104 protein-coding genes, 1 tRNA gene and 3 pseudogenes are annotated in these 112,629 nt (G+C 68.1%); 50 read left to right on the top strand and 58 right to left on the bottom strand.

Annotated elements, in window-relative coordinates; all coding sequences use genetic code 11:
* Window positions 1-54: 54 nt before the first annotated feature.
* Window positions 55-516 carry a tRNA (cytidine(34)-2'-O)-methyltransferase gene (locus QNA08_RS13855; protein WP_283741353.1) on the bottom strand — a complete coding sequence of 154 codons (462 nt, stop codon included), beginning with the start codon at window positions 514-516 and terminating at the stop codon, window positions 55-57.
* Window positions 517-662: 146 nt separating this feature from the next.
* Between QNA08_RS13855 and QNA08_RS13850 the strand changes: the two genes are divergently transcribed.
* From QNA08_RS13850 to QNA08_RS13825, 6 genes are all read left to right on the top strand, one after another.
* Complete coding sequence (locus QNA08_RS13850) at window positions 663-2,564, top strand: ABC transporter ATP-binding protein (protein ID WP_283741318.1); 1,902 nt, start codon at window positions 663-665, stop codon at window positions 2,562-2,564.
* A 310-nt stretch (window positions 2,565-2,874) separates the two neighbouring features.
* Window positions 2,875-3,402 (top strand): ubiquinol-cytochrome c reductase iron-sulfur subunit, encoded by a 528-nt coding sequence (petA, locus tag QNA08_RS13845; RefSeq protein ID WP_283741317.1) that lies wholly within the window; start codon window positions 2,875-2,877, stop codon window positions 3,400-3,402.
* 52 nt (window positions 3,403-3,454) lie between these two features.
* Window positions 3,455-4,738, top strand: a complete 1,284-nt coding sequence (locus QNA08_RS13840) for a cytochrome b (protein WP_283741316.1) — start codon at window positions 3,455-3,457, stop codon at window positions 4,736-4,738.
* Window positions 4,739-4,766: 28 nt separating this feature from the next.
* Window positions 4,767-5,627, top strand: a complete 861-nt coding sequence (locus QNA08_RS13835; protein ID WP_283741315.1) for a cytochrome c1 — start codon at window positions 4,767-4,769, stop codon at window positions 5,625-5,627.
* 148 nt (window positions 5,628-5,775) lie between these two features.
* Window positions 5,776-6,654, top strand: coding sequence for an S-methyl-5'-thioadenosine phosphorylase (locus tag QNA08_RS13830; protein WP_283741314.1), 879 nt, complete (start codon window positions 5,776-5,778; stop codon window positions 6,652-6,654).
* A 65-nt stretch (window positions 6,655-6,719) separates the two neighbouring features.
* A complete protein-coding gene (locus QNA08_RS13825; RefSeq protein ID WP_283741313.1) occupies window positions 6,720-7,265 on the top strand; it encodes an adenine phosphoribosyltransferase in 546 nt (181 codons plus the stop codon).
* A 20-nt stretch (window positions 7,266-7,285) separates the two neighbouring features.
* Here QNA08_RS13825 and QNA08_RS13820 read toward each other — a convergent pair whose 3' ends face one another.
* The 10 genes from QNA08_RS13820 to QNA08_RS13775 form a co-directional block, all read right to left on the bottom strand.
* Entirely contained in the window at window positions 7,286-8,296 is a 1,011-nt protein-coding gene (locus tag QNA08_RS13820) for a MaoC family dehydratase (protein WP_283741312.1), read from the bottom strand.
* Window positions 8,297-8,429: 133 nt separating this feature from the next.
* A complete protein-coding gene (gene nfi, locus QNA08_RS13815) occupies window positions 8,430-9,098 on the bottom strand; it encodes a deoxyribonuclease V (RefSeq protein WP_283741311.1) in 669 nt (222 codons plus the stop codon).
* A 19-nt stretch (window positions 9,099-9,117) separates the two neighbouring features.
* Window positions 9,118-10,215: a redox-regulated ATPase YchF gene (ychF, locus tag QNA08_RS13810; RefSeq protein WP_283741310.1), complete on the bottom strand. Its 1,098-nt coding sequence runs from the start codon at window positions 10,213-10,215 to the stop codon at window positions 9,118-9,120.
* Between the two features lie 4 nt (window positions 10,216-10,219).
* Window positions 10,220-10,834: an aminoacyl-tRNA hydrolase gene (gene pth, locus QNA08_RS13805; RefSeq protein WP_283741309.1), complete on the bottom strand. Its 615-nt coding sequence runs from the start codon at window positions 10,832-10,834 to the stop codon at window positions 10,220-10,222.
* Window positions 10,835-11,128: 294 nt separating this feature from the next.
* Window positions 11,129-11,764: a 50S ribosomal protein L25/general stress protein Ctc gene (locus QNA08_RS13800; RefSeq protein WP_283741308.1), complete on the bottom strand. Its 636-nt coding sequence runs from the start codon at window positions 11,762-11,764 to the stop codon at window positions 11,129-11,131.
* A 185-nt stretch (window positions 11,765-11,949) separates the two neighbouring features.
* Window positions 11,950-12,516, bottom strand: a complete 567-nt coding sequence (locus QNA08_RS13795; RefSeq protein WP_283741307.1) for a VUT family protein — start codon at window positions 12,514-12,516, stop codon at window positions 11,950-11,952.
* A complete protein-coding gene (gene queC / locus QNA08_RS13790) occupies window positions 12,509-13,249 on the bottom strand; it encodes a 7-cyano-7-deazaguanine synthase QueC (protein ID WP_283741306.1) in 741 nt (246 codons plus the stop codon). Before queC ends, QNA08_RS13795 begins: the two co-directional genes overlap by 8 nt.
* 26 nt (window positions 13,250-13,275) lie before the next feature.
* On the bottom strand, window positions 13,276-14,220 hold the full coding sequence (locus tag QNA08_RS13785) for a ribose-phosphate pyrophosphokinase (protein ID WP_283741305.1): 945 nt from the start codon (window positions 14,218-14,220) through the stop codon (window positions 13,276-13,278).
* Window positions 14,221-14,442: 222 nt separating this feature from the next.
* Complete coding sequence (locus tag QNA08_RS13780; RefSeq protein WP_283741304.1) at window positions 14,443-15,009, bottom strand: hypothetical protein; 567 nt, start codon at window positions 15,007-15,009, stop codon at window positions 14,443-14,445.
* A gap of 58 nt (window positions 15,010-15,067) precedes the next feature.
* Entirely contained in the window at window positions 15,068-16,219 is a 1,152-nt protein-coding gene (locus QNA08_RS13775) for a M24 family metallopeptidase (RefSeq protein WP_283741303.1), read from the bottom strand.
* Between the two features lie 217 nt (window positions 16,220-16,436).
* On the opposite strand from QNA08_RS13775, the gene QNA08_RS13770 reads away from it, so the two are divergent.
* The 3 genes from QNA08_RS13770 to QNA08_RS13760 all read left to right on the top strand — a co-directional run bounded on the left by QNA08_RS13770 (window position 16,437) and on the right by QNA08_RS13760 (window position 21,386).
* Entirely contained in the window at window positions 16,437-18,524 is a 2,088-nt protein-coding gene (locus tag QNA08_RS13770; RefSeq protein WP_283741302.1) for a mechanosensitive ion channel family protein, read from the top strand.
* A gap of 77 nt (window positions 18,525-18,601) precedes the next feature.
* Window positions 18,602-20,698 carry an excinuclease ABC subunit UvrC gene (uvrC, locus tag QNA08_RS13765; RefSeq protein WP_283741301.1) on the top strand — a complete coding sequence of 699 codons (2,097 nt, stop codon included), beginning with the start codon at window positions 18,602-18,604 and terminating at the stop codon, window positions 20,696-20,698.
* Between the two features lie 235 nt (window positions 20,699-20,933).
* Complete coding sequence (locus QNA08_RS13760) at window positions 20,934-21,386, top strand: hypothetical protein (protein ID WP_283741300.1); 453 nt, start codon at window positions 20,934-20,936, stop codon at window positions 21,384-21,386.
* A gap of 134 nt (window positions 21,387-21,520) precedes the next feature.
* Here the strand turns inward: QNA08_RS13760 and QNA08_RS13755 are convergent, their stop codons facing one another.
* Window positions 21,521-21,835, bottom strand: a complete 315-nt coding sequence (locus tag QNA08_RS13755) for a hypothetical protein (RefSeq protein WP_283741299.1) — start codon at window positions 21,833-21,835, stop codon at window positions 21,521-21,523.
* Window positions 21,836-22,045: 210 nt separating this feature from the next.
* On the opposite strand from QNA08_RS13755, the gene pgsA reads away from it, so the two are divergent.
* From pgsA to QNA08_RS13740, 3 genes are all read left to right on the top strand, one after another.
* Window positions 22,046-22,636 carry a CDP-diacylglycerol--glycerol-3-phosphate 3-phosphatidyltransferase gene (gene pgsA / locus QNA08_RS13750; protein ID WP_422679922.1) on the top strand — a complete coding sequence of 197 codons (591 nt, stop codon included), beginning with the start codon at window positions 22,046-22,048 and terminating at the stop codon, window positions 22,634-22,636.
* Entirely contained in the window at window positions 22,633-22,884 is a 252-nt protein-coding gene (gene moaD / locus QNA08_RS13745; RefSeq protein WP_283741297.1) for a molybdopterin converting factor subunit 1, read from the top strand. Before pgsA ends, moaD begins: the two co-directional genes overlap by 4 nt.
* Window positions 22,885-22,960: 76 nt before the next feature.
* On the top strand, window positions 22,961-23,437 hold the full coding sequence (locus tag QNA08_RS13740) for a molybdenum cofactor biosynthesis protein MoaE (RefSeq protein WP_422679921.1): 477 nt from the start codon (window positions 22,961-22,963) through the stop codon (window positions 23,435-23,437).
* A gap of 19 nt (window positions 23,438-23,456) precedes the next feature.
* On the opposite strand, the gene QNA08_RS13735 is transcribed toward QNA08_RS13740, so the two are convergent.
* Entirely contained in the window at window positions 23,457-23,675 is a 219-nt protein-coding gene (locus QNA08_RS13735; protein ID WP_283741295.1) for a hypothetical protein, read from the bottom strand.
* Window positions 23,676-23,801: 126 nt separating this feature from the next.
* Here QNA08_RS13735 and gcvA point away from each other — a divergent pair.
* Window positions 23,802-24,701, top strand: a pseudogene (gene gcvA, locus QNA08_RS13730) (transcriptional regulator GcvA).
* Here the strand turns inward: gcvA and QNA08_RS13725 are convergent.
* Both QNA08_RS13725 and QNA08_RS13720 read right to left on the bottom strand, forming a co-directional pair.
* On the bottom strand, window positions 24,661-25,029 hold the full coding sequence (locus tag QNA08_RS13725) for a cupin domain-containing protein (protein WP_283741294.1): 369 nt from the start codon (window positions 25,027-25,029) through the stop codon (window positions 24,661-24,663). The pseudogene gcvA and the gene QNA08_RS13725 overlap by 41 nt on opposite strands.
* A gap of 79 nt (window positions 25,030-25,108) precedes the next feature.
* Window positions 25,109-25,996: a branched-chain amino acid aminotransferase gene (locus tag QNA08_RS13720; protein ID WP_283741293.1), complete on the bottom strand. Its 888-nt coding sequence runs from the start codon at window positions 25,994-25,996 to the stop codon at window positions 25,109-25,111.
* 163 nt (window positions 25,997-26,159) lie between these two features.
* Between QNA08_RS13720 and QNA08_RS13715 the strand changes: the two genes are divergently transcribed.
* The 3 genes from QNA08_RS13715 to QNA08_RS13705 all read left to right on the top strand — a co-directional run bounded on the left by QNA08_RS13715 (window position 26,160) and on the right by QNA08_RS13705 (window position 28,810).
* Window positions 26,160-26,693, top strand: a complete 534-nt coding sequence (locus QNA08_RS13715; protein WP_283741292.1) for a MarR family winged helix-turn-helix transcriptional regulator — start codon at window positions 26,160-26,162, stop codon at window positions 26,691-26,693.
* On the top strand, window positions 26,690-27,430 hold the full coding sequence (locus tag QNA08_RS13710; protein ID WP_283741291.1) for a response regulator: 741 nt from the start codon (window positions 26,690-26,692) through the stop codon (window positions 27,428-27,430). Before QNA08_RS13715 ends, QNA08_RS13710 begins: the two co-directional genes overlap by 4 nt.
* Window positions 27,431-27,499: 69 nt before the next feature.
* The gene (locus tag QNA08_RS13705; protein WP_283741352.1) at window positions 27,500-28,810 is read left to right on the top strand and encodes a sensor histidine kinase; all 1,311 of its coding nucleotides are present in this window, start codon (window positions 27,500-27,502) and stop codon (window positions 28,808-28,810) included.
* Between the two features lie 24 nt (window positions 28,811-28,834).
* Here the strand turns inward: QNA08_RS13705 and QNA08_RS13700 are convergent, their stop codons facing one another.
* From QNA08_RS13700 to QNA08_RS13675, 6 genes are all read right to left on the bottom strand, one after another.
* Entirely contained in the window at window positions 28,835-30,124 is a 1,290-nt protein-coding gene (locus QNA08_RS13700) for a hemolysin family protein (RefSeq protein WP_283741290.1), read from the bottom strand.
* A gap of 69 nt (window positions 30,125-30,193) precedes the next feature.
* The gene (locus QNA08_RS13695) at window positions 30,194-30,553 is read right to left on the bottom strand and encodes a tRNA-binding protein (protein WP_283741289.1); all 360 of its coding nucleotides are present in this window, start codon (window positions 30,551-30,553) and stop codon (window positions 30,194-30,196) included.
* A 99-nt stretch (window positions 30,554-30,652) separates the two neighbouring features.
* The gene (locus QNA08_RS13690) at window positions 30,653-31,408 is read right to left on the bottom strand and encodes a thioredoxin domain-containing protein (RefSeq protein WP_283741288.1); all 756 of its coding nucleotides are present in this window, start codon (window positions 31,406-31,408) and stop codon (window positions 30,653-30,655) included.
* A gap of 104 nt (window positions 31,409-31,512) precedes the next feature.
* Complete coding sequence (gene proC, locus QNA08_RS13685; RefSeq protein WP_283741287.1) at window positions 31,513-32,331, bottom strand: pyrroline-5-carboxylate reductase; 819 nt, start codon at window positions 32,329-32,331, stop codon at window positions 31,513-31,515.
* Window positions 32,332-32,528: 197 nt separating this feature from the next.
* Entirely contained in the window at window positions 32,529-33,029 is a 501-nt protein-coding gene (locus QNA08_RS13680) for a type III secretion system chaperone family protein (protein ID WP_283741286.1), read from the bottom strand.
* A gap of 335 nt (window positions 33,030-33,364) precedes the next feature.
* Window positions 33,365-33,637: an accessory factor UbiK family protein gene (locus QNA08_RS13675; protein WP_283741285.1), complete on the bottom strand. Its 273-nt coding sequence runs from the start codon at window positions 33,635-33,637 to the stop codon at window positions 33,365-33,367.
* A gap of 222 nt (window positions 33,638-33,859) precedes the next feature.
* On the opposite strand from QNA08_RS13675, the gene lgt reads away from it, so the two are divergent.
* Genes lgt through pgeF form a run of 3 tightly spaced genes read left to right on the top strand, consistent with a single transcriptional unit; the run spans window position 33,860 to window position 36,670 of the window.
* Complete coding sequence (lgt, locus tag QNA08_RS13670) at window positions 33,860-34,741, top strand: prolipoprotein diacylglyceryl transferase (RefSeq protein ID WP_283741284.1); 882 nt, start codon at window positions 33,860-33,862, stop codon at window positions 34,739-34,741.
* A complete protein-coding gene (locus QNA08_RS13665) occupies window positions 34,738-35,874 on the top strand; it encodes a class I SAM-dependent methyltransferase (RefSeq protein ID WP_283741283.1) in 1,137 nt (378 codons plus the stop codon). Before lgt ends, QNA08_RS13665 begins: the two co-directional genes overlap by 4 nt.
* A 25-nt stretch (window positions 35,875-35,899) precedes the next feature.
* Window positions 35,900-36,670 carry a peptidoglycan editing factor PgeF gene (gene pgeF / locus QNA08_RS13660; protein WP_283741282.1) on the top strand — a complete coding sequence of 257 codons (771 nt, stop codon included), beginning with the start codon at window positions 35,900-35,902 and terminating at the stop codon, window positions 36,668-36,670.
* Here the strand turns inward: pgeF and QNA08_RS13655 are convergent.
* Both QNA08_RS13655 and QNA08_RS13650 read right to left on the bottom strand, forming a co-directional pair.
* Window positions 36,660-37,427: an SDR family oxidoreductase gene (locus tag QNA08_RS13655; RefSeq protein ID WP_283741281.1), complete on the bottom strand. Its 768-nt coding sequence runs from the start codon at window positions 37,425-37,427 to the stop codon at window positions 36,660-36,662. The genes pgeF and QNA08_RS13655 overlap by 11 nt on opposite strands.
* Window positions 37,424-38,221, bottom strand: coding sequence for a glycosyltransferase family 2 protein (locus QNA08_RS13650; RefSeq protein ID WP_283741280.1), 798 nt, complete (start codon window positions 38,219-38,221; stop codon window positions 37,424-37,426). The genes QNA08_RS13655 and QNA08_RS13650 overlap by 4 nt, the downstream gene beginning before the upstream one ends.
* A gap of 248 nt (window positions 38,222-38,469) precedes the next feature.
* On the opposite strand from QNA08_RS13650, the gene QNA08_RS13645 reads away from it, so the two are divergent.
* Entirely contained in the window at window positions 38,470-39,108 is a 639-nt protein-coding gene (locus QNA08_RS13645) for an outer membrane protein (RefSeq protein ID WP_283741279.1), read from the top strand.
* 178 nt (window positions 39,109-39,286) lie between these two features.
* Window positions 39,287-39,964 carry an outer membrane protein gene (locus tag QNA08_RS13640; protein ID WP_283741278.1) on the top strand — a complete coding sequence of 226 codons (678 nt, stop codon included), beginning with the start codon at window positions 39,287-39,289 and terminating at the stop codon, window positions 39,962-39,964.
* 541 nt (window positions 39,965-40,505) lie between these two features.
* Here the strand turns inward: QNA08_RS13640 and QNA08_RS13635 are convergent.
* From QNA08_RS13635 to QNA08_RS13595, 9 genes are all read right to left on the bottom strand, one after another.
* The gene (locus QNA08_RS13635; protein ID WP_422679920.1) at window positions 40,506-40,922 is read right to left on the bottom strand and encodes a GFA family protein; all 417 of its coding nucleotides are present in this window, start codon (window positions 40,920-40,922) and stop codon (window positions 40,506-40,508) included.
* A 283-nt stretch (window positions 40,923-41,205) separates the two neighbouring features.
* Window positions 41,206-41,811, bottom strand: coding sequence for a glutathione S-transferase (locus QNA08_RS13630; protein ID WP_283741277.1), 606 nt, complete (start codon window positions 41,809-41,811; stop codon window positions 41,206-41,208).
* A 113-nt stretch (window positions 41,812-41,924) separates the two neighbouring features.
* The gene (locus tag QNA08_RS13625; protein WP_283741276.1) at window positions 41,925-42,773 is read right to left on the bottom strand and encodes a 23S rRNA (adenine(2030)-N(6))-methyltransferase RlmJ; all 849 of its coding nucleotides are present in this window, start codon (window positions 42,771-42,773) and stop codon (window positions 41,925-41,927) included.
* 171 nt (window positions 42,774-42,944) lie between these two features.
* A complete protein-coding gene (locus QNA08_RS13620) occupies window positions 42,945-43,646 on the bottom strand; it encodes a ribonuclease T2 family protein (RefSeq protein ID WP_283741275.1) in 702 nt (233 codons plus the stop codon).
* A gap of 167 nt (window positions 43,647-43,813) precedes the next feature.
* Window positions 43,814-44,254, bottom strand: a complete 441-nt coding sequence (locus tag QNA08_RS13615; RefSeq protein WP_283741274.1) for a hypothetical protein — start codon at window positions 44,252-44,254, stop codon at window positions 43,814-43,816.
* A 122-nt stretch (window positions 44,255-44,376) separates the two neighbouring features.
* Window positions 44,377-44,907, bottom strand: coding sequence for a winged helix DNA-binding protein (locus tag QNA08_RS13610; RefSeq protein ID WP_283741350.1), 531 nt, complete (start codon window positions 44,905-44,907; stop codon window positions 44,377-44,379).
* A 135-nt stretch (window positions 44,908-45,042) separates the two neighbouring features.
* Window positions 45,043-46,017: a TRAP transporter substrate-binding protein gene (locus QNA08_RS13605; protein WP_283741273.1), complete on the bottom strand. Its 975-nt coding sequence runs from the start codon at window positions 46,015-46,017 to the stop codon at window positions 45,043-45,045.
* A gap of 40 nt (window positions 46,018-46,057) precedes the next feature.
* A complete protein-coding gene (locus QNA08_RS13600) occupies window positions 46,058-47,365 on the bottom strand; it encodes a TRAP transporter large permease (RefSeq protein ID WP_283741272.1) in 1,308 nt (435 codons plus the stop codon).
* Window positions 47,366-47,368: 3 nt separating this feature from the next.
* Complete coding sequence (locus tag QNA08_RS13595; RefSeq protein ID WP_283741271.1) at window positions 47,369-47,914, bottom strand: TRAP transporter small permease; 546 nt, start codon at window positions 47,912-47,914, stop codon at window positions 47,369-47,371.
* Between the two features lie 351 nt (window positions 47,915-48,265).
* Here QNA08_RS13595 and QNA08_RS13590 point away from each other — a divergent pair, with 351 nt between their 5' ends.
* Window positions 48,266-51,901 carry a hydantoinase B/oxoprolinase family protein gene (locus QNA08_RS13590; RefSeq protein ID WP_283741270.1) on the top strand — a complete coding sequence of 1,212 codons (3,636 nt, stop codon included), beginning with the start codon at window positions 48,266-48,268 and terminating at the stop codon, window positions 51,899-51,901.
* A gap of 274 nt (window positions 51,902-52,175) precedes the next feature.
* Window positions 52,176-52,988 carry a 4-hydroxy-tetrahydrodipicolinate reductase gene (dapB, locus tag QNA08_RS13585; protein WP_283741269.1) on the top strand — a complete coding sequence of 271 codons (813 nt, stop codon included), beginning with the start codon at window positions 52,176-52,178 and terminating at the stop codon, window positions 52,986-52,988.
* On the opposite strand, the gene QNA08_RS13580 is transcribed toward dapB, so the two are convergent.
* A complete protein-coding gene (locus QNA08_RS13580) occupies window positions 52,982-54,025 on the bottom strand; it encodes an extensin-like domain-containing protein (protein WP_283741268.1) in 1,044 nt (347 codons plus the stop codon). The genes dapB and QNA08_RS13580 overlap by 7 nt on opposite strands.
* Window positions 54,026-54,804: 779 nt before the next feature.
* On the bottom strand, window positions 54,805-55,131 hold the full coding sequence (locus tag QNA08_RS13575; RefSeq protein ID WP_283741267.1) for a hypothetical protein: 327 nt from the start codon (window positions 55,129-55,131) through the stop codon (window positions 54,805-54,807).
* Window positions 55,132-55,401: 270 nt separating this feature from the next.
* Between QNA08_RS13575 and QNA08_RS13570 the strand changes: the two genes are divergently transcribed.
* Together QNA08_RS13570 and QNA08_RS13565 are read left to right on the top strand one after the other, a co-directional pair.
* A complete protein-coding gene (locus QNA08_RS13570) occupies window positions 55,402-55,701 on the top strand; it encodes a hypothetical protein (RefSeq protein WP_283741266.1) in 300 nt (99 codons plus the stop codon).
* 516 nt (window positions 55,702-56,217) lie between these two features.
* Entirely contained in the window at window positions 56,218-57,258 is a 1,041-nt protein-coding gene (locus tag QNA08_RS13565; RefSeq protein ID WP_283741265.1) for a Tim44 domain-containing protein, read from the top strand.
* Window positions 57,259-57,333: 75 nt separating this feature from the next.
* Here the strand turns inward: QNA08_RS13565 and QNA08_RS13560 are convergent, their stop codons facing one another.
* From QNA08_RS13560 to QNA08_RS13540, 5 genes are all read right to left on the bottom strand, one after another.
* The gene (locus tag QNA08_RS13560; protein WP_283741264.1) at window positions 57,334-57,639 is read right to left on the bottom strand and encodes a hypothetical protein; all 306 of its coding nucleotides are present in this window, start codon (window positions 57,637-57,639) and stop codon (window positions 57,334-57,336) included.
* A 56-nt stretch (window positions 57,640-57,695) separates the two neighbouring features.
* A complete protein-coding gene (gene uvrB, locus QNA08_RS13555) occupies window positions 57,696-60,515 on the bottom strand; it encodes an excinuclease ABC subunit UvrB (protein WP_283741263.1) in 2,820 nt (939 codons plus the stop codon).
* Between the two features lie 188 nt (window positions 60,516-60,703).
* A complete protein-coding gene (locus QNA08_RS13550; protein ID WP_283741262.1) occupies window positions 60,704-61,201 on the bottom strand; it encodes a GlcG/HbpS family heme-binding protein in 498 nt (165 codons plus the stop codon).
* Between the two features lie 124 nt (window positions 61,202-61,325).
* Complete coding sequence (locus QNA08_RS13545; RefSeq protein ID WP_283741261.1) at window positions 61,326-61,940, bottom strand: response regulator transcription factor; 615 nt, start codon at window positions 61,938-61,940, stop codon at window positions 61,326-61,328.
* Window positions 61,937-63,592 carry a sensor histidine kinase gene (locus QNA08_RS13540; protein ID WP_283741260.1) on the bottom strand — a complete coding sequence of 552 codons (1,656 nt, stop codon included), beginning with the start codon at window positions 63,590-63,592 and terminating at the stop codon, window positions 61,937-61,939. Before QNA08_RS13540 ends, QNA08_RS13545 begins: the two co-directional genes overlap by 4 nt.
* Before the next feature lie 173 nt (window positions 63,593-63,765).
* On the opposite strand from QNA08_RS13540, the gene QNA08_RS13535 reads away from it, so the two are divergent.
* From QNA08_RS13535 to QNA08_RS13515, 5 genes are all read left to right on the top strand, one after another.
* Window positions 63,766-65,217, top strand: coding sequence for a DUF1800 domain-containing protein (locus QNA08_RS13535; protein WP_283741259.1), 1,452 nt, complete (start codon window positions 63,766-63,768; stop codon window positions 65,215-65,217).
* Window positions 65,218-65,220: 3 nt separating this feature from the next.
* Window positions 65,221-66,453: a DUF1501 domain-containing protein gene (locus QNA08_RS13530; RefSeq protein ID WP_422679919.1), complete on the top strand. Its 1,233-nt coding sequence runs from the start codon at window positions 65,221-65,223 to the stop codon at window positions 66,451-66,453.
* Between the two features lie 138 nt (window positions 66,454-66,591).
* Window positions 66,592-66,852, top strand: a complete 261-nt coding sequence (locus QNA08_RS13525) for a SemiSWEET family sugar transporter (protein WP_283741258.1) — start codon at window positions 66,592-66,594, stop codon at window positions 66,850-66,852.
* A gap of 69 nt (window positions 66,853-66,921) precedes the next feature.
* Entirely contained in the window at window positions 66,922-67,284 is a 363-nt protein-coding gene (locus QNA08_RS13520; RefSeq protein ID WP_283741257.1) for a DMT family protein, read from the top strand.
* A gap of 12 nt (window positions 67,285-67,296) precedes the next feature.
* Window positions 67,297-67,734, top strand: a complete 438-nt coding sequence (locus QNA08_RS13515) for a DUF3052 domain-containing protein (protein WP_283741256.1) — start codon at window positions 67,297-67,299, stop codon at window positions 67,732-67,734.
* 6 nt (window positions 67,735-67,740) lie between these two features.
* Here QNA08_RS13515 and QNA08_RS13510 read toward each other — a convergent pair whose 3' ends face one another.
* The 8 genes from QNA08_RS13510 to QNA08_RS13475 form a co-directional block, all read right to left on the bottom strand.
* Entirely contained in the window at window positions 67,741-68,892 is a 1,152-nt protein-coding gene (locus QNA08_RS13510) for a PQQ-dependent sugar dehydrogenase (protein WP_283741255.1), read from the bottom strand.
* Between the two features lie 82 nt (window positions 68,893-68,974).
* Window positions 68,975-69,202, bottom strand: coding sequence for a hypothetical protein (locus tag QNA08_RS13505; protein ID WP_283741254.1), 228 nt, complete (start codon window positions 69,200-69,202; stop codon window positions 68,975-68,977).
* A 250-nt stretch (window positions 69,203-69,452) separates the two neighbouring features.
* The gene (locus tag QNA08_RS13500) at window positions 69,453-70,766 is read right to left on the bottom strand and encodes an NAD(P)H-dependent oxidoreductase (RefSeq protein ID WP_283741253.1); all 1,314 of its coding nucleotides are present in this window, start codon (window positions 70,764-70,766) and stop codon (window positions 69,453-69,455) included.
* 59 nt (window positions 70,767-70,825) lie between these two features.
* Window positions 70,826-71,803 (bottom strand): Bug family tripartite tricarboxylate transporter substrate binding protein, encoded by a 978-nt coding sequence (locus QNA08_RS13495; protein WP_283741252.1) that lies wholly within the window; start codon window positions 71,801-71,803, stop codon window positions 70,826-70,828.
* 97 nt (window positions 71,804-71,900) lie between these two features.
* Entirely contained in the window at window positions 71,901-72,698 is a 798-nt protein-coding gene (locus QNA08_RS13490) for an ABC transporter permease (RefSeq protein ID WP_283741251.1), read from the bottom strand.
* A gap of 46 nt (window positions 72,699-72,744) precedes the next feature.
* Entirely contained in the window at window positions 72,745-73,782 is a 1,038-nt protein-coding gene (locus QNA08_RS13485; RefSeq protein ID WP_283741250.1) for an ABC transporter permease, read from the bottom strand.
* The gene (locus tag QNA08_RS13480; RefSeq protein WP_283741249.1) at window positions 73,775-74,848 is read right to left on the bottom strand and encodes an ABC transporter ATP-binding protein; all 1,074 of its coding nucleotides are present in this window, start codon (window positions 74,846-74,848) and stop codon (window positions 73,775-73,777) included. The genes QNA08_RS13485 and QNA08_RS13480 overlap by 8 nt, the downstream gene beginning before the upstream one ends.
* Window positions 74,849-74,935: 87 nt before the next feature.
* Window positions 74,936-76,060, bottom strand: a complete 1,125-nt coding sequence (locus QNA08_RS13475; RefSeq protein ID WP_283741248.1) for an extracellular solute-binding protein — start codon at window positions 76,058-76,060, stop codon at window positions 74,936-74,938.
* A 160-nt stretch (window positions 76,061-76,220) separates the two neighbouring features.
* Between QNA08_RS13475 and QNA08_RS13470 the strand changes: the two genes are divergently transcribed.
* The 10 genes and pseudogenes from QNA08_RS13470 (at window position 76,221) to QNA08_RS13430 (ending at window position 88,809) form a co-directional block, all read left to right on the top strand.
* Window positions 76,221-77,423, top strand: coding sequence for a pyridoxal phosphate-dependent aminotransferase (locus QNA08_RS13470; RefSeq protein ID WP_283741247.1), 1,203 nt, complete (start codon window positions 76,221-76,223; stop codon window positions 77,421-77,423).
* A 68-nt stretch (window positions 77,424-77,491) separates the two neighbouring features.
* A complete protein-coding gene (locus tag QNA08_RS13465; RefSeq protein ID WP_283741246.1) occupies window positions 77,492-78,226 on the top strand; it encodes a DUF992 domain-containing protein in 735 nt (244 codons plus the stop codon).
* Between the two features lie 70 nt (window positions 78,227-78,296).
* Window positions 78,297-78,829 (top strand): annotated as a pseudogene (locus QNA08_RS19060) (DUF992 domain-containing protein).
* A 200-nt stretch (window positions 78,830-79,029) separates the two neighbouring features.
* Window positions 79,030-80,082, top strand: a complete 1,053-nt coding sequence (locus QNA08_RS13460; protein WP_283741245.1) for an ABC transporter substrate-binding protein — start codon at window positions 79,030-79,032, stop codon at window positions 80,080-80,082.
* A gap of 75 nt (window positions 80,083-80,157) precedes the next feature.
* Window positions 80,158-80,940, top strand: coding sequence for an ABC transporter ATP-binding protein (locus QNA08_RS13455; RefSeq protein ID WP_283741244.1), 783 nt, complete (start codon window positions 80,158-80,160; stop codon window positions 80,938-80,940).
* Entirely contained in the window at window positions 80,933-81,748 is an 816-nt protein-coding gene (locus tag QNA08_RS13450; RefSeq protein ID WP_283741243.1) for an ABC transporter permease, read from the top strand. The genes QNA08_RS13455 and QNA08_RS13450 overlap by 8 nt, the downstream gene beginning before the upstream one ends.
* Window positions 81,749-82,040: 292 nt before the next feature.
* Window positions 82,041-84,089 carry an elongation factor G gene (locus QNA08_RS13445; RefSeq protein ID WP_283741242.1) on the top strand — a complete coding sequence of 683 codons (2,049 nt, stop codon included), beginning with the start codon at window positions 82,041-82,043 and terminating at the stop codon, window positions 84,087-84,089.
* A 290-nt stretch (window positions 84,090-84,379) separates the two neighbouring features.
* Window positions 84,380-86,122: an AMP-binding protein gene (locus tag QNA08_RS13440; protein WP_283741241.1), complete on the top strand. Its 1,743-nt coding sequence runs from the start codon at window positions 84,380-84,382 to the stop codon at window positions 86,120-86,122.
* 138 nt (window positions 86,123-86,260) lie between these two features.
* On the top strand, window positions 86,261-87,223 hold the full coding sequence (msrP, locus tag QNA08_RS13435; RefSeq protein ID WP_283741240.1) for a protein-methionine-sulfoxide reductase catalytic subunit MsrP: 963 nt from the start codon (window positions 86,261-86,263) through the stop codon (window positions 87,221-87,223).
* A 197-nt stretch (window positions 87,224-87,420) separates the two neighbouring features.
* Window positions 87,421-88,809 carry a TIGR03808 family TAT-translocated repetitive protein gene (locus QNA08_RS13430; protein ID WP_283741239.1) on the top strand — a complete coding sequence of 463 codons (1,389 nt, stop codon included), beginning with the start codon at window positions 87,421-87,423 and terminating at the stop codon, window positions 88,807-88,809.
* 90 nt (window positions 88,810-88,899) lie between these two features.
* Here the strand turns inward: QNA08_RS13430 and QNA08_RS13425 are convergent, their stop codons facing one another.
* From QNA08_RS13425 to QNA08_RS13410, 4 genes are all read right to left on the bottom strand, one after another.
* Window positions 88,900-89,964 carry an acyltransferase family protein gene (locus tag QNA08_RS13425; protein WP_283741238.1) on the bottom strand — a complete coding sequence of 355 codons (1,065 nt, stop codon included), beginning with the start codon at window positions 89,962-89,964 and terminating at the stop codon, window positions 88,900-88,902.
* 485 nt (window positions 89,965-90,449) lie between these two features.
* Window positions 90,450-91,340 (bottom strand): LysR family transcriptional regulator, encoded by an 891-nt coding sequence (locus tag QNA08_RS13420; protein WP_283741237.1) that lies wholly within the window; start codon window positions 91,338-91,340, stop codon window positions 90,450-90,452.
* A gap of 63 nt (window positions 91,341-91,403) precedes the next feature.
* Window positions 91,404-92,366: a thioredoxin-disulfide reductase gene (gene trxB, locus QNA08_RS13415; protein WP_283741236.1), complete on the bottom strand. Its 963-nt coding sequence runs from the start codon at window positions 92,364-92,366 to the stop codon at window positions 91,404-91,406.
* 46 nt (window positions 92,367-92,412) lie between these two features.
* Window positions 92,413-93,369, bottom strand: coding sequence for a mitochondrial fission ELM1 family protein (locus QNA08_RS13410; RefSeq protein WP_340322125.1), 957 nt, complete (start codon window positions 93,367-93,369; stop codon window positions 92,413-92,415).
* A 147-nt stretch (window positions 93,370-93,516) separates the two neighbouring features.
* Between QNA08_RS13410 and QNA08_RS13405 the strand changes: the two genes are divergently transcribed.
* Window positions 93,517-93,999 carry an Lrp/AsnC family transcriptional regulator gene (locus tag QNA08_RS13405; protein ID WP_283741234.1) on the top strand — a complete coding sequence of 161 codons (483 nt, stop codon included), beginning with the start codon at window positions 93,517-93,519 and terminating at the stop codon, window positions 93,997-93,999.
* Between the two features lie 137 nt (window positions 94,000-94,136).
* Here the strand turns inward: QNA08_RS13405 and QNA08_RS13400 are convergent, their stop codons facing one another.
* The 4 genes and pseudogenes from QNA08_RS13400 to QNA08_RS19055 form a co-directional block, all read right to left on the bottom strand.
* Window positions 94,137-94,643 (bottom strand): hypothetical protein, encoded by a 507-nt coding sequence (locus tag QNA08_RS13400; RefSeq protein ID WP_283741233.1) that lies wholly within the window; start codon window positions 94,641-94,643, stop codon window positions 94,137-94,139.
* Between the two features lie 176 nt (window positions 94,644-94,819).
* Window positions 94,820-95,293: a transcription elongation factor GreA gene (gene greA, locus QNA08_RS13395; protein ID WP_283741232.1), complete on the bottom strand. Its 474-nt coding sequence runs from the start codon at window positions 95,291-95,293 to the stop codon at window positions 94,820-94,822.
* 112 nt (window positions 95,294-95,405) lie between these two features.
* Window positions 95,406-98,723: a carbamoyl-phosphate synthase large subunit gene (gene carB, locus QNA08_RS13390; protein WP_283741231.1), complete on the bottom strand. Its 3,318-nt coding sequence runs from the start codon at window positions 98,721-98,723 to the stop codon at window positions 95,406-95,408.
* A gap of 331 nt (window positions 98,724-99,054) precedes the next feature.
* Window positions 99,055-99,692, bottom strand: a pseudogene (locus tag QNA08_RS19055) (L,D-transpeptidase).
* Between the two features lie 243 nt (window positions 99,693-99,935).
* On the opposite strand from QNA08_RS19055, the gene QNA08_RS13375 reads away from it, so the two are divergent.
* Window positions 99,936-100,343 carry a GtrA family protein gene (locus QNA08_RS13375; protein ID WP_283741228.1) on the top strand — a complete coding sequence of 136 codons (408 nt, stop codon included), beginning with the start codon at window positions 99,936-99,938 and terminating at the stop codon, window positions 100,341-100,343.
* Window positions 100,344-100,356: 13 nt separating this feature from the next.
* Here the strand turns inward: QNA08_RS13375 and QNA08_RS13370 are convergent, their stop codons facing one another.
* Complete coding sequence (locus QNA08_RS13370) at window positions 100,357-101,046, bottom strand: class I SAM-dependent methyltransferase (protein WP_283741227.1); 690 nt, start codon at window positions 101,044-101,046, stop codon at window positions 100,357-100,359.
* Window positions 101,047-101,231: 185 nt separating this feature from the next.
* Complete coding sequence (carA, locus tag QNA08_RS13365) at window positions 101,232-102,443, bottom strand: glutamine-hydrolyzing carbamoyl-phosphate synthase small subunit (RefSeq protein ID WP_283741226.1); 1,212 nt, start codon at window positions 102,441-102,443, stop codon at window positions 101,232-101,234.
* Between the two features lie 183 nt (window positions 102,444-102,626).
* Here carA and QNA08_RS13360 point away from each other — a divergent pair, with 183 nt between their 5' ends.
* From QNA08_RS13360 to QNA08_RS13330, 7 genes are all read left to right on the top strand, one after another.
* Window positions 102,627-103,109 carry a GatB/YqeY domain-containing protein gene (locus QNA08_RS13360; protein WP_283741225.1) on the top strand — a complete coding sequence of 161 codons (483 nt, stop codon included), beginning with the start codon at window positions 102,627-102,629 and terminating at the stop codon, window positions 103,107-103,109.
* 178 nt (window positions 103,110-103,287) lie between these two features.
* Complete coding sequence (gene dnaG, locus QNA08_RS13355) at window positions 103,288-105,204, top strand: DNA primase (protein WP_283741224.1); 1,917 nt, start codon at window positions 103,288-103,290, stop codon at window positions 105,202-105,204.
* 264 nt (window positions 105,205-105,468) lie between these two features.
* The gene (gene rpoD, locus QNA08_RS13350) at window positions 105,469-107,442 is read left to right on the top strand and encodes an RNA polymerase sigma factor RpoD (protein ID WP_283741223.1); all 1,974 of its coding nucleotides are present in this window, start codon (window positions 105,469-105,471) and stop codon (window positions 107,440-107,442) included.
* 365 nt (window positions 107,443-107,807) lie between these two features.
* A complete protein-coding gene (locus tag QNA08_RS13345; RefSeq protein ID WP_283741222.1) occupies window positions 107,808-108,164 on the top strand; it encodes a hypothetical protein in 357 nt (118 codons plus the stop codon).
* Window positions 108,165-108,212: 48 nt separating this feature from the next.
* The gene (locus QNA08_RS13340; protein ID WP_283741221.1) at window positions 108,213-109,553 is read left to right on the top strand and encodes an adenylate/guanylate cyclase domain-containing protein; all 1,341 of its coding nucleotides are present in this window, start codon (window positions 108,213-108,215) and stop codon (window positions 109,551-109,553) included.
* A 211-nt stretch (window positions 109,554-109,764) separates the two neighbouring features.
* Window positions 109,765-111,492 carry a TadE/TadG family type IV pilus assembly protein gene (locus QNA08_RS13335; protein ID WP_283741220.1) on the top strand — a complete coding sequence of 576 codons (1,728 nt, stop codon included), beginning with the start codon at window positions 109,765-109,767 and terminating at the stop codon, window positions 111,490-111,492.
* 138 nt (window positions 111,493-111,630) lie between these two features.
* Window positions 111,631-111,706, top strand: a tRNA-Ile gene (locus QNA08_RS13330).
* A gap of 14 nt (window positions 111,707-111,720) precedes the next feature.
* Here the strand turns inward: QNA08_RS13330 and QNA08_RS13325 are convergent.
* Window positions 111,721-112,167 carry a tyrosine-type recombinase/integrase gene (locus QNA08_RS13325; RefSeq protein WP_340322161.1) on the bottom strand — a complete coding sequence of 149 codons (447 nt, stop codon included), beginning with the start codon at window positions 112,165-112,167 and terminating at the stop codon, window positions 111,721-111,723.
* Between the two features lie 191 nt (window positions 112,168-112,358).
* On the opposite strand from QNA08_RS13325, the gene QNA08_RS13320 reads away from it, so the two are divergent.
* Entirely contained in the window at window positions 112,359-112,571 is a 213-nt protein-coding gene (locus QNA08_RS13320) for a hypothetical protein (protein ID WP_283741219.1), read from the top strand.
* The last annotated feature ends 58 nt before the right edge of the window (window positions 112,572-112,629 follow it).

The raw sequence follows: 112,629 nt of genomic DNA, 5'->3' as shown, positions 1-112,629 counted from the left end.
CCCGCTGCCGCAAGGGCGGCAGATTGGCGCGCGGATGGCGGTGCCCCGAGGGGCTCAGGCCGGAAACCCGTCCGTCTGCCTGAGCGCCTCGCCGAGGATCATGGCGGCTGAGACCGCCACGTTGAGGGAGCGCAGGCCCGGCCGCATGGGCACGTGGATGCGCGCGTCGGCCGCGGCGTGGACTTCATCGGGGACGCCTGCCGACTCGCGGCCCATGAGGATCACGTCGCCGGGTGCGAAGCGAAAGTGCGTGTAGGGCAGGGTGGCCTTCGTCGTTGCGAGCACCAGGCGCCGGCCGGCCTGCCGGCGCCAGCCGTCGAAGGCGCGCCAGGAGGCGTGGCGCGTAATCTTCACGTCATCCAGGTAGTCCATTCCCGCGCGCCTGAAGGCCCGATCGGAGACTGGAAAGCCCGCCGGCTCGATGATCTCGGCGGCGATGCCGAGACAGGCACACAGGCGCAGCATCGTGCCCGCATTCTGCGGGATGTCGGGCTGGAAAAGCGCAAGATGGAGCAACTCGGCCGGGCTTCCCATCTTCATTTCGTCCGAATTCGTTCCGATTCTGGCAGGCTTCATCGATTCGTTCCGGATCGGGCGCCGCCGCGGCATGCGGCATTGCTGGCCCAGGTCATGTCGTGAGGCCATAACTCGAGGAATTTGCCGTGCTTTCGCACGTGATCGACCGTCTGTTGAGTCCTGCCGAGCGTCGCATAGACGTCTTCACCCCTTTCGACGACCGGCTGACACCGCCGCGCAGCGTGCTGCGCTTCGTCTGGCACTATCTGAAGCCGGCGCGCGCTTGGCTCGTGCTCATCCTCCTGAGCTCCCTCGCCATCGCGCTCGCCGAATCCGGCCTGATGCTCATCGTCGGCTGGCTGGTGGACCAGCTCTCCGCGGCCTCGCCGGAGCACTTCGCACGCGACAACCTCACCATGCTCGTGGGCGGCGCGCTCCTGCTCGTCGTCGGCCTGCCGCTCCTGCACGGCCTCAATGAAGTCTGCGTCAACCAGATCTTCTCGCCGTGCCTGACCAACCAGATCCGCTGGCGCACCCATCTCTACACGCTCGGCCATTCGCTCTCCTACTTCCAGGGCGATTTCGCCGGGCGTCTCGCCAACCGCATCGTGCAGGTGGGGCCGGCGGTGCGCGACATCGCGCTCGGCATCGTCGACAACCTCTGGTTCGTCTTCGTCTATGCCGCCACCGCGATCGCCATCTTCGGCTCGACGGACATCCTCATGGCCCTGCCCGTGGTCGTGTGGCTTGCGCTCTACGTCGCGCTCCTCGCCTATTTCGTGCCGCGGGCGCAGGTGCGCGCCGAGGCGGTGGCCGAGCGCCGCTCGACGCTCGTCGGCCGCATCGTCGACACCTATACGAACATCCTGACCGTCAAGCTCTTCGCCCGGCAGGACGCCGAGCGTTCGGCCGTGCACGGCGCGATTGCCGAGCATACGGCGAGCTACCTGAGGCAGATGCGGCTGATGACGGGCGTGGCCGTCACGCTCTCCACGCTGAATGCGGCCCTCTTCGTCGTATCTGTGGGCGTCGCGATCCTGCTCTGGTCGCGCGGCGAGATGAGCACGGGCGCGATCGCCGCGGCACTCGGCCTCGTCCTGCGCATCACCGCCATGTCCGGCTGGGTGATGCACGTGGTGCGTGACGTGTTCGAAAACATCGGCGTGGTGCAGGAAAGCATGGAGACGATCGTGCATCCGCACGGCGTCGTCGATGCGCCGAACGCGCGGCCCCTCGTCGTGTGCAGGGGCGAGATCCGCTTCGAGAAGGTGGGCTTCCACTACGGCAAGCAGTCCTCGGTCATCGCGGGGCTCGACCTCGTGGTCCGGCCCGGCGAGAAGATCGGCCTCGTCGGGCCGAGCGGCGCCGGCAAGTCCACGCTCGTCAACCTCCTTCTGCGCCTCTACGACCTCGAGCAGGGCCGCATCCTCGTCGACGGGCAGGACATCGCCCAGGTGACGCAGGATTCGCTGCGCTCGCAGATCGCGGTGGTGACGCAGGACACCTCGCTCCTGCACCGCTCCATCCGTGACAACATCCGCTACGGACGATCGGATGCCACGGAGGAGGACATCGCCCGGGCGGCCGGGCTCGCTGCCGCCCACGGCTTCATCCTCGGCCTCGAGGATCATCGCGGCCGACGCGGCTATGATTCGCAGGTGGGCGAGCGCGGCGTGAAGCTCTCCGGCGGTCAGCGCCAGCGCATCGCCATCGCCCGTGTGCTCTTGAAGGACGCGCCGATCCTCATCCTCGACGAGGCGACCTCGGCGCTCGACTCGGAGGCGGAGGCGGCGATCCAGGAGCAGCTCGGCCGCCTGATGGCCGGCAAGACGGTGATCGCCATCGCCCATCGCCTGTCGACGATCGCTGCGCTCGACCGCCTCGTCGTCATGGACAAGGGGCGCATCGTCGAGCAGGGGACCCACGCCGAGCTCGTGGCCGCCGGCAGCCTCTATGCCCGCCTGTGGCAGCGCCAGTCCGGCGGTTTCCTGGGCGAGGCGGAGCCGGGCGTGGCGCGGGACATCCGCGCCGGGGCTCTCACCCGCTGACGAGCCGCGTCCGAGGCCGTCAGACGCCGGTTGCGGGCCGGCCGGGCGGGCGCGCCCGGCCGGCGATCGGCCTATGGACATGGTTCTGGAACCATGCCAAAGAGCCGCCGCGCGGCGACGCCGGGTCGCATTGCGGCCTTGCGCGCCGCTGTGCTTGTTGCGCCGATCGTGCGTCGCGCCGGCCCGCCTCTCGCCCCGCCCGGGGCGTTTTTCACGGCAGCGAGCGCGCGGGGCCCGGGTCGTAGCGCCTTGGGTTTCAGGAAGGTTCTTGGATATCAAGGCCTTGGGTTCGAAAGACTGGGGAGCCAACGTGGCTGAGATCGCTACCGCCGAGCCGACCCGGCGAGATTTCCTGTTCATCGCGACCGGCGCCGTCGGGGCCGTCGGCGTCGCCGCCGTCGCCTGGCCCTTCATCAATCAGATGAACCCCGACGCGCAGACCATCGCGGCCGGCGCTCCGGTCGAGGTGGACCTGTCGCCGATCGCCGAGGGGCAGATCGTCAAGCTCTTCTGGCGCGGCAAGCTCATCTTCGTCCGCCACCGGACGAAGAAGGAGATCGAGGAGGCCGAGAAGGTCGACGTCGCCTCGCTGCCCGATCCCCAGCCCGACTCGGCGCGCGTGAAGGACGGCCACGCCCAGTGGCTCGTGGTCTATGGCAACTGCACCCACCTCGGCTGCGTGCCGCTCGGCAACCAGGGGGCCTATGACGGCTGGCTCTGCCCCTGCCACGGTTCCGTGTTCGACACCTCGGGGCGCATCCGCCAGGGGCCGGCGCCGACCAACCTGCCGATCCCGCCCTACGCCTTCCTGAACGACAGCAAGATTCGGATCGGCTGAGGCAGCTCGACGCCGCCCCAACGGAACCCGCGCAACATCAGGCGACCCAGCAATGAGCGGACATTCGACCTACGTTCCGAAAAGCCCGGTCATGAAGTGGTTCGAGAGCCGGCTGCCCCTCTTCGGCCTCATCCACTCGTCCTTCGTGGCCTATCCGACGCCCCGGAACCTGAACTACCTCTGGACCTTCGGCGGCATCCTGTCCTTCATGCTGGTGGCGCAGATCGTGACGGGCATCGTCCTCGTCATGCACTACACGCCGCATGCGACCATGGCCTTCTCTTCCGTCGAGCACATCATGCGCGACGTGAATTACGGCTGGCTCCTGCGCTATCTGCACGCCAACGGCGCGTCGATGTTCTTCATCGCCGTCTACATCCACATGTTCCGCGGCATGTACTACGGCTCCTACAAGGCGCCGCGCGAGGTGCTGTGGATCCTCGGCGTCATCATCTTCCTGCTGATGATGGCCACGGCATTCATGGGCTACGTTCTGCCGTGGGGGCAGATGAGCTTCTGGGGCGCCACCGTCATCACCAACCTGTTCTCGGCGCTGCCCATCGTCGGTGAGCCGATCGTCACCTGGCTGTGGGGTGGCTATTCCGTCGACAACCCGACGCTCAACCGCTTCTTCTCGCTGCACTACCTGCTGCCGTTCATGATCGCGGGCGTCGTCGCCCTGCACGTGTGGGCGCTGCACGTCGTCGGTCAGAACAACCCGACGGGCGTCGATATCAAGAACCCGGCGAAGGACGCCGTGCCCTTCACGCCCTATGCGACCGTGAAGGATGCCTTCGGCCTCGTCTGCTTCCTCGTGGTCTTCGCCTGGTTCGTGTTCTACGTGCCGAACTACCTCGGCCACGCGGACAACTACACCGAGGCCAATCCGGCGGTGACGCCGGCGCACATCGTGCCGGAATGGTACTTCCTGCCATTCTACGCCATCCTGCGCGCCATCCCGAACAAGCTGATGGGCGTCATCGCCATGTTCAGCTCGATCGCGGTGCTCGTCTTCCTGCCCTGGCTCGACACCTCGAAGGTGCGCTCGGCGGTCTACCGTCCGCTGTTCAAGCAGTTCTTCTGGGTCTTCGTCGCGGTCTGCGTCGGCCTCGGCTATCTCGGCGCCATGCCGCCGGAGGGCGGCTACGTGATCGCCGCGCGCGTGCTCACCGCCTACTACTTCATCCACTTCCTCGTCATCCTGCCGCTTCTCGGCCTCTTCGAGACGCCGAGGCCGGTGCCGGCCTCCATCGCGGATGCGGTGCTCGCCAAGCACGGCGGCGGGGCGGCCGCGGCGGTCGCCATGGGCGCGGCGTCCGCGCCGAGCAAGAAGTGAGACGGATCGGGGCAGGGGAACTGACGAAATGAAGAAGACGACCCTCCTCATCGCCGGTGCTCTGGCGGCCACCCTCGCCGCCTTCGCTCCGGCGCACGCCTCCGGCACGGAGAAGCCGCCGCGCGTCTCGTGGAGCTTTGCCGGCCCGTTCGGCACCTTCGACCGTGCGCAGCTGCAGCGCGGCTTCAAGGTCTACCGCGAGGTCTGCTCGAGCTGCCACGCCATGAGCCGCGTCGCCTTCCGCAACCTTGCGGAGCCCGGCGGCCCCGGCTTCTCGGAAGCCCAGATCAAGGCGCTCGCTGCCGAGTACAAGATCAAGGACGGGCCGAATGATCAGGGCGAGATGTTCGAGCGGCCCGGCCGGCCGGCGGACCGCTTCCCGGCGCCTTTCCCGAATGAGAACGCCGCCCGCGCCGCCAATGGCGGCGCCTATCCGCCGGACTTCTCGGTGCTCGCCAAGGCGCGCACCTACGAGCGCGGCTTCCCCTGGTTCCTGTTCGACATCGTCACCCAGTACCAGGAGCAGGGTCCGGACTACATCCACGCGCTGCTGACTGGCTATGCCGATCCGCCGCAGGGTTTCCCCCTGCAGCCGGGGCAGAGCTACAACAAATACATGGCTGGCAACGCCATCGCGATGCCGAAGCCGCTGTCCGACGGCCAGGTGGAATATCCGAAGGGGCCCGATGGCAAGCCGGCCGCGCCCGAGACGGTTGATCAGTACGCCAAGGATGTGACCGCCTTCATGATGTGGGCCGCCGAGCCGCATCTCGAGGCGCGCAAGGCCATGGGCTTCAAGGTCATCCTCTTCCTCATCGTCTTCGCCGGCCTGCTCTACTTCACGAAGAAGAAGATCTGGGCGCGCGTGCACGACGAGGCGCACGCCTGACCGGCTGACGGCATAATCCGGGATCGACGTCCAAAGGGCCCCTCGCAGGGGCCCTTTGTCTTTGGTGCAGGTCCTTCGCCGCGGTGTCATGCGCATGCCGCGTTGACACCGGCCGCCGCCTTCTGCGGGATGGGGGGAGGAGGGGAGCATGGCCAAAGCTGTTCTCGGCATCATCGGCGGTTCGGGGGTCTACGACCTGCCCGGTCTCGAGGACGTGCGCGAAGAGCGGATCGCGAGCCCGTGGGGCGAACCGTCGGATGCGCTCCGCTTCGGTCGCATCGGCTCGGCCCAGGTCGTCTTCCTGCCGAGGCACGGGCGCGGCCATCGCCTGTCGCCGTCCGACATCGACTACCGTGCCAACATCGACGCCCTGAAACGAGCGGGCGTCACCGACCTCGTGTCCCTGTCGGCCTGTGGCTCCTTCAGGGAGGACCTCGCGCCGGGCGCATTCGTGCTCGCCGACCAGTTTGTCGACCGCACACATCGGCGGCAGGGCTCCTTCTTCGGCCGCGGCTGCGTCGCCCACGTCTCCATGGCCCATCCCGTGGGCCCGCGCCTCGCCGCCCGGCTCGTGGCCGCAGCCGAGGCGGAGGGCATCAGGCATCAGGCGGGCGGAACCTATGTCTGCATCGAGGGGCCGCAGTTCTCCTCCCGCGCCGAATCGCTCGGCTACCGGGCAGCCGGCTACGACGTCATCGGCATGACCGCGATGCCGGAGGCCAAGCTGGCGCGCGAGGCCGAGATGACCTATGCGGCCGTCGCCATGGTGACCGACTACGACTGCTGGCACGATGAGCACGGACCCGTGGACGTCGCAGCCGTCGTCGACATGCTCGAGCGGAACGTGGAGAAGGCGCAGCGCCTCCTCGCCCGGCTGGCCCGCGATTTTCCCGCCGAGCACGAGCCCTGTCCGGTCGGGTCCGATCGCGCCCTCGACGGGGCCATCATGACGGCACCCGAGATGCGCGACCCGAGGATCCTCGCGCGCCTCGACGCGGTCGCGGGCCGGGTGCTCGGACGGCCTTGACGGAGGGCCCCGCGGTCTGCCGAATGCGGCCCGGGTACACGGGAAGCGGCAGAGCGAGGCGAGGCATGGACGAGCGGCTGTTGACGGACCTGAAGAGCACGATCCGCTCGATTCCGGACTATCCGAGGCCGGGGGTGATTTTCCGCGACATCACGACCCTGCTCGGCAATGCGCGCGCCTTCCGCCGGGTGGTGGACAAGCTGGTGCAGCCCTGGCCCGGGTCCAAGATCGACAAGGTGGCGGGCATCGAGGCGCGCGGCTTCATCCTCGGCGGTGCGGTGGCACACCAGCTCTCGGCCGGCTTCGTGCCCATCCGCAAGAAGGGCAAGCTGCCGCACGAGACGGTGCGCATCGTCTATTCGCTGGAATACGGTGTCGACGAGATGGAGATGCACCGGGATGCGATTGCGCCGGGTGACCGCGTCATCCTCGTCGACGATCTCATCGCCACCGGCGGCACGGCGGGAGGGGCCGTGCAGCTCCTGCGCAAGATGGGGGCGGAAGTCGTCGCCGCCGTCTTCGTCATCGACCTTCCGGAACTCGGCGGGGCGCAGAAGCTGCGCGAGATGGGTGTGACGGTCCGCACTCTCATCGCCTTCGAGGGGCACTGAGCGACGCCCGCGCCGGCGGCCTACGACCGCCTCTCCCAGAAGGCCCGGCCGGTGAACTCGAAGACCCGCTCGCCGCGCTGATTCTCGGCCGTATTGTGGTGGGTGACGATGCCCCACTGCGGGCGCGTGAGGGACGGTCGCGCGGAGACGATCTCGGTGCGGTAGCGGAGCGTGTCGCCGGCATAGACCGGCTTCGACCACTTGAGGTCGCTGAACCCGGGGGAGGGGCCGAGGCGGGCCGAGGGGCGGCCCGTGGCGGCGGCCGCGCGCATCTGCCGCTCCGCATGGCCGGCCATCAGCTTCATCCACACCGCCGCTGTATGCCAGCCGGAGGCGCAGAGCGCACCGAAGTGGCTCTCCCTCGCCGCTTCCGCATCGGTGTGGAAGGGCTGGGGATCGAAGGCCTGCGCGAAGCGTACGATCTCCTCGGCGGTGAAGTGATAGGCACCGAGATCGGTAACGTTGCCCGGCGCAAGGTCCTCGAGGAAAGGCGTGGGCCCGATGTCCTGCGGCTCGGACGCGGCGGCGGGCATGGAAGCAGCGGCCTGCATCGGCCCCCTTCCGCTCGGTGGATAGGACGGCGCGGCGCCGCGGCGCCCGAACATGATCCAGTTCGTCTGGGTCATGAGTGGGTCCTCACCGCCGTTCATCAGGTCGAAGCGGAAGCGCACGAGACCCATCTGGGGCCGGCTCTCCGACGCGCGAGCCTCCAGGATCGTGCGGCGCACGGAGAGCCTGTCGCCCGGCTTCAGCGGCTTGAGCCAGCGCACTTCCTCGATGCCGGGCGAGCCCATGGAGGCGGCATCGAGGATGAAGTCATCGGCGGCCATGCGCATGAGGAGGGCGCAGGAGTGCCAGCCCGAGCCGATGAGCGTGCCAAGGAAGCTCTCCTTGGCCGCCTCCGGGTCGACGTGCATCGGCTGGGGGTCGAACTCGCGCGCGAAGGCGATGATCTCCTCCTGGTCGACGCGACGTGCGCCGAAGGTCGTCACGGTGCCGGGCGAGAAATCCTCGAAGTAGATGGTCGGCATGGGGCGCGGGCTCTAGGATGCAGGCACATCACGGTCGTCGACGGCAATAGCACGGCTGCAGCCGTCTGGCGTCCCGCATCGGTGCATAGCTCGATCTGTGCATCTACACGAAATGCGCGGCCAGTGCACCCGTTCAGGTCGGGAAGCTGCCGGCTGCCTGGTGCGCGAGACGGATGGGTTCGGGCAATCGGAACTTCGGCGCGCAGCGCAGCACGAGCGCGACCGCTGTGGCGAGATCGACGAGATGGCCGGGCGAGATGAACACGGGCTTGGTGCCTGCGCGCGTGCGCAGCGCCATGCCGATGATCTCGCCGTTGTCGACGAGGGGGGCGGCCGCGCCCCGCTCGGGGCCGAGCGGCCCGTGACGACCGCAGAGAAGCGTCTTGCCGCAGCCGACCGTGGGCCGCGCGAGCCACAGCCCCATGTGGCTCGCGATGCCGATGCGGCGCGGGTGGGCGATGCCCATGCCGTCGAAAAGGAAGACGTCGGGCTCGCTTTCCAGTCGGGCGAAGGCCTCCGCCAGCACCGGTCCCTCGCGGAAGCTCAGGAGGCCCGGCACGTAAGGGAAGGGCGTGGCCGCGCTCGCGCAGGCCGTTTCCACCACGCGGAAGTCGGGAAAGGTTGCCACCACCACGGCCGCGTGCGACAGGCCGTTCTTCACGCTCACGTCGACGCCGGCAACGAGGCGCACGGCGTCGAGGTCGATCGGGCGGTCGGCGATGATCTCACGCCGCAGCTCCTGCTGCAGCGCGATCGCCTCAGTGGGGGTGAGCGACCAGTCGTGGCGGCGGTGGATCAGCATGTCCGCCCCACGTGCCGGCTCAGTTGGCGAAGCGGAAGTGCATCACGTCGCCGTCGGCGACGGTGTACTCCTTGCCTTCGAGGCGCAGCTTGCCGCTGTCGCGTGCGCCGCTTTCGCCCTTGAGCGAGATATAGTCGCCGTAGGCGATGGTCTCGGCCCGGATGAAGCCCTTCTCGAAGTCGGTGTGGATGACGCCGGCGGCCTGCGGCGCCTTGGTGCCCTTCGTGATGGTCCAGGCGCGCGCCTCCTTGGGCCCCACGGTGAAGTAGGTGATAAGGCCCAGCAGATCGTAGCCGGCGCGGATGACGCGGTTGAGGCCGGGCTCCTCGAGGCCGATCGCCTCGAGATAGTCTTTCTGCTCCTCCAGCGGCAGGACGGCGATCTCGCTCTCGATCTTGGCCGAGACGACGACGGCCTTGGCGCCCTCGGCGGCGGCGCGCTCGAAGACCTTGGCGGAGAATTCGTTGCCGCTCTGGGCGGAGGCCTCGTCCACGTTGCAGACGTAGAGCACGGGTTTTGCGGTCATCAGGCCGAGCATGGCGAAGGCGCGCTCCTCCTCCGGCTTGCGCTCGACGAGGCGGGCCGGCTGGCCCTCGCGCAGGAGCAGGAGGGCGCGGTTGACGAGATCGAGGTTCTCCTTCGCCTCCTTGTCGCCGCCGCGGGCCTTCTTCTCGAGCGCAGGCACGCGCTTCTCCAGGCTTTCGAGATCGGCGAGCATGAGCTCGGTCTCGATCGTCTCGATGTCGGCGATGGGATCGACCTTGCCCTCGACATGGGTCACGTCGCCGTCCTCGAAACAGCGCACCACGTGGGCAATGGCGTCCACCTCGCGGATGTTGGCGAGGAACTGGTTGCCGAGGCCCTCACCCTTGGAGGCGCCGCGCACGAGGCCGGCGATGTCGACGAAGGTGAGGCGCGTCGGAATGATGGCGGCCGAGCCGGCGATACCGGCGAGCGCCTCGAGGCGCGGGTCGGGGACGGCGACGTCGCCCACGTTCGGCTCGATGGTGCAGAACGGATAGTTCGCCGCCTGCGCGGCCGCCGTCTGCGTCAGCGCATTGAACAGGGTCGACTTGCCGACGTTCGGCAGGCCGACGATGCCGCACTTGAAACCCATGCTCCTACTCCTTCGCGCGTTCGCCAACGCGCTTCACATCCGTCCAGCCGCGCCCTTCCATGGCGAGATGCACCTTGTTCTGGAAGGTCGAATCGTCGCCCTTGGCGAGGAGGGGTGCGAAATCCGCCACGGCGCGGCACAGGTCCTCGACCCACGGCTCCTCGCTGCGCCCGAAGTCGTTCAGGACATAGGCGTGCACCAGTGCCTTGTCACCCGGATGGCCGATGCCGAGGCGCGCGCGGCGATAGTCATTGCCGACCTGGGCGGTGATCGAGCGCAGGCCGTTATGGCCGGCATTGCCGCCCCCGGTCTTCATGCGCAGCTTCGCGGGTGGCAGGTCGAGCTCGTCGTGGAACACGACGATGTCGGTGAGCGGGATCTTGAAGAAGCGCGCAGCTTCCGACACGGCCCGGCCGGACTCGTTCATGTAGGTCTGCGGCAGGAGCAGGAGCGCACGCTCGCCGCCGATCGTCGCCTCGCTCACGAGGCCCTGGAATCGCTGGCGCCAGGGTGCGGCATTGTGGGCGCGGGCAATCGCCTCCACGGCCATGAAGCCGATGTTGTGGCGGTTGCGGGCGTAGCGCGCCCCGGGATTGCCGAGCCCGACGAGGAGGAGCATGGGACCAATCTCAGGTAACGGCGACAACAGTGCGTTCCGATCTCATTCGATCGGAAGGCGCGTCCAACTCTCCAATGGAAGAGCATTTTCTCCGCCGACGCGTGTCCACATCGGCGGACAATGCTCTGGAGCGGGATGAGGACCAGTGGGCGCCGGTTTTCCGTCCCATTCCGCTCAAACTTATAAAGCTCGACCCAGAAACATCTGGATCGAGCCCTGGAGGCCGGCGCGTCCCGGCCGGCCGGAAGTGAAAGCCGCGTCGCGACGCGGCTTCCCGCAAGACGCGCGCGGCGCTTACTTCTTCTCTTCGGCGGCCGGAGTGGCCTCGGCGGCTTCGCCGGCTTCGGCTGCCTCAGCGGCGAGCTTCGACGGGGCGGCGATGGTCGCCACCGTGAAGTCCTTCTCCTGCGTCGTCGCCTGCGCGCCGGCGGGCAGCTTCACGCCGTCGAGATGGATCGACGCGCCGATGTCGAGGCCCTTCAGATCCACCTCGACGAATTCGGGGATGGCGTCCACCGGCACGGAGAGCTCGATGGCGTGATGCACGATGTTGAGCACGCCGCCGCGCTTGATGCCGGGCGAGGCTTCCTGGTTGACGAAGTGCACGGGCACCTCGACCGCCACCTTGGCGTCCCTGGCGACGCGCAGGAAGTCGATGTGGACGGGGGTGTCCTTCACCGGGTCGAGCTGGTAGTCGCGCGGGATGACCCGCGTCTTCTTGCCGTCGACCTCGATCTCGAACACCGTCGTGAGGAAGTGGCCGGCGAAGATGAGCTGCTTCGTCTGGTTGAAGTCGAGCGCGATCGGCTGGGCGGCTTCACCCGCGCCGTAGATGACGGCGGGAACCTTGCCGGCGCGACGGGCGGCACGGGCGGCCCCCTTGCCGACCCGGTCGCGCGCCTCGGCCTTGAGCTGCTTGGCGGCGGTCATGACGTAGATCCTTCGTTGCTTCGGAACGCCGACGGCCGCGCTCGCGCGCGGCCCTTGGCTTCCTGGCCGCATCGCTGCGGCCCGTTCTTGCGAGAAGCGCGCCCGTGCCTCCAGGGGTGTCTGGCGGGCGCGCGCGTGCCTTTAGCAGCAATGCCGCCGTTGCGCAACGCGAGGCTGCCGCGGACTCAGGCAGGCACGAGGCCGCGGCGCGCGTCGCGACTGCGCAGCCAGTAGACGAAGGGCAGGGCAAGCAGCACCATCCATGCCTTGCCGATCACCTGCCCGAGGAGGAATTCGAGGCTGCCGAAGGCGACGTAGAGAAAGACCATGCTGTCGACGACGAGGCCGACGAGGCTCGACAGCAGGACGGCGGTGACGAAGCGGCGGCGCTGCAGGGGCGTGTAGACGGCGAAGTCCGCGAGCTCCGAGAGCAGGAAGGCGAGCGCCGACGCCACCACGATCGTGGGCGGCGCGAGAAGGGCCGAGAGCGCCGCCCCGGCCGCGATCGCCGCGAGCGCTGCCTTGGCGCCGAGCCGGCGCTGCACCAGGTCGCGCAGCACGAGCGCCACGCCGATCATCAACACGCCGCTCGGCGCCATGATGCCCGGCGCCACGGGAATGAGGCACGGACCGTTCGGTACGCAGGTCGTGCCGGCATTGCCAATGAGCCAGTTCGCCGCCGGAATGGTCAGGCCAAAGAAGAACAGCGCCAGAAAGCCCTCGAACAGACGCTGGCGTGACGTGTCAGTCATTCACTCCTCCCGGATGACGATCGGCCCTGGCCGCCGACCAGCGTCGCCAGCCTGCGGCGCGCAGCTCGCAGGCGGGGCAGGTGCCGCAGCCGTAGCCCCAGTCGTGCCGCCCGGTACGATCGCCAAGATAGCACGTATGTGTGTGCTCGATGACGAGATCGAGAAAGGACTGCCCCCCGATCTCCTCCGCGAGCGCGAAGGTCGCAGCCTTGTCGCGCCACATGAGCGGAGTGTGCAGGACGAAGCGGCTCTCCATGCCGAGGTTGAGCGCCGCCTGCATGGCCTTCACCGTGTCGTCGCGGTAGTCAGGATAGCCGGAATAGTCGGTCTCGCAGACGCCGAGCACGAGGTGCTTGCAGCCGCGCCGGTAGGCGAGGGCTGCGGCGAAGGCCATGAAGATCAGGTTGCGGCCGGGCACGAAGGTGGTGGGCAGGCCGTTCTCGCCCATGGCGATCGCGACCTCGCGTGTCATGGCCGTGTCCGAGATCGCGCCGAGCACGCCGAGGGGCACCAGATGGTCCTCGCCGAGCCGGCCGTCCCCGAGCGCCCCGGGGCGGGCGAGAAGGTTGCGGATGGTGGCGCGGCAGTCGAGCTCGACGCGATGGCGCTGCCCGTAGTCGAAGCCGACCGTCTCGACACGGCCGAAGCGGCGGAGCGCCCAGCCGAGACAGACGGTGGAATCCTGCCCGCCAGAGAAGAGCACGAGGGCCCGGTCCGTATCGAGCGCCGCCATCACCTCGGCTCCCCGTTCGGCTCCGTTCAGTCGAACAGGCTCGAGACGCTGGTCTCGCTCGCGGTTCGTGCGATGGCCTCGCCCATGAGCGGCGCGATGGTGATGGCCCGGATGTTGGGGGCGACCTTCACCGCCTCGGTGGGCTGGATCGAGTCAGTGATCACCATTTCCTTGAGCTTGGAGGAGGTGATGCGCGCCACCGCGCCGCCCGAGAGCACCCCGTGCGTGCAGTAGGCGTAGACTTCCTTCGCGCCCTTGGCGAGCAGGGCTTCGGCGGCATTGCAGAGCGTGCCGCCCGAATCGACGATGTCGTCGACAAGGATGCAGGTGCGCCCCTCGATGTTGCCGATGATGTTCATCACCTCCGACTCGCCGGGGCGCTCGCGCCGCTTGTCGACGATCGCGAGGGGGGCGTCGATGCGCTTGGCGAGCGCGCGCGCGCGCACCACGCCGCCGACGTCCGGCGAGACGACCATGACGTTGTCGAGGTCCATCCGCTCCTTGATGTCGCGCACCATCACGGGAGCGGCGAACAGGTTGTCGGTCGGAATGTCGAAGAAGCCCTGGATCTGGCCGGCGTGGAGATCGAGGGTCAGCACGCGGTCGACACCGGCGTGGGTGATGAGATTGGCGACGAGCTTGGCCGAGATGGGCGTACGTCCGGTGGCGCGCCGGTCCTGGCGGGCATAGCCGAAGTATGGGATCACCGCGGTGATGCGGCGCGCCGAGGAGCGGCGCAGCGCATCCGTGATGATCAGGAGCTCCATCAGGTGGTCGTTTGCCGGAAAGGACGTCGACTGGATGACGAAGACGTCCTCGCCGCGCACGTTCTCCTGCAGGTCGACGAAGATCTCCATGTCGGCGAAACGCTTGACCTGGCAGGTGGCCAGCGGAGCCTCGAGATAGCTCGCGATCGCCTCGGCGAGGGGGCGGTTGGAGTTGCCCGCGACGAGCTTGATCGAGGGTTTCATCCGTCGGGATCCCGTTCTTGACGCATCACTGGGTTGGGCGAGGGGCCTCCGGGAGACGACGGCGCCACGCACGCAGCACGACCTTCGGCCGCGCGGCTCTTAGCAGCCGCGGCCGCGGCGAACAATATGCGTCAAGCGCTTATCCCGCCTGTGTGTCGCGGCGAGGTCACGCCTGCCGCGACGGCAGGTCCAGCGGGGGAGGGGCGGGCCGCAATCGCGGTCTCATTCCGCCGTGGCGAAGCCGAGCCCCGTCGCCGTATCCTCCGCGCTTGCCGTCGCAACCGGTGCTGCGCTCGATCGGCCGCTCTGCGAGAGGAAGCCCGCTATGGCGTTCATGCTCTCGGAGGCGACCTTGGCGACGGCGCCCTGGTCGACGCCGCTCCACGGGTCGGTGCCGGCGGGGGTCTTGGCGACGCTCGTGCCTTCGAGCCGCTGGGCGCGCCGCTTCGTCTCGTCGAAGACGTCCCAGACGAAGGTGAGCGCTGTGGCGCCGTTCTCCGTCGTGTAGGCCGTCAGGTAGCCCTTCACACGATAGCGGGCGTTACCCTTGTCCGAGACGAGCTCGACCCGGCGGGCCGAGGCTTCGTCGACGAGGGCACTGGCGAGCCTGGTCATCACCGGCTCGGGAGCCCCCTCGATGCTCTCGACGGCGACGGGCACGCCCGGCGCCTCGATGCGCTTGCCGGCCAGGCCCGCGCCGCTCACACCGCCTTCTTGGCAGCCGGCGAGAGCGAGGCTGCAAAGAGCCGCCGCGAGCATCGGCCGCCCGGCCGTCCTTCCTTCAAACATGACGCCTCCCGCTTGTGCTTGTGTGGTTGCGGGCATCCTGCGGCGTCGAGTTGTACTGTCAGCGCAGCTGAAGGTCCAGATCAGGCAGATTGAGTGCTTCCGCCCCGTTCTCCGTGACGAGATAAGTACGGCCGAGGCACATGGCCGTCTCGCTGTCCGAATCCATCAGGATCATGTGGGCGAACATCACCATGCCGGGCACGAGCACCCAGTCGTTGTCCTCGTAGAACATCGGCCAGTCCATCCACGACGGCGTGAATTTCGCCCCGAGCGAATAGCCGCAGGCGTTGAGCCGGTGGCCGGCGAGGCCGTGGGCGTCGAAGACGCGGGCATGTGCGGCGAAGACGTCGCCCGCCGTCCGGCCAGGACGCAGGGCCTCCTGGCAGGCGAGGAGGGCCTCGCGCGCCGCGCGGTGGTAGGAGAGGTGTTGCGGGCGCGGCTCGCCGACGACGACCGTGCGCATTGCCGCCACGTGGTAGTGGCGATAGGCGCCGGCGAGCTCGAGCGTGATCTGGTCGTTGGCCGCGAGGCGGCGGCGGCCGGCCTTGTAGCGGCAAAGCAGCGCGTCGACGCCCGAGCCGATGATGAACTCGTTGCCCGGATAGTCGCCTCCGCCGGCGAAGATGGCGTTGTGCTGGGCGGCGAGGATGTCGCCCTCGTCGGCGCCGGCGCGGATCAGGTCGAGCGCGGCGCGATCCGCCGCATCGGCGAGCTCGGCCGCCTTGCGCACGTAGACGAGCTCCTCCGACGACTTCACGGCGCGCAGGCGCGTGACGATGTTCGAGGCGTCGGTGAGCGTGGCGAAGCCGTCGAAGGCCGCTTCGAGCTTCTTTCCGTTCGCGGCGACAAGGCCGTAGGCCTCGTATTCGACGCCGAGCCGCTTGCCCGCGAGGCCGAGGTCGGCGGCGAGCGCCTTCAGGTCGCGGGCCGGATCGGCATTGCGCCCGTCCTTCCAGACGCGGATGTCGGCGATGTTGGACGTGTGCTGCGCCTGCCGAAGGTCGGCCGAGCGGGTCAGCAGGGCTGCACGCCCGTCCGCCGTCACCACGAGGCACTGGAAGAAACAGAAGCCGAAGGTGTCGTAACCCGTGAGCCAGTACATCGATTCCTGCTGGAAGAGCAGCAGGCCGTCGAGGCCCTGCTCGGCCATGGCGAGCTGCAGCGCGCTCCGGCGACGGGCGAATTCGGCGGGGGAGAAATGCAAGGCCATGAGGACCTCCGGAACCTCGGAACGGGCGACGAGGAGGCATTCAAGCGAATTGGCGACACGTTATCAACATTTTGCTTGTGTTGCCCCTGTGCGGCCTGATCGCCGAACAGAATTCGGCCGTGCGCAGCCCTCAAGGGCGCCATTTTGATCGACTGCCACCCCGAGCGGAGATTTATTGTGCTCATTCGCCTCGCGTGGGCCTATGGGATTGCTCCTCATGTCGCGCCTCGTCGTAGGATTGGCCTTTCTGACCGGCTTTCTCGCGCTCTCCGTCATGGCCATGGCGCAAGCGGGCGGCGGGGGCATGGACAATGACATGGGCTTCCTCGCCGGCCTGGCCGGCCATCTCGAGCGGGCAGCGCAGGCGCTGATCAGCGTGCTCGCCGTCCTGCCGGACGTGCCGCGGGATCTCGCGCGCGTCCTCTACGCCATCACCCTCTCGGCCCCAAGTTGGCTCGCCCATCCGGCGCTGCCGTTCCTCGTGACGGCGGCCATCGCCGCCCTCGTGCTCGCCGTGCCGCACCTTCTGCGCTACTTCGGTGGCGCCACGCTCGCGCGCTGGCTCGCGGCGGAGACGCGCTTCGGCAGGACCTGGCGGCTCATCGCTTTCGATCTCGCGGCCTTCGCCCTGTCGGTCGCCGTTGCGGCGGTGCTCGTCAACCTCGTGTTCCAGCGCCAGTTCCTTATCGGCAAGCTGGCCGTGACCCTCGTCGGGGCGGCCGTGCGCTGGCGCCTGTCGATGCTCGTGCCGGAGATCCTGCTGCGGCCGGATCATCCGGAGCTGCGCCTTGTCCCGACGGACGATGCTCGGGCGCGCCTTGCCATGCGCGTCGCAGGCGCGGTGCTCGCCCTCGGCATTCTCTTCATCACCACGGTGCCGGTGCTGCTCGCCGGTGGCCTCGGCATGCGCCAGGCGCAGGCGATGGCGCTCGTCGTCGGCACGGTGATGGCGGCGGGCGGCGTCTTCGGCGTGCATCGCTTCTTCGCCGGCGCGCACGGCTGGCGGCGCCTGCTGCCGGCGGCGGGGCACACCATCGTGCTCTTCGTCTGGCTTGCCTGGACCGCGGGCGTCATCATGCTCGACTTCGCCGTCTACAACGGCCTCGTCTGGTCGCTCGGCATCGTCGCGGCGACCGCGGCCGCCGACCGTCTGCTCGCCCACGCGGCCCATCCGCCGACCGCCGCGGCGGAGCGCGCGGACGCAGGGGAGGCCGAGGAAGCGCCGGCCGGACATCCCGCCCCGGCGGAGACGACGCGCGTCCACCTGATCATCTCGCTGCGGCGCATGGTGCTCGCAGTCGCGGGCACCGTCGTCGCGGTGCTCGTCGCCCGTCTCTGGCTCGTCGACATCCTGGAGGTGGTGGACCGGGCCGCGTGGGCGCGTGTGCGCGAGGCGGCGGTGACCGCGCTGGGCGTGCTTGTCGCCGGCTATCTCGCCTACGAAGCCCTGCGGGTCTGGACGCGGGCGAAGTTCGGTCCGCATCTCGGCGAGGCCGCACTGCCCGGCGCGGGCGACGACGAGCATCTCGCGCCGGCCTCGCGCCTGTCGAGCGTGATGCCGCTCCTGCAGGGCGTCTTCGGCGTCATGATCATCGCCGCGGCGGTCCTTCTCGCCCTCTCGCATCTCGGCATCAACATTACCCCGCTCATCGCGGGCGCCGGCATCTTCGGCCTCGCCATCAGCTTCGGCTCGCAGGCGCTGGTGCGCGACATCGTCTCGGGCGTGTTCTACATGGCCGACGACGCCTTCCGCGTCGGGGAATATATTGAGGCTGGCAAGTACAAGGGCACGGTGGAGAAGATCGCCATCCGCTCCGTGCGCCTCAGGCACCAGAACGGCCAGATCCACACGATCCCCTACGGCCAGCTCGGCGCGGTGACGAACTACAGCCGCGACTTCTCGACCATCAAGTTCAACCTGCGCCTCGCCCGCGACACGGACGTCGAGAAGGTGCGCAAGATCACCAAGAAGATCGGCCAGGAGATGCTGCAGGACCCGGAGATCGGCAAGGAATTCATCCAGCAGCTCAAGATGCAGGGCGTGGCCGACGTCCAGGAGAACGCCCTCGTCTGCCGCTTCAAGTTCACCGTGCGGCCGGGCAAGCCCACGCTCGTGCAGCGCGAGGCGCTGAAGCGCCTCTACCGGGCCTTCACCGACCAGGGCGTCGCCTTCGCCTCGACCGCCGTCGTCGTTCAGTCGCGCGGCGGCACGCCCGTCGAGATGTCCGCCGCGGCGGCGATGGCGGCGGGCATGACCGCTACCGCGTCTCCCGCCGCGCCGGAAGCCGAGGCCAAGGCTTCGTAACGGTATGGGCCTCGCAGTGGCAGGAGCGCGATGCCGCACCCCTTGACCCGCGCGGCCCGTGGGGTCACGTCTCGGCCATGAGCAGCAAGAAGGCAAACGACGAAGAACCGAAGAACGAGCGTTTCGACGAGCGGCCGGACGAGCTGTTCGAGGACGACCCGGATGGCGAGGCGGAGCGCGAGGCGGCCTCCGGCATCGATCTCGGGCTCGACGACGAGGCGCAGCCGGCCTCCGTGCGCGCCGGCGTCGCCGTCATCCGCCGTTTCTGGAAGACGCTGCCGAACGGCCCCGGCGTCTACCGCATGGTCGACGCCGTGGGCGACGTGCTCTACGTCGGCAAGGCGAAGAGCCTGAAGAAGCGCGTCGCCGGCTACCTGCGCGGCATCGGCCACGGGGGCCTGCGCACCATGCGCATGATCGCCGAGACGGCGGGCATGGAATTCGTCACCACCCAGACGGAGACCGAGGCGCTGCTGCTCGAGGCGAACCTAATCAAGCAGCTGCGCCCGCGCTACAACGTACTGTTGCGGGACGACAAGTCCTTCCCCTACATCCTGCTGACAGGCGACCATCCGGCGCCGCAGATCGCCAAGCATCGCGGTGCCCGCACGCGCAAGGGCGACTATTACGGCCCCTTTGCCAATGCCGGGGCGGTGACGCGCACCATCAACGCGCTCGAACGCGCCTTCCTGCTGCGCTCCTGCTCCGACAGCTATTACGAGAACCGCACGCGCCCCTGCCTCCTCCACCAGATCAAGCGCTGCTCCGCACCGTGCACGGGCGAGATCTCGCTCGCCGACTATGCCAAGCTCGTCGACGAGGCGCGCGCCTTCCTCTCCGGCCGCTCCACGGCGGTGAAGAAGATGCTCGCCGACGAAATGCAGAAGGCGTCCGAAGAGCTCGAATTCGAGCGCGCCGCGCGCTACCGCGACCGTCTCGCGGCATTGTCGGCCGTGCAGTCGACGCAGGACATCAACCCCCAGACGGTGGAGGAGGCCGACGTCTTCGCCCTCGACGAGCAGGCGGGGCAGTTCTGCGTGCAGGTGTTCTTCTTCCGCAACTACCAGAACTGGGGCAACCGCGCCTACTTCCCGAGGGCAGACAAGTCGCTTACGGCCGGCGAGGTGCTCGGCGCCTTCATCGCCCAGTTCTATGACGACAAGCCTTGCCCGCGTCTCGTCCTCCTCTCGCACGAGGTCGACGAGCAGGCCCTGCTGCAGGACGCCCTCTCGGCCCAGGCCGGACATCGCGTCGAGCTCGCCGCGCCGAAGCGCGGCGAAAAGCGCGACCTCGTGGCCCACGCGGAGAAGAACGCGCGCGAGGCGCTGGGGCGCAGGCTCGCCGACACCTCCTCGCAGCGCAAGCTCCTCTCCGCGCTGGCCCAGGCCTTCGGCCTGCCGCGGGCGCCCAGGCGCATCGAGGTCTACGACAACTCCCACATCATGGGCACGAACGCGGTCGGCGGCATGATCGTGGCCGGGGAGGCTGGCTTCATGAAGGCGCACTACCGCACCTTCAACATCCGCTCCGAAGATCTGACTCCCGGCGATGACTACGGCATGATGCGCGAGGTGCTGCAGCGCCGCTTCTCCCGGCTGCTGAAGGAGGCGCCCAAGGAGGCGGCGAAGGAGATGCCCTCCGCGGTGCCCGTGCCGGCGGAGGAGGCGGCCGGCGAGGCGGTCGGGGAGGAGACGGAGGCTCTGGACACCGAGGGCTTCCCGGCCTGGCCCGACCTCGTCCTCATCGACGGCGGGCGTGGCCAGCTCGATGCGGCACGCCAGGCGCTCGCCGACATCGGCGTCGCGGACGTTACCCTCGTCGGCATCGCCAAGGGGCGCGACCGCGACGCCGGCCGCGAGACATTCTTCGTGCCGGGGCGCGAGCCCTTCAAGCTCCCCCCGCGCGACCCCGCCCTCTATTTCGTGCAGCGCCTGCGCGACGAGGCGCACCGTTTCGCCATTGGCACCCACCGGGCCCGGCGCAAGCGCGAGATGACGAAGAACCCGCTCGACGAGATCCCCGGCATCGGGCCGAGCCGCAAGCGCGCGCTCCTCCTGCATTTCGGCACCGCCAAGGCGGTGTCGCGCGCCTCGCTCGAGGACCTCCAGCGCGTGCCCGGCGTCAATGCGGCGACGGCGAAGGCTGTCTACGCCTTCTTCCACGACCGGGCGTGACGAATCGCGACCCCGGTAGACCCTGCGCACCGAAGTTCAGGGCCGGACGACGCAGCCCATCCCTGCGGCAGGACGAAGCGGGGCCGCTCTCGCGCGGCCGGGTGCGGCGAATCGTAAGAATGCAAGGACTGGGGTTCGGAGAATGTTCATGCCCATCCGATAGCACCGACGCACGACACTCACGGCGTTCCGCGGAAGGAGGCATCGAATGCGGGGATCGACAACAAGGCTGCTCGTGGCTGCGGCTCTCGCGGCCGGGCTCGTATCGAGCGCCGAGGCGCAGGAGAGCTCGGCCGACCGGGTCGAGATGGATGCCGCAGCCGGTCGCACGCACGGGTTGGGCAAGGCCCTCGAAGCGGCAGCCGGCACGCCTGCCGCCGGCGTTCTCTCGGCAGTGGCTGCAGGCACACCCGGCCCGGGCTTCGGCGCCGCCGTTTCCGAGGCCGCGCGGTCGAAGTCGCATGGTGCGAACAGCCGAGGGGAAACCGCCTCCGCGGCCGCCGGCGGCGGGGGTGAGGCGGGTCGTGGTGGCGGCAGCGGCTCCGGCGGTGGTGGAAGCGGCAACAGCGGTAACGGCGGCGGCGGTGGCGGTAACGGCGGTGGCAACGGCGGCGGCGGTGGCGGTAACGGCGGCGGCGGCGGCAACGGCGGTGGCGGCAATGGAGGCGGCGGCGGGAATGGCCGGTAGGCCGGTCCCACGCGATCGGCTGATCGGTGCCGCACCTGAACGGTCGCAGACGGTTCCGGAGGAAGCCGCACCGCGTGATGCCGCGCGGGGCGGCCCGTGGCCCGTCTGCTCCGCCGATGGCGCGGTCGCGGGCCTCAGTCGCAGGTGATGGGGTAGGCGACGACCCGAATGGGGGCCTTCTCCCAGGGGCGTTGCAGCAACAGGCGCACGTCGCCGTTGTGGCGGCCGGAGATGGTGACGACAAAACGCACCTTGGGCGCGGCCTCCGCGGCCTGTTCCCCGGGGCGCGACGGATCGCCGCGAAGCACCGTCCGCGCGGTCACGAGGCCGAGGCGCGGGTCGATTCGCACGCGCCAGCTGTAGCCGCCGACGCCTTCGCGCGGGCCGATGATGGCGATCTCGTCGCCCGGGCAGGCGCGGACCGGCTGTTCCTGCACCATGTCCACCATGCGCCGTCATATAGCAGACCGGGCTGCCCTCGGCGCAGTGCAAATCGACGGGAGCCGCGCGGCAACCAAGGCATCGGCGCCGCGAGGAGAGGCCGGCCCTGCGCGGTGCGGTGCCGGCACCCACCGCGGTCCTGCCGCGACCGCCGCGGCGGTTGACGCTGAGGCGCGGCGCATGTTTCCTCCCCACTCGACATGAGCTTGACCTCTTCCATGTGGCGCACGCGGGCGTTCAACCTGCCCAACATTCTGACCTACGGCCGGATCCTCGCCGTCCCGGCCGTGGTCGTCTGCCTCTTCTGGCCGCAGGACACCTGGACTCGCTGGATCGCGCTCGCCATCTACGTAGCCGCCGCCGTCACCGACTATCTCGACGGCTGGCTGGCGCGGGCCTGGTCACAGCAATCGGCGCTCGGCCGGATGCTCGATCCGATCGCTGACAAGCTGCTCGTCGCCGCCAGCCTGCTGATGCTCGTGTCGGACGGGACGATCCGTGGCTGGTCACTGTGGGCGGCGATCATCATCCTCTGCCGCGAGATCCTGGTCTCGGGTCTGCGCGAATTTCTGGCGGAGCTGCGTGTCGGCGTGCCCGTGAGCAAGGTGGCGAAGTGGAAGACGACGCTGCAGCTCGTCGCCATCGGTTTCCTGGTCGCCGGCCCCGCGGGCGAGAAGCTGTTGCCCGGCACCATCGACATCGGCATCGTGCTCCTGTGGGTGGCCGCCGTGCTGACGCTCTATACCGGCTGGGACTACATGCGGGCGGGCATCCGCCATCTTCTCGACGAGGACACGCACAGGCCATGAGGCTCGTCTATTTCGCCTGGGTCCGCGAGCGTATCGGCAAGAGCGAGGAAGAGGTGGTCCTGCCGGAGGGGATCGCGACGGTCGCCGACCTCGCCGGCTGGCTGCGGACGCGCGGCGAGGAATATGCCCACGCCTTCGAGAACCCGGCCGTCGTGCGCGCGGCGGTCGACCGTCATCACGTGAAGCCGGATGCGCCGATCGCCGGTGCCCGCGAGATCGCCTTCTTCCCGCCGATGACGGGCGGGTGATATCCTGCCGCCGGTCGCCCCGCGCGCCCGTGTGATCGCCGCGCCGCCCGGGGAGAGCCGCCGTCGGATGGGTCCAATGCCGACCATTCGCATCCAGCGCGAGGATTTCGATGCCGCCACGGAGGCTGCGGCGCTCACGCGCGGGCAGACGGAGGTCGGCGCCGTCGTGACCTTCACGGGCCTGTGCCGTGCCGAGGCCGGGCGCCTGGCGGCGCTCGAACTCGAGCACTACCCCGGCATGGCGGAGGAGGAGGTGGCGCGTGTCGTCGCCGAGGCCGAGGCGCGTTGGCCACTCGAGGGTGTGACGGTGATCCACCGCTACGGCCGCATCGCGCCTGGCGAGCAGATCGTGCTCGTGGTGACCGCTTCCACCCACCGCCAGGCGGCCTTCGAAGCCGCTTCCTTCCTCATGGACTATCTGAAGACGCGCGCGCCCTTCTGGAAGAAGGAGCACCATGCCGACGGCAGCGCCGGCGAATGGGTGGCCGCGAAGGACGCGGATGATGAAGCGCTGGCACGCTGGCAGCCCTCCGCGCCGCGGGCCGCGGAATAATCCGGGCGCCTTGCCCTTCTCACCGTTCGGGCCGGCGCAGTGACGGGCCGCGCCCGTCTGCGAGGCCGATGTCCCTGCGCCTGTGCTCGCTCAGCATCTCCTCGTCGATGACGCCGGCGGTTCGCGCCGGCGACGGAAGGAAGCGCCCGATGAGATCGCGCCAGCGCAGGCCGTTTCGCGCACGCCGCAGGGCCGGTGTCGCGCCGTTGTGTATGCAGGTGCCGGTCGCCGGAGCCATGGCGTCGTACTCGGCCTCTCGGAGGCCGCTCCTTGTTGTCGGATATGGCCGGAACATGCGTCACTTTCGGCTTGCCGGCCAACCGAACCTCGATCATCATCCATAAATCAGACTTATGTATCAGCGATGCAGACCCTTCCTCCCCTGGCGGCCGTCCGCGTCTTCGAGGCGGCGGCGCGGCACCTGAGCTTCACGAGGGCGGCACAGGAGCTCGGCATGACCCAAGCCGCCGTCAGCTACCAGATCAAGCTGCTCGAGGAGCGCCTCGGCGCGCCGCTCTTCCTGCGCCGGCCGCGTCAGGTGGCCTTGTCCGAGGTTGGCAAGCGCCTGGCGCCGGCGGTGAGCTAGGCCTTCGACATCATGCGTGCGGCCTTCGCCGCGACGCGCGAGCGCGCGGAGGGCATTCTCAGCATCACGGCCGTGCAGACCTTCGCGGCCAACTGGCTCGTGCCGCGGCTCGGCTCCTTCCAGCTTGCCCATCCGCATCTCGCGGTCCGCCTGGACACATCGATGCGCCTCGCGGATTTCGCGCGCGAGGAATTCGACGTCGGTATCCGGGCGGGCGACGGGGAGTGGCCGGGGCTCGTGGCCCACCGCCTGCTGGTTGTTGAGTTCACGCCGATGCTGAGCCCGCGGCTCGCCGCAAGCATCGGCGGCGTGACCAAACCGGCCGACCTTCTTCGCCTGCCGCTGCTCGATCCGAGCGATCCGTGGTGGGTGGTGTGGTTCGCCAGGGCCGGCGTGCCGGATCCGGGGCTCGGGTCGCGCCCGGCCAATCGCTTCGGCACCCAGGTCCTCGAGGCGGGCGCAGCCGTGGCCGGGCAGGGCGTTGCCATCCTGACGCCGGCCTTCTTCAGGGCGGAGCTCGACAGCGGCCGGCTGATCCAGCCCTTCGACCTCGTCGGCCGCGACGAGGGCGCCTACTGGCTCGTCTATCCGTCAGCACGTCGCAACGTGCCGAAGATTCGCGCCTTCCGCGAGTGGCTCATGGCAGAGGTCGCCGCCTGCAGCCCGGGCGGAGCGTGAGGCCGGGCGGCCTCGCCGCCGTCGGGCCCCCGAAGATCACCCAGGTCTTGAAGTCGTCGGAGAAAGTCTCGAAACGGTATTCGATCCCGGCCTCGGCGAAGATGACCTCGCCCGGGCCGAAGGGCCGGCGTTCGCCGCCCTTGAAGAAGGTGCCCCGCCCGGAGACCACGACATAGAGCTCGTCCTGGCTGTGCGGCTGCTGCGGGGCGTGGCCGCCCGGCGCGTGGAGCTCGACGGACATGGTGCCGTGGCGGAGAACGCCGGCCAAGGTCTTGCCGGAGGCAGACAGGGCTGCCTCTGCCGCCGCGACGCTCTGGAGCCAGGTCACGCGCATTTGCCCTTTGCGAGGGGCGGTGGGAGCGGCGGCCGCAGCCGGCCGCCGCGCCTCCCTTTGGGCGACGCCGCTCTCAGGCCGCCTTCGCCTTGGGCTGCACCTCGGCCATGTAGTCCTCCATGAGGACCTTCGTCATGTTGCCGGGCTGGAAGGTGTAGGGCCCGATCTCGGCCACGGGCGTCACCTCGGCGGCCGTGCCGGTGATGAAGCACTCGTTGAAGCCCTCGAGTTCCGCCGGCAGGATCGTGCGCTCCTGCACCTCGAAGCCGCGGCGCCTGGCGAGATCGATTACCGTGCGGCGCGTGATGCCGTCGAGGAAGCAGTCGGGCGTCGGCGTGTGAATGACACCGTCGCGGATGAAGAAGACGTTGGCGCCCGTGCACTCGGCCACGTGGCCGCGCCAGTCGAGCATCAGGGCGTCGGAATAGCCCTTGCGCTCGGCCTTGTGCTTGGAGATCGTGCAGATCATGTAGAGCCCGGCCGCCTTGGCCTTGCAGGGGATCGTCGCCGGATCGGGGCGGCGATACTCGGCCATGTCGAGGCGGATGCCTTTCAGCCGTTGGGCCGGGTCGAAGTAGCTCGGCCACTCCCAGGTCGCGATGGCGAGATGGATCTTGTTGTGCTGGGCCGAGACGCCCATCATCTCCGAGCCACGCCAGGCGATCGGACGCACGTAGGCGTCCTTCTGCCCGTTCTTCTCGAGCACGAGGCGCTTGGCGGCGTCGATCTCCGCGACGCTGTAGGGAATCTCGAAGTCGAGAATCTCAGCCGAGGTTCTCAGGCGCTCGGAATGCTCGGTGGATTTGAAGATCTCGCCGCCGTAGGCACGCTCGCCTTCGAAGACGGCGGAGGCATAATGCAGGCCGTGGGAGAGTACGTGGAGAGTCGCATCCGTCCAGGGCACGAGCTTGCCGTCGTACCAGATGACGCCATCGCGCTGATCGAACGGTGCAACAGACATGGGAATCTCCTGATGGCCACAAGGGCGGCGGCCCTGGTTCTTCCTTACAAAAACTACCGCCGCAGGCTCGTTGAAGTTCATTCCTTTCGCGAGCCGGGCTTGACGAGTAACAATCGGCCTGAGATATGTCAATAAGGCTGACATAACGGAGATGCAGCAGCTGATGGCGACCTTGCCGCAGGCCTTCGCGGAGACGTCCGCCACCACCGGATCCGATGCAACCGACAGCGGGCCGGCCTGGGACGTGATCGAACTTCTGTTCTTCGCCTATCGCGACTTCGTCAGCGATCCCGACCGCATCCTCGGCGACTACGGCTTCGGCCGCGCGCACCACCGGGTGCTGCACTTCGTCAACCGTCAGCCCGGCCTCACCATTGCGGAACTCCTCGACATCCTGCGCATCACCAAGCAGAGCCTCAACCGCGTGCTCAAGGAGCTCGTGGAGAAGGGTTTCATCGAGCAGCGTGCCGGCGTCGCCGACCGCCGTCAGCGGCTTCTCTTCCCCACCGCCAAGGGGCGCGAGCTCGCGGTCGCTCTCGCCGGCCTGCAGACCGAGCGCGTGACGCGCGCGCTGGCCGACGCTGGCCCGGAGGCGCGCGATGCAGCCCTGCGCTTCCTTTTTGCCATGATCGATCCCGACGATCGCACGCACGTGGCGCGCCTCGTCTGGAACGACGCGACGACGGTGCCCCGGTGAGTGCGCTGAAGCCGAAGACGGCGCTGCCCGACGACGCGCCGCATGTGCTCGTCGTCGATGACGACCGGCGCCTGCGCGATCTCCTCGCCCGCTACCTCGGTGACAACGGCTATCGCGTGACCACGGCGGCGAACGCGGCCGAGGCCGAGGCGAAGCTCGAGCACATGGTCTTCGACCTGATCGTGCTCGACGTGATGATGCCAGGCGAGAGCGGCTTCGATTTCGCCCGCCGCCTGCGCCGGACATCGCACGTCCCCATCCTCATGCTGACCGCGCGCACCGACACGGCCGACCGCGTGCAGGGCCTCGAGATCGGCGCCGACGACTATCTTCCCAAGCCCTTCGAGCCGCGCGAGCTCCTGCTGCGCATCGGCAACATCCTCAAGCGCTCGAACGGCAACGGTCAGAACGACGCCAAGGTCGCGCCCGAGGCGGTGCGCTTCGGCGCCTTTCTCTTCCGCCTCGATCGCGGCGAACTGCGCCGCGGCGACGAGATCGTGCGCATCACCGATCGCGAACGGGAGATCCTGACCGTGCTCGCGAGCCGCGCGGGAGAGCAGGTTCCGCGCGAGGATCTTGCCGGGCAGGGCGGGGCGGCGCAGGGCGCCGCCGCCAACGAGCGCACGGTGGACGTGCAGATCAACCGCCTGCGCCGTAAGATCGAGCAGGACCCCGGAAACCCGATGTTCCTGCAGACGGTGCGGGGCATCGGTTATCGCCTGTTGATCGACGGCTGACGGACGGACGGTGTGGGCAAGACGACGTGGAGCGTGATCGATCGGCCGAAGGCGGCGTTCGATCGGGTCATGCGCTGGTTCGGCAGCTTCCTGCCGAAGGGGCTCTACGCGCGCTCGCTCATCATCATCATTGCGCCGATGGTCATCCTGCAGTCGGTGATCGCCTATGTCTTCATGGAGCGGCACTGGCAGCTCGTGACCCGCCGGCTGTCGTCCGCGGTGACGGCCGACATCGCCGCCGTGATCGACATCTACGAGAGCTATCCACAGGATGCGGACATCGCGACGCTGTCGCGCATCGCCGGCGACCGGCTGGGCCTCGACGTGGACATCCTGCCCGAGGCCTCTCTGCCGCCGCCCGGGCCGAAACCCTTCTTCTCCATCCTCGACGGGGTGCTTTCGGAGGAGATCCGCAAGCAGGTGGGCCGACCCTTCTGGATCGACACGGTGGGGCGCTCGAATCTCGTCGAGATCCGTATCCTGCTCGACAAGGGGGTGATGCGCGTCATTGCCCGCCGCAGCCTCGCCTATGCCTCCAACTCCCACATCTTCCTGGTCTGGATGGTGAGCACCTCGCTCATCCTGCTCGGCATCGCCATTGCTTTCCTGCGCAACCAGATCAAGCCGATCCTGCGCCTCGCCGACGCGGCGGAGGCCTTCGGCAAGGGCCGCGAGATCGACTACCGCCCGCGCGGTGCCAGCGAGGTGCGGCGCGCCGGTCTTGCCTTCCTGGAAATGAAGCGGCGCGTCGAGCGCGCCATGGAGCAGCGCACGACGATGCTCAATGGCGTCAGCCACGATCTGCGCACCATCCTGACACGCTTCAAGCTGTCGCTGGCGCTTCTCGAGGAGACGCCGGAGCTCGACGACCTGCGCAAGGACGTCGACGAGATGACGCGCATGCTCGAGGCCTATCTCGCCTTCGCGCGCGGCGACGCGGGCGAGCAGGCGGCCCCCACGGACATGCAGCATCTCCTCGATGACGTGAAGGCCGACGTCGAGCGTCAGGGATATGCGACCGAGGTCGAGATGGTGGGCGATCCCGTCATCACCGTGCGCCCGGACGCCTTCCGGCGCCTCCTCCTCAACCTCGTCTCCAATGCCGCGCGCCATGGCGAGCACATCGCCGTGACCGCGACCCGCGAGACGCGCTGGTTCACAGTGACCGTCGACGACGACGGCCCCGGTGTGCCCTCCGAGCTGCGCGAGGAGGTATTCAAGCCCTTCGTGCGCCTCGATGAGGCGCGCAACGTCGACGAGGGAGGGACCGGCCTGGGCCTCGCCATCGCCCGCGACATCGCCCGCTCGCACGGCGGCGACGTCACCTTGTCGGACAGCCCGCTCGGGGGCCTGCGCGCCACCGTGCGCGTGCCGGTGTAAGGCCTCGCCGGCGGCTCGCGCCGCTCAGGCCGGCCCGACCCGGGCGGCCAGCACCTTGTCGATGCGTGGACCGTCGAGGTCGATGACCTCAAAGCGCCAGCCCTGTTCCTCGAAGGCCTCGCCCACCTGCGGCAGGCTCTTGAGCACGGCGAGCACGAAGCCGGCGAGCGTATGATAGTCGCGCTCGTGCGGCAGCTTGAGCTGCAGGAGCTCCGCCATCTCGTCGGCCGGCATGGCGCCGCTGAGCAGGTAGGAACCGTCCTGGCGCATCACGACATGCGGTTCGCCCGGTCCCACGCCGGCGGCGAAGGCGCCGGCGATGCTCACGAGCAGGTCGGCCGGGGTGACGATGCCTTCGAAATTGCCGTACTCGTCGTGGACGAGCGCCATCGGAACCGGCGATGCCTTCAGTCGTTCCAGGACGTCGAGGGCGTCCAGCGTGTCGATGACCACGGGCGCCTCGCGCACGACATCGCGGATGTTCGGCGTGGTGCCGGCGAGATAGGCGTCGAGCACGTCCTTCGCCTGGACGATACCGACGACGTTCTCCTCGCGCCCGTCCACCGCGGGCAGGCGCGAATGACCGCTTTCGAGAATGGTCTTGCGGATCGTCTCGTCGTCGTCGCCGAGGTCGATCCAGTCTACCTCGCGCCGCGGCGTCATGACGGCGCGCACCGAGCGATCGGCGAGGCGCATGACGCCGGCAATCATGCGCCGCTCCTCGGGTTCGAGCACGCCGGCCGACTCGGCCTCCGCCACGAGGGTGCGCAGTTCCTCCTCCGTGACGGCGGCGGCGCCGTCGCCGCTGCGGCCGAGGAGGCGCAGGAGGCCGTGCTGCGAGGCGCTGAGCACCCACACGAGCGGCGCGCACAGGCGTGCGAGCACGGCCATGGCCGGGGCGACCGCGGCAGCGATGCCCTCGGCATTCCGCAGGGCGAGCTGCTTGGGGACGAGTTCGCCGACGACGAGCGACAGATAGGTGATGAGGGTGACCACGGCGCCGAAGGCGAGTAGCTCGGCCACGTTGGCGGCAAGGCCTGCGGTCGCGAGCCAGGCGGCAAGGCGTCCGGCGAGGGGCGCCCCCGAGAAGGCACCCGCGAGGATGCCGACGAGGGTGATGCCGATCTGCACGGTGGACAGGAAACGCCCGGGATCGGCGGCGAGGGCGAGCGCCGTCGCGGCACCCCGGCGTCCCTGGTCCGCAAGGGCCTTCAGCCGTGCGGTTCGCGCCGAGACGACAGCGAGCTCCGACATGGCGAGAAGGCCGTTCACCAGGATGAGGACGGCAACAACCAACAGTTCGACGGTGAGCATGGTTCCCCGCTCATACCACGCCGGGCAGCCGCTGCGACAGCGGCACTGCCAAATCAGTACAGTGCCAGGTCAGTACAGGCGGCCGCCGTCGGGGACCGGCGCCGTCGGCGCCACGAGCATGACCTCACCCTTCGCGTCCGGCACGCCCAGCGTCAGGACCTCCGACATCATGGGGCCGATCTGCCGCGGCGGGAAATTGACCGCCGCAAGCACCTGCCGGCCGACGAGCGCCTCCGGCGTGTAGTTCTTCGTGATCTGCGCCGATGACTTCTTGCGACCGATCTCGGGGCCGAAGTCGATGACGAGCTTGATCGCCGGCTTGCGCGCCTCGGGAAATGGTGCAGCCTCGACGATCGTGCCGACGCGCACGTCAACCTTCAGGAAATCGTCGAAGGAAATGTGTTGGTTCGGCGCGGCGGTATCCAGCATGGGGCGATCTCCGGTCTCGGCATCGTGTCGTCTTCGATCGGACGCATTCAGCTACCGGAGAAGGCCGCGGCGGTCGAGGGGCGAGGCTGTAGCCCACGCTCAGATCGCGGGGGCGTAGTCCTCGCCGTCCTCGTCGTGACGGGTGGTGTCGCGCGCCCGCTCGCGGAAGCGCCGGCGCGCCTCGCGCGGGCCTTCGCAGACGAGCCGGGCCACGGCCCGCAACGGCGCCGTGAGGCGATGGATGTCCTCGGCGCAGACGAGGAGCCTCTCGCCGCGCCGCAGTTCCCGGTCGAGCCGCGCCATCGTCCTGGCGAGACCGACATCATCATCCTCGAACCAGGTGTCGAGCACACGGGCGAAGACGCAGACGGCGCCCTGCAGGCGCAGGGCGCCCATGCTGCCCTCCGTGCCGATATTGGCGGCGGCGAGCATGTAGCGTTGTGAATTGAGCGCCACGCGGTTGAAGGCGGCGAGCGCCAGCGGATCGGTGCGCAGGGCGCGCGCGATGCGCTTCAGCGCCGGCTTGTAGGGAGTGAGCGCATCGATGCGCCGCATCATCACGTCGAAGAGACGGTCCCGCGGCGGCTCCTCGGCGAGTTCCTCGCTCGTGCCTTCGAGCACCTTGCGGTCGATCATGCGCGAGAACAGGGCAAGGATCGCGCCCTTCGACGGCACGTGATCCCGCAGCTCGGCGAGGCTCATGCCCGCCTCCCGCGCCACGTCGCCGATCTCGATCTCGCGCCAGGGCCGCTCGGCGGCGAGGCGCATCAGGGCATCGACGATCCTCTCGCGCGGGTCGGCCGTCGGTTGTTCCTCCTGCTTGGAGGCGGGCTTGGAGGCGGGCTTGCGGACCATGGTCGATCTCCGCGTCGCGAACGGCACCGATCACAAGATAATGGCTTGCACGGTGCCTTGAAGGGCGAACCCGCGGGTGCCGGCCGTTTTCTTTGCCCGTCCGGTCAGCCGGACAGCTCCTGCGCACGCTTCCTGGCCGCCGCAACCGCCTTCACCATCAGCGGCTCCAGGGCGTTGTTCATGAGCACGTCGAGCGCTGCCGCGGTCGTGCCGCCCGGGGACGTGACGTTCTGGCGCAGTTTCGCCGCCGGCAGGTCACTCTGATGCAGGAGCTCCCCCGCGCCGGTGACGGTGGCACGCGCGAGCCTGATGGCGAGATCCTCCGGCAGGCCGGCAGCGGCACCGGCCTTCGCCAGGCACTCGGTCAGATAGAAGACATAGGCCGGACCGGAGCCGGAGACGGCGGTCACCGCGTCGATCAGGTGCTCGCTCGAAAGCCATTCCACCGTGCCGACGCCGGAGAGGAGCGCATCCGCCATGGCGCGCTCGGCCTGGCTGGTCTCGCGGCTGGCGACGGCGGCGGTGACGCCGCGGCGCACGGAGGCAGGCAGGTTCGGCATGGCGCGCACGACCGCGCGCGCCTGCGGCAGTCGGGCCTTGAGATTGGCGATGGTCTTGCCGGCGAGGATCGAGACGACCACGGTTCCGGCGCCGGCGAGGCGGGCGATCTCGGGCGCTGCGGCGTCGAGCGACTGCGGCTTGATGGCGAGGACGAGCGCCTCCGGCGGGGAGATCTCGGCATGGGGCGGATTGAGACGGATGCCCGTTCTGTCCGCGAGCGCCGCGATGTCTGCGGAGGGGTGCGGGTCAAGGATCGTGATGCCCGGCCCCGCCATGCCGGTCGCGAGCCAGCCGTCCAGCATGGCGCTGCCCATCTTGCCGGCGCCGACGAGAACGAGAGTGGAGGGCAACGCTGCTACCATCGGAATGACCTCGGTTTCACACTTGGAACACCTCCCGACGTCCACGATTCGGCAGGCGTCTGCACCATACTAGGATTGGAGCGTCTCGGCCGGCACAGTGAAGCCGCAGCCTGCGGGAGCAGGTATCCGTCCGCCTTGCGCAGGCGATGGGCGGGGCGGACGAAAGGCGTGGGAGCCGCCTCTGCCCCGCAGCGCGCTCAAGCCTCGCCTTCTGTCTCGAACAGCACGCTGTCCAGGGCCTCGCGCGCGCTCTTGCCGGCCCAGAGTACGAACTGGAAGGCCTGATAGTAGCGCTCGCAGGCATCGGTCGCCGTCTTCAGGAGCATCTCGCACTGGCCGCGGGTGGGCTCAGCCCCGCCGGCGAGAAGCAGCGCGTGGCGGTACATTACCACGTTCTCGGCGCTCCAGAGATCGAAGTGACCGACCCACAACTGCTCGTTGATGAGCGCGACGAGCTTGAGCATGTCGCCTTGGCGCCGCTCCGGCACCTTGATGTCAAAGGCGCAGGCGATGTGCACCGCCTCCACCTCCTCGATCCAGGTGAAGGCAACATGATACTCGGCCCAGCTTCCGGCGATCGAGATCGACATTTCGTCGTCCTCGGCGCGGTCGAAGGTCCAGTCGTTGAGTGATGCGAGTCGTTCGAGCATATCGAGCGGGTGCTCGCTGCGCTCGATCTCGAATTCGACGTGGGCCATGCCGATCCCCCGGCTCGCTCGGGTTCGAAACGACCTCGCGCGCCTGGGGTGCGCGAGATCTCGGGACGCGACGCAAACACGGTCGACGCGACCACACCCGGAGCACGCAGAAGAACGCTCCGATCGAGCTTCGGGCACACCCGCCAATACTGCGCAAAACCACCGAAGGCTCGCAGCAGACGGCGAATCACCTGTCTCTTCGACTATAGCTCGCGCGAGTCACGTCGCACAGAACACGTCGCGACCGTCCGGGATTCGGCGTCGGCTCACAACCGCGGCGCGTGGCCTGTCCACAAGCCAAAGGTGCAAAGGCGGCAATTGGACAAGGCGGCGCGTCACTCGCCCTGGGCCGACGCGCTCGCGTCGAGCTTCGCCTCGAGCGCGGCGAGGCGCTCGGCGAGGCGCTCGTTCTCGTCCCGCGCGGCGATCGCCATCTCGCGAACGGCCTCGAACTCCTCGCGCGAGACGACATCCATGCTGCGCAGCACGCGCTCCATCTGGGCGCGCACGATGGTCTCCACTTCGCGGCGAGCACCCTGCGCCATGCCGGCGGCATCCGTCACCAGGCGCGCGATGTCGTCGAAGAAGCGGCCGGTCGTCTGCGTCATGGCGAAACCCTCATCCCTCGGCGCCGTCGGAGCGGCGGGCGAGCCGTCTATAGCATCGGGCGGCCCGGGTCGCAGCCCGGCGCAGGTGCCTGCGCCATCGTGTCGTCGTTGCCCCACGGCCAGGAAGCGGGGATGACGAAGCGGTAATGACGCGGGGGGGCGGCGCCCGCTTGACGCCCGCGCAGGCTTGCGGACAGTGGCGACACCGCCAGAGGAGACCGAATGCCGCTCTTTGCCATTCCCTTCCCGATGATCGATCCGGTGATCGTCACCATCGGGCCCTTCGCGATCCGCTGGTACGCGCTCGCCTATGTCGCCGGATTGGTCGGCGGTTGGCTCTATGCCCGGTGCCTTGTTGCCGGCGAGGCCCTGTGGGGCGGTCTGAAGCGACCGACGGCGGCCGAGCTCGACGACATGCTCGTCTATGTCGCCTTCGGCGTCGTGCTCGGCGGACGACTCGGCTACGTGCTCTTCTACAATTTCGCCGAATTTCTCACCCATCCCCTGGAGATCTTCGCCGTATGGAAGGGCGGCATGTCCTTCCACGGCGGTCTCACGGGTGCAGCGGTCGCCATCTGGCTGTTCGCCCGCTCGCGCGGCCTGCCGGTCCTGTCGCTCTTCGATCTGGCGGCGACGGTGGCGCCCATCGGCCTTTTCTTCGGCCGCATCGCCAATTTCATCAACGGTGAGCTGTGGGGGCGCGCGGCGCCGGACGTGCCCTGGGCGGTGGTCTTCCCCAACGGCGGCCCGGTGCCGCGCCACCCGAGCCAGCTCTATGAAGCCTTCGCAGAAGGACTGGTGCTCTTCGGCGTTGTCGCGGTGGCCGTGCGTCTCCTCGGCTTCCGCCGTCCGGGGACAATCGCCGGCATCTTCGGCGTCGGCTATGCGCTCGCCCGCAGCGTCTGCGAGTTCTTCCGGGAGCCCGATCCGCAGCTCGGCTTCCTCTTCGGGGCAGGGGTATCGGCGCTGGGCGGCGGCGTGACCATGGGCATGGTGCTCAGCCTGCCGCTCCTCATCGCCGGGCTCGCGCTCATCCTCGCCGCACGCGCAGGCCGCACGTTGCCTAAGGGCGAAGCCCCGTCACGGGGAGATGCCGCGGCGTGAGCGCGGCCGCCCCGGATACGCCGCTCGCGGCCGAACTGAAGCGTCACATTGCGCTCGAGGGGCCGATTTCGGTCGAGCGCTACATGGCGCTCTGCCTCGGCCACCCGCGACACGGCTACTACATGACGCGCGATCCCTTCGGCGCGCGCGGCGACTTCGTCACCGCCCCCGAGATCTCGCAGATGTTCGGCGAGCTCGTCGGTCTCTGGGCGGCCGAGACGTGGCGTCTGATGGGAGGTCCGGCGCGCCTCAACCTCGTCGAGCTCGGGCCCGGGCGCGGCACGCTGATGGCGGACGCGTTGCGGGCAGCCCGGGCGCTTCCGGCCTTCCGCGAGGCTCTCGCCGTGCATCTCGTCGAGACGAGCCCGGTCCTGCGCGAGCGGCAGCAGGTGGCGCTCGCCTCCTCCGGCATCACTCCGACCTGGCACGCGACCGTCGATAGCCTCCCGGACGGGCCCCTCGTGGTCGTTGCCAACGAGTTCTTCGATGCGCTCCCGGTGCGCCAGTACCAGCGTACCGAGCGCGGCTGGTGCGAGCGCCTCGTCGGGCTGGGAGACGACGGCGCGCTCGCTTTCGGCCTTGCGCCGGAGCCCGAACCGGCGCTCACGCTGGCGGCGCCGGTCGGATCGGTGCGCGAGGTCGCGGCCGCGTCGGGCGAGGTCCTGCGGGCCCTCGCCGGGCGCATCGTCCGCTTCGGGGGCGCGGCGCTGGTCGTCGACTACGGCCACGTGGCGTCGGGCTTCGGGGAAACCCTGCAGGCGCTCAAGGGCCACGCCTTCGTCGATCCCCTCGCCGAGCCGGGCGAGGCCGACCTGACGGTGCATGTCGACTTTACTGCCCTCGCCTGCGAAGCGCTGGCGGCGGGAGCGGCCGTCCACGGGCCGGTGATGCAGCGGGATTTCCTGCTTGCGCTGGGCCTTGCGGAGCGCGCCGGTATGTTGAAGCGCCGCGCCGCGGCCGACCAGGCGAGGGCGATCGATGCCGCCGTGGCGCGGCTGACCGACGCGGGCAAGACCGGCATGGGCCGGCTGTTCAAGGTGCTCGCTGTCGCCTCGCCGGCACTGCCCCTGCTGCCAGGGTTTGACAGACGGCAGGCGCCCGACGATGCCAAGGGAAGCAGCGCCGCCGGCTGATTCAGGCGGACCTGGGGAAGACCGCATGTTCATCGAGGCCGACATCCTGAAGGACCTGCCCGGCATCCGCCATGCCTTCTTCACGCGGGAGGGCGGCGTGTCGCAGGGCATCTATACCTCGCTCAACGGCGGCGTAGGCTCGGCCGATGATCGGGAGGCGGTGGCCGAGAACCGGCGCCGCATGGCAGCGCATTTCGGCGTCACGCCGGAGAGGCTCCTCGGGCTCTACCAGGTGCACTCGTCGGACGTCCTCGTCGCCGACGGACCCTGGCTCAACGGCGAGCGCCCGAAGGCAGACGCCATGGTGACGGCCACCCCCGGCCTCGTCCTCGGCGTATCGAGCGCCGACTGCGGCCCGATTCTCTTCGCGGATGCGGAGGCGGGGGTCGTCGGCGCGGCGCATTCGGGCTGGAAGGGCGCCTTCACGGGGGTGGTCGAGGCCGTTCTCGACGCGATGGAGCGCATCGGCGCCAGGCGCGAGCGCACGCTCGCGGTGCTCGGCCCCACCATCAGCCGTGCAGCCTACGAAGTGGGGCCGGAATTCGTCGCCCACTTCCGCGAGGCGGATGCAGCGAATGCGCGCTTCTTCGCTGCTTCGCCGCGGCCCGGCCACGCGATGTTCGACCTGCCCGCCTACATCGCTGCGCGCTGCGCCGCTGCGGGCATCGGCCGCTTCACCGACCTCGGTCTGTGCACCTATGCCGATGAGCGCCGCTTCTACAGCTACCGCCGCACGACGCACCGGGGCGAGCCCGACTACGGCCGGCTGATCTCGGCGATCGCCCTCACTCGTTGATTCCGACCACGTCGGGCGTCTGCCAGATCAGGTGCTGACCGCCGTCGACCGCGATGGTCTGGCCGGTGATGCTCGCCGCGCGCGCGAGAAAGAGGACCGCCTCCGCCACCTCCTCGGGCGAGGCGCCGTGGCCGAGCGGCATCGCGGCGCTCTGGCGGGCGAAGTCGGCCGGGTCCTGCCGGGCGCTCGACAGGGTCGGTCCCGGCGCCACCGCATTGACGCGGATGCGCGGCGCGAGCGCCTGCGCCATGGTCTTCGTCGCCGTGTGAAGGGCCGCCTTGGTCAGGGTGTAGGAGAGGAACTGCGGCGTAAGCTTCCACACGCGCTGATCGAGGATGTTGATCACGGCGCCCGCCGCGCCATCCGGCAGTCCGTTGGCGAGGTCGCGTGCCAGCAGGGCGGGCGCTCGCAGGTTGACGGCGAACTGCCTGTCCCACAGGGCGGCGTCGAGCGTCGCGACCTCGTCCGGCTCGAAGATCGAGGCGTTGTTGACGACGAGCGTCACCGGGCCGAGGGCCGCTCGCGCCGCCGGCATGATGCCCGCGACCGCCGCGGCGTCGGCGAGGTCGGCCTGCACGACGGCGGCCCTCCCGCCGCGGGCGACGATCTCGCCCATCAGCCGTTCGGCCTCGCCGCGCGAGCGGCGGCAATGGATGGCGACGGCATAGCCCTCTGCTGCCAGACGCTCGACGATGGCGCGGCCGATGCGCCGCGCGCCGCCGGTGATGAGGGCGACTTCCCGCACCGCGCCCGTCACGGCTTTCCGCTCCTGCGGGAGCGGGCGTTGAGGCGCCGCTCCACGTGCTTGGCCACGCGCAGATAACGGAAGAAGGCGAAGTTCATCGCCGTCATGAAACCGTAGGTGCCACGCAGGAAATGGCGCCGGCCGATATAGGCCTTCAGGAAGGCGGCCGGAAACTCGACGAACAGGCGCAGGGTGGGCACGCTGATGCCGCGCTTGTCCAGGTCATCGGCCTGCGCATCCGTATAGGCGTTGAGCTTGGCGATCTGGTGCCCGATCGAGCGCACCGAGAAATGGTGGATCGTGCCCTTGAGGCGCTCGACGCGCGCCCCGGCAGCGAGATCGACGCGGTCATGAACCGTGGACGGGGAGTAGCGCCCCTTGTCGCGGCGGTAGAGCCGCACCGGGGCCAGCGCGTAGGCCAGGGAGTGGGGGGCTGATTCGCCCGGGAAGATCTCCGCGATGCGGATCTCGTAGGCATCGGCGGCCGGCTCGCCCTGGGCGAAGAGGTCGGCGATCTCGGCGGCGAGGTCCTCGGGGATGACCTCGTCCGCGTCGATATTGAGGAGCCAGTTGTGGCGGCACTGGTCCTCGGCGAAGCGCTTCTGCGGGCCGTAGCCCGGCCAGGCGTTGACGAAGACGCGCGCCCCCAGGCTCTCCGCGATCTCACGCGTGGCATCGCTCGATCCCGAGTCGACGACGACGAGATCGTCGGTGAGCTCGCGCACGGCGCGGATCGTGCGCCCGATGCGATCAGCCTCGTTGAAGGTGATGATGAAGGCGGAGATCGGCGGTGTCGCGCTGCTCATGCAATCCATCTCTCGGCTCGAGTCGGCTTTTGCACGGGCAGCGCCCGGGTGCAAGCGTCGCCATAGGTTGCGTGGCCGAAGGTGCCTCGGGGAAAGGGGGCGGCAAGGTTATGCGAAGGTAAATGCAGTTAAGAAGATTTTAGCCGCGTTTGCAGCTTTTCCGGTCCCTGCCGTTCATTCGCCCGGTCCTCTGAACTATCAAGCCTCGCGAGGTGACGGGGCGCATCGATCGGATAACGAGGATGCTCATGAAGATGCTTTGGTGCGGCAGGTCGGTGGCGGTAGCGGGCCTTGCGCTCGGCCTGTCGCTGGCGACGGATGCCGCATGGGCGTCGGACCCCTACGCCTACAACGGCGGCACGAGCAGCAGCGGCTACGGCGCCGGATCGGACTGGCGCGGTGCCTATGTCGGCGCGCACGCCGGCGGCGGCATCGGCAGGGGCGGGCCGCTCAACACCTCCGGGTTTGTCGGCGGCGTGCAGGCGGGTTTCAATGCCCAGGCCGATCGCGTGGTCATCGGCGTCGAAGGCGATGTCAGCCTCTCGTCGGTGGACAACAAGGGCTACTCCGAGAAGTACCGCCAGCGGTGGCTCGGCAGTCTGCGCGGCCGGGCAGGCTACACGTTCGACCGCCTGCTCGTCTACGGCACCGCCGGCATCGCCGGCTCCGGCCAGCAGTACAAGGATTCCGTCACCAAGAGCGACAAGACGCATGTCGGCTGGGTGATCGGCGCCGGTGCCGAACTGCAACTGTCGCGGTCGATCTCGATGCGCGGCGAGTTCCTGCGCTATGAACTCGGCAGCGAACGGTACTATACGACGGCGCGCAGCGGCAGCATCGACACCTCCACCAATGTGCTCAGGGGAGGCGTCAACCTGCGCTTCTGAGCCGGTTAACGGGGTTTAGGAATGTGACGCGTCACGACCCATACCCCGCCACAGTGCTGCCACAGTGCGCCATGGCGTTGTGGCAGCTTCGCAACAGACGCGGACGCTGCGTTGCGATAGAGAGATGCAACACGCGGATCGGACGAAGCGCCGGCCGCCAATGAAGAAGGAGTGAGTGATGAAGAAGGTTCTCCTCGCGGGCGTTGCCGCTCTCGGCCTCGTCGCTGCCGCCGGTGCCGCCAGCGCTGCCGACCTGCCGAGCCGCCGCGTCGCCCCGGTTGCCCCGGCGCCGGTCGTGCCGGTCTTCACCTGGACGGGCTTCTACGTCGGTGTGAACGCCGGCTACGGCTTCGGCGAGTTCTCCAAGGGCGCCGGCTTCGACGATCCGGACGGCTTCATCGGCGGCGGCCAGATCGGCTACAACTACCAGTTCGGCCAGTTCGTCGCCGGCCTCGAGGCCGACATCCAGTACGCCGACCTCAAGGGCTCCACGAGCGCCCTGCGCTTCGCCAACGGCAACGTCGGCACGGGTCGCGGTGAGGTCGAGTACTTCGGCACGGTGCGCGGCCGCGTCGGCGTCGCCTTCGACCGCGCCCTCGTCTACGTGACGGGTGGTCTGGCCTACGGCGAGACGAAGTTCTCGGGCGTCGACACCACGGCCGGCATCGCCTTCTCGAAGTCGGACACGCGCACGGGCTGGACCCTCGGCGGCGGCATCGAGTATGCCTTCACCAACAACCTGACGGCCAGGGCCGAGTACCTCTACGTCGACCTCGGCGACAACCGCTACTACGGCGTCAACAAGGCCGGCACCGAGTTCTCGGTCGTCCGCGCCGGCCTCAACTACAAGTTCTGAGCCGATCGTTCGGATCTGAACCACGGAAACCCGGCAGCCTTGGCTGCCGGGTTTTTCGTTTGTCCGTGCTCTTCACGGCGCGCAGGAAAAGGCCCTTCCGGGATCCGCCACAGGGCGGAGCGATGTCCCACCAGGGACCGAGGGGCGGTCAGATCGAGGCGGGTCTGGAGGCCGAAGGTCACTCCGCGCAAAACATGATCCACCACTCGCCGGACCCAACCACGAAGCGGCCGATACGCCGACTTCGGAGAGAAGCCAGAGACCTGGCGCGACAGTCAGCTCACGCCCCGCACCGGAACGCGCTCGCCGAGCACGATCTTCGCCACATGCATGACTGCTCGCGCGCGCCCCGGATCGCCGTGGCCCCGCTTAGCATCCTTCGCTACGCGTCCGGCGTCCATCAGGTCACGGACCAGTTTCTGCGTCCGCGCCTCGGGAATCGCCGGGTTGCCGGCCCGCCACAGCCGGCCGGCAACCAGGGTGTGTCGCGCCCATCGGGGGTGATGGGATAGCTCCGGTCCATGCTACGAGAGCGCCAGTGTCAGGCGCCGGAATCCTGGCGATCACGCGCGTGCTGCTCTGCGCCCTTCTGGTGCGCCAGCCACGGCTCCCGGCGGATGGTCCAGAGTTCATAGGCTGGCACAAGCGCGCTGGGCGGGCTGTCCAATGTGCCGAGCTTGATTTCGATCTGGTCCGACTCGTCATTCCAACTAAAGAGCGATGAGCCGCATTTCGGGCAGAAGCGCTCACCTCCCGCCCGGCTTTGCCAGCATCCGAGCTCGCCCGACAGGGTTGCGCTGGCCTTGGGCCAGATTCCGAAGAAGGAGAAGGCTGAGCCAGACTCCTTCCGGCAGGTCTCGCAATGGCAGATGCCGACGCGGATGGGCTCGCCGTCGAGTTCGTAGCGGACCTGTCCGCAGTTGCAGCCACCGGAAAGCTTCATCGTGATCTCGCGCATTCTGGGTTTTCGCCGCCATGGGCAGCAGACCAACGGCGCCTGGTCCGGGTCGGTTTCAGAAACCGTGCCCGACGGCTCCAGTACCCTGCAAGGCTTTCTAGCCTACCAGGAGACCTCGATTAACGTCCGCTTTCGACCCATCTTAGACATTCTTGAACGTTCGTCGCGCCGGGCGCTGGACTGATACCGCCCAATAGAGAAGCCCACCGGCGGTTTCGCAGGCGAGCGTTCGGCTTGGGGCGGGGAGACGTCGCGAGCCGCTCCCCCTTCGGTTGGGTCCGTCTCAGGGCGTGGCCTTCGTCTTCTCGAAGGCGGGCACGCGGGCAGCGAAGGTGTCGAGCCAGGCGACCAGCTTCGGATGGTCGGCGCGCCAGCGTCCAGCGAAGCGCAGGTCGAGATAGCCCAGCGCGCAGGCGACAGCGATATGGCCGACGTTGATGCGCTCGCCGAGGGCGGGCGGCGCGGCTTCGAGCGCGGCGAGGCCCCGTTCCACCTTCCCGGCCTGGAGCGCGAGCCACTTCTCCTCGTGCTTTTCGGCTGGACGGTAGCGGCCCTCGTAGACCTGGAGGAGGGCGGCATCCATGATGCCGTCGGCGAGAGCTTGGCGCGCGAGCACGGTGAAGCGCTCCGCCCCGTTGGGCAGGATGCGCCCGCCGCCGGCGAGATGGTCGAAGTATTCGAGGATGACGCGCGAATCGTAGAGTGTCGTGCCGTCCTCGAGGACGAGCGTCGGGATCTTGCCCAGCGGGTTCTGCCGGCGCAGCGAATCGTTCGGGTCAGTCGTATCGGCGTTGACTACCTCGATTCGGTCCATGAGGCCGAGGAGGTAGGCGGCGATCTTCACCTTGCGGCCGAAGGGGGAGGCGGGTGAGGAACGAAGCGTCAGCATCAGGCAGCTCGCGGATGGGCGGGACGAGGTGCGCGCACCCATTCCGGCGTGCGCCGTCGCTCTTGTGGCCCATCGGGCGCGGGGCGGCAATGCGGGGCGGCGCAGACGAGCCCCTATTCGGGCGCGATCCAGGCCGAGCGGAATCCGCCGCGTCCGTTTCGGCCGAGGCGCTCCGCAAGCGCCGGCAGCAGCACCTCCGCCTCCTCCTTCAGCGTCCAGGGCGGGTTGATTACGACGAGGCCCGAACCGTTGAGCCGCGCCGGGTCGTCCGTCGCATCGACGAGGAGCTCGAGGCGCAGCACCTTGCGCAGACCACGCGCCGCGAGGGCATCTGCGAAGTGCTGGATGGGGGCCGCATCCTTGATCGGATACCAGCCGACGAAGATGCCGGTCGGCCACTTCCGCCAGGCGCGGGCGAGCTCCTCGCCGAGGCGCTCCAGTTCGCCCGTGGCCTCGTACGGGGGATCTACGAGGACGAGGCCACGACGTTCCTTCGGCGGAATCATCGCGTGCAGGGCGGTCCAGCCGTCGAGGGCAAGGGGCTTGATGCGCCGGTCGCGAGCGAAGAGCTCGGCCAGCGTCTCGCTGTCGACCGGATGGCGCTCGACGACGATGGCGCGGTCGTCGCGCCGCAGCATCGCCCATAGCAGCATGGGTGAGCCCGGATAGGCCATCGGCCCGAAACGCTCCCGCACGGCGGCGATCGCGGCGCGATAGGGGGCGATGAGGGTCTCGGCCGCGGGCATGGCGAGGGGGCTCTCGAGGAGCCCGATGCCGCCCTGCCACTCGCGCGTCTTGCCGGCCTCTTCGGCTTCGAGATCGTAGAGGCCGATGCCGGCATGCGTGTCGAGCACGCGGAACGGCGTCTCCTTCTTCAGGAGATGCGCCAGGATGCGCGCGACAAGGGCATGTTTCATCACGTCGGCGAAATTGCCGGCGTGATAGGCGTGTCGATAATTCATTCCCGTCTTGCGGTTCGGCTACGGGTCCCTGTCCGGCCGGTTCCGTCGGCGCCGACGGCCTGCGGGCCGCCGCACAGCCCACCCTTCATCGCGACCTGCGATGGCACGTTGCACAGGGGCGCGCAAGGCGTCCCGAGCGCGCGGACGCAGACAGCGAGGGAGGCCCCGGTCTCAGCGGGGGGCTTCGACCTTCACCATGCCGCCGCGGCAGCCCGTGCGGTCGAGCTCGGGACAGATGCGGAAACCGCGCAGGTCCTTGGAGAAACAGATGCGCACCTCCTGCAGCACGCCGCGCCGACAGGAGACGGACATCATGTCCGGGCGCAGGCCGGGATTGGCCGCGGCGAAAGCTCGCTCGAGATCGAGGGGGGTCCAGTTCTGGTCGCCATCGGGCTTCTCGAAGGCCGGAGGCAAGACGATCGCCTCACGCGCCTTGCGCACGTCGGCGAAGTAGTCGGTCGGGCTCTTACCCGAGCAGGTGCCGTGCTTGCGCCATTGGTATCGGGCGAGCCCCTCGTCGGGATAGAGGCCCTTGGCCGTGTCGAGGGCGAGGCGCGAGGGCGTGCGCACCATCGGCTCGCATTCCACCGGATAGCCCCGCTCGTACTGCGGCCAAAGCCCGTGCACGACGAAACCGAGTCTGGCGCCGGTCTCGCATTGGTCGCGGTTCCTGGCATCTCCCTCGAGGGTGCAGAAGCCCGGCGACCAAGAGAGAGCCAGGACGTAGAAATCGAACTGCCCGGCGGTCGCGCCCTTCTGTACGCCAGCCTCCGCGCCGCGCGGCTGGGCGACCGCGGGCGTGATGCCCAAGGCGATGGCGAGAAGGGCGACGGCGAAGCCGATCGGTGTAGTGCGCAAACGAGAATAGCTCATGCATATCCCCTCTGGCGCCTTCGATCCATCGTCTCGGGGAGGCGCGTCCAATTTGATCAAGAATGATGGATTGGTGCTGGTCGGGGCTTTAGGGCGCGTGGCCGGACCGGAGCCCGGCAGGATGAAAGAGGCTCAGGAAAGGCGGAGCGGAAGGCAATCGCCTCGGCTCAGGGACGAGCTTCCTTGCACCAGGGTGCATAGGCCCAGTTGCGATCGAGCCCGGTGACGCACCATTGCACGTTCCAGCCGATGCCGATCGGTCCAAGATCCTCCCGCATCGAATAGTGGACGGGTCGTTCGTGGCCGTCAGAGACGAGCGCCAGCGCCGAACAGAACTGACGCGGAATGTAATCGGCCCCCCACGGCCGCCAGGCCAGCGGGCGCACCTTGACGAAGCTGTCGATCCGAAGGCTCGACCGCCAGTAGTTCGCCTCCTTCGAGGCGAAGTTGCTCGCGATGTGGGAGAGGACGGCCGGATCATCGCAGGCAGGCAGCCGGCCGGTCCACGGGATCTCGCGCGCCTCCGCGGGGATCTGCTCGCGCCCGGCGGCGGGGGCCGTGAGAGCGGTCGCGGAAGCAAGAAGGGTGAGGGCAAGAAGCGCGCGCATGACGTCTCCGTCGCTGTCGATGCGATCACGAAACGACGATGCGGGGCGGCGTGCCTTCGGTCAAGCCCGGCGGTGCAAGCGTACGCTCGCCGGAGTGCTTTGGCGGATGCGCGGGGACACGCTCAAAGGGAGGCTGCGGCCCGCGCCGCCTGGTCGTAGTGGCCCGACAGCGCGCGCATGCGGCTCGCGATCTCCGACAGGGCCTTCTCGTCGAAGCCGAGGCCCTTCACCGCCTTGACGAGCAGCGCCTCGCGGATCTCGCGGTAGCGCAGGCACGCGGCCTCGCCCGCCTCCGTCACGGTCACGACCTTCTCCTTGCCCTGCCTGCCGCTCTTCACGAGCTTCAGCCGCTCGAGCTTCTTCACCGAATAGGTGACGAGATGCGTGTCCTCGACATTGAGCACGAGGCAGATGTCGGCGAGGCGCTTGACCTTGCCGCGATGGTTGACCGAGTGCAGGACGAGTACGTCGAGGGCGGAGAGCTCGGGGATGCCCGCCGCCGCCATGCCGCGCACCATCCAGCGGTGGAAGGCGTGACTGACGAGGATGAGCCCGAACTCGAATTCCGAGAGAGACGGCATCTGGCCCGCGGCGAGGTGCGCCGACGAGACGATGGGGCCCAGCGCCTCCGATGATGTCGTGCGATCGCCCATGGTCATCCGTCGCGTGCTCGCTTCACCTCGGGACCGGCAAGCCGCGGGGGCTCGCCGACGACCGCCGCGAACCCATCGCGGCGGCCCGGAACGTCGGGAATGCGGCACTCTTCGCGCCGCGCCCGTTCGGCCGTTTCAGTTCTTCTTGTAAGCGTCGAGGACCGATTGTCCATCGGCGCCGGCCTTCTTCAGCCAGTCGGCGGTGAGCTGCTCGCCGATCTTCTTGAAGCCGGCAGCCAGCGTCGGGCCCGGGGGCTGAACCTTCATGCCCTTCGCCGCGAGCTGCTCCAGGTACCACTTCGTCTTGTCTTGGGCGAGCTTCCAGCCTCGTGCCTCGGCGGTGGCGGCCGACCTGAGCAGCGCATCCTGGGTCGGCTTGTCGAGGGCGTCGAAGGCGGCCTTGTTGACGAAGACGATGTTCTTCGGGATCCAGGCCTGCGTATCGTAGAAGTGCGTAAGGCTCTCCCAGATCTTCGAATCATAGCCGGTTGCGCCCGAGGTCATGAGGGCGTTGACGACGCCGGTCGCGAGCGCCTGCGGCAGTTCGGCAGCCTGGATCGTCACTGGCTGGGCCCCGACGAGATCGGCGATGCGCGCCGTTCCGACGTTGTAGGAGCGCCACTTGAGGCCCTTCAGATCCTCGACGGCGTTGAGCTCCTTCTTGGCATAGACGCCCTGCGGTGGCCAGGGCGTGGCGTAGAGCACCATGAGGCCCTGGGCGGCCAGCTTCTTCTCTATGGCAGGGCGCGAGGCCTGCCATAGCTTCCTCGCCTCCTCGAAGCTCGAGGCCAGGAAAGGCACCACGTCCACTCCGAAGATCGGATCCTCGTTCTCGTGCAGCGAGATCAACACCTCGCCGGCCTGTGCCTGCGCGGTCTGCACGGCGCGCTTGATCTCGGGCGCCTTGAACAGCGAGGCGTTGGCATGGACCGTGATCTGCAGCTTGCCCCCGGTCGCTTCGCCAACGTCCTTGGCGAACTGCATGAGGTTCTCGGTGTGGAAATTGTCGGTCGGATAGGCCGACGGCAGGTTCCATTTGGTCTGCGCCGCAGCGGGAGCCACGGACGAAAGACCTGCGGCCACGCAGGCCGCGAGCAGTCTGAGCTTCATCAAACCATTCCCCTTCATTGACGTCACTCCTTACGCACGGTCAGTCCGGAAAGGCCACCTTCGGCAGGAACATCACGATGTCCGGAAAGATTGTGATGACGGCGACCGCCACCACCAGCAGGAAGAAGAAGGGCAGAGAGGCTAGTGCCACCGTGTTCGAATCCTTGCCGCTCATCGTCTGCAGGACGAAGAGATTGAAGCCGACGGGCGGCGACACCTCCGCCATCTCCACCACGAGCACCAGGAAGATGCCGAACCAGACGAGATCGAATCCGGCGGTCTTCACCATGGGGATCACCACCGCTGTGGTGAGCACGATCATGGAGATGCCGTCGAGCGCCGCGCCAAGGAGGATGTACATCGCCGTCAGCGCCGCGATCAGGGCGAAGGGGCTCAGGTTGAGCCCGTCGACCCATTGTGCCAGCGCCACCGGAATGCCGGTGTAGGCCATCGACGTCGACATGAAAGAGGCCCCGGCGAGGATGAGCATGATCATGCAGGTGATGCGCGTCGTGCCCATCACGCTCTGCCAGAAGGAGTCCCAGCTCAGGTTCCCCGACCACCAGGCGATGGCGAAGGCGCCGACGACGCCCCAGGCGGCGCATTCCGTCGCCGTCGCCCAGCCGAGGAGCAGCGTGAGGAAGACGAGCGAGATGAGGAGAAAGCAGGGAATGAGATTGGCGGAGGCCGCGAGCTTTTGCCTGAGCGTCATGGGCGGCTCGGCTGGCGGCGTCTTGCTGGGATTAAGCAGCGACCAGACGGCGATGTAGCCGGAATAGAGCGCCATGACGAGGAGCCCCGGCAGGAAGCCCGCCAGGAACACCTGGATGATCGAGACGTTGGCCGCCACGGCGTAGACCACCATTGTGATCGACGGCGGGATGAGGATGCCGAGCGTACCGGCGCCGGCGAGGGAGCCGAGGCTCACCGTTTCGTCGTAGCCGCGCTTCTTCAGTTCCGGCAGCGCGATCTTGGCCACTGTGGCGCAGGTCGCGGCGGACGAGCCCGACACCGAGCCGAAGATGCCGCATGCGAGGACGTTGACGTGCATCAGGCGCCCGGGGAGCCAGTTCAGCCAGGGGGCGAGGCCGCGGAACATCTCCTCCGACAGGCGCGTGCGGAAGAGGATTTCGCCCATCCAGATGAAGAGGGGCAGGGCGGCGAGCGTCCAGGACGCGCTGTTGCCCCATATGGTGGTGGCGAGCACCGAGCCGGCTGGAATTCCGCCGGCGACGAACTGCATGCCCACCCAGCCGCAGGCCATCAGGGCGATGGCGATCCACACACCGCCGGCGAGCAGCGCGGCGAGCAGCAGGAAGAGCAGGCCCGAAATCTCGATCATGCCCATGGGTCAGACCCCGCTCTGGATGGCGCGCTCCACTACCTCTTCGGCGGTGGTCGCAGGCGGTTTCTCGTAGCGGGGCATGCCGCCGCGCACCACGTGCGCGAACTCATCGACGAAGGCGATGAAGAGGACGACGAGACCGCCGGAATAGCCGAGCTGCGGGATCCACAGCGGCACCGCAACCACCCCCTGGGCCATGTCGTTGAATCGCCAGGAGTCGTAGGTGAGCAGCGCTGCGTGCCAGGCGAAGAAGCCGACGAAGCCGAGGCCGAGAACGAGGGAGAAGATCTCGAAATACCAACGCTTTCGGCCGTCCAGACGGTCGATCACCAGGCCGACGCGAATCATCTCGCCGGACTTGAACGTGTGGGCGAGGCCCAGGAAGGCCATCGCGGCCATGCACCAGGAGGCGAAGTCGTCGCCCGCGGGAATGTTGAAACCCACCTGCCGGCCGACCGACAGGAGCATCATCAGCACGAGGATTGCGACGAGGAACAGGCCCGCTGCATATCCGGCGAGGAGATAGAGACCGTCGAGGCAACGCCGCAGCATCGTCAGCGCTCCCGCATCCGGCGTTGCGCATGCACCGCACCGGCGGCGCGCCGTGCACGCTGCGGCCGGCCCCCGCAATACCCTGTAGGCGCGCACGGTGCATGCGCGCCGGACATCGTCCAAGCGGTCATCCTAAGCCTCCCACCCGGCGCGCAGCTTCCCCTTTTTTTAGCTGCGGCCATTACGAGCATGCTAGCGATCGACTCTTTCATGTCAACAAAATGTTGACGTTTTATCGCCGACCTGCTTCCCTCCCACATCATGGCGGGTCACCGGGAGCATGGGGCTGCCGGGGCACCCGAGGCAAGGTTTCTTCGCGGCGCTCGGCGCCAGGCAGTGGGAGATGGCGGCATGACGACCGGCCGGTGGGACTTCTGGATCGACCGCGGCGGCACCTTCACGGACGTCATCGGGCGCGATCCGCGGGGCGTCCTGCACGCCCGCAAGCTCCTGTCCGAAAACCCGGAGGCCTATCGCGATGCCGCCGTCCAGGGCATCCGCGACCATCTCGGCCTGAAGAAGGGCGAGCCTATTCCAGCCGGGCTCATCGGCGACGTGCGCATGGGCACCACCGTCGCGACCAACGCCCTCCTGGAGCGCAAGGGCGACCGCACGGCCCTCCTCACCACGAAGGGCTTCCGCGATGCCCTGCGCCTCGGCTACCAGGCGCGGGCGAAGATCTTCGCCAGGAACATCGTCAAGCCCGAGGAGCTCTATGCCGCCGTGGTCGAGATCGACGAGCGTGTGCTCGCCGATGGCACGGTGGAGAAGGTACCCGATCCGGCGGCCATCCGCCGCGAGCTGGAGGCGCTGAAGGCTGAGGGCTTCGACGCCGTCGCCATCGTCTTCATGCATGGCTACCGCTATCCCGCCCATGAGGCGCTGGCTGCGAAGATCGCGCGTGAGATGGGCTTTGCCCAAGTCTCGGTCAGCCACGAGGTGTCGCCGCTCGTCAAGCTCGTCGGCCGTGGCGACACGACGGTGGTCGACGCCTATCTCTCGCCCATCCTGCGCCGCTACGTGGCGCAGGTGTCGGAGGAGCTCGATGTTGCGCGTACCGGTGCGCGCCTCATGTTCATGATGTCCTCGGGCGGGTTGACGGCGGCCGAGCTCTTCCAGGGCAAGGACGCCATCCTGTCGGGGCCCGCCGGCGGCGTCGTCGGCATGGCAGAGACCGGCCGCTCCGCCGGCTTCGACCGTGTCATCGGCTTCGACATGGGCGGCACCTCGACTGACGTTGCCCATTTCGACGGCGAATACGAGCGCGCCTTCGAGACCGAGGTCGCCGGCGTGCGCATGCGCGCCCCGATGATGCTCATCCATACGGTCGCCGCCGGCGGCGGCTCCATCCTGCACTACGACGGCTCACGCTTCCGCGTCGGGCCCGATTCGGCTGGCGCCAATCCGGGGCCGAAGTGCTACCGGCGTGGCGGGCCGCTCGCCGTCACCGATGCCAATGTCATGCTCGGCAAGCTCATCCCGGACTTCTTTCCGAAGATCTTCGGGCCGCATCAGGACGAGCCGCTCGACGCCGAGGCCGTGCGGCGGGCCTTCACGGCGCTCGCCGAAGAGGTGGGTGACGGCCGCACAGCGGAGGAAGTGGCCGACGGCTTCGTGCAGATTGCCGTCGCCAACATGGCAGAGGCCATCAAGAAGATCTCGGTGCAGCGCGGCTACGACATCACGGCCTATGCGCTCAACTGCTTCGGCGGCGCCGGCGGCCAGCACGCCTGCCTGGTGGCCGACGCGCTCGGCATGACGCGCATCCTCATCCATCCCTTTTCCGGCCTCCTCTCGGCCTACGGCATGGGCCTCGCCGACGTGCGCGCCACGCGCCAGAAGGCCCTCGACGTGCCGCTCGACGGTGCTGCCCCCGCTGCCGTGACCGCCCTCGCCGATGCGCTCGCCGCCGATTGCCTGGCCGAGCTCGACGCCCAGGGCATCGCGCGCGCTGACGTGGAGACCCACGTTCGGGCGCATGTGCGTTACGCCGGGACGGACACTGCCCTCGTCGTGCCGGCGGCCTCCGCCGAGGCGATGAAGGCAAGCTTCGAGGACGACCACCGCCGCCGCTTCGGCTTCATCGACGAGACCAAGGCCCTCGTCGTCGAGGCGGTGGAGGTCGAAGCCGTGGGCGGCGGCGCCCGCTTCGACGAGGCCCGCGCCGACGAGGCGGCGGACGGGCGGCCGCAGGCGGCGCGGCAGACGCGCTTCTTCAGCCAGGGAGCCTGGCACGAGGCCGGCATCTTCTTGCGCGAGGCACTGAAGCCCGGCCATCGCATCCCGGGCCCGGCCATCGTCATCGAGCCCAACCAGACCGTCATCGTCGAGGAGGGCTGGGAGGCGCGGCTCTCTGCGCGCGACCATCTCGTGCTCGAGCGGGTGAAGACTCTGCCGAAGCGCACGGCCATCGGCACCGAGGCCGATCCAGTCATGCTCGAGATCTTCAACAATCTCTTCATGTCCATCGCCGAGCAGATGGGCGTGACCCTGCAGAACACCGCCTATTCGGTAAACATCAAGGAGCGGCTCGACTTCTCCTGCGCCGTCTTCGACCAGGAGGGCCGCCTCGTCGCCAATGCGCCGCACATGCCGGTGCATCTCGGCTCCATGGATCGGTCGGTCGAGACCATCATCCGCCAGAATCCGGTGATCCGGCCGGGCGACGTCTACGCGCTCAACGCGCCCTACAATGGCGGTACGCACCTGCCCGACATTACCGTGTGCACGCCGGTCTTCGACGAGAAGGGCGATAAGATCCTCTTCTGGGTGGCGAGCCGCGGCCACCATGCCGACATCGGCGGCGTGGCGCCGGGCTCCATGTCCCCGCGCGCTACGACCATCGAGGAGGAGGGCGTCTACATCGACAACTTCAAGCTCGTCGATGAGGGCCGCTTCCGGGAGAAGGAGCTGATCGACCTCTTCCTGGGCGCGAAGTACCCGGCGCGCAACGTCGTGCAGAACGTCAACGACCTCAAGGCGCAGATCGCGGCGAACGAGAAGGGCGTGGCGGAACTGAAGAAGATGATCGCCCATTTCGGCCTGCCCGTGGTGCAGGCCTACATGGGCCACGTGCAGGACAACGCCGCCGAGGCCGTGCGCCGCGTCATCGACCGGCTGCACGACTCCTCCTTCGACTACGAGATGGACCAGGGCTGCGTCATCCGCGTGAAGATCACGGTGGACAAGGAGAAGCGCGAGGCAACCGTCGATTTCACCGGCACCTCCGAGCAGCGCGGCGACAACTTCAACGCGCCCGCGCCCGTCACCCGCGCCGCCGTGCTCTACGTCTTCCGCGTCATGGTGGACGACGAGATCCCCATGAACGCTGGTTGCCTCAGGCCGATCAGGATCGTGGTACCGGAGGGCTCCATGCTCTCGCCGCGCTATCCGGCGGCGGTCGTCGCGGGCAATGTCGAGGTGAGCCAGGCGGTGACCAACTGCCTCTTCGGCGCGCTCGGGGCGCTCGCCGCTGCCCAGGGCACCATGAACAACCTCACCTTCGGCAACGACCAGTACCAGTACTACGAGACGATCTGCTCCGGCGCGCCGGCAGGGCCCGGCTTCGACGGCGCGGCGGGTGTGCACACGCACATGACGAACTCGCGCCTCACCGATCCAGAGATCCTGGAGTCGCGCTTCCCCGTCGTGCTCGAGGACTTCCACATCCGCGAGGGCTCGGGCGGCAAGGGCAAGTGGAACGCCGGCGACGGGACGAGCCGCACCATCCGCTTCCGCGAGCGCATGGACTGCGCCATCCTCTCCGGCCATCGTCGCGTGCGTCCCTTCGGCCTCTTCGGCGGTGAGGCGGGCGAGGTCGGCCACAATCTCGTGCGTCGCCGCGACGGCCGTATCGAGGAGATCGGCGGTCGCGACCAGACCGTGCTCGAAGCGGGCGAGGCCATCACCATCATCACGCCCACCGGCGGCGGCTATGGCGATCCTGCCGAGCGCGCCGTGGCCACGGCGCCCTTGGGGGCCCGATAGGTCGCCTGCACCCGGCGCCGTCGGCTCCGAGCGGTGCGCCGCCCGCCGGTCATCCCGGAAGCCGGGCGGGCGGCTGTCCGGATGGCCGCTCGCGGACGTGCCGGTCAGACCGGAGATGCGGGATGGGCGTCCGGCCGTGGACGTCGGTGATGCCGGGAACGTTGGTGCGCCCGTAAAGCCGCCTTGCCACGGGCCGGCGTCGTGACATCCTGATCGACCTCACCGTCCGGCCCGCCTGATTCAGGACGTTTCGGCCGCATCAGGAGTTGAATGCATGGTTCGCGTCGTCGTCGCAGGCTCCACCGGCTGGGTGGGGCGGGCGCTCGTTTCCGCCATCCTCGCGTCGGAGGATCTGAAGCTCGTCGGCGCCGTGTCGCGCTCGGCGGCAGGGCGGGATGCGGGCGAGGCCATCGGGCTGAAGCCCGTCGGCGTCATCGCCCGCGCCACCCTGGAGGAGGCGCTCGCCGAGCCCTCCGACGTCGTCGTCGACTATACGAAGCCGAGCGCGGTCAAGGCCCATGCGCTCACCGCCATCGCCGCCCGGCGGCACGTCGTCGTGGGCACTTCCGGCCTCAGCGCCGAGGACTATGCCGAGATCGATGACGCGGCGCGCGAAAAGGGGGTGGGCGTGCTCGCCGCCGGCAATTTCTCCATCACCGCCACGCTCCTCAAACGCTTTGCTCTGGAGGCGGCGAGATACGTGCCCGACGTCGAGATCATCGACTATGCCTCGGCCAAGAAGCCCGACACGCCCTCCGGCACGGCGCGGGAGCTTGCAGAGGTCTTGTCCTTCGTGCGCCAGGAGCCGACGTCGAAGCCCGTCGACGAGCTGTCCGGCATCCACGAGACGCGCGGGGCGGCCATCGGCCTGTCGACGCCGGTGCAGGTGCACTCCTTGCGGCTGCCGGGCTTCGTCCTGTCCTGCGAGGCCATCTTCGGCCTGCCGGACGAACGGCTCGTCATCCGCCACGATGCAGGGGCATCGTCCGCTCCCTATGTCGCCGGCACGCTGCTCGCCATCCGTCGCGTCAACGAGCACGTCGGCCTGCGCCGCGGCCTGGACAGCCTGATGGACGAGGGTCAGTAGCGCTGGCTGCCGATCGTGCCCGGCGGGCGCAGGCCGCCGGGCGGCACGCCGTAGGAGCCGTAGGCGGAACCGTAGGCCGGCGGCGGACCCTTGACGACGGGGGCGGAGGCGGGCGGGCGGTAGGCGTCCGCCCTGGGTGCGGGGGCCTGGGACGGCGCCGAGCCCGCCCCGTTCGCCGCGTCGTCGATCACCTCCTCGTCGGGCAGTACCTCCTCGCCGGCGGGTGTCTGCCGGTAGCCGTCATGGATCGTCATCGGCGGCCCGCCCCCGGGCGTGGCGCCCGGATAGCCGGCCTCCCCGTAGCCGCCCCGGCTCGCCGCGACGGGTGTCCGGCCATAGTCCGGCGAGCCAGGCGGCGGCAGGCGGGGGGTGAACTTCAGGATCGGCTTGCAGATGGTGCGGCCGCGTGCGTGGCGCGCCAGATCCATGTGGATGTGGTCGTAGTGGAAGGCATCCGACCCCGGCGCGAGCACGGTGGTGAAATAGTTGCAGGCGCCGACGAAGACCTCGCGCAGGAACTCCTGCTCTGCCTCGGCACCGCGCCAGCCCTTGACGACGCTGACCTCACGCCCGTCGGCGAGGCGGAATGCCATGACGTCCACCGCATTGCCGAAGGAATGCTCGGAGCGCCTGGCCCCCGGCTGGCCGTTCATCGAGCGGCAGGAATAGGAACCGGCGCGCAGCTCCGCAACGCTCGTACCGAAGTAGAGGGAGGCCGCCGGCTGCACCACCTCGGCGAGCCAGCGGTCGACCATGGAGACGGCCGGGCAGGCGAGAATGGCCTTCGATTTCAGGCCCACTGTGCCGCCGGCGAAGGCGGAGAGGCGAAACGGGTGGTCCATGCCGCAGGCGCCAGGGCCGTTGATGGCGCGCATAGGCTCCACATAGGCGGAGGGCTCGACGAGCTTCTGGGCGAGGCAGGCCTCCTCCGCCTCGCTGCGCCAGGGCTCGCGCTTCTCGAAGAGCATGAGCCCGCAGCCGGCGAGGGCGCCGCAGACGGTCGTCGCAGCAAGGATTTTGGCGACCCTGCGCGCCATAACGCAACACTCCGCGCGCCTCGGGTGCCTCCCGGACACCCCGATCTGACGCGGAGAATGCGCGGCATTGTCCTAACGCTTCCTCAACGCCGAGGGGGCTTCGCCCACGGCGGACGCTGCCGTTTCCCGGCCGAACAGCCCTTGCGCCCCATGGTCGCAGCCGGTGGTGCCCCCCGCGCCGGACTGTTCAATCGTTGCGCTTCGATCGGTTCAATTTTTCCTGAAATGTCCCTGTATGGCGAACCTATACTGCCGGCATGCTATGCAGCCGCGCCGGTCATCCACATGCCGACGGCAAGAACTTGCGATAATTCTTCAATGGGTTAACCCCTTGTTCAGGATATTGATCTTGGCGCGTTGTTGCGATGCACAATGGAACCTGCTTCGCGCTCGGGCGTTTTGCTGCTAGTCTCACCCCTCGGGTCCATGACAGGGAGGTCATGATGGGCCTGACGTTGAAGCTCAGCGTTCAGCATCTGCTGAACGTCGTAGCGATGGGCGCTGCTTTCCTTTTGATCGGCGCAATCGTGCTCGGAGCGATCTGAGGCGCGCATTCGCGCAGGCTGCCTCGGGCACGAAGAACAGAATTCAGTCAGGTGTCACCGCGACAGACCGCCGCCGGGCCGCCCCCCGGCGGCGGCACGCATTGGATCAATATGCTGTGGATCAACCCGCAACCGGGCGGCATCGCCAGATGCGGAAAAAGTGAACGATACCAATGAATTGATCATCGAGCCTGCAGAAGGTGGCATCCGACCTTCGGCATCATGCGCCGGGGTTCAGGACTCCGGACAGGTCTCGCCCGTCACCTGCCAGGAGGTGTTGTTGAGCTCCATGCCACAGACGGCACGACGGGGGCCGTCGCTCGTCCTGATGCAGGCGCTCTCGCCGAGCTGGAAATCATGGCCTTGGGCGCGGCAGGTGCAGGGGTGCGGCAGCACGAGCTGCCGGTCCGGATGCTGCTGCGAGGGCCAGACGCGCATCGGCGTCTCAGCCGTCGCGGCCGGCGGGAAGGAGACCGCCGCGGCGGCGAGAAGCGCAAGAACCACCAACCCGGCCCCGAAAGCCGGCTTGAGGCCGTGAGCTCGGTCGATCCGGCGGGGCATCGAAGCCTCCTTCCGCCGTGACAAATGAAGGGTCGCGCCGTCGCCCGGCGCCGTCAAGCAGGTGCGAGGGCGCGGGACATGTGCGGTAGCGCGGGATGGAGCGGGGCGCCGCGACGGAGTTTAGGCGAAGACGTCGTTCATCGAGCACAGGCGATGTCCTTGCGACCGGATGACGTAGAGGTACTTCGTGCAAAGAGGCGGGCGATTGTGTAAAATAATTGCCATAGGGTGCGTCGGTTCGCATCATGCGGCAAGGGAAGGAGGCACCTTATGAATGCGATGATTGTCTTCCTCATTCTGCAACTAATCGCGGGTGCCATCGGCGGCTGGGTCGTCGGCTCGTTGCTGAAGCAATACAGCCTCGGCCACGCCGGTGACGCGGTAGCCGGTCTCGTCGGCGGCGTCGTCGGCGGTTGGCTCCTGCCGGCACTCGGATTGCCGATGGGCACGGAGCTGACGGTCGGCGCCATTATCTCGCATGCCGTCGCGGGCTTCATCTCCGGCGGCGTGCTGATGATCATCGTCGGCGTCGTCCGCGACCTCATGACGGGCGGACACAAGCACGCCTGACGGGCTAAGCCCCCGCATCGGCAGAAGGACTGGCGCGCGGCTCACGGCCCGCGCCAGTGCTTTTTCATCCCGGGGCGGGCGCGGCTGGCGGGGGGCGAGGTCGCAGTAGACGGCGATCCAGTACAGGGCGCCGTCGCGGTCGAGGTCCCGCTCTGCAAGGAAGGCGTGCAACAGCACCTCCGTGCGGCGCCCAGCCCGCGGCGGAGCGCGGCCTCACGCGAGCGCTTCCAGCCTCGGGAAAGGTTGCGCATGGGAGCAGTTTGGTGATGCAGAATGCAAAATCAGTCCTTGGTCCCATTAAGAGTCCGTTTGAGAATGGGATCAGCCACTGATCCCATTCTCAAACGGACTCTCAAAGGTGCGGATGTGCTGCGGGGCTCCGCCTTCCCGCCTCCCCAAGGAAGCTCCCCTTACGATACGCTTTCGCAATCTCTATATGATCGGTTCCGGCCTCGGCCCTGCGGCCGTGGCTCTCTGGTCAAGACAAAGTGCTCAACGTCGGAGAGCGGAACGTCCATGTCCTTGTCCACCCTGTCCCGTCGCGGCCGGTTTTTTGCCGTCGCGGCCGTCGCCCTGGTGCTTGCGGCCGGTGCCGCGGAGGCGCGCTCCGGCAGCGGGCGCACCTCCGGCAGCCGCGGCAGCCGCACCTATGACGCTGCGCCCACCACGCAGACGGCGCCGCGGCAGGCCCAGCCCATCGAGCGCTCCATGACCCAGCCGGGCGCGACCCAGCCCGGCGCCCCGACGGCGCGGCCCGGCTTCGGGCAGACAGCGCCGGCGCAGGCGCGGCCGGGCTTCTTCTCCGGCGGCTTCGGCAAGGCGCTCCTGGGCGGTCTGGTCGGCGCAGGGCTCATCGGCCTCCTCACCGGCTCCGGGCTCTTCGGCGGCTTCTCAGGGCTCGCCTCCCTGTTCGGTCTCCTGCTGCAGGCGGGCCTCATCGTCGGCCTGATCATGCTTGCGGTGCGCTTCTTCCGCAGCCGCCAGCAGCCGGCGCCCGCGGGGCTCTCGCCCGCCATGGCCAGCATGGGCGCCGGGCCGCAGGGCGATGCGCCCATCGCGCGCTCGGCGCTGGGCGGCTCCGGCATCCCCAACCTGGGTGCCAGTCTCGGCGGGCCGGACGGCCCGGCGCGGGCTGCCGCTGCGCCGCGCGACGAGATCGGCCTCACGCCCACCGATTTCGACGCCTTCGAGAAGGCGCTGTGCGATGTCCAGCTCGCCTACGGGCGGGAGGATCTCGCCGTGCTCAGGGAGTTGACGACGCCGGAGATGGTCTCCTTCTTCGCCGAGGATCTGGCACAGAACGCCAGGGACGGGGTCGTCAACAGGATTGCCGAGCCCAGGCTCCTGCAGGGCGACCTGTCGGAGGCCTGGCGCGAGGCGGATGCCGACTACGCCACGGTGGCGATGCGCTTCTCGCTCCTCGACACGATGGTGGAGCGCGGAAGCGGCCGCATCGTCTCGGGCGACGCGACGAAGCCGAGCGAGGTGACCGAACTCTGGACCTTCCGCCGCGCGCGCGGCGAGGGCTGGAAGCTCTCCGCCATCCAGCAGGCGTGAGGGCCGGCCCCGGTCGGAACGACGCGATCGGAGCCGCCCCCGGGCGGGCGGCTCCTCTCATTTGCACCGTCGCCGTCAGTCGTTGCCGCCGGTGCTCGGCGCGCAGGTGTAGCCCACAAGGCACTGCGGATTGTCGCGCGCGGTGACATAGCCCGGCACAGCGCGCTGGCGCAGGCCGCAGGTCGTGCCGTAGATGTCGTAGAGGAAGGGGCCGGTGTAGATCACCACGGGCCCGCTGCGGGCGACGAGCTGCTGCAGCTCGGCGCAGGTCCGGCTCACCGCCTCCACCCGCGCCTGCGCGAGGGCGGGCGAGGCCCAGCCGAGGAACAGGCCGATGGCTGCGCCCATGCCGGCCGCCGTGCAAAGCCGCGTCGAGTCCATGGCCACCTCACGCGCCTGAGCGAGACAGGGCCATTGTACCATCGCAGGCAGGCTCGTCATCCCGCCGCGCCCTCACCGCGACGGCGCCGGCCGCCCTTCTTCACCGTGGTCTGGCCCGGCCAGCCGCCCATGGAGCGGGGCTTGAAGTCCTCCGCCCCGCGCGGCACCGCCCGGTCACTCCCCGGCCCCATCTCATCGAGGTCGGGCTTACGGGCGCGGCTCCGCGGCTCCGCGCTCGTCGCTGCGGGCGGCAGATTGGCGCTAGCGCCGTATTTGCGCGCGCCGGCGAAGCTGCCGGCGCGCTCCTCCACCTCGCCTTGGCGGGCGAGCGGATCGTCGGCGATGGCGAGTTCGGTGGCCTGCAGGCGCTTGATCTCGTCGCGCAGCCGCGCGGCGGTCTCGAATTCGAGGTTTGCCGCCGCCTCGCGCATGCGCTTCTCGAGGTCGGCGATGACGGCCCTGAGGTTGTGGCCGACGGCCGGCTCCTGGGCGAGGCCCGCGTCCACCGTGACGTGGTCGCGCTCGTAGACCGAGTCGAGGATGTCGGCGATGTTCTTCTTCACCGACTGCGGCGTGATGCCGTGCTCGGCATTGTAGGCGAGCTGCTTCTCGCGGCGGCGGTTGGTCTCGGCGATGGCGCGCTCGAGCGAGCCGGTCATCCGGTCGGCATAGCAGATCACCCGGCCGTCGACGTTGCGCGCGGCGCGGCCGATGGTCTGGATGAGCGAGGTCTCCGACCGCAGAAAACCTTCCTTGTCGGCGTCGAGGATCGCGACGAGGGCGCATTCGGGAATGTCGAGGCCCTCGCGCAGGAGGTTGATGCCGACGAGCACGTCAAAGGCGCCGAGGCGCAGGTCGCGGATGATCTCGATGCGCTCCAGCGTGTCGATGTCCGAGTGCATGTAGCGCACGCGCACGCCGTTCTCGTGCAGATATTCGGTCAGGTCCTCGGCCATGCGCTTCGTCAGCACGGTGACGAGCGAGCGGTAGCCGGCTCTGGCGGCGGCCTTCACCTCGCCGAGAAGGTCGTCGACCTGGCTGCGCGCCGGCCGCACCTCCACCTGCGGGTCGACGAGGCCGGTCGGCCGGATGACCTGCTCGACGAAGACGCCGCCGGTTCGCTCCATTTCCCAATGGCCGGGGGTGGCCGAGACATGCACCGTCTGCGGCCGCATGGCATCCCACTCCTCGAAGCGCAGGGGCCGGTTATCCATGCAGGAGGGCAGGCGGAAGCCGTATTCGGCGAGCGTCGCCTTGCGACGGAAGTCGCCGCGGTACATGGCACCGATCTGCGGCACGGTGACGTGGCTTTCGTCGACGAAGATGAGGGCGTTGTCGGGCAGGTATTCGAAGAGGGTGGGCGGCGGCTCGCCGGGCTTGCGGCCGGTGAGGTAGCGCGAATAGTTCTCGATGCCGGCGCAGGAGCCGGTCGCCTCCAGCATCTCGAGGTCGAAGGTGGTGCGCTGCTCGAGCCGCTGGGCCTCGAGCAAGCGGCCCATGCGGTTCAACTCCTCGAGCCGCCACCTCAGCTCTTCCTTGATGCCCTTGATGGACTGCAGGAGGGTAGGCCGCGGCGTCACATAGTGCGAATTGGCGTAGACCTTGACGAAGGAGAGGTCTGCCGTCTTCTGGCCGGTCAAGGGGTCGAACTCGACGATCGACTCCACTTCATCGCCGAAGAGACCGATGCGCCAGGCCCTGTCCTCCAGATGGGCGGGGAAGAGCTCGATGACGTCGCCGCGCACGCGGAAGGTGCCGCGGGTGAAATCGGCCTGCACGCGCTTGTAGTGCAGGGCGACGAGATCGGCGATGAGTTGGCGCTGCTCGATCACCTCGCCCACCTTCACCGAGAAGGTCATCGCCGTATAGGTCTCGACCGAGCCGATACCGTAGATGCAGGAGACCGAGGCGACGATGATGACGTCGTCGCGTTCGAGCAGGGCGCGGGTGGCGGCGTGGCGCATCCGGTCGATCTGCTCGTTGATGGAGGATTCTTTCTCGATATAGGTGTCTGACCGGGGCATATAGGCCTCCGGCTGGTAGTAGTCGTAGTAGGAGACGAAATATTCGACGGCGTTGTCCGGAAAGAAGCTCTTGAACTCGCCATAGAGTTGCGCCGCCAGCGTCTTGTTGTGGGCGAGGATAAGCGCGGGGCGCTGCGTCTGCTCGATGACCTTGGCCATGGTGAAGGTCTTGCCGGAGCCGGTGACGCCGAGCAGGACCTGGTCGCGCTCGCCGCTCTCGGTGCCCGCCACCAGCTCCCTGATGGCCTGCGGCTGGTCGCCGGCGGGCTTGAAGTCCGATTGCATGCGGAAGCGGATGCCGCCCTCGGATTTCTCCGGCCGGGGAGGGCGATGCGGCGTCCACAGCTTGCCCTCCTTGAAGAGGGGGTTGCCCCCTTCGAGGAGTTTCGACAGGGCTGCCACGGTGGCGGAGACGCTGGTGAGGGCGGGCGCCGCCTCGTCCTCGTCATCCGCCGAAACGTTGCCCTGGCGCACACGGCGCGGAGCGGCCTTCAGGATCTCGTCGCGCGTCAGGCTCGTGTCGTCCTCGCCCCACTTGCGTCCGGCGCGCGCGGGTCCGGGCGGCGCGCCACTCTCGCGCAACGTCGTTGGCGGCTTGCCTGCGGGCAGCGCAGGACCGGACGAGAGCGCCGGATCGTGGTCCTGCACACCGGGCGTGGCAAAGCCGGCCTGCGGCGCCTCGCCGAAACCCTTCGCCGTTCCGCCCGCGCGGCCGCGATCGCTGGCCGCGCCTCCGAGCCCGGCCGTGCCCTTGTTGAGGGCGGGATTGAGCAAGTCCGCCAGGAAGGGATCGAGCGGCTTCAGCTCTGGCTTGGACGCCCGGGAGCGGGGGGAAGAGGGTTTGCGAGCCATGGCCCGCAATATGGGGGGAGTCTCCTGTCAGGAAAAGTCAGGAGAAGGGGGCGGGGCCGGCTGCGCGGCCCATCGCCGAGCGGCGGGCCTGGGCGGCCCGCACCTCCCGTGCCGATCTGAGGTCCTGCTAGGCCGCCACCGGAGGAGGTGCCTCCGGTGGCGGCCGAGATGCGACTCGACGGCGAAGCCTATTTCAGCTTCGTCTGGATCTTCTCGATGCCGGCCTTGGCGCACTCCTCGTCGAGGTGGCCGCCGGGCGCGCCACCGGCACCGACCGCGCCGATCGTTTCCTCGCCGATCTTCACCGGCACGCCGCCGCCGAGGACCAAGAATCCGTCGATCGCGACGAGCTGGCGCGCAGCCGGGTTCTTTTCGACATTCTCGGCGATGGCGCCGGTCGGAGCCCGCATAGAGGCGGAGGTGAAGGCCTTGCGGCGCGCGGAATCAACCGTGTGCGGACCGGCGCGGTCAGCCCGCAGCAGGGCGCGCAGCACGCCGTTGCGATCCACCACCGCCGCCGCGACGTTGTAGTTCTTGGCGGCGCAGGCATCGACGGTCGCCTGGGCGAGTTCGACCGCGAGGCCGAGCGGCATGTTGCGCTCCTGCAGGACCTGGGCCTGCGCCGGAGCGCCGACGAAGGCGAGCGTGGCGGCAGCCGCCGCGGCGGCGAGGAGGTGTTTCGGCATGGCATCTTCTCTACTTCGGGCACCGCGCCGCCTTTCTGCCGACGGCGCTGCAACGAGCGGGCTGAGGATGCGCCGCCGGCCTCCACGGCGGAATCGGTGCGGCAACGGAGCGGGATCGGTAGCGCTACGGAGCCGTGCCGCCGCGCTCGTCGCGGGCGAGCGCCAGGCGGACGAACTCGGCGACGGAGGTGGTGCCGAGCTTCTCGGCGAGGTTGGCCCGATGCGTGTCCACCGTGCGCGGCGAGATGCCGAGCGCCCCTGCAATCTCCTTCGTCGACCAGCCGCGGCTGATCATGTCGAGCACCTCGCGTTCGCGCTCTGTGAGGCGCGCGAGGAGCGCCTGCGCCTCGGCACGTTCGCGACTGCTCTGCAGTGCCCGGAAGGCGGCGTGCAGGGCCTCGATCAGCGCCTGTTCGTCGACGGGCTTGGTCAGGAAGTCCACGGCGCCGGCCTTGAAGGCCCGGCGGCAGGCATGCACGTCGCCGTGCCCGGTGACGAGGATCACCGGCCAGTTGCACCCTCTCGCGAGCAGGCGCTCCTGCATCTGCAGCCCGGAAATGGCCGGCATGCGGAGGTCGAGAAGGATGCAGCCCGGCTTGCGACGGTCGAGCCCGGTGAGAAAGGCGCACGGCTCGGCGAAGCTCTCCACCTCGATGCCATAGGTGCGCAGCAGCAGCGACAGGGCGTCGCGGACCGCTTCGTCGTCGTCGACGAGGTAGACGGGCGGCTGGGGGCTCATTCGGCCGCCTCCGCCCGTCGCTCGCCGCTTGCAAGGGGCAGGACGACGGTGAACTGAGCGCCTCCTTCCGGCCGATTGGCGGCGACGATATGGCCGCCGAAGCGTTCGACGAGGCTCTGACACAGGGGCAGGCCGAGGCCCATGCCGTCCGCCTTGGTGGAGAAGAAGGGTTCGAAGAGCCGCGGCAGAACATCCTCCGCAATGCCGCAGCCGGTGTCGGCGACCGTGATGCGGGTCTCGCCGCCGCGGACCTCGGTCTTCACCACGACGCGCCGGTCGCCCATGGGCCGCGTCTCCACCGCATCAGCTGCATTGCGGACGAGATTGTGCACCACCTGTTCCATCTGCACGGGGTCGACCCAGGCGAGAGGCGCCGGCGCCCCTGCCGGGAGATCGAGAATGATGCTGCGTCGCTCCAGATCGATGCGGGCGAGGGCGGCAACATCGCCGACGAGCGCATTGAGATCGCAGACGGCCGGCCGGGGCGGCGTCCTGCTGACATAGGCGCGCAGGCGCGTCAGGATGTCGGCGGCGCGCTTGGCCTGGCGGACATTGGCCGCGAGAACCTCGGCGACGGCCGAGGGCACGGCCGCATCGGCTGCGGCCAGACGCAGGGCCGCCTGACTCTGGCTCAGCAGGGCCGTCAGCGGCTGCGTGAGCTCATGGGCGATTCCGGACGCCATTTCGCCCATGGCGTTGACCCGGGAGGCATGGGCGAGCCGGGCCTCGTGCTCGCGGATCCGGGCGCGCTGCTGCGCCTCCGCCGCCGCGAGACGGGCGCGCTTCGCCATGTGCCGCTGGCGCATCAGCAGTCCGGCCAGGACGATGATTGCGGCCGAGGCGAACGCGAAGGTTGCGAACGGGCCGGGTGCGACGAGGTCCGCCAGGGCGAGCGGTCGCTCGAGACGCAGGAGCAGGGGCTGGTTGGGGCTGCCCAGAGCCTTCTCGAAATGCGGGCGCGGCAGCCAGGAGGGAGCGGCCGGGCCGAGACCGGCAGTCGCCGGGAGTGCGACGATCGTCCGGTCTCCCGTCGAGAGCGTCAAGGCGGCCCAGACCGGGCGTTCTTCACCATCGAAGAGTTGCTGGGCATCGATCTCGAGAACGAGGGCAAGACGGCCTTCCGAGTCTGGCAGCTTCTTCGCCAGGCGGTAGCGTCCCACCGGAGCATCCGTGGCGATGAGTGTCGTCGCACCCGGTGCAGTGCCGGCGATCGCCGTCGCCGTCGCGATCGGATCGACGGCGTTCCCCGTCGGGCTGCGTGTGGAGGTGAGGACGGCAGGAGCGTCCGGGGCACCGGCGCCGCCGGGCAGGGACAGGAGATCGACTGCGGTGATGCGCGGATAGAAGCGCAGGATCGTCGCTGCGACCTGGTCGATCTCGTGCAGCGGCGGCGGGCGCGTCGCGAGCGCCAGCGCCGACAGGCTCGTGAGATGGGCGTCATGCTGCGCAGCCCGTTGCGACACGAGCCGATGCAGCGAGCGGCCCATGGCATCGACCTCCACCGCGGCGCGATCGACCGCGCTCCGGACAGAAAGGGCCGTGAAGGCTGCGACGAGCACGACCCACGCCAGGACGAGGGCGAGCGTCGTGCGCGCGGGGCGGGAGGGTACGATCATCGGTCGATGGCGCCTGAGCAGGAGATACCAGACCAAATGTTACATCCGGCCGGGGCGACCTGACGATCCGCAGGGCCACCGACAGCGGACGTACGTTCCGCACCACCGGGCGCCCGCCACGACATGACGAAATGTTCATGCTTCGCCCATGCAGCCGCAAGGATGCCGTGGTTTTCTTGTACCGATGAAGGACCGGCGGGAGGCGCACCATGGCGCTGGAACGGGACGCCGCGCTGGCGGTGCTGGGACTGAACCGCTTCGGCTTGGGGCCGAGGCCGGGGGATCTTGCGCGCATGGGCGCCGACATCCGCGACGTCCTCGCGGCGGAGGTGCGGCGGCGCGCCGTGCCGCAGCCGGAGGGACCGGATCTCCTGACGGGCGTCGAAGCCTTCCGCGCCTGGCGGGCAGAAGAGGATCTTCAGCGCCTCGCGCGCATGGGGCCGGGTGCTGCGGGGAGGATGGCGGCGGAGGCCGGGGCGCGACCCGAGAGCCTGCGCATCGGCGGCATGGAGCCGAACAAGCCCACGGGTCCCATCGCGCTCGGCGCCGGGCCGCCGGTGCCACAGCGCCTCTACCGCGCTGAGGCCGCGGCGCGCCTGTCAGTGGGCGTCGAGAGCGGGACGGGCTTCGCCGAGCGGCTTACCCTCTTCTGGTCGAACCATTTCTGCGTTTCCGCCGCCAAGGGCGGGCACTTGCGCACGCTCGCCGGCGCCTTCGAGCGCGAGGCCATCCGCCCGCATGTCTTCGGGCGTTTCGCCGACATGCTGCTCGCCGTCGCGAGACATCCGGCGATGCTCATCTATCTCGACAACCAGGAGTCCATCGGGCCGAACTCGCCGGCGGGACGGCGCCGCGGCCGTGGCCTCAACGAGAATCTCGCCCGCGAGATCCTGGAATTGCACACGCTCGGCGTTGATGGCGGCTATGGCCAGGAGGACGTGACGAGCCTCGCCCGCATCATCACAGGCTGGACGGTCGCCTACGACGACAAGCGTGGCGCCCAGGGGCGCTTCACCTTCAACGCCAATCTGCACGAGCCGGGGGACCACGCCGTGCTCGGCGTCTCCCACCGCGAGGGCGGGGCGGAGCAGGGGGAGCAGGCGCTCCTCGCCCTCGCCCGCCACCCGGCGACGGCGCGCCATGTGGCGCGCAAGCTGGCCAGGCATTTCATCGCGGACGAGCCGCCGCCGAAGCTCGTCGAGCGCCTCACGCGCACGTTCCGCGACAGCGACGGCGATCTCGCCGCCCTGTCGCTCGCCCTTGTCGAGGCGCCGGAGGCCTGGGTCCCGGAGGCGCACAAACTGCGCCTGCCCTACGAGTTCCTAGTGGCGGCCCTGCGCACGACCGGGCGCAAGGTCGAAGCGCCGCCGCTCCTCGCCGCCCTCGCCGGCATGGGACAGCCCTTGTGGACGCCTTCGGGGCCGAACGGCTTTCCCGACACGGTGGCGGCCTGGGTGTCGCCCGAAGGCGTCAAGGCGCGCCTCGACGTGGCGGCTGCGCTGGGACGGCAGGCGGCGGGCGGGCCGAGCCCGCCCGATCTCGTCGACGCGGTGCTCGGCGCTGCCTGCTCGCGCGAGACGCGGCAGGCCGTGGCGCGGGCCGAGAGCCGGGCGCAGGCCGTCGCGCTCCTTCTCATGTCGCCGGAATTCCAGCGGAGGTGAGCCATGTGGTGCGAAATGCCGAGCCTGTCGCGCCGCCGTCTCCTTGGCACGGCGGGTGCCCTCTTCGCCTGGGCCTATATGCCGAGGTTCGCCTTCGCCGCCGGCGGGCGGGACGCACGCTTCGCCTGCATCGTCCTGCGCGGCGCGCTCGACGGGCTCGCCGCCGTCGCACCCGTCGGCGATCCCGACTACCCCGGCCTGCACGGCGATCTCGCGCTGTTGCCCGATGGTCCGGTGCCGGCTTTGCCGCTCGACGGCTTCTTCGCCCTTCATCCGGCGATGCCAACCTTCGCCCGGCTCTATGGGGCGAAACAGGCGGTTGTCGTGCATGCGGTGGCGACGCCCTACCGTGAGCGCTCGCATTTCGACGGTCAGGACGTGCTGGAGAGCGGCGAGCCTCGTCCGGGCCGCGCCGAGAGCGGCTGGCTCAACCGCCTGGCCGCGAGCCTGCCGCCCGGGGAAGCGGTGGCGCGCCGGGGTTGCCTCGGCGTCGGCGCCATGGCGCCGCTTATTGCGCGCGGGCCGGCACCCGCCATGGGCTGGGCGCCTGCGACGCTGCCGCGCGCCGGAGAGGATCTCGCGGGCCGCCTCTTGGATCTCTACGCTGCACGCGATCCGCTGCTCGCGAGGGCGCTGGCACAGGGGCTCGAGACAGACCGGCTCGCGTCGAGCCAGGGCATGGGCGCGGAGGTGATGCGCGCCCGCGGCGGGCCGGACAACCCGCAGGGCATGCGCCAGATCGCGGAGGGCGCAGCGCGCCTGATCGCGGCGGCGGACGGTCCGCGCATCGCGGCCCTGGCCTTCGAGGGCTGGGACACCCATGCGCGCGAGGGCGGCGCCACGGGGCGTCTCGCCCAGCTTCTCGGCGGCCTCGACGGCGCCATCGCGGCCCTGGAGGAGGGCCTGCGGCCATGCTGGAAGGACACGGTGGTCATGATCGTCACCGAATTCGGCCGCACGGCGCGCATCAACGGCACCGCGGGCACCGACCACGGTACCGGTACCGTCGCCTTCCTCGTCGGCGGTGCGGTGAACGGAGGGCGCGTCGTCGCCGACTGGCCGGGCCTGAAACCCGCGGCGCTGTACGAGGGGCGGGACCTCCGGCCCACCGCCGACCTGAGGGCCGTGGCGAAGGGGGTGCTCGCTGATCTCTTCGGCGTGTCGGCCGCGACGCTCGCCGAGCGCGTCTTCCCGGAGAGCGCCGCGGTCGCGCCCATGCGCGGCCTCGTGGCCTGAGTGGGGCGGGACACGAGCGTTGCCGGCATGGCCGCCTTCGCCCAATGCAAGGGCGGGTGCGTTGACAGCTTCAGGGCGGCCCGGCATCGGATGATCGGCCCGCCACCCGGGACGGCGGGACCGTCTGGAGCCTCGCGCATGCCCCCCGCCTACGTCGAAGCCCTCGGCTCCGTCGCGGCCGTCCTCACCACCTTCTGCTGGATTCCGCAGGCGGTGAAGGTCATCCGCACGCGCGAGACGCGCGCGATATCGCTCACCACCCAGGTGGCGCTGAGCGTCGGCGTCGTGCTCTGGCTCCTCTACGGCATCCTGCATGTGAGCTGGCCGCTCATCGGCGCCAATGCCGTCACCCTCGTCCTGCTTATCGTCATCCTCGCCATGAAGCTGCGCCACGGCTGAACGGCCTCACCGTTGCGCCGCGCTCCGGCGCGGCTATCGTCGCGCCTCCGCCCGCAAGGCCTGCCCGCCATGCCCGCCATCCTTACCGGTCCCTATCTCGCGCCGATCAGCCTGCTCCTCCTGTCGAATGTCTTCATGACCTTCGCTTGGTACGGGCATCTCAAGTTCAAGGCGGCGCCGCTGTGGGTCGCGGTCGTCGCGAGCTGGAGCATCGCCTTCGTGGAGTACTGGTTCGCCGTGCCGGCGAACCGTATCGGCCACATGGTCTATTCCGCGGCCGAGCTGAAGACGATCCAGGAGGTCATTACGCTCGTTGTCTTCGCATTCTTCTCGGTGTTCTACCTGAAGGAGGCGATGACGCTGAATCACGTCATCGGCTTCGGCCTCATCGCCGCCGGTGCCTTTTTCATCTTTCGCGGTCCGCTGGGTTGAACGGAGGTGAGGATGGGTGACGCAGGATATTCCGGCGCGTCGCTTCCGAGGAAGCTCGGCCTCGCCGACGGCCAGCGGGTGCTGTTCATCGGCCTGCCCGACCATCTCACGCCGCTCACGCAGGCGGCGCGCTTCGCGACGGTCGTGACGCGACTGGGGCCTGCGCATCTGCCGGCGGAGGGCCCCTTCGACGTCGCGCTTGTCTTCACGACCGACGCCGCCGATCTGTCGGAGGCGATTCCGCGCCTGCGCGCGCTGCTGGCGCCTGCCGGCATGCTCTGGGTCTCCTGGCCGAAGAAGACGGCGAAGATCCCCACGACGCTGACCGAAGATGTCGTGCGTGCTCAGGCGCTTGCCTGCGGCCTCGTCGACGTCAAAGTCTGCGCCGTCGACGCCGTCTGGTCGGGGCTCAAGCTCGTGATCCCGAAGGCGCTCAGGCCAGGGCGTTGAGCCGTCTCAGCTCGCTCCCGCCGGCCGCAGGCGCAGGATGCGTCCGTCATCGGCGTCGGTGAGCAGGTAGAGGAGGCCGTCTGGTCCCTGGCGCACATCGCGGATGCGTTCGCCGAGTTCCTCCAGCATCCGCTCCTCGTGCGTGACGCGATTGCCCGCGAGCTCCAGGCGCACGAGCATCTGCCCGGCGAGCGCGCCGGTGAACAGGCTGCCGCGCCAGCCAGGGAAGCGGTCGGCTGTATAGAAGGCGGCGCCCGAGGGGGCAATCGACGGGTCCCAGTAGAAGATCGGCTGTTCCATCCCCTCCTTGGCCGTGCCGATGCCGATCTTGGCGCCGGAATAGTCGATGCCGTAGGTGATGACCGGCCAGCCGTAGTTGAGGCTGCGCCTTGCGATATTGACCTCGTCGCCGCCGCGCGGGCCGTGCTCGATCGCCCATAATTCGCCGGAGCTCGGATGAAGGGCTGCGCCCTGCACGTTGCGGTGGCCGTAGGACCAGATCTCCGGCCGCGCCCCCTCGCGCCCGACGAAGGGATTGTCTGGCGGAACTGACCCGTCGGGCCGAACGCGCACGATCTTGCCGAGATGGGTGGTGAGGTCCTGGGCCTTGTCGCGCAACGTGAAGCGATCCCCGAGCGTGACGAAGAGTGTGCCGTCCGGCGTGAAAGCGAGGCGGGAGCCGAAATGGTTGCCGCCCGTATGACCGGGCTCCTGACGGAAGATGACGGTGGTGCCTTCGAGGCCGGTGGCGGCCGAGTTGAGGTGCCCGCGTGCGACCGTCGTGCCCGAGAGCCCATTGCTGCGCGGCTCGGCATAGGTCAGGTAGACGAGGCGGTTCTCGGCAAAGCGCGGGTCGAGCGCCACGTCGAGCAGGCCGCCCTGGCCGCGGGCGGCGACGCGCGGCACCCCGGAGAGCGCCGGCAGGACCTGACCTGAAGCGGTGACAATGCGCAGGCGTCCCGGCCGCTCGGTGACGAGCATGCGCCCGTCGGGCAGGAAGGCGAGGCCCCAGGGGTGCTCCAGGCCCCGCGCCAGCGTCTCCACGACGATGTCGGCCTTCTCGGTCCGGGCGCGCAGGAGCGCTTGAGCAAGCACGGGATGGGCACCCACGATCGCAGCGACGAGTGCGGCGGCAAGGGCGAAAGCGGCAGATCGCATGTTCCGGCTCCGGTCTTCACACCCCGGGGAGGGTGTACCGTAGACGAGGAACCGGGGCATTCAATGGCGAAGGCCCTTGCCGTCAGGAGGCCTTCGTCGTGGTGATGGTGATCGCGGGCGCCGGCGTCTGGGCCATGTCGGACACCGCCAGGCGATTGGCGACCATCACCGTGAGGGTGGCAAGCGCAAGCACGACGACAAGGCTCGCCGAGAACTTGAACTGACGTTCGGCCTCGGCGCGGGTTATCGACGCCGCGACTGCCCGCGAACGGCGGATGTCGGAGATGCGGATCGGGTCGTTGGCGTTCATGATCGCAATCCTTCCTCGCGCGGCACCTGGCCACGCCGCCAATCTGCGTCGCGCGGCCCGCCTCGGCCGTGCGCTGGCGCACAGGCGAAGGAACGGACGTCGCAGGCCGGCGGCCACGCGGTCTCCGGAGGACAAGAGTGTCCCACCCCGTCCGCGATCGCATCATCACAACGAGTCGACTGAAGCCGGCACGACTAGCTCGATCGGAGGGCGCGCAGGCAGTGCAGTACTCGCCGCCGCTCGACGAGCTTCAGGCAGGCGCGCCGATGCTGCGCTCCATCTCACGGCGGATGCGCACGGCGAGCGCATTCTCGTCGAGGAGCACGTCGTCCATTGTCACCACCTCGCCGGCCTCGATGTCGCGCGTCAGCTCTACCCCGTGCGCGAGGCCGATCGGCAGGGCGCCGACGGCGAGGCTGTGAGCGGCCGGCACGAGCTTGCCGTAGACCGTATAACCGCCTTCGCCGTCGAGCGTCTCCCCGGCCTTCAGGGCACGTTTGGTGACGGCCACGGCATCGCCGCGCCAGTCGCGCGTCATGCCCGTCGGTTCGTGGCGGAGGGCCGCGTTCAGCACCGAGATCGACAATTCGAGGCCAATGAGGTGAAAGGGCTTGTACATCGCCGCATAGCGCCCGGTGTCGTCCGTCGGCAGGCCATACTGCCTCAAGCAGGCGGCGGCATAGTCGTTGGGCGCCTTGAGGACGACGTAGACGCCCCAGCGCAGGTCGCGGAAGACGGGGCGGCCGTCGCGCTCCAGCGAGGAGACAACCTCCACCATCCCATCCTCCTCCAGGATGCCGCCGAGCGCCCTGGGGCGCAGCACGTGGGCGAGATGGTCGACACCGCAGGGCGGGAAGAGCAGGCCGTCCTGCGGCACGGAGAGGCTGCAGGCATTGGCGATGGCCGCCATCTCGATGGCCGATTTCGTGCCGTCGAGGAAGGAGTTGAACATCTGCGCATTCATGCCGGCCTGCCGGGCTTCCTCCGCTGTGAGGCCGTAGTGGTGCCACACGTCGTCGGGCGTGACGGCGTGGTAGGCGGGTAGATATCTCGTACCCTTGCCCGCTGCGGCGACCGTGAAACCCGCGGCCCGCGCCCAGTCGACCATCTCGGCGACCAGCGCCGGCTGGTCGCCGTAGGCCATGGAATAGACGACGCCCCGCGCCTCGGCCTTGCGGGCGAGGAGGGCTCCGGCGAGCACGTCTGCCTCGACGTTGACCATGACGACGTGCTTGCCCGCCTCGATCGCCGTCAGCGCATGGGCGATGCCGGCGCCGGGATGGCCTGTCGCCTCGACCACCACCTCCACGGCCTCGTCGACGCAAGCCTCGGCACCCCTGTCGACGAAGCGCGTGCGGCCAATGCGCCCGGCGTCCCAGCCCACGTTGCGGCAGGCGTTCCTAGCCCGCTCCGGGTCGAGATCGGCGATCACCGCCACCTCGAGGCCCGGAATGGTCGGCACCTGGCTCAGGAACATGGAGCCGAACTTGCCGGCGCCGATGAGCGCGACGCGCACGGGCCGGCCCCGCTCGGCGCGCTGCTTGAGGAGAGCGGTGAGGTTCACGGGCGAAATCCTCCCGATGTCGGGCGTGGCGCCCGGAGTTGGCAGGCCGCGCGAAGGGTTCAGTCGACCTTGGCGCCCGAGACCTTGACGACCTCGGCCCACTTCTCGACTTCCTTCGGGATCATGGCGCCGAGATCGGCGGGGCCCTTGAGCGCCAGCGTCACACCCTGCCTGGCCAGTGCCTCCTGCGCCGCTGGGCGCGCCAGCGCCGCGCCCACCGCCTTGTAGAGCTTGTCGACGATGGACGCCGGGGTGCCGCGCGGGGCGAACAGCGCAAACCACGCGTCGGCCTCCACGCCCGCGACACCTGCCTCGGCGAGCGTCGGCACGGCGGGCAGGGCCGTAGCGCGCTTGGTGCTCGCCACAGCGAGCGCCTTGATCGTGCCCGCCTCGATCTGGCCGATGACGCTCGGCAGGGTGGCGAAGGCGACGTCGAGGCGGCCGGCGACGAGCTCGTTCGTCATCGGCGCGGCGCCCTTGAAGGGCACATGCAGCAGGTCGACGCCGGCCTTTGTCTTGAAGAGCTCGGCGGCGAGGTGCGAGGCCGAGCCGTTGCCCGTGGAGCCGTAGGTGAACTTGCCGGGCTCCGCCTTCGCGGCCTTGACGAGTTCGGCGACGCTCATCGCAGGCAGGTCCTTGCGGGCGACGAGCACGTGCGGCACCTCGGCGATGAGCGCCACGGGGGCGAAATCGGCGGCCGCCCGGTAGGGCGTCGACTTGATGAGGCTCTCGTTGGTGGCGTGGGTCTGGTTCGTGCCGAGCACGATGGTGTGGCCGTCCGCGTCTGCCTTGGCGACGGCGCCCGCCCCGATGATGCCGCTCGCGCCGGCGCGGTTCTCGACGACGACCGGCTGGCCGAGATCGGCGGTCGCGCCCTCGGCGAGGATGCGCGCCACGGCATCGACCGGGCCGCCTGCCGGATAGGGCACCACGAGCGTAACGGCGCGGCTCGGATAGCCTTGCGCGAGGACCGGGGCGTGGGCGGCGAGTGCGAGGGCGGCGACGAAGGCGGTAAGGACCGTGCGGCGGCGCATCATGACGGGCGTTTCTCCAGCGGGCCGCTCGGACGCGGCCGTCTCCTGACGGTCCTGTCTTAGCGACCGGCCGGTGGACGGTCCAGGAATGGCTCGCGCCTCAGCCATGCGCGCGGCGACGCCGGCCGAGGTGCACGTGGAGGATCGCCATGGCGACGGTCAGCACGACGAACACGACGCCGATGGCGTTCACAGCCGGCGTCAGGCCGAAGCGGAAGCGCGAGCCGATCTCGGTCACGAGCGTCCAGTCGCCGCCGATGGAGAAGACGGTGGTGTTGTAGTTCTCGAAGGACTGCAGGAAGGCGACGACGGCGGCGGTGGCCATGCTCGGCGCCAGGAAGGGCACCAGGATGCGACGGAAGACGAGCCCCTGGCTCGCGCCGAGGTCGAGCGCCGCCTCGACCTGCGTGGCGTCGAAGCGCTGCAGGCGGGCGAGGAAGATCAGCATGCAATAGGCGGCGATGAACGACGTCTGGGCGAGGACAGCGAGGAGGAGGCCGCCGGCCATGCCGAAATTGCGCCAGAAGACGAGCGTCGAGATGCCGAGGATGATGCCCGGTGTAAGGATTGGCGACACCATCAGGGCATAGAGGAAGCCGCGTGCCCGCGACTGCAGGCGGGTGAGGAGGAGGGCCGCGGCGAGGCCGATGGGCAGCGACAGGGCGACGACCGCGAGCGCCGCGAAGATGGAATTCCTCAGGCCCGCGAGCATGCGCCCGTCGCGCGCCAGGGCCTCGAACCAGTGGAGCGTGAAGCCGTGCCACTGCGTCACCGATGGGTCCGGATAGGCGTTGAAGGCGGCGATCACCATCACGCCGAGCGGCAGAAACATGTAGAGGAGGAACAGGGCGACATAGGCGTCGAGCACCGCCTCGCCCGCTTCGCGGCGCCGGGTCATCGTCCACCTCCCCGCGATGGGGCGCGCCCTTCGTGGCCCGCGCGCCTCACTTCGTGATCTCCCGCAGTGAGACGCCGAAGGCGCGCATCATGGCGAAGACGATGGCGAGGCTGACGACGAGCAGGCTGAAGGCATAGGCCGAGCCGAGGTTCCAGTTGTTCGCCTCGAAGAACTGCCGGTAGACGAGCTGGCTGAACCAGTCGCCGCCTGTGCCGCGCGACAGGATCTGCGGTACGGCGAAGGACCCCGCCGCCAGCATGAAGACGGTGATCACGCCAACCGCGATGCCGGGCTTGGCGTGCGGGATGACGACCCGCGCATGGATGCGCCAGGCGGAGGCGCCGAGGTCGCGCGCCGCCTCGATCTGGTGCGGATCGAGCGTCTGCAGCGTGTTCATGATCGGGAAGACCATGAAGAGCGCGTAGACGGACACCATGACGGTGAAGAGCGCCCCCTGCGTCTCGAGAAAGGGCACCCAGCGGCGCGCCTCGAGGTCGGCGAGGCCGACCGCTGCGAAGAGGCTGTTCAAGACGCCGCGGTAGTCGAAGATCATGAGCCAGGCATAGACGCGCAGGAGCTCGTTCATGGCGTAGGGGACGAGCAGCGCGGTGAGGAGGATGGCCGCGCGGCGCGGCGTCGGCGCGAAGGCCGCCGCATAGGCGATCGGGTAGCAGACGACGAGCGCGACGGCCGCGACGGCGAGCGCCGACAGGATGGTGCGCACGAAGATATAGGCGTGCAGCGGGCTCATGCGCGTGTAGTTCTGCAGGCCGTAGGTCTTCGGGGGGCTCGTCTGCGCCGCTTCGAGCTCGGCGATCGTGCGCTTGAGCGCCGTCAGTTTCTCGTCGAGCTCAGTGGCCTTGGCCGGATTCGCCTCGGCCCTGCGGTCGAACTCGGCCATGGTCGCCTCGGCATAGGCGCGGTCGATCGCCGCCGAGAGGTCGGCGTTTGCCGCCTGCGACCACAGGGAATAGTCAAGCATCGCCACCTGTGGCACGGCAACGAGGATGAGGAGCCAGAAGCCGACGAGCGTGCCAATGACAAGCGAGAGAGGCCCGCCGAAGGCGCGCAGAATCTCACGCACGGGCTGTCTCTCCCTCGGGCAGGATGAGCATGTCGGCCGGATCGACGGCGAGCGCGACGCGCGCGCCGGGCTCGGGGATCGCGCCGCTGTTCGGGACGTGCGCCACGAGGCGCGTATCGCCGCTCTCGACATGCAGCACGAAGAACGGGCCTTCGAGGTCGCGGCGCGAGACGACGCCCGCGAGCGCCGCCCCGTCGGAGAGGCGCAGCCGCTCGGGGCGGATCATGACGAAGGCGCGGCTCCCGACGGCGGGCGCGCCATTCGCCGTGCGTCCGACGAGGCGGCCGAGCGGCGTATCGACTGCCGCCTCGCCCGGGGCGCTCGCCGCGACCGTGCCGATGAGCACGTTCTGCTCGCCGACGAAGGTGGCGACGAACGGGGTCGCAGGCTCGGCATAGAGCTCTTCCGGCCGGCCCACCTGCTCGACGCGACCGCGGTTCATCACCGCGATGCGGTCCGACATGGTGAGCGCCTCGCCCTGGTCGTGCGTGATGTAGATGAAGGTCACGCCGGTCTTGCGCTGGATGGCCTTGAGCTCGGCGCGCATGTGCTGGCGCAGCTTCAGGTCGAGCGCCGACAGGGGCTCGTCGAGGAGAAGCACGGCCGGTTCTACGGCAAGGGCGCGGGCGATGGCGACGCGCTGGCGCTGCCCTCCCGAGAGTTCCCCGGGCTTCTTCGCGCCCTGACCTTCGAGCGCCACGAGCGCGAGCAGAGCGTCGGCGCGGGCGAGCCTCTCGCGCTTGGGGATGCCGCGGGCCTCGAGCCCGAAGGCGACGTTTTCGCGCACGCTCATCAGGGGAAAGAGCGCGAGGTTCTGGAAGATGAGGGCCGTCGGTCGCCGGTTCGGCCCGCGGCCGGCCATGTCCGCGCCGCCGATGAGCACGCGCCCGCGTGTCGGCTCCTGGAAGCCGGAGATCAGGCGCAGGAGCGTGGTCTTGCCGCAGCCGGACGGCCCGAGGATCGAGAAGAACTCGCCCGGTTCGACCTCGAGCGAGACATCGCTGATCGCCTGGAAATCGCCGAAGGTGACGTCGACATGGTCGAGGCGGACGTCGGTGCCGCGCATGCGGAAGGGGCTTTCTCTCTTTCGGTCATATCGCGGCCGGCACGGGGCCGGCCGCAACGTTGTCAAAGCCGACGTCTCGCCGGCCCGTCAGGCGTTCGTCAGCTTCTCGACGTACTCGCCGCGCAGCTTGGCGTAGAAGGCGGTCTGCATGGGCCACCAGAAGAGGTTGTCAATCTCCTTCTGGCTCGGATAAGCCATCTCGTAAGCGGCCTTCGCTTCCGGCGAGAGATGTTTCTCAGCGCCCACCGCACAGGTGTTGTAGCCGGTGGCGTTGGCGAACCTGGCGCCTACTTCCGGCGTCATCAGGTAGTTGATGAAGGCGTAGGCCTGTTCGACATTGGCGGCACCCGCGGGGATCGCCACCGTATCCGTCCAGGCGAGCCCGCCCTCTCTCGGCATGCCGTAGCGCCACTTCTTGTCGACGGTACGGTTGAGCAGGATGCCCGTCGTATCCCAGGTCTGGCCGATGACGCAGCCGGCGTCGGTGAAGGCCTTGGTGGCTTCGGTGGCGTTGTTCCAGAAGGCGCCGATGTTCTTGCGCTTGGAGACGATGAACGTCAGGCAGGCCTCGAAGACGCGCTTGGCGTCCTCTTCGCTCTTGTACATGTCCATCGCGCGGTTCGTCTTCGCGATGCCGGCCGCGTCGAGATAGAGCGCGACCGAGTTGAAGATGGATTTCTGGCGCAGCGCCACACGCTTGTCGAGCCCATCGGCGAAGAGATCGCCATAGGAGAGCTCACCCGATCTCTTGTTGAACTTGGCGGAATCGTAGGTGATCGCCTCAGTGCCCCAGTCGAAGGGTACGAGGAAGCGCTGGCCGCGGTTGGTGGCGCCGAGCGAGATCGAGTTGCGGTAGATCGAGGGAACGATCTGCTCGACCTTGAGCTTCTTCTCGTCGATCGGCTGAAGGAGGTTGTCCTTGTAGTAGTTCGGTCCGGTGTCGACCGAGGGGAAGATGACATCGAAGCCCTTGCCGCCGGCGGCGCGCAGCTTGTTCTCGCATTCCTCGTTCGAGCCGTAGGTCGACAGGTTGACCTTGATGCCCGTGGCCTTGGCAAAATCGTCGTGGATCTTGGCCTTGTCGAAATAGTCGCCCCAGGCGAAGACGTTCACCTCGCCGGAGGAAGCGAGCGCATCGGGGCTGCGCAGGATGGCGGGAGCAGCGAGCGCGGCGGCACCCGCGAGGAAGGAACGGCGGTCGATGCGGATCATGGTGAGCCCTCTGGCTGTCGTGCACGGCGCCGGTAGCAATGACGTATGACACTGCTTTGAACGTCAAGCTGCATTGCAATTGGCGCGTCTTGCGTCGCAGCACGGGCGAGACTAGTGTCCGGCGCCTTTTCTTCCCCGCCATCAGAGGAGTTCTGGGGTCATGGCCTTCATCGCCGACGCTTTGTCCCGTATCAAGCCGTCCGCGACCATTGTGCTGACGCAGAAGGCTCGGGATCTCAAAGCGCAGGGCCGGGACGTGATCTCTCTGTCGGTCGGGGAGCCGGACTTCGACACGCCCGATCACATCAAGCAGGCCGCGATCGCCGCGATCCAGCGCGGCGAGACGAAGTACACGCCGGTGCCCGGCATCCCGCAGCTGCGTGAGGCGATCGCGCGCAAGTTCAAGCGCGAGAACGGGCTCGACTACAGGCCCTCGCAGATCATCGTCGGCACGGGCGGCAAGCACGTCATCTACAATGCGCTGCTCGCCACCCTGAACCCGGGGGACGAGGTGGTCATCCCGACGCCGTATTGGGTGAGCTACCCCGAGATGGTGGCGCTGTGCGGCGGCACGCCCGTCTTCGCCGAGACGCGCCTTGCGCAGAACTTCAAGCTGCAGCCCGAAGCGCTCGAGCGTGCCATCACCAAGAAGACCAAGTGGGTGATCCTCAACTCGCCGTCGAACCCTTCCGGCGCGGCCTATACCCACGCCGAGATGAAGGCGCTGACGGACGTGCTGATGCGCCATCCGCACGTGTGGGTGCTCACCGACGACATGTACGAGCATCTCGTCTACGGCAACTTCATCTTCGTCACGCCGGCGCAGGTGGAGCCCGCCCTCTACGAGCGCACGCTCACCATGAATGGTGTGTCGAAGGCCTATGCCATGACGGGCTGGCGCATCGGCTACGCCGGGGGGCCTGAACACCTGATCAAGGCCATGGACCTCGTCCAGGGCCAGCAGACCTCCGGCACCTGCTCCATCTCGCAGTGGGCGGCGGTCGAGGCGCTCGACGGCCCGCAGGATCACCTCAAGGTATTCCGCCGCGCCTTCGAGGAGCGGCGCGACCTCGTCGTCTCCATGCTCAACCAGGCCAAGGGCCTCTCCTGCCCGACGCCGGAGGGCGCCTTCTACGTCTATCCGTCCTGCGCGGCGCTGATGGGCAAGACGGCGCCTTCGGGCAAGAAAATCGAGACGGACGAAGATTTCGTGCTGGAGCTCCTCGCGACGGAGGGGGTGGCCGCGGTGCACGGCTCGTCCTTCGGCCTCGGACCGAACTTCCGCGTCAGCTACGCCACCTCCAACGACAAGCTGGAGGACGCCTGCCACCGCATCCAGCGTTTTTGCGCCAGTCTGCGCTGAACGGCGCTTGCCTTCACGCACGTGCGACGGGGCCCGGAGGGCCCCGTTTGCGTTGCGGGACGGCGGTGATGCCGGCGTCCGGAACCAAAGCGGTCGCCGCGGCGTTGCTCGTCGGATCGATGCATCTCGGGCGGCAGCACCCGACTCTTCGCACGCGTGCTGCCGTCACACGCCTTCGCCAGGCAGAACGTGCCGGCGAAAGCGTGCGCGCAGCCGCCGAGGGCCGGCCCGACCCTCGGCCCGACAAGGGAGTTGGTGCCATGATCGAGCCTCGCGCATTGCTTTATGGGGGCATCGCCGCGTCCGTCGTCCTCCTCGCGCCGGCGGTGGGCGCTCAGGCTCAGCCGGCGCGCACCCAGGACACCACGCAGGTCGGCACGCTCACCTGCAACATTTCGGGCGGGCCGGGCTTCATCATCACTTCGTCGAAGGCGCTCGACTGCCAGTTCCGCGACCGCAAGGGCACGCGCGACTTCTACGTCGGCACCATCCGCAAGTTTGGCCTCGACATCGGCGCCACGGCGAAAGGCCGCATGGTCTGGGCGGTCTTCGCGCCCTCGAAGGCCATCGGCCGCGGCGCACTGGCGGGCGAATACGTGGGCGCAGCGGGTGAAGCAACGGTCGTCGGCGGTGTCGGCGCCAATGTCCTCCTCGGCGGATCGCAGAACACGTTCAGCCTGCAACCGATCTCGGTGCAGGGGCAGACCGGCCTGAACCTCGCCGTTGACGTCGCCTCAATGCAGCTCGAACCCGCCGTCGCGCAGCGCTCGCGCCGGATCATCATCGAGGAGCGGCGGTACTAACGCGCCCTGCCGACGCTACGGGCGTACATGACGGGACGCCACCCCCCGGGCACCCGTGAGCGGCCTTCCGATGCTCGTGCGGGCTATGCTGCTTGCGCGGCGCCCGGCCGGGACGCCGCCCGACAAGGAGATTTCGCATGAAAAGCACGCATATCGTGGCGGTGCGGCCGGGATGGCCGGCGCCCTCCTGCTCGCGCCAGTCGCTTCGGCGCAGAATGCCCAGATCGGCACCTTGAGCTGCGCCGTGTCCGGCGGTGCCGGGTTCATCGTCACGTCGGCAAAGTCGCTGCGCTGCCTCGTCCGCCACTCGGATGGCCGGCGGGAAACCCACCGGGGCGGCATCCGCAAGTTCGGCCTCGACATCGGCGCCACCACCAAGGGGCAGATGATCTGGGCCGTCCTTGCGCCGTCTGGCCGGTACCGGGCGCGTGCCCTCGCCGGCGAATATGTCGGCGCGTCGGGAGAGGTTTCGGTCGGGCCGGTGTTGGCGCCAATGCACTCGTCGGCGGTTTCCGCCGCTCCGTCACACTGCAGCCCCCTTCCGTGCAGGGCCAGGTCGGCGTCAACCTGGCGCTCGGCGTCACCTGCATGCGCCTCTACTGACGGCGGATGTCCCAGGCACCGCTTGGTACCGTGAAATATCCTTGCTGTTGAGGGGCGCTACCGGGCAGCAACCGAGGGTGGACAGGCGCAGGCCCGCACGCTTTATTGCGTCGGCCGAACCGACGGCACGCTGAGAAGACGGCGAGAGAACAGCAACGAACGGCCGCTGCCCGGCGCGGCCCTGCGGGGAGACGAGTTCCATGACCCTCTTTACCTGCGTGCGGCGCGTGCTGGGCGCCGCCGTCGTGACGTTCGGCACGCTCGCGGGCGTGGCCCTGCCGGCGGCGGCGCAGGAGAAGGTGTCGGTCGCGGTGCTGCGCTTTGTCTCCTCCGGCGGGCTCTTCCTCGCCGTGGAGAAGGGCTACTTCAAGGAGGAGGGGCTCGAGGTCGAACTGAAGTTCTTCGAGGCAGCGCAGCCGATCGCGCTCGCCGTCGTCTCGGGCGATGCCGACTTCGGCGTCACGGCCTTCACGGCGGGCTTCTACAACCTCGCCGGCAAGGGCGCCCTGAAGGTCATCGCCGCCCAGGCCAAGGAGGCGAAGGGCTACGAGGGCAATCTTGTGCTCGCCTCCAACACGGCCTTTGACAAGGGCCTGACGGGCCTGGAGAAACTGTCCGGCCGCTCGGTCGGCATTACGCAGGTCGGGTCCTCTTTCCACTACCAGCTCGGCCAGATCGCAGGCGCCAAGGGCTTCGACCTCAAGAGCATCGACATGAAGCCCCTGCAGTCCCTGCCGAACATGGTCGCGAGCATCAAGAGCGGGCAGGTCGACGCCATCATCATCGCCCCGCATCTGGCGAAGCCGCTTGTCGCCGCCGGCGAGGCCAAGCTCATCGGCCGCGTTTCCGATATCGCCGAGTACCAGTTCGGTGGCCTCTTCACGAATACCAAGACGATCGTGGCCAAACGCGCGACGGTGGAGAGATTCGTGCGCGCCTACCAGAAGGGGGCGGCCGACTATGCGGCAGCCTTCCTGAAACGGGACGGCGCCGGCAATCCGGTCTACACACCAGGCAGCGACGCGGCGGCCGCGCTCGTCGGCAAGCACGTCTACCCGTCGGACGCAGCTGAGCAGGCGGCGCCGAAGGTCAAGGCCTCGGCCTTCTATGCCGATCCGCAGGCTCGCCTCGACGTCGCCGATATCGTCGCCCAGGTCGCATGGCTCAAGGCGCAGGGGCTCGTCGATGCTTCCGTCGACGCCAAGGGCTTCCTCGACCTCTCCTTCGTGCAGGGGCACCTCAACGCCAACTGAACGTCCGCCGCGCGTCCGCCGGGGCGGTCCCGGAGGGACGCGGCGCGCAGGCAAGCCAATTCCATTAGCCACTGCATGCAGCTCATCGCCGACAGCATCACCCACGCCTATGGTCCTCTGCCGGTCCTGAAGGACATCTCCTTCACGATTGCGCCGGGGGAGGTCGTGGCCGTCGTCGGGCCGTCTGGCTGCGGCAAGTCCACGCTCCTGCGCATCCTGGGCGGGCTCGAGCAGCCATCGTCGGGAGCGGCCCTGGTCAAAGGCGCGCCGCCCCCCGGTTCGCTCAACCCGCTCACCTTCGTCTTCCAGGATTTCGCGCTCCTGCCCTGGCGCACGGTCGCCGGCAACGTGCGCCTCGCGCTCGAGGGACACGGCCTTGCCGGGAAGGCCGCTGCGGCGATCGTCGCCGATACGCTGGCGCGCACTGGTCTTGCCGATTTCGCCGACGTCTATCCCAAGCAGCTTTCGGGCGGCATGAAGCAGCGCGTTGGCATCGCCCGCGCGCTCGCCGTGAAGCCCGCCGTACTCCTCATGGACGAGCCCCTGTCCGCGCTCGACGCGCAGACGCGCACGCTGCTCATGGACGATCTCGTCCGTCTGCACGCGGAGGGCGACCTCGCCACCGTCTACGTCACGCACAACCTTGACGAAGCCGTGCGGCTCGCCGACCGCATCGTTGTCCTGTCGCGCCGGCCCGGGAGCATCAAGGCCACCTTCTTGCTCGACATGCCGCGCCCGGCGCGGTCGGCGGAGGATCCGGCGCTCGTCCGGGAGGCGCGGCGACTGTGGGATCTGATCCGGGCCGACGCGGCGGAAGCCGATCGGGAACTCGCCGATGCGGAGGTGGCCGATGCGTGAGCCGGCAACCGCCGAAACGGGTGTGGGCGCGCGTCGGGTGGCCTATCGCGGCGGCGTCTTCCTGCCCGAGACCCGCCGAGCTGCCGGCGCGACCGCGCTCCTCGCCCTCATCGCCCTGTGGCAACTCGCTTCCTCGCTCGGCTGGATGAGCCCGGTTTTTGCGCCGAGCCCGGCGGAAGTGGGCGAGGCCCTGTGGCGGATGGGCGTCAGCGGCGAGCTCGTTGGGCATCTCAAGGCCTCGCTTGCACGCCTCCTTGTCGGCTTTGCGATCGGTGGTACGGCCGGCGTCGCCTTCGGACTGGCGGTCGGCCTGTCCAGTCTCGTGCGCGCGCCGGGCGTGACGCTGGTGTCGGCGCTCTTTCCCATCCCGAAGATCGCTCTCCTGCCGCTGTTCATCCTGTGGTTCGGCATAGGCGAGGGATCGAAGGTGGCGACCATCGCCTTCGGCACCTTCTTCCCGACGGTGATCGCCACCTACGGTGCCGTGGACAACGTCGACCGCTCGCTCGTGCGCATGGGGCGCAGCTTCGGCCTCTCGCAGGCGGCGATCGTATGGAAGATCATCTTTCCCGGAGCGCTGCCCGGCATCCTGTCGGGGCTGCGCATCGCCTCTTCCATCGGCATCGTGCTGCTCGTCGCCGCCGAGATGATCGGGGCAAGCCAAGGCGTGGGCGCGCTCGTGCTGTCGGCCGGCAATCTCATGCAGTCGGACCGGCTGCTCGCCGGCGTCGTGGTGCTGTCGCTCGTGGGCCTGACGCTGTCCGCCTTCCTGGGGCTTGCCGAGAAAAGACTGCTCGCCTGGCGTTGACTGCGCCGCCGGGCGTCGTGCTGCTTTGCGCGCCGGTGTGGTATGCGGGTTACATCCACGACGGACGCCTGATGCTATCCTTCATTTGGATTAATTTATCCAGGGCTGCAGGCGGGGGGTCTGTGTCCGGGGCGACGGCCGGTGATCCGCAATGGGCGCGGGCACCGGCCGTCCCATGTCCGCCTCATCCCGATCGGCGCTCGGTGAAGGTTCCGCTTGATTCGCGTGCCGCGCGGCATGACCATCGTGCGACGGAGGTCCCGGAGAGGATGCTCCAGCGCAGGAGGCGGCCATGGGTGCAGGCGGCAGAGAACGCCAGGGACCACGGTGCATCGCCATCGTCGGTCCCTATCAGAGCGGTAAGACGACGCTGCTCGAAGCCATTCTCTCCAGAGCGGGTTCCATCGACAGACAGGGACGGGTGAGCGACGGCAACACGGTGGGGGATGCCTCGCCGGAGGCCCGGGCGCAGGGCATGAGCGTCGAGCCCAACGTCGCCACCGTCGATTTCCTGGGGGAGCGCTTTACCTTCGTCGACTGCCCGGGCTCGGTCGAATTCCTGCACGACATGCGTACGATTGCACCAGCCTGCGACGCTGCAATCGTCGTCTGCGAGGCCGACGATCGCAAGGTGCCGGCACTGGAGCTCGTCCTGCGCGAGCTGGAGGAGGCGGACATCCCGCGCTTCCTCTTCCTCAACAAGATCGACACCGCCTCGCGCCGCGTGCGCGAAACCCTCGCCATGCTGCAGCGGGCCTCGCGCACGCCTCTGCTGTTGCGCCAGATTCCTCTGTGGAAAGACGGAATCGCGGTCGGCTTCATCGACCTCGCGCTCGAGCGCGCCTTCGTCTACCGCGAGCACGCGGCGAGCGAGATCATCGACATGCCCTCCGCCGAGCTCGGGCGCGAGAAGGAGGCGCGCTTCTCCATGCTGGAGCGGCTCGCCGACTACGACGACGAACTGATGGAGGAGCTCGTCGAGGAGATCGAGCCGCCGCGCGACCGGGTGTTCGACGATCTGGCACGCGAGCTCAAGGAGCGCCACGTCGTGCCCGTGCTCATCGGTTCCGCTGCCGGCGCCAACGGCGTGACGCGTCTCCTCAAGGCCCTGCGCCATGAGGCGCCGGGTGTCGCAGGAACGCGCGCGCGCCTTGGCATCGCCGAGAACGGTGATCCGCTCGCCCAGGTCATGAAGACCTACCATCAGGCCCAGGGCGGGAAGCTCTCGCTCGTCCGCGTGCTGCGCGGAACCTTCGCCGAGGGTGACATGGTCATCGGCTCGCGCGGCGGCGAGGGGCGCATTGCCGGCGTCAGCGAACTCAAGGGGGGTGGTCAGGCGCGGCGACCGGCCGCCGAGACGGGGGAGACAGTTGCCTTTGCACGCCTTGACAGCATTACGACCGGGGATGCCCTGACGAGCGGCAAGACACGACCGCCGGCCGTCGTCTCGGTGGCGCCGCCCGAGCCGGTCTTCTCCTTCGCGCTCGTCGTCAAGGACCGCAAGGACGACGTACGGCTGACCGGGGCCCTCGCCAAGATCGTCGAAGAGGACCCCTCGCTCGTGGTCGAGCCGCACCCAGAACTCGGTGAGATCAGGCTGTCCGGGCAGGGTGAGATGCATCTGCGCGTCGCCCTGAAGCGGCTCGAGGGACGCTTCGGCGTGTCGGTCGATACCCGCAAACCGACCGTGTCCTATCGCGAGACGATCAGACACACGGCCACGGCCCGCGGGCGCCACAAGAAGCAGACCGGCGGCCACGGCCAGTACGGCGATGTTGTCATCGACGTGGCGCCGCTGGCACGCGGCGATGGTGTGGTCTTTGCGGACACCATATCCGGCGGCGTCGTGCCGAAGCAGTTCATCCCGTCTGTCGAGGCGGGCGTGCGCGAAGCGGCGGAGAAGGGGCCGCTCGGCTTCCCCGTTGTCGACCTGAAGGTCACGCTGAAGGACGGCTCCTACCACACGGTCGATTCCTCTGACATGGCTTTCCGGGCAGCGGCAAGGCTGGCCATGAGCGAAGCCCTGCCCAATGCCAAGCCCGTGCTGCTCGAGCCGATCCTGGCGGTGGAGATTGCCGTGCCCTCGGAGGCCATCTCCAAGGCGAGCGCCATCGTCTCCGCGCGCCGCGGTCAGATCCTGGGCTACGACGGGCGCCCGGGCTGGCAGGGGTGGGACGTGCTGAACGCCTTGATCCCCGAGGCGGAAATGGGTGACCTCATCGTCGAGCTCAGGTCGGTCACCGCCGGCGTCGGCAACTTCGCTGCGCGCTTCGACCACCTGGCCGAGCTTACCGGCAAGCCGGCCGAGCATGTCGTCGCCTCCCACGGGGCGGCGCACTGACCGATCCGGCGAGCCGGGCGCGCCCGGCTCGTCGCTCATACGAAAGGCCTAGGCCTTGACGCGACGGTTTTCGTCATTTCCTCCGCGCGCACTCTTGCAATCGATCGCCGGCTGCCGGATTTTGCGCTGCAATAGATCGTTCACATGTGTACGATCTGGCGGCCGTCGACATGCGCCTCACGCTGGGTCAACAATATGCGGGAGGGTGGGTCGATACCGACGGGAAACGCGACGGCGAGACGCGGCAATCAACGCGCAGCCGTAGGATCGAGGAGAGGGGAGACGACACCATGGCCAGCGCCCAGACTGCAAGCCGGGGCACGACGGAGGAAATGCTGGCGGCGCGCCCGTGGCTGAAGTCCTATCCGCCCACAGTGCCCGCGGAACTCGATGAAGCGAGCTTCGGCACACTGGTCGAGCTCTTCCGCAACGCGACGCGCAGCTTCGCCGACCGACCCGCCTACGAGAGCTTCGGCAAGCGCATCACCTACGGCGAGTTCGCCGGGGCGGCGGAGGCCGTAGCGTCCTGGCTGCAGGCGCAGGGCCTGCGGAAGGGCGACCGCGTCGCCATCATGATGCCGAACGTGCTCGCCTATCCCGCGGCGCTGTTCGGGGTGCTCCTCGGCGGCTACACGGTCGTCAACGTCAACCCCCTCTATACGCCGCGCGAACTCACGCATCAGCTTAACGACGCGGGCGTGCGCATGCTCTTCGTGCTGGAGAATTTCGCGCATGTGGTCGAGGAGGCGCTGCCCAACCTGAAGCTCGATGCCGTCGTGGTGGTGTCGCCAGGCGATCTCATGGGCTTCAAGGGCAAGATCGTCAATTTCGTCTCGCGCCACGTGAAGAAGGCGGTCAGGCCCTTCTCGCTGCCGCGGACGATGACCTTCGCCTCGGTGTTGGCGGCGGGGCGGTCGCGCAAGGTGCAGCCGGTCGCTGTGGCGCCCGATGACATCGCCTTTTTGCAGTACACCGGTGGGACCACCGGTGTCGCCAAGGGCGCCATCCTCACCCATCGCAATGTCGCAGCAAACGTGACGCAACTGGCGACCTGGCTGAACGGCTGGGTGTCGACGGACGGGGAGGAACGGCACGTGATGGTGGTCGCGCTGCCGCTCTACCACATATTCGCGCTGACCGTATGCTGCATGATGATGTTGAGGATCGGCGCCTGCGGGCTGCTGATCGCCAATCCCCGCGACATTCCGGGCTTCATCAAGACGCTGAAGTCGACGCGCTTCACCATGATGTGCGGGGTCAACACGCTCTACAACGCCATCGCCAACAATCCGGATGCGAAGGGGATCGACTTCTCCGCCATGGTGCTGAGCCTCGCGGGCGGAATGGCGACGCAGGCTGCGGTCGCCAAGCGCTGGCGGGACCTGACGGACAAGCCGATCGTGGAAGGCTACGGCCTGTCCGAAACCTCGCCTGTGGTCTGCGCCAACCGCCTTGACATCGAGGAGTTCACGGGAACCATAGGCTTCCCGCTGCCGTCAACCGAAGTTGCCATCCGTGCCCCCGACAATGGCGACGTGCCGCACGGCGAGGTGGGCGAACTCTGCGTCCGTGGCCCGCAGGTGATGGCGGGCTATTGGCACCGGCCCGACGAGACGGCCAAGGTGATGACCGAGGACGGCTTCTTCCGCACCGGGGATCTCGCCGTGATGGGTGATGACGGCTCGGTGCGCATCGTCGACCGCATGAAGGATATGGTCCTCGTCTCGGGCTTCAACGTCTATCCCAACGAGGTGGAGGACGTGCTCGTCCGCCATCCGAAGGTTCTCGAGGCGGCGGTCATCGGCCTCCCGGACGAGCACTCCGGCGAAGCGGTGGCGGCCTATGTCGTCAGGCGCGACGAGAGCCTCACCGAGGACGAACTGCGCGCTTATGCGCGCGAGAACCTGACCGCCTACAAGGTGCCGCGTCACGTCGTCTTCCGCGAAAGCCTGCCGAAGACGAACGTCGGCAAGGTCCTCCGGCGCGAGCTCCGGGATCAGGTGATCGGCGCAAAGAGGGCCGAGGGCGCCTGAGGCGGGCCGCCGCCGTGCCGCGGTTCGTTTAGGCTGGCCAGTTACGCGGTCGGCAGGGCCCGTCCTCCCGAAGGCGTGAGTTGTCGAGAGGCACGCCGACGCACTACCTCCTGTCTCGCTTGAGCATGGGAGAGGTTGATGATCATCGCGCGCAGGTCGGGCTGGGAACTTCGCGAGGCGGTCGCGACGCCAGAGGCGGTGTTTCTCGACCGTCGTCGTTTCGTCTCCGGTGCGCTCGCCCTGGGGGCGGCCTGCGTTGCCGTGCCGGCGACGTCGGCGGCGAATGCTACGGTGGAGGCCGGAGGCGATCTCTACCCAGCCAAGCGAAACCCGCATTTCGCCCTCGACCGTCCGGTGACGGACGAGATGATCAACACGGCCTACAACAACTATTACGAGTTCGGTTCCTACAAGCGCGTGGCCGCGGCGGCCGAAGCGTTGAAGACCCGGCCCTGGACGCTCAAGGTCGACGGCCTCGTGGAGCAGCCGTTCGAGATCGAATTCGACGATCTGGTGCGCGCGATGCCGCTCGAGGAACGGCTCTATCGTCATCGCTGCGTCGAGGCCTGGGCGATGGCGGTTCCGTGGACGGGCTTTCCGCTGAAGGCCCTGCTCGGTCGCGCCCGCCCCCTCGGCGCAGCGAAATACGTCGTGATGCAGACCTTCCATGATCCCAAGATCGCCTCCGGCCAGAAGCAGACCTGGTATCCCTGGCCCTATACCGAGGGGCTGACCATCGCGGAGGCGGCGAACGACCTAGCCTTCCTTGTTACAGGGGCTTACGGCAAGCCGCTGCCCAAGGTCATGGGGGCGCCCCTTCGGCTGGCCGTACCGTGGAAATATGGCTTCAAGTCCATCAAGTCGATCGTGCGCATCTCGCTGTCGGAGAAGCGCCCGACGACCTTCTGGCAAGCCTTGCAGCCGTCGGAATACGGCTTCTGGGCCAATGTGAACCCGGAGGTGCCCCATCCGCGCTGGAGCCAGGCGAGCGAGGAGATGATCGGCACGGGCGAGCGGCGCCCGACCCAGATCTTCAACGGATATGGCGAATGGGTCGCCGGGCTCTACAAGGGCCTCGAGGGCGAGAAGCTCTACATGTAAGGCACTGCCCGGAGGTGCGATCAAAGGCGGCACCCGGCCTGCGACGGCTGTGGATGCTCCCCGCGCGACACCGCGGGCCGCAGGCACGAGCGCAGCCCCTGTGGATGCAAAACGGCGCATTGCTGAATAGGAATTTATGCCTTGTGTTCCTTGAGGAGGCGATGTAGGATTAATTGCCTATTGAAGGAGGTGTCATTATGCCTACCTCGACTTCTCTCAATGCCTTTGATTTCGGTATGATTGCCAACAGCGGGACAGATCAGACGGCGAATTTCCAGAACGCGATTGACCAGGCGGGCGCCCAGGGCAAGCCGCTGTACATCCCGGCGGGCGTCTACAACGTCAACACCGTCGGCCTGTCCCAAACCCTGGAGATCTATGCGACGAAGGGCTCGGCTCTCTTCGTTCCGGCGGGCGGAAGCATGTCGCTGCGCGTCGCCCCGGCGGGTGCCGGCCGCGTCGCGAATGTCGTCCTTCGCGGCCTGAGCTTCGACGGCGCGAGCCAGAACCCGTCGAGCGTGCCGAATGCCGTCGTCGACTGCTCCCGCGCCGATCGCCTGCTGATCGCGGATTGCGAGGTCAGGAATGCGAAGGCGAAGGGCATTGCGCTCGACGGCTGCCAGGGCGTCGTGCGCAACAATGTTGCGTCGAACTGCTACGACTATGCGATTTTTTCCTACGATGGCGCGGGAGTGGCCATCGAGGGCAACACGCTCCTCGACAACGCCAACAACGGCATAGGTGTCTGGCGCGGCAGCTTGGGAGAGGACGGAACCGTCATCCGCGGCAATCGCGTGCAGCGCACGCGCAACGAGCTCGGCGGCACCGGCCAGTACGGCAACGGTATCGTCGGCTTTCGCGCCGGCAACGTCATCGCCGTCGACAACTTCGTCACGGACTCGGCCTTCTCGGCCATTCGCTACAACAGCGTGAGCAATGGTCACATCGCCTGCAACGAATGCTTGCGGTCGCGTGAGGCGGCGATCTGGGTCGAGGCGCCGGGACCGAACGACCGCTACGAGGGCGGTATCGTCTCCGGCAACACCGTGAAGGACTGCGGGGCTGGTATTCTCGCCGTCAATGTCAATTTCGGCGGCCGGCGTGTCGTCGTGGTCGGCAATCAGATTGTCGCGGCGCGTGCCGGCTCCTTCCAGACGAGCCAGGATGGACAGACGTTCACCTATACCGTCCCGGGCCGGGGAGTCCACGGCGAGGGCGACGTCCTGGTCACGGGCAATATCGTGGAGGACGTCGACGACTGGGGCGTGGTGCTCGTCCCCGTCAACTTCGACCCGTCGACCGTCGGAGCGCAGAAGATCCTCGCCCAGGCGACGGATAACATGCTCAAGCGCTGTGCAGGCGGCATCGGCTTCGTGCAGAGTGATACAATCTACGGCCGTGCCTTCGTTGGCGGCAACGTCGTCGGCGAGTTCAGGCCGAGCACGAAGTTCGCTGCCATATGCGCCGTCAACTACGACGGCTCGAACAACGACGTCAGTCGGGTGAGTGGTGCCGCGGACCTGGGCAATGCCACGAGCTCGCCCTATCCGAACGTGGCCGTCGATCGCAACTTCTCCTTCACTTGAGCTGCCCTAGGCGCGACGATGCTTCGGGACTGGCCCTGGAAAGGGCCGGTCCCCTCACCCTGCTTTCGTCTGGCAAGTCGGCCGGTGACGTCAGCCGGGCTGGAGCGCCGGGCGCGACAGCAGGCTCCGAATCCAGTGGCGGACGGGCCGCTCGAACCAGCGATGGCAGGCGAGGGCGAGTGCGATGATGAAGAGCCCCGTCAGCACCGACTTGACGACGAGGCCGGTACCGGCGGTCGGGCCGATGTGCTTGACGAGGATGAGGACGAGCACGTGCAGCATGTAGAGGGAGTATGAGGCACCTCCGAGCGCCACCATGGCCGGCCGTGTCGTGATGTCGTGTGGCCGGGTCCGCTCGGCCAGCGGCGCGGTGACGATGGTGAGAGCCATCAGCGCCAGCACGCCCGCGTCGGGAAGGCCGAGATGCATGGCCGCGACGATCGCCAAGAACGCCGCATGCGGCACGGCCCATGGCAAGGCGAGCCGCGGGTCCGCCGAGCGGTACGCGCGAGCCAAGGCGGCGCCCAGCCAGAAGGACGGCAGGGCGCGCAGGTTGCCGAAATCGTAGCTGAGCTCGAAGAGGCCATGCCCTCCCTCCGCCCGACGCCACAGGGCGAGCGCCGCCATGAGAACGAGCGCCATGGCGATGCTGGGAGAGGCGCCCCAGCGGCCGATTACCAGCGCGATGGCCGGGAAGAGCAGATAGACGAAAAACTCGGCACTGATCGACCACGATGGCCCGTTGAAGGTGAGGCCGCCCACTGTGCCCCAAGCGTGCAGCAACGCCAGATTCCATGGCAGACTGGCGAGATCGTACTGCTCGGCGTGGTTGATGACGATGCCTGCGTGCGTGGCGGCCGCGCCCATGGCGGCAAACAACAGCGCCGTGACGACATGGAGGGGATAGATGCGGGCGAGGCGGCGCCAGAGGAAATCGCCGTAGCCGCGCAGCGTCGTCGCGCGCTCCGCATAGGCCGTCATGATGACGAAACCACTAATTATGAAGAAAAAATCGACAAACATGTAAAGTCTATCGGCGATTAATGTAACTTTTTCCAAGCCAAACTCGAATTCCTGATTCATGTGATAGAGAACAATTCCCATCGCTGCCATGAACCGATAGCTGTCCAATGCGAGAAAGCGAGCGCCATGCATGAGTAATGTCCTTGGCGAAAGGCTGTGACGCAATCGACTTGCATGAAAACGCGGACTGACGCTGACTTTGGCGGCACCGTTGGGCCCACGGGTAGGTCGGAACGCGACGGACCCTGTGGTCGGGGCCGAGCGACACTCACAATCCGCTGTCACGCTAATCTGGCCAAGGGGCGGCGCCAAGGCGTTTTGCCGTGGCGCCCGGTCCGAATGCCGCGGGAAGGGCTTTCATCGCCGGCCCGCTGGCGCTTGTCGTGGGGGAATGAAAAAAGGCCGGGTTCCTTTGGAGGAACCCGGCCTGAAGTCAGGTCTGACCAGAGGTCAGAACACTTCCAGAGGGGAACGGCCGAAATGAGCTCTACGCCGGGAGGAGGTGCGGAGCCCATCGCCTTCAGCCACGAGTGATATCGCCCTTTGCCTGCCTTTTTGCAATGCAACATGCGGCATGACAGCCATGCACATGCCGCATGTTTGATCACCCGGTCTGCTCAGTAGGTCCAGCGCTGCGCCTTGCTGATCAGGAAGTCGCGGAATACTTGGACGCGCGCGACGCTCTTCATCTCCTCCGGATAGACGAGGTAGCTGTCGAGCGAGGGCATTTCGACGTCAGTGAGGATCTGTACGAGGCCCGTGCCAGGTTCGACCAGGTAATCCGGCAGGATCGCGAGGCCGGAGCCCTTTTCCACCGCCTTCTTCAGCGCTGTGATGTTGTTCACCATGAGGTGGTAGGTGCGCGGATCCTTGGGATCGCGGCCTGCGGTGCCGAGCCAGTGCGTTGCGAGAAGGTAGTGGGGAACCGTTCCGCCGAAGGACATGATGCGGTGGTTGTCTAGATCGGCGAGCTTTTCGGGCTGTCCAAATCGTTTCAGGTATTCCGTGGACGCATAGACATGGAAATGAACGGTGAACAGACGCCGCTGAATGAGGTCGCCCTGCGTCGGCTGCCGCAGCCGGATGGCCACGTCCGCCTCGCGCATCGACAGGTCGAGCTCCTCGTCGGTGAGGATGAGCTCCACCTTCACCTCCGGATAGAGGTCGAGGAACTCGCCGAGGCGTGGCGTCAGCCAGTGCGAGCCGAGGCCGAGCGTCGTCGTTACCCGCAGCGTTCCCGACGGCCGCTCGCGCGAGTCGGCGAGCCGCGCCCGCGTCGCGTCGAGGCGCATGGTCATGTCGCGCGCGGCCCGGAAGAGCAGTTCTCCCTGCTCGGTGAGAATGAGGCCACGCGCGTGACGGTGAAAGAGAGGCGCCCTCAGCTCGCGCTCGAGCGCGCTCACCTGCCGACTGACCGCCGATTGGCTCAGCCCCAGTTCGTCGCCCGCACGGGTGAAGCTCCCGGCCTCGGCGACGGTATAGAAGATGCGAACTTTGTCCCAATCCACGGCCGCCCCCGGGCCCGATGTTGTCGTTCCGCCACGCGTAGGCACAGCGGCGTTTCCTCTCGATCATTCCGCCGCTTCGCGTTCGGCTTCTTGTGCGGCGAGCCAGCGCTCGGCCTCGAGCGCGGCCATGCAGCCGAGGCCTGCGGCCGTGACGGCCTGCCGGTAGGTCTCGTCCGTCACGTCGCCGGCGGCGAAGACGCCGGGCACGTTCGTCGTCGCCGTTCCGGGTCTCGTCTTGATGTAGCCGGACGGGCGCATGTCCACCTGGCCGACGAAGAGCTCGGTGGCGGGCTTGTGGCCGATGGCAATGAAGACGCCGTCGGCCTTGCGTTCGGAAACCGCGCCGGTCTTCACGTTCCGCAGGCGCACGTGGGTGACGCTCGGCGGATTGTCGGTGCCGCAGATCTCCTCGAGCGTCGTGTCCCACACGACCTCGACCTTCGGATGCTTGAACAGCCGATCCTGCAGGATGCGCTCGGCGCGCAGTGCGTCGCGCCGGTGCACGAGTGTCACCTTGGTGGCGACGTTGGTGAGGTAGAGCGCGTCCTCGACGGCAGTGTTGCCGCCGCCGATGACGATCACCTCCTTGTTTCGGAAGAAGAAGCCGTCGCACGTGGCGCAGCCTGAGACGCCGAAGCCCTGGAACTTCTGTTCCGAGGGCAGCCCGAGCCACTTCGCCTGCGCGCCGGTGGCGATGATCAGCGCGTCGCAGGAATAGGTGTCGCCGCCGTCACCCTTGAGGCGGAATGGGCGCCGCGACAGGTCAGCTTCGACAATATGGTCAGAGATCATTCGCGTGCCGACGTGCTCGGCCTGGGCGCGCATCTGCTCCATGAGCCATGGCCCCTGGATGACGTCGGCGAAGCCCGGATAGTTCTCCACGTCCGTCGTGATCATGAGCTGCCCGCCAGGCTGAAAGCCGGAGACGAGTGCCGGCTCGAGCATGGCGCGGGCGGCATAGATCGCGGCCGTGTAGCCCGCCGGGCCGGAGCCGACGATCAGGACCTTGGCATGCGTGTGTGTCATAACGAATGTCCGCTCGCGGCGGCCTGCCGCCATTGTCGCACGGCAGTCAACCGCGCGGAGGAGTGTTAAGACGCGCCCGATGCGCCGCAAAGGCTGTCGCGATCGCCTCGGCGATGATCGGGGTGGAATCTAAGGGTGCGTATGCGCCCCCTTCAAGTCGTCCATGAAAGGTGCGCACAGCTCCCGCGCGTGTGAGACCTTCAAGCAACGCTTTGATCTTCCGGTGTCCGCCCGAAGGCTCGAAAACGAGTATCGGGGCACCGGTCGCCGCCGCTTCGCCAAGCATATTGGTCGAATCCGCGGTCACGACGATCGAATCGGCAAGCGCCAGCAGTGCGACATAGGGATTGTCGCCGGTGCCGTCCCAGAGATAGCCGCCAGAGCGCGCGATGAGCGCCTTGATTGCGTCGCGCAGGGCGACCGGGGTGCGCCGCGAGGTGGTGGCCATCAGAGCGACGCCACTCTCGGCGAGGCACGACAGTTCGGCCGTGAAGCGGGAAATGTCCTCCGCGGTGAAGCGGTGGTGGCGGCTCGAACCGCCGACGAGGACGGCTGCCCGGGGGGGCGGCAGGGCGGCGAGCACCGGCGGCGGATCCATCCGCGCGGCTGCGAGCCGCGCCGCGGAGATGCGGTGCGGCGGCGTCAACGTGGCGAGCACGTTCGGGCCGCGCAGGCGGTCATGCGCCGACACCCAGATGAAATCACCGGTGCCGGTGCGCGGATCCTTGAGGATGACGGTGAAGGTGCGCCCGCCCGAGGCACGCTTGACATGTCTCACATAGGCGATGGCACGGCGCCCCGAAGCGATGAGGAGATCGGGATAGGGCGGTGCGACGGGGCTTTCCCGCCGCCGCGGGGCCTCGCGGGGGTCGATCGGCCCATAGGGCATCAGCCAGGTGAAGGGCGCGCGCGGCGCGACGCGCCGGACCTCGGGCGCAAGGCCGAGCGCCTCGGCCACGGCAAGGCACTGGAGTTCGTCGCCGGCCTTGCCGTCGGTGAGCACCCAGGCGGTGACGTCGCGCAACATTACAAAAGCCTTCGCGGACCGACCGTGCCGAATCGTTCTACAAGGAGGTGGCCGGCTGCCCCTTGTATCGGGTTCGAGGCCGGTCTAAACAGCCCCGGTTTGCGCCTGAAGGGACCGTTTCGTTTGCGCTCTCGCCTCGATGCCACCGACTGGAAGATCCTGCGGGAACTCCAGGACGACGGCCGCATCACCAACGTCGAACTCGCTCGCCGTGCCGGCATCTCGGCTCCGCCGTGCCTGCGACGGGTCCGCTCGCTCGAAGAGGCAGGCATCATCAAAGGATACCGCGCGATCCTTGACGAGAAGAAGCTCGGCTACGAGGTGACCTGCTTCGCCATGGTTCAGCTCGCGAGCCAGGCAGAGACCGACCTCGGCAATTTCCACGAGCGCATCCGTGCTTGGCCGCTGGTGCGCGAATGCTGGACGCTGTCGGGCGACATCGACTTCATCCTGAAGTGTGTTGCGCCCGACCTCAAGGCCTTCCAGAGCTTCGTGCTGGAACTCACGGCCCTGCCCAATGTGCGCAATGTGCGCACGGCCCTCACCCTCGACCTCGTCAAGGACGAGCCGATTGTGCCGATCTCCCGCGAAGCGGCCCCGGCCTAGCGTCCTTTCTGCCGAAGCCGATACCGGTTGGGTACCGGGCCGACGGCCCGCAACGTGACAATGATCTGGTCACCGATCGGTCGAACACGCTTTCCGATCCGGGGAGGTCGGAGGCGCGCTTGGCGCCCGACGGCAGTTCAGATCATGCGGCGTGCCCAACCGGCAAAGTGCCTGGTGAGTGCCAGGACACGCTGCCGGTCGATGTCGGGTTGATACCAGGCACCCGCCGACGCAGCGGGAACGGCGGAGAGAATCGGCTTGCGCTCCAGGACCTGCCGCCCGCCGGCCGTTACGACGAGGAGCTCTCCGTCGAGGTAGTCATTGGTGCCATTGCCGCCACTGCCGTTGAAGCGCGGTCCGCCGCCGCTGCCGACATAGGCGGGCAGCGACATGCCGTTGATGCGGGCGACGAGCATGGGCGCGCCGCGGGCGCCCGGTGCGATGCGGCCGACGAACTCGCGCCGCAGGGAGTCGTCGAGGCTCTCCGCCACGAGATCGGCCCAGGGACCGAGGCCCTGGACCCGCAGCGCCGAGACGTCGACGGCGATCCGCGAGAAAACCTGGCCGCCCGCCTGAGCGACCGCGCGGCCGGTTAGGCCGGCTGCAGCGAGGCCGGCGAGCAACGCGCGACGAGACAGGGACATGATCCACTCCGATCCAACCCGGCCATCTGCCCCAGTCCGTCGCCGAGGCCGAGGCTTGCGCCACGTCATCCACTCAGCCAAACGGCGAGACGGGGCCCCGTCTCGCCGCAATATGGGGTCGCGTCCTGCCCTCGGCAAACCGGCTCGCGGAAACCGGAGCCCAAGCGTCTGCGCCGTCAGCCGAAGACGACGTTGACAATCTCGTAGGACTTGCCGCCGCCCGGCGTGTTCACTTCGACGGAATCACCGATCGTCTTGCCGATGAGCGCGCGCGCCACGGGCGAGGTGATGGAGACGCGACCGGAGCGCACATCTGCCTCGGGCTCCCCGACGATCTGGTAGATCTTTTCTTCCTCCGTGTCCTCGTCGACGAGGGTCACGACGGCGCCGAACTTGACCGTCTTGCCGTTGAGCTTGGTGACGTCGATGATCTCGGCGCGGGACAGCAGCCCTTCGAGTTCCAGGATGCGTCCTTCGTTGAGGCTCTGCGCCTCCTTGGCGGCGTGATACTCCGCATTCTCCGATAGATCTCCGAGCGCGCGCGCTTCGGCAATCGCCTCGATAATGCTCGGACGGTCCTGCTGCTGGCGGCGCTTCAATTCCGCCTCCAGGGCCGCGTAGCCGGCGGCCGTCATCGGGATCTTGTCCATTCGTCCTTCTCTCACAACAAACGCTGCGCCCCGGGGCAAATGAAGATGCCCCGCGACGTGCCGCGAAACTCACTGAAACGACGGCCGGTCAGGAGACCGGCGTACCTCGCGCTCAAGTGCGCGCCGGGAAATACTCCTGCAGCGCCCGCACCTCGAGGTCACCATCGAGATACGCCTTGATGCCCTCGGCGGCTGCCACCGCACCTGCAAGAGTGGTGTAGTAGGGCACTTTATGCAAGAGGGCGGCCCGGCGCAGCGAGCGGGAATCATTGAGGGCCTGTGCCCCCTCCGTAGTATTGAACACCAGGGCGATCTCGCCGTTCTTGATGGCATCCACGATGTTGGGGCGCCCCTCAAGAACCTTGTTGATCCTTGTGGAGGCGACGCCGTTTTCCTCGAGGAAGCGCTGCGTGCCCGAGGTGGCGACGACCTTGAAGCCGAGCCCCGTGAGGAGCTTCACGGCCGGCAGGATGCGCGGCTTGTCGCCGTCGCGCACGGAAACGAAGATCGTGCCTTCGGTTGGTACCTTGGTGCCGCCGCCGAGCTGGCTCTTGGCGAAGGCGACGCCGAAGCTGCGGTCGAGCCCGATGACCTCGCCCGTCGAGCGCATCTCCGGGCCGAGGAGCACGTCGACGCCGGGGAAGCGAGCGAAGGGAAACACCGCTTCCTTGACACCGATGTGGGTAAACTCCTTCGGCGCGAGGCCGAAACCCGAAAGCCGCTCGCCGGCCATGATGCGGGCGGCAATCTTGGCGATGGGTTCGCCGATGACCTTGGCGACAAAGGGTACGGTGCGCGAGGCGCGCGGATTGACCTCCAGCACGTAGATCTCGCCGTCCTTGATGGCGTACTGCACGTTCATCAGGCCACCGACCTCGAGCGCGAGCGCAAGCGCCTTCGTCTGGCGCTCGAGCTCGGCGATCGTCTCCCGCGCGAGCGAGCGCGGCGGCAGGGAGCAGGCCGAGTCGCCCGAATGGATGCCCGCCTCCTCGATGTGCTCCATGATGCCGGCAATGAACACGTCCTTGCCGTCCGACAGGCAGTCCACGTCCACCTCGATCGCATCCGAAAGATAGCGGTCGAAGAGGAGCGGGTTCTTGCCGAGGAGCGTGTTGATCTGGCCCGTCTTGTCGTTGGGATAGCGGGCCTTGATATCGTGTGGCACGAGATGCGGCAGCGTGCCGAGTAGGTAGTCGTCGAACCTCTCTTCGTCGCGGATGATCTCCATCGCCCGCCCGCCGAGCACGTAGGACGGGCGCACGACGAGGGGCAGGCCCACCTCCGCCGCGATGAGGCGCGCCTGCTCGACGGAATAGGCGATGCCGTTCTTCGGCTGCTTGAGGCCGAGCCGGTCGAGGAGGCGCTTGAACCGGTCGCGGTCCTCGGCGAGGTCGATGGCGTCGGGCGACGTGCCGAGGATCGGGATCTTCTCGTCTTCGAGGGCCTCGGCGAGCTTAAGCGGCGTCTGGCCGCCGAACTGCACGATGACGCCGTGCAGCGTGCCATTCTCGCGTTCGGTGTCGATGATCTCGAGCACGTCCTCGGCCGTGAGGGGCTCGAAATAGAGCCTGTCGGACGTGTCGTAGTCGGTCGACACCGTCTCCGGGTTGCAGTTGACCATGATGGTCTCGTAGCCAGCCTCGTCGAGCGCGAAACAGGCGTGGCAGCAGCAGTAGTCGAACTCGATGCCCTGGCCGATGCGGTTCGGCCCGCCGCCGAGGATGACGACCTTCTTCGCGTCCGAGGGCCGCGCCTCGTCCGCGGGTCGGCCGGCGAAGGGCGGCGCGTAGGTTGAGTACATGTAGGCCGTGGGCGAGGCGAATTCGGCAGCGCAGGTGTCGATGCGCTTGAAGACGGGGCGCACGCCGAGGCTGCGACGCAACGCCTTCACTTCCGCTTCCGTCTTGCCGGCGAGGACGGCAAGCCGCGCGTCCGAGAAGCCCATCGCCTTGAGCTGCCGGAAGGCGCCCGGCGTCTGCGGCAGGCCGTGGGTGCGTACCCTCGCCTCGGTCTCGATGATGCCGCGCATCTGCGCCAGGAACCATGGGTCAATGCGGCAGGACTCGTGGATCTGCGCGTCGTCCACCCCGAGACGCATCGCCTGGGCGACCTTGAGCAGCCGGTCGGGCGTCGGCGTGCCGATGGCGGCCTTGATCGCGTTCTTGTCGTCGCCGAGGCCGAGGCCCGGGATCTCGATCTCGTCGAGGCCGGTGAGCCCTGTTTCGAGCGAGCGCAGCGCCTTCTGCAGCGATTCCTGGAAGGTGCGGCCGATGGCCATGGCCTCGCCAACCGACTTCATGGCCGTCGTCAGCACGGGCTCGGCGCCGGGAAACTTCTCGAAGGCGAAGCGCGGGATCTTGGTGACGACGTAGTCGATCGTCGGCTCGAAGGAGGCTGGCGTCGCGCCTCCCGTGATGTCGTTGGCGATCTCGTCGAGCGTGTAGCCGACGGCAAGCTTCGCCGCGACCTTGGCGATGGGGAAGCCCGTGGCCTTGGAGGCGAGCGCCGATGAGCGCGAGACACGCGGGTTCATCTCGATCACGATCATGCGCCCGTTCTCGGGGTTGATCGCGAACTGGACGTTCGAGCCGCCGGTCTCGACGCCGATCTCCCGCAGGACCGCGATCGAGGCGTCGCGCATGACCTGGTATTCCTTGTCGGTCAGCGTGAGCGCCGGGGCGACCGTGATGGAATCGCCCGTGTGAACGCCCATCGGATCGAGGTTCTCAATGGAGCAGACGATGATGCAGTTGTCCTTCTTGTCGCGGACGACCTCCATCTCATACTCCTTCCAGCCGAGCACGCTCTCCTCGATGAGCACCTCGCTGGTGGGGGAGGCGTCGATGCCGCGCTCCACGATGTCGATGAACTCCGCCTTGTTGTAGGCGATGCCGCCGCCGGTGCCGCCGAGCGTGAATGAGGGGCGGATGATGGCCGGCAGGCCGATGTCCTCGAGTGCCTCGAGGGCCTGGGCGAGAGTGCGCACGTGATGCGAGCGCGGCGTTTCGAGGCCGATCTTGGTCATCGCCTCGCGGAACAGCTCGCGGTCCTCGGCCTTGTCGATGGCGTGGGCGGTCGCGCCGATCATCTGCACGCCGTATTTTGCGAGCACGCCCATCTTCTGCAGCGACAGGGCGCAGTTGAGCGCCGTCTGGCCGCCCATGGTGGGCAGGAGCGCGTCAGGGCGCTCCTTGGCGATGATCTTGGCCACGACTTCCGGCGTGATCGGCTCGACGTACGTCGCATCCGCCAGCTCTGGATCCGTCATGATCGTGGCCGGGTTCGAGTTGACTAGGATGATGCGGTAGCCCTCCTCGCGCAGGGCCTTGCACGCCTGGGTGCCGGAATAGTCGAACTCGCAGGCCTGGCCGATGACGATCGGCCCCGCGCCGATGATGAGGATCGAGGAGATGTCGGTGCGTTTGGGCATGCGTCTCGCTCGCTGTTCTGCTCGCGTTGTCGGTTGGCGCCCCGGGCCGAAGGGTCGGACGGGGCGCATAAAAAAAGGCCGCGCCATCGGCCTCGCGGAAAGCCGGAGCGCGTCCCCGTGTCATCCGTGTGGGCGAGAGGATGCGGCGGTCACGCGACCGCGCCCTCGAGAGACGTGCTCCTGCCCGGATCAACCCGGCCTCATAGACGAGAATCGCGGGGGAGGGAAGGGCTCGCAGGCGGCAAGCGCAAGGCCGGCGCGCCGGATTACCGCTCCGCTCGCGGTTTGCCCGCATGCCACCCGGCTTCGGCCCGGCGGACGGCCGCAGCCGTCATGTCAGATACGGATGAACGAGCACGCGCGTCCCCGTCGGGACGCGCTGGCAGAGGCCGATGACGTCCTCGTTCAGCATGCGGATACAGCCGCTCGAGACGTCGCCGCCGATCGTCCAGGGCCTGGTGGTGCCGCGGATGCGATAGAGCAGGTCCCTGCCGTCGCGGTAGAGGTAGAGGGCGCGGGGACCGAGGGGATTGTCAGGGCAGCCCTTGACGAACTTCGGAATGTCCGGCCGGCGCTGCAGCATCTCGGCCGGCGCGTTCAGTTCGGCCAGATAGCCTTCCGCTGCACCGAGGCGCTGCCGAACCATTGGAAGCCCTCGCGTCCCACACCGACCCCGTAGCGGATTGCCGAGTTGTCGTCGCGCGTCACATAGAGGAAATGCTCGCGCGTATCGATGACGATCGAGCCCGGCAGCTGACCATTGGGGTAGGCCACGAGCTGGCGGCGGAAGGCAGGGTCGATGAGCGTCAGGTTGATGCGGCGATTAAGGACGCCGTGATCCTCCGCCATGCCGTCGAAATAGTCCTCCTCGCTCAGGGACAAGGCCGGTGTCGCCCGCCAGCCGCTGGCGGCTGCGGCGAGCGTGAGAAGGCCCTTCGCGACGAATGCTCTGCGATCGAGGCGCGTCATGTGGCGATCCCCTCTCGTGGGGGGCTCGTGGGTCCGGCCGGCAGGAGCGGGATGATCGAAATCTACCAACGGTTGAGTTGATGGCAATATCGTACCGCGCAGGGGGGGCGGCGGAGGCCAGCTCCCTTCGCCCGGCGGTCGCGGATTGTCCGCAGCCGGCGTCGGGGCGAGGGCTATTGACTTGCAGATCGATCGTCCGGACAGGTAGGGCAGCCTTCCGGATCAAGTGTCCCAACCCGCACCATGACCGCTGCCGACAGCATGCGCCTCCTCGTGCGTCAGATCGTGACTTTCGCCGGGGTCGGCGTGCTCGCCGCCGTCGGCCATTACGGCACGCTGATCGGCCTCGTGGAACTTGCCCGCGTCGCGCCCGTTCCAGCGACGCTCGCGGGCTTCGTCGTCGGCGGCGTCGTCTCCTACGGGCTCAACCGCCGCCACACCTTCGCGAGCGACCGTCCGCACCGCGAAGCCACCTGGCGGTTTGCGCTGGTGGCTGCCGTCGGCTTTCTGTTGACCGGCCTCTTCATGCACCTCTTCGTCGACCGCTGGGGCGCGCCCTATGTCCCGGCGCAGCTCGTGACGACCGGGCTCGTCCTCATCTGGACCTTTCTCGCCAACCGGATCTGGACCTTCGCGTCCGCTGGACGGTGAGCGTCGCAGCCCATCAGGCCGGCCGCGCCAGGAAGGTCATGCGCGCTTGGTTGTGGCCGAGGTTCGGGCGCCAGCGCTCGGCCGAAAAGCCCGCGGCCCCGAGCAGCGCCAACAGATCAGCCTCCTCGTACTGCGACAGCCCGAGCCGGCCGCGGATCTTGCGGTAGTCGGAGAAGAAGGTGCGCACGAGGCCCGCGACGGCTGCAAGCAGGAAGCCCCCCCTGAGGGCGAAGGAGAGGAGGGCGGCGGCGTCGGTCACGGGGCTCACTTTCGGCGGAACGACGTCGGCGATAACGAGCAGGCCGGTGGACTTGAGCTTGTCCTTCCAGAGGCGGAGTAGCCCTTCCAGTTCGGTGCGACTCAGATACTGGACGAGCGAGTTCATGACCACGAGGTCGAGGCTCGACGAGGGAAGCGCCTCGATCTCCTCCGGCGCACGCACCGAGATCTTCGGGTTGGCGCCGAAGAGGGCCTTCAGTCTGTCGCGTACCAGTGGAGCCTGATCACAGAGGATGAGAGAGGACGCGTGGCGCGCCACTTCGTCCGCCGCCAGGGCCTCGCCGCAGCCGTAGTCAAGGACCGTGGCATCGGGGGAGGGCACGAGCGTCGCCAAGTCCCGCGCGACAAGCCGGTAGTGCAGGAGCTTGTGACGCTCGCTGACGTAGATCGGCGTGTCGGAATTCCAGAAATCGCGCCAGTTCATGCATTCCCCCATGCGGCGCGGTCAGGGCCGCATGGTCTCACTAGCGCATTTTGCGCCAAACTGGACACTGGTTCCGTGAAGAAGCAGGGGCAGCAGTGAGGGGGAATGTAGCGCCCCCGGGGCCGACGGGCTCGGGAAGCGCGCTGTCTCAGAGGGAGGAGGAAAAGGCTCAGACCAAAAGTCTGTCAGGCGGCCGCCTTCTTGGCCTTCTCGGCCTCGATCATCTCGACGAAACGGTCGAAGAGGTAGTGGCTGTCCTGCGGGCCGGGGCTTGCCTCCGGGTGGTGCTGCACCGAGAAGGCCGGGCGGTCGGTCAGCGCGATGCCGCAGTTCGAGCCGTCGAAGAGCGACACATGGGTTTCAACGGCGTTCGGCGGCAGCGTCGCGCGGTCGACCGCAAAACCGTGGTTCATGGACACGATCTCGACCTTGCCCGTCGTCACGTCCTTCACCGGATGGTTTGCGCCGTGGTGGCCCTGGTGCATCTTGGTCGTCTTGGCGCCGACAGCGAGGCCGAGCATCTGGTGCCCGAGGCAGATGCCGAAGGTAGGCACCTTCTTGTCGAGGAGCGCCTTGATCACCGGTACGGAATATTCGCCCGTCGCTGCCGGGTCGCCGGGGCCGTTGGAGAGGAAGACCCCGTCCGGCTTGAGCGCAAGCACGTCCTCGGCGGTTGCGGTCGCCGGCAGGACGGTGACCTTGCAGCCGCGCGAGGCGAGCAGACGCAGGATATTGCGCTTCACGCCGTAGTCGAGCGCGACGACATGGTGCTTCGCCTCGCAGCGCCGGCCGTAGCCTTCGCCGAGCGCCCAGGTTGTCTCGTCCCATTCGTAGCGCTGAGCGGCGGTGACGAGCGGCACGAGGTCGAGGCCGTCCATCGACGGGAGCCCGGCAGCGAGCGCCTTCAGCCGGTCGAGGTCGAAATTCCCGGACGGATCGTGGGCGACGACCGCGTTCGGCATGCCTTTCTCGCGGATGAGCGCGGTGAGCGCGCGAGTGTCGATGCCCGAGAGGCCCACGATTCCGCGCGCCTTGAGCCAGGCGTCGAGGTGGCGGGTGGCGCGCCAGTTGGCGGGCTCCGTGATGGAGGCGTGCACGATCATGCCGCGCACGCCGGAGGCCGCGGCCATGTTGACCGTCTCGATGTCCTCCTCGTTCGTGCCGACGTTGCCGATGTGCGGGAAGGTGAAGGTGATGATCTGCCCGGCATAGGAGGGGTCGGTCAGGATCTCCTGGTAGCCGGTCATCGCCGTGTTGAAGCAGACCTCGCCGGTCGCCTCGCCCTCGGCGCCGAGGCCGAAGCCTTCGAGCACCGTGCCGTCGGCCAGCACGAGAACGGCCGTCGCGCGCGGCTCTTCCCAGCCGCCCGCGGCCTTGTCGTCTTGCAGCGTCGTCATGATCGGTTTAAGCCCTGCGCCGGCTTGGGAGCCGGTCATGAGAAAGGCGGGCCCCAAGCCTGCCGGCCGCCCGCTCGACTGAGGCGGAACCTAAGAAGTGACGGCGCGCCCGTCAACGTTCCATTCGTGATCGACACCATTCAGGCCGATAGGTCTCCCCATGAGCGAAAGCGAGAGGCTGCAATGAGCGAAGTGACGGGCGGTTCTTCCCTGCGCGAGCGTTTCACCCACGCTCTCAAGGAGGCAATGAAGGCCGGGGACAAGCGGCGCCTCGCCACCGTGCGCCTCATCCAGGCGGCCCTCAAGGACAAGGACATCGAGGCCCGCGGCTCCGGCAAGGGCCAGGCGAGCGACGAGGAGGTCCTCGCCCTCCTGCAGAAGATGATCAAGCAGCGACAGGAATCGGCCTCGATCTACGAGCAGGCCGGCCGCGGCGAGCTCGCCACCCAGGAGAAGGAGGAGGCCGAGGTGATCACCTCCTTCCTGCCGCGCCAGATGGACGAGGCGGAGATGCGCGCGGCGATCACCGCCGAGATCGCCGCGACGGGCGCCACCGGCGTGAAGGACATGGGCAAGGTCATCGCCGGCTTGCGGGGGAAGTTCGCCGGTCGCATGGATTTCGCCAAGGCGAGCGGCCTCGTGAAGGAGTTCCTCGCCAAGGGTTGAGGTGGCCGAGGGGCGGGGCGAGGCCAGGGCAGGGTGATCTCCCTCGCCCTGTGGAGACAGTGGAAAAGTCGGAGAATTCGGCCCCTCCGGCCCCCCATCGTGCGTCGCCTCCACTCCGGCTTGCGGAAGCCGGTGGCGCGTGCGCTAACATCACCGCCGCAGCTGACGACGAGCCCCGATGCGCTACCCACCCTCCGTTCTCGAAGAGATTCGGAGCCGTCTGCCCGTCACGGCAGTGGTGGGCAAGCGCGTACGCCTGCAGAAGGCCGGGCGCGAGTGGAAGGGCCTCTCGCCCTTCAACGCGGAGAAGACGCCCTCCTTCTACGTCAATGACCAGAAGGGCTTCTACCACTGCTTCTCCTCCGGCAAGCACGGCGACATCTTCACCTTCCTGATGGAGGTGGAGGGGCTCTCCTTCCCCGAGGCGGTCGAGCGGCTGGCTGCGGAGGCGGGCGTGACGCTGCCCAAGCTCTCGCGCGAGGCCGAGCGCGTGGAGGAGGAGCGCAAGAGCCTGCACCAGGTCTTGGAACTTGCCTGCGCCTTCTTCGAGGCGACCCTGCAGGGCAGGGAGGGCGGCAAGGCGCGCGGCTATCTCGCCGGTCGTGGCCTCGGGCCCGAGATCCAGAAGCGCTTTCGTCTCGGCTATGCCCCCCCCGAGCGCTTCGCCCTGCGCGACCATCTCGCCGCCACGGGCGTGCCGCCGCAGATGATGATCGATGCGGGCCTGCTCGTCGCCGGTGAGGAAATCAACGTCCCCTACGACCGCTTTCGCGATCGCGTCATGTTCCCGATCTGCGATGCGCGCGGACGGGTGGTCGCCTTCGGCGGGCGCGCGATGAGCGCCGACGTGCCGGCAAAGTACCTCAACTCCCCGGAGACGCCACTGTTCCACAAGGGGTCGCTCCTCTACAACCACCACAATGCACGCAAGGCTGCCCACGACCGCGGCACGGTCATCGCCGTCGAGGGGTATGTGGATGTGATCGCCATGAGCGCGGTGGGCTTTCCCCACGCGGTCGCGCCTTTGGGCACGGCGCTGACCGAGGAGCAGCTCGCCCTGCTCTGGCGCATGGCGGACGAGCCGATCCTGTGTTTCGACGGCGACCGGGCTGGGCGCAAGGCCGCCTTCCGCGCGATCGATGTGGCGCTGCCCCTCCTGCAGCCGGGCAAGTCCCTCCGCTTCGCCCTGCTGCCAGAGGGCCAGGATCCCGATGATCTCAGCCGCTCCGGTGGGGCGGCCGCCATCGATGCCGTGCTCGCCGGAGCGCGCCCTCTCGTCGATGTGCTGTGGGCGCGCGAGGTGGAGAGGGCGCCGCTGGATACGCCCGAAAGGCGGGCCGCGCTGGAGCGTCGCATCGGCGACTTGCTGTCGCACCTGAAGGACGAGACGCTGCGCCGCCACTACCGCGCCGAGATCGGCGCGCGCCTCGCGGGCCTCATGCCGGGTGTCATCGGGCCGCGCCGCGGGGCCGGTCGTCCGCCAACCGGACATCGGGGCGGGGGCGATGCCCGCGGGCGCTTCCTACCGGCTGAGGAGCCCTTGCGGGCGAGCCCCGCCCTCGCCCGGCATCCGTTGTTTGCCGCGGCTGGCCGGGAATCCCCGCGTGAGGCCTTGATTCTCTTGGCTCTTCTCGCACACCCGCCGCTGCTTCTGCGCCACTGCGAGATGATCGCCGGGCTTGAGCTGACGGGGGCTCAGGCGCGGCGTCTGCGCGCCAGGATGGTCGACGTGGCGGCGAGCGAGGAGGAGCACGATTCCGCCGCCCTGCGCGACCGCATCGCAGAGGCCGGGCTCGGCGCTGTGCTCGTCGATCTGGAGCGCGTCGTGCGGCCTGGTGACCGCTGGGCGCTCGCCCCCGACGCCGATATCGATGCCGTCTACGGGGCTTTGCATCAGGCCGTCACCTTGCATCGGCGCGCGCACACGCTACATACCGAACTCAGAGCGGCCGAGCGCGCGCTCGCCGAGGAAGAGAGCGAAACCAACCTCGCCTGGTTGCTGGACGTACGGGCCCAGATATCGTCCCTGGAGGGGACGGAGGCTGACGTCGATGGGGTGAAACCCGAGGGGCAGGGTGTGGGGCTTCCCTCATGAGTGCGCCGATCGGGCGGAGGGGCACGTCCTCACCACGCCGGCCTGGAGCCGGCGGAAAGGTTGCATCTGCGCTACGTGCAGTTGTAAGGGGCGTGTTCGCCGCCGACGACTGGGGATGGTTAACGGTTAGTCAAGCGATCATACGGTTGTATCGGCCAAGAGGTGTGACGGGTGGCCGGGCATCGATGCCCGCGCTGCCTTTTTGTCTGTGACCGCGCCCCCATGCCGGGCCGGCGCGCAGCCGGGGCGAGTGGAGCAATAGCCATGGCGACGAAAACGACGGAACGGGAAGAGACGCAGGAGGCGCCTGAGACGCAGGCCGACGGCCCGCTGCTCGACCTGACCGATGCCGCCGTCAAGCGGATGATCAAGCTCGCCAAGAAGCGCGGCTACGTCACCTATGACGAGTTGAACGAGGTCCTCCCCTCGGAGGAGTTCTCCTCGGAGCAGATCGAGGACGTGCTGGCGCAGCTCAGCGAGATGGGCATCAACGTCGTCGAGTCCGAGGACGCCGACGAGAACCAGTCCGACGAGGGAGAGGAGGAGGAGGTCGACGGCGGTGACCTCGTCGAGGCCTCGCGCCCCGTCCCCGTGAAGGTGGAGCGCACGAGCGAACCGGCCGAGCGCACCGACGACCCCGTGCGCATGTATTTGCGCGAGATGGGCTCCGTCGAGCTCCTGTCGCGGGAGGGCGAGATCGCCATCGCCAAGCGCATCGAGGCGGGGCGTGAGGCGATGATCGCCGGGCTCTGCGAGAGCCCCCTGACCTTCCAGGCCATCATCATCTGGCGCGACGAGCTCGTCGACGGCAAGGTCCTGCTGCGCGACATCATCGATCTCGAGGCGACCTACGCCGACCCCGAAGGCAAGGGTGCCACGGGCGGCGAGATCGGCGACGGCGAGGCCGGCGATGGTCTCGACGAGCCGCCTGTTCCGGAAGGAGAGGGTGAGGACGACGATATCGAGAACAACGTGTCCCTCTCTGCCATGGAGGCGGAGCTGAAGCCGCGTGTGCTCGAGACCTTCGACGCCATCGCCGACAACTACAAGAAGCTGCGGCGCCTGCAGGACCAGGACATCGAGAACCGCCTGCAGAACCTCAAGCTCTCTCCGGCCCAGGAGCGCAAGTACAAGAAGCTCAAGGACGACATCATCGTCGCCGTGAAGTCGCTGTCGCTCAACCAGAACCGTATCGACGCCCTGGTCGAGCAGCTCTACGACATCAACAAGCGCCTCATCGGCCTCGAAGGCAGGCTCATGCGGCTCGCCGAGAGCTATGGCGTGGCGCGCGAGGACTTCCTCAAGCAGCACCAGGGCTCGGAGCTCGACCCGAAGTGGATCCTGCGCGTGTCCAAGCTCGGCACGCGCGGGTGGAAGGACTTCGTCGCCAAGGAGAAGGACCGGATCAAGGAGCTGCGCCAGGAGATCCAGACGCTCGCCTCCGAGACGGGCCTCGAGATCCACGAGTTCCGCAAGATCGTCTCCATGGTGCAGAAGGGCGAGAAGGAAGCCCGCCAAGCCAAGAAGGAGATGATCGAGGCCAACCTCCGCCTCGTGATCTCGATCGCCAAGAAATATACTAATCGCGGCTTGCAGTTCCTGGACCTCATCCAGGAGGGCAACATCGGCCTCATGAAGGCGGTCGACAAGTTCGAGTACCGGCGCGGCTATAAATTCTCGACCTATGCCACCTGGTGGATCCGTCAGGCGATCACCCGCTCGATCGCCGACCAGGCGCGCACCATCCGCATTCCGGTGCATATGATCGAGACGATCAACAAGATCGTGCGCACGTCGCGCCAGATGCTGCACGAGATCGGCCGCGAGCCGACGCCTGAGGAACTCGCCGAAAAGCTCGCCATGCCGCTGGAGAAGGTGCGCAAGGTCCTCAAGATCGCCAAGGAGCCGATCTCGCTCGAGACGCCCATCGGCGACGAGGAGGATTCCCACCTCGGCGATTTCATCGAGGACAAGAACGCCGTCCTGCCGATCGACGCGGCGATCCAGTCGAACCTGCGCGAGACGACGACGCGCGTCCTCGCCTCGCTCACCCCGCGCGAGGAGCGCGTGCTGCGCATGCGCTTCGGCATCGGCATGAACACGGACCATACCCTTGAGGAGGTGGGCCAGCAGTTCTCGGTGACGCGCGAGCGCATCCGCCAGATCGAGGCGAAGGCGCTGCGCAAGCTGAAGCATCCGAGCCGGTCGAGGAAGCTGAGGAGCTTCCTCGACAACTAGAAGCAAGCCAAGGGGGCCCTCGCGGCGCGCTGCTTCCTGGCGGCGCGTCGTGGACAAGGCCCATGGGTGCGAGATCCGAGGGCCCGCCGTATCGATGGCGCGCCCTTCACATTCGGCTTGACGCCGGGCCGAGCAGTCGGAGCGCCATGCGGGCGTCCGTGGCCATCATGTTCTCGCAATGCTTCGCTGGCGATATGCTTCCTGTCCGCGTAACCCGCCGGACCGGGGCAGGGCTCCGATCGGGGCGCCCGGCTTCCCCGCATCTCCACGCCTTGCTAGCAGGTGTCATGCTGCGGTCGAGCGTCTCCCTTGGTCTCGTCGCTGTTCTTCTCGCCCTTTGCCAGATGACTACCCGGGGGCAAGGGATGATGATCGCCCCCACCGGCCGCCCGGCCGGTGTGGTCAACGAGGGTGTCTTGTTCGACCGTGCCAGAGCCGTTGCCATCCTGCCGGATGGCGAACGCTTTCAGGGTCAGGTCGTGGTCGAACGGACGCGAACCATGGCCGACGAGACGATCCGGCACCGATGGGGCCGGTCGAGCACGCTGTCTCATCGCGAGACGACCTGTAGCTCAAGAGCCTCGGGTGTCCTCTTCGGTCGTTCGGGCGGGTCGATGACCTGCGCCCTGATGCTCAACGATCCGTCGTTTGGCTTCATGACGGGGGGATTTGGTGAATGCTCCCTGTCGACGGGAGAGATCATTCCGGTGCAGTTCGGCTGACACCGTGGGCAAAGAGCCTCTTGGTGGGTAGGAGGCTCTTGCCAATCGATGTCTGCGCGCCCACATCTGCGCGGCATGACCGCTGATATGGCCGCCCCCGTTCTCGATGCCGGCTCCTCGGCCGGTCCTCTCCACCACGCCGGCCTTGGTGAAGGCCGCGGCGCTTCGCCGTTCGATTGCCCTGCCTGTGCGTCGTCCTACGAACTCGCCAGGCATCTTTCGCCCGAAGCCCTGCGCGCAAGCGTTGCCCTGCGCGACTGGCTGCTCAACGAGGCGCGTCAGTCACGCGATTCCGTCGAGATCCTGAGCGGCCTGTGCGAGCGTCTGAACGCTGCCGGCGTGCCGGTCGACAGGGCCTCCCTAACGGTCGAGACGCTCCATTCCGAACATGCAGCCGTGGCCCGCCTATGGGTCAAGGGACAGGGTGTAAGACGGCACGCCTATCCCTACCTGCCGAACGCGCGCGACAGCTATACGCGCAGCCCCTTCTACCACGTGCATCAGACCCGTACGTGGCTTGCACTGTGGCTGCCCGACACGCCGGACGAACGATTCGGCATCGTGCCCGAGCTGAAGATGATGGGTTACACGCACTATCTGTGCTTCCCTGTCTTCTTCGCCAACGGTGACGAGAACGGCATTTCCTTCACAACGAAGGCGGCCGGCGGCTTCTCGGCCTCGGACATCGCACTCCTTCACGCCATCATGCCGGCGGTCGCGGCCGTCATGGAGATCTCGGCGAGCTACATCACGCTCGATCACGTTCTGCGCATCTACATCGGTAACGAGCCGCACGAACGTGTGCTGTCGGGTGACGTGCGCCGCGGGCAGGTAAGCCGTATCCGCTCCGCCATCCTCTTTGCCGACATGCGTGGCTACACGCGTCTGACCTCGACGCTGGCGCCGGAAGAGACGGTGGCCCTGCTCAACCGTTATTTCGATTGCCTGGTTCCGCCGATCGAGGCGGAGGGGGGTGAGATCCTGAAATATATGGGTGACGGTCTGCTTGCGATCTTCCGCGATCGTGGCGACGACACGGGTGCGGCGGCTCAGTCCGCCCTCACGGCCGCCCAGAACGCGCTGGCGCGCCTTGCCGAAGAGAACGCCAGCGGCCTGCTCTCGGTGCCGCTCCAGGCCGGCATCGCGCTTCACCACGGGGAAGCGGCCTACGGCAACGTCGGTTCGGGCGAGCGCCTCGACTTCACGGTCGTCGGGCGCGACGTCAATTTGACGAGCCGTCTCGCGCGCCTCAACAAGACCCTCGACGAGCCGCTGCTCATGTCGCGTGCCTTCGCCGACCATCTGTGGGCCGATCCGGAGCCGCTTGGCGCCTTCGCCCTCGACGGTCTCGCGGAAGAGGTTGCGGTATATCGGCCGCGGCGCCGCTGAGGCGAGGGCCGTGCCGCGCGGCCGCACCTCGCCGACTTGTCGCAATTTCAATGCAGAATGCGACAAATTTAGTATTATTTTGCCTTAGTATTTTGCATAATCATTACATTTAAGCGGATGTGTGAGGGGGTGTGGATTTTTCGGAATTGGCGAAACACCGAATTTACGGATGGCATGCCAGTCTTCCTGGAGGTTTTTCTCGGGATGGCGAATGCGGATGCTGTCGGCCCTGCAACGGTTTCTCATTGCTTGCCAGCGCAGCGAAGCCGGCAATATCGTGGTGTGGTTCGCCTTGGCCCTGACGCCGCTGATGCTCGGCATCGGCTCGACGATCGATTACACGCGCGCCGCGTCGCTGCGCGCCAAGCTGCAGCAGGTGACGGACGCCACGGTGCTTGCCATCGCTCCGATGGCGCTCTCGCGGTCCGACGCGGAGGTGACCGATGCGGCCAAGCGCTATTTCGCGGGCGCGATGGCTCGTGAGTTCCCCGGCGCCTCGACGGAAACCATGGCGGAGCACGCGTTCGTCGATTCCGTCACGATCAGTTCCGCCCGCACCGAGGTGAAGATCCGGACGGTCGCATACTACGAACCGGTGTTCATGGCGGCGCTCGCCTCCGGCGTTGGCCAGACGGCGCGTGTGACGCTCGGCGCCTTCGCGCGCTCGCTTCTTTCCAACGACAGCTACGAGATCGCGCTGGTGCTCGACAATTCCGGCTCGATGGCCTCGAGCGCAGGCGGCAAGTCGAAAATGGACGCGACAAAGGAGGCCGCACTCAAGCTTGTCGACGCCCTCTTCCCGATCGACGCGATGGTACAGCAGACGGCCACCTCCGGCCCGCGCATGCAGATCTCGCTCGTGCCCTTCACCATATCGGTCAAGGTGGGCAAGGAGTTCAAGGATGCGCCGTGGATCGATACGGCAGCGAAGTCACCGATCCATTGGAACAACCTCACGCGCGATCTCTCGACCCCGGGGGCCTGGGTCCCGGCTTCGCGCTTCAAGCTCTTCGAAGAGCTCGGCGTCGAATGGGCAGGCTGCGTCGAAGCGCGGCGTGGTGACTGGGGCGTGAAGGACATCGCCGCCGACTACGGCTCCACGACCAGTGCGGATGCCTATTTCGTACCGCAATTCGCCCCGGATGAACCCGGCGACAAGGATAAGACGCGGTTCTACCTGCCGAGCGGTGCCTACTACACCTATAACAACAGCTATCTGAACGACAACGGCGGCGCCTGCAGCGGCAAGGCCCCGACCGATGCGACGACGCTGCAGAACCGTGTCTGCAAGTACAAGATCAACAAGAATGCGGCGATGCTGAGCACGAGCCGCGGCCCCAACTACAATTGCGACGCCATGCAGCTTGTGCGCCTGACGGACAGGCCGCGGGACCCGGGCAGCGTGGTCAGTTCGATCAATGCAATGAGGGCGGCCGGCAACACGGACCTGCTCGAAGGCTTCATGTGGGGTTGGCGCAGCATCTCGCCGAACGCCCCCTTCCGCAACGGTCGCAACTACGGGGCACCAAACAACCACAAGGTCGTCATCCTGATGACCGACGGCATGAACGCCTGGAATTCGGCGAACAACCCCAACAAGTCCGTCTATTCGCCCTTCGGCTACTACACGAACGACCGTTTCGCGCCGCAGTTCACCGGCATCACGACATCGGGCAAGGCTCGCGATGCCCTCGACGCCCGCACGTTGCAAGCCTGTGCCAACGCCAAGGCGGACGGCGTTACCGTCTATACTGTGGGTTTCAGCACGTCGACCGACCCGATCGACGACAAGGGGCTCGCATTGCTGAAGCAATGCGCGACGCCCGACGATGCAGCGACCGGCAAAAAATATGCCTTCGTCGCCAACGACAGCGCGCAGATCGTGCAGGTCTTCGAGGAGATCGCGCGGAATCTCGGGTCCCTGCGCATCGCCGAGTAGACAGCCCCCAGCGCTCACGGACTGGCCGGGCGCCCGCACGACGTAGGCGGGGCGCGGGCCGCCCCGCGCAAGGCCATTGCGTGCGTCCCCCTGTTGCCGCTAGACAGCAAGGATCTCAGGCGGCGTACTTGCCGCTCGGGGCCAGTAGCTCAACGGTTAGAGCCGGCCGCTCATAACGGTCTGGTTGCAGGTTCGAATCCTGCCTGGCCCACCAAGTTTTTCAATAAGTTAGACAGTTTTCTTTGGGACTGCGTCTGGTTTCCCCTCAGATATGCCCACAGAAACGACGCGACGATGACGCCTGCCAAGCGCGGTGGCGGCGCCCTTCAGATAATCGGGGTGATGGTCCCCGTAAGTCCGCTCGACCATTTCCGGCGACATGCCAAGGAACCCGGCCGCCTCCCAAATCGGGACCCCAGCTTGCATCAGCCAAGTCGCGGCCGTGTGCCTGAGCGTGTGGGGCGTCACATTGCCTTCAAGTTTGGCAAGGCCGACGGCGCGAGCGAACCCGGTCTTTACGGATGCAATAGGCTTGCCGTTCCACTCGACGAAATGGGTGGCGGCGATCTTCTTATCTTTCCAGCGGCGCATGTGCGCAAGCAAATGAGGCGGGACAGGAACAGGGGGTTGACGTTTGTTGGTCGCCTTTTTGCCCTCGGCGAGCCGATAGAATATCCCGCGATCAAGGTCGACAAATGAACGCCCCTCAGGGGGACGCCCGCTTTGGCATAGATCAGGCGCTCGAAGTTCGACTCGATTCGATCGAGGGCGCCGTCGAAGGCGTCGCCGAGCAGAGACCGGAAGGCTCTCTTGAGAGGCGTTTGAATGTCAGTGACGTAAGCCTCGGGGGCATCGTGTAAGAGCCCATGCACGCGAAGGCGCTCGGGCAGCAAGTCGGCGACGAGCACCGAATGCTGAGCTATCGTGAAGGGGGCGAACGTATGCCCGCCGTAACGGGTCGACTGCGCAAGAGAACGTGCGACGTCGACGAAATCAATATCGTCGAGCGAGGGGCTCAAAAGGTCGACGAGGCGACCGGAAAAGGTCTCTTTATCGGTCGTGACCTGCCCCCTTCCTGATCCCTCGGTTTGAGTGAGAGTCCGTCACCTAGAGGAGACGGACGTGAAGAAGAGCAGG

This window comes from Chelatococcus albus, assembly GCF_030067675.1.
Taxonomy (GTDB): domain Bacteria; phylum Pseudomonadota; class Alphaproteobacteria; order Rhizobiales; family Beijerinckiaceae; genus Chelatococcus_A; species Chelatococcus_A albus.
The sequence above is the reverse complement of the archived record's forward strand: the minus strand, read 5'-3'. Positions and strand labels throughout refer to the sequence as shown.

Bases quoted from the DNA above. Each gene is read 5' to 3' on its own strand.
- QNA08_RS13575 (WP_283741267.1), bottom strand. From the start codon at position 55,131: ATGCCCCGCCGGATCGACCGAGCTCACGGCCTCAAGCCGGCTTTCGGG.
- QNA08_RS13510 (WP_283741255.1), bottom strand. From the start codon at position 68,892: ATGCGATCTGCCGCTTTCGCCCTTGCCGCCGCACTCGTCGCTGCGATC.
- QNA08_RS13400 (WP_283741233.1), bottom strand. From the start codon at position 94,643: ATGTCCCTGTCTCGTCGCGCGTTGCTCGCCGGCCTCGCTGCAGCCGGC.
- QNA08_RS13695 (WP_283741289.1), bottom strand. From the start codon at position 30,553: ATGCTGGATACCGCCGCGCCGAACCAACACATTTCCTTCGACGATTTC.
- QNA08_RS13640 (WP_283741278.1), top strand. From the start codon at position 39,287: ATGAAGAAGGTTCTCCTCGCGGGCGTTGCCGCTCTCGGCCTCGTCGCT.
- QNA08_RS13515 (WP_283741256.1), top strand. From the start codon at position 67,297: ATGGGTGACGCAGGATATTCCGGCGCGTCGCTTCCGAGGAAGCTCGGC.
- QNA08_RS13525 (WP_283741258.1), top strand. From the start codon at position 66,592: ATGCCCCCCGCCTACGTCGAAGCCCTCGGCTCCGTCGCGGCCGTCCTC.
- lgt (WP_283741284.1), top strand. From the start codon at position 33,860: ATGCCGCTCTTTGCCATTCCCTTCCCGATGATCGATCCGGTGATCGTC.
- QNA08_RS13775 (WP_283741303.1), bottom strand. From the start codon at position 16,219: ATGGCCTTGCATTTCTCCCCCGCCGAATTCGCCCGTCGCCGGAGCGCG.
- QNA08_RS13475 (WP_283741248.1), bottom strand. From the start codon at position 76,060: ATGATCCGCATCGACCGCCGTTCCTTCCTCGCGGGTGCCGCCGCGCTC.
- QNA08_RS13705 (WP_283741352.1), top strand. From the start codon at position 27,500: ATGCGCTGGTTCGGCAGCTTCCTGCCGAAGGGGCTCTACGCGCGCTCG.
- QNA08_RS13720 (WP_283741293.1), bottom strand. From the start codon at position 25,996: ATGTCTGTTGCACCGTTCGATCAGCGCGATGGCGTCATCTGGTACGAC.
- QNA08_RS13840 (WP_283741316.1), top strand. From the start codon at position 3,455: ATGAGCGGACATTCGACCTACGTTCCGAAAAGCCCGGTCATGAAGTGG.
- QNA08_RS13520 (WP_283741257.1), top strand. From the start codon at position 66,922: ATGCCCGCCATCCTTACCGGTCCCTATCTCGCGCCGATCAGCCTGCTC.
- QNA08_RS13830 (WP_283741314.1), top strand. From the start codon at position 5,776: ATGGCCAAAGCTGTTCTCGGCATCATCGGCGGTTCGGGGGTCTACGAC.
- QNA08_RS13590 (WP_283741270.1), top strand. From the start codon at position 48,266: ATGACGACCGGCCGGTGGGACTTCTGGATCGACCGCGGCGGCACCTTC.
- QNA08_RS13680 (WP_283741286.1), bottom strand. From the start codon at position 33,029: ATGGCCCACGTCGAATTCGAGATCGAGCGCAGCGAGCACCCGCTCGAT.
- QNA08_RS13735 (WP_283741295.1), bottom strand. From the start codon at position 23,675: ATGGCTCCGGCGACCGGCACCTGCATACACAACGGCGCGACACCGGCC.
- queC (WP_283741306.1), bottom strand. From the start codon at position 13,249: ATGGCGGCGCTCGATACGGACCGGGCCCTCGTGCTCTTCTCTGGCGGG.
- QNA08_RS13570 (WP_283741266.1), top strand. From the start codon at position 55,402: ATGAATGCGATGATTGTCTTCCTCATTCTGCAACTAATCGCGGGTGCC.
- moaD (WP_283741297.1), top strand. From the start codon at position 22,633: ATGAGGCTCGTCTATTTCGCCTGGGTCCGCGAGCGTATCGGCAAGAGC.
- QNA08_RS13450 (WP_283741243.1), top strand. From the start codon at position 80,933: ATGCGTGAGCCGGCAACCGCCGAAACGGGTGTGGGCGCGCGTCGGGTG.
- QNA08_RS13740 (WP_422679921.1), top strand. From the start codon at position 22,961: ATGCCGACCATTCGCATCCAGCGCGAGGATTTCGATGCCGCCACGGAG.
- QNA08_RS13715 (WP_283741292.1), top strand. From the start codon at position 26,160: ATGGCGACCTTGCCGCAGGCCTTCGCGGAGACGTCCGCCACCACCGGA.
- QNA08_RS13755 (WP_283741299.1), bottom strand. From the start codon at position 21,835: ATGGTGGACATGGTGCAGGAACAGCCGGTCCGCGCCTGCCCGGGCGAC.
- QNA08_RS13470 (WP_283741247.1), top strand. From the start codon at position 76,221: ATGGCCTTCATCGCCGACGCTTTGTCCCGTATCAAGCCGTCCGCGACC.
- QNA08_RS13795 (WP_283741307.1), bottom strand. From the start codon at position 12,516: ATGACTGACACGTCACGCCAGCGTCTGTTCGAGGGCTTTCTGGCGCTG.
- QNA08_RS13645 (WP_283741279.1), top strand. From the start codon at position 38,470: ATGAAGATGCTTTGGTGCGGCAGGTCGGTGGCGGTAGCGGGCCTTGCG.
- QNA08_RS13625 (WP_283741276.1), bottom strand. From the start codon at position 42,773: ATGAATTATCGACACGCCTATCACGCCGGCAATTTCGCCGACGTGATG.
- dnaG (WP_283741224.1), top strand. From the start codon at position 103,288: ATGCGCTACCCACCCTCCGTTCTCGAAGAGATTCGGAGCCGTCTGCCC.
- QNA08_RS13530 (WP_422679919.1), top strand. From the start codon at position 65,221: ATGTGGTGCGAAATGCCGAGCCTGTCGCGCCGCCGTCTCCTTGGCACG.
- QNA08_RS13370 (WP_283741227.1), bottom strand. From the start codon at position 101,046: ATGAACTGGCGCGATTTCTGGAATTCCGACACGCCGATCTACGTCAGC.
- QNA08_RS13440 (WP_283741241.1), top strand. From the start codon at position 84,380: ATGGCCAGCGCCCAGACTGCAAGCCGGGGCACGACGGAGGAAATGCTG.
- QNA08_RS13620 (WP_283741275.1), bottom strand. From the start codon at position 43,646: ATGAGCTATTCTCGTTTGCGCACTACACCGATCGGCTTCGCCGTCGCC.
- ychF (WP_283741310.1), bottom strand. From the start codon at position 10,215: ATGGGTTTCAAGTGCGGCATCGTCGGCCTGCCGAACGTCGGCAAGTCG.
- QNA08_RS13545 (WP_283741261.1), bottom strand. From the start codon at position 61,940: ATGAGCCCCCAGCCGCCCGTCTACCTCGTCGACGACGACGAAGCGGTC.
- QNA08_RS13690 (WP_283741288.1), bottom strand. From the start codon at position 31,408: ATGGTCCGCAAGCCCGCCTCCAAGCCCGCCTCCAAGCAGGAGGAACAA.
- uvrC (WP_283741301.1), top strand. From the start codon at position 18,602: ATGAGCAGCAAGAAGGCAAACGACGAAGAACCGAAGAACGAGCGTTTC.
- QNA08_RS13605 (WP_283741273.1), bottom strand. From the start codon at position 46,017: ATGAAGCTCAGACTGCTCGCGGCCTGCGTGGCCGCAGGTCTTTCGTCC.
- QNA08_RS13550 (WP_283741262.1), bottom strand. From the start codon at position 61,201: ATGCCGAAACACCTCCTCGCCGCCGCGGCGGCTGCCGCCACGCTCGCC.
- QNA08_RS13595 (WP_283741271.1), bottom strand. From the start codon at position 47,914: ATGCTGCGGCGTTGCCTCGACGGTCTCTATCTCCTCGCCGGATATGCA.
- QNA08_RS13800 (WP_283741308.1), bottom strand. From the start codon at position 11,764: ATGACCGCCGCCAAGCAGCTCAAGGCCGAGGCGCGCGACCGGGTCGGC.
- QNA08_RS13635 (WP_422679920.1), bottom strand. From the start codon at position 40,922: ATGCGCGAGATCACGATGAAGCTTTCCGGTGGCTGCAACTGCGGACAG.
- QNA08_RS13785 (WP_283741305.1), bottom strand. From the start codon at position 14,220: ATGAAACCCTCGATCAAGCTCGTCGCGGGCAACTCCAACCGCCCCCTC.
- QNA08_RS13600 (WP_283741272.1), bottom strand. From the start codon at position 47,365: ATGGGCATGATCGAGATTTCGGGCCTGCTCTTCCTGCTGCTCGCCGCG.
- QNA08_RS13465 (WP_283741246.1), top strand. From the start codon at position 77,492: ATGCCGGCGTCCGGAACCAAAGCGGTCGCCGCGGCGTTGCTCGTCGGA.
- carB (WP_283741231.1), bottom strand. From the start codon at position 98,723: ATGCCCAAACGCACCGACATCTCCTCGATCCTCATCATCGGCGCGGGG.
- QNA08_RS13320 (WP_283741219.1), top strand. From the start codon at position 112,359: ATGCACGCGAAGGCGCTCGGGCAGCAAGTCGGCGACGAGCACCGAATG.
- QNA08_RS13780 (WP_283741304.1), bottom strand. From the start codon at position 15,009: ATGTTTGAAGGAAGGACGGCCGGGCGGCCGATGCTCGCGGCGGCTCTT.
- QNA08_RS13535 (WP_283741259.1), top strand. From the start codon at position 63,766: ATGGCGCTGGAACGGGACGCCGCGCTGGCGGTGCTGGGACTGAACCGC.
- greA (WP_283741232.1), bottom strand. From the start codon at position 95,293: ATGGACAAGATCCCGATGACGGCCGCCGGCTACGCGGCCCTGGAGGCG.
- QNA08_RS13650 (WP_283741280.1), bottom strand. From the start codon at position 38,221: ATGAGCAGCGCGACACCGCCGATCTCCGCCTTCATCATCACCTTCAAC.
- QNA08_RS13425 (WP_283741238.1), bottom strand. From the start codon at position 89,964: ATGCATGGCGCTCGCTTTCTCGCATTGGACAGCTATCGGTTCATGGCA.
- QNA08_RS13630 (WP_283741277.1), bottom strand. From the start codon at position 41,811: ATGCTGACGCTTCGTTCCTCACCCGCCTCCCCCTTCGGCCGCAAGGTG.
- QNA08_RS13615 (WP_283741274.1), bottom strand. From the start codon at position 44,254: ATGCGCGCGCTTCTTGCCCTCACCCTTCTTGCTTCCGCGACCGCTCTC.
- QNA08_RS13610 (WP_283741350.1), bottom strand. From the start codon at position 44,907: ATGGGCGATCGCACGACATCATCGGAGGCGCTGGGCCCCATCGTCTCG.
- QNA08_RS13770 (WP_283741302.1), top strand. From the start codon at position 16,437: ATGTCGCGCCTCGTCGTAGGATTGGCCTTTCTGACCGGCTTTCTCGCG.
- QNA08_RS13455 (WP_283741244.1), top strand. From the start codon at position 80,158: ATGCAGCTCATCGCCGACAGCATCACCCACGCCTATGGTCCTCTGCCG.
- trxB (WP_283741236.1), bottom strand. From the start codon at position 92,366: ATGACACACACGCATGCCAAGGTCCTGATCGTCGGCTCCGGCCCGGCG.
- msrP (WP_283741240.1), top strand. From the start codon at position 86,261: ATGATCATCGCGCGCAGGTCGGGCTGGGAACTTCGCGAGGCGGTCGCG.
- rpoD (WP_283741223.1), top strand. From the start codon at position 105,469: ATGGCGACGAAAACGACGGAACGGGAAGAGACGCAGGAGGCGCCTGAG.
- QNA08_RS13460 (WP_283741245.1), top strand. From the start codon at position 79,030: ATGACCCTCTTTACCTGCGTGCGGCGCGTGCTGGGCGCCGCCGTCGTG.
- QNA08_RS13340 (WP_283741221.1), top strand. From the start codon at position 108,213: ATGTCTGCGCGCCCACATCTGCGCGGCATGACCGCTGATATGGCCGCC.
- QNA08_RS13825 (WP_283741313.1), top strand. From the start codon at position 6,720: ATGGACGAGCGGCTGTTGACGGACCTGAAGAGCACGATCCGCTCGATT.
- proC (WP_283741287.1), bottom strand. From the start codon at position 32,331: ATGGTAGCAGCGTTGCCCTCCACTCTCGTTCTCGTCGGCGCCGGCAAG.
- QNA08_RS13335 (WP_283741220.1), top strand. From the start codon at position 109,765: ATGCGGATGCTGTCGGCCCTGCAACGGTTTCTCATTGCTTGCCAGCGC.
- QNA08_RS13480 (WP_283741249.1), bottom strand. From the start codon at position 74,848: ATGCGCGGCACCGACGTCCGCCTCGACCATGTCGACGTCACCTTCGGC.
- dapB (WP_283741269.1), top strand. From the start codon at position 52,176: ATGGTTCGCGTCGTCGTCGCAGGCTCCACCGGCTGGGTGGGGCGGGCG.
- pth (WP_283741309.1), bottom strand. From the start codon at position 10,834: ATGCTCCTCCTCGTCGGGCTCGGCAATCCCGGGGCGCGCTACGCCCGC.
- QNA08_RS13505 (WP_283741254.1), bottom strand. From the start codon at position 69,202: ATGAACGCCAACGACCCGATCCGCATCTCCGACATCCGCCGTTCGCGG.
- QNA08_RS13580 (WP_283741268.1), bottom strand. From the start codon at position 54,025: ATGGCGCGCAGGGTCGCCAAAATCCTTGCTGCGACGACCGTCTGCGGC.
- uvrB (WP_283741263.1), bottom strand. From the start codon at position 60,515: ATGGCTCGCAAACCCTCTTCCCCCCGCTCCCGGGCGTCCAAGCCAGAG.
- QNA08_RS13345 (WP_283741222.1), top strand. From the start codon at position 107,808: ATGATGATCGCCCCCACCGGCCGCCCGGCCGGTGTGGTCAACGAGGGT.
- QNA08_RS13430 (WP_283741239.1), top strand. From the start codon at position 87,421: ATGCCTACCTCGACTTCTCTCAATGCCTTTGATTTCGGTATGATTGCC.
- nfi (WP_283741311.1), bottom strand. From the start codon at position 9,098: ATGCTGATCCACCGCCGCCACGACTGGTCGCTCACCCCCACTGAGGCG.
- pgsA (WP_422679922.1), top strand. From the start codon at position 22,046: ATGTGGCGCACGCGGGCGTTCAACCTGCCCAACATTCTGACCTACGGC.
- QNA08_RS13490 (WP_283741251.1), bottom strand. From the start codon at position 72,698: ATGACCCGGCGCCGCGAAGCGGGCGAGGCGGTGCTCGACGCCTATGTC.
- QNA08_RS13675 (WP_283741285.1), bottom strand. From the start codon at position 33,637: ATGACGCAGACGACCGGCCGCTTCTTCGACGACATCGCGCGCCTGGTG.
- QNA08_RS13375 (WP_283741228.1), top strand. From the start codon at position 99,936: ATGACCGCTGCCGACAGCATGCGCCTCCTCGTGCGTCAGATCGTGACT.
- QNA08_RS13820 (WP_283741312.1), bottom strand. From the start codon at position 8,296: ATGCCGACCATCTACTTCGAGGATTTCTCGCCCGGCACCGTGACGACC.
- pgeF (WP_283741282.1), top strand. From the start codon at position 35,900: ATGTTCATCGAGGCCGACATCCTGAAGGACCTGCCCGGCATCCGCCAT.
- QNA08_RS13360 (WP_283741225.1), top strand. From the start codon at position 102,627: ATGAGCGAAGTGACGGGCGGTTCTTCCCTGCGCGAGCGTTTCACCCAC.
- QNA08_RS13700 (WP_283741290.1), bottom strand. From the start codon at position 30,124: ATGCTCACCGTCGAACTGTTGGTTGTTGCCGTCCTCATCCTGGTGAAC.
- carA (WP_283741226.1), bottom strand. From the start codon at position 102,443: ATGACGACGCTGCAAGACGACAAGGCCGCGGGCGGCTGGGAAGAGCCG.
- QNA08_RS13495 (WP_283741252.1), bottom strand. From the start codon at position 71,803: ATGATGCGCCGCCGCACGGTCCTTACCGCCTTCGTCGCCGCCCTCGCA.
- QNA08_RS13565 (WP_283741265.1), top strand. From the start codon at position 56,218: ATGTCCTTGTCCACCCTGTCCCGTCGCGGCCGGTTTTTTGCCGTCGCG.
- QNA08_RS13560 (WP_283741264.1), bottom strand. From the start codon at position 57,639: ATGGACTCGACGCGGCTTTGCACGGCGGCCGGCATGGGCGCAGCCATC.
- QNA08_RS13445 (WP_283741242.1), top strand. From the start codon at position 82,041: ATGGGTGCAGGCGGCAGAGAACGCCAGGGACCACGGTGCATCGCCATC.
- QNA08_RS13835 (WP_283741315.1), top strand. From the start codon at position 4,767: ATGAAGAAGACGACCCTCCTCATCGCCGGTGCTCTGGCGGCCACCCTC.